The sequence below is a fragment of the Methylorubrum suomiense genome, assembly GCF_022179765.1.
GTDB lineage: Bacteria > Pseudomonadota > Alphaproteobacteria > Rhizobiales > Beijerinckiaceae > Methylobacterium > Methylobacterium suomiense.
The window spans coordinates 1-109,349 of the sequence record NZ_BPRE01000017.1 but is presented as its reverse complement, the minus strand read 5'-3'; the positions used below and the strand labels follow the sequence as shown (position 1 = coordinate 109,349).

The 109,349-nt window shown below is 69.2% G+C and carries 117 protein-coding genes, 1 tRNA gene and 2 pseudogenes; 47 read left to right on the top strand and 73 right to left on the bottom strand.

The window, feature by feature from the left end; translation table 11 throughout:
- Positions 1-62 precede the first annotated feature (62 nt).
- Both MFF26_RS22240 and MFF26_RS22235 read right to left on the bottom strand, forming a co-directional pair.
- A complete protein-coding gene (locus tag MFF26_RS22240) occupies positions 63-1,694 on the bottom strand; it encodes an ABC1 kinase family protein (RefSeq protein ID WP_137827972.1) in 1,632 nt (543 codons plus the stop codon).
- Positions 1,695-1,843: 149 nt separating this feature from the next.
- Entirely contained in the window at positions 1,844-3,157 is a 1,314-nt protein-coding gene (locus MFF26_RS22235) for a replication-associated recombination protein A (protein ID WP_137827973.1), read from the bottom strand.
- Between the two features lie 143 nt (positions 3,158-3,300).
- On the opposite strand from MFF26_RS22235, the gene MFF26_RS22230 reads away from it, so the two are divergent.
- Positions 3,301-3,390 (top strand) — tRNA-Ser (locus tag MFF26_RS22230).
- Between the two features lie 233 nt (positions 3,391-3,623).
- On the opposite strand, the gene pucL is transcribed toward MFF26_RS22230, so the two are convergent.
- A complete protein-coding gene (gene pucL / locus MFF26_RS22225; protein ID WP_137828011.1) occupies positions 3,624-4,463 on the bottom strand; it encodes a factor-independent urate hydroxylase in 840 nt (279 codons plus the stop codon).
- Between the two features lie 49 nt (positions 4,464-4,512).
- Positions 4,513-5,919 carry a nucleobase:cation symporter-2 family protein gene (locus MFF26_RS22220; RefSeq protein WP_137828012.1) on the bottom strand — a complete coding sequence of 469 codons (1,407 nt, stop codon included), beginning with the start codon at positions 5,917-5,919 and terminating at the stop codon, positions 4,513-4,515.
- Between the two features lie 278 nt (positions 5,920-6,197).
- Here MFF26_RS22220 and uraD point away from each other — a divergent pair, with 278 nt between their 5' ends.
- Positions 6,198-7,082, top strand: coding sequence for a 2-oxo-4-hydroxy-4-carboxy-5-ureidoimidazoline decarboxylase (gene uraD / locus MFF26_RS22215; RefSeq protein ID WP_137828013.1), 885 nt, complete (start codon positions 6,198-6,200; stop codon positions 7,080-7,082).
- 93 nt (positions 7,083-7,175) lie between these two features.
- Here uraD and hpxZ read toward each other — a convergent pair whose 3' ends face one another.
- From hpxZ to MFF26_RS22195, 4 genes are all read right to left on the bottom strand, one after another.
- Positions 7,176-7,586: an oxalurate catabolism protein HpxZ gene (gene hpxZ / locus MFF26_RS22210; protein WP_137828014.1), complete on the bottom strand. Its 411-nt coding sequence runs from the start codon at positions 7,584-7,586 to the stop codon at positions 7,176-7,178.
- Positions 7,583-8,998, bottom strand: coding sequence for an AtzE family amidohydrolase (locus tag MFF26_RS22205; protein ID WP_137828015.1), 1,416 nt, complete (start codon positions 8,996-8,998; stop codon positions 7,583-7,585). The genes hpxZ and MFF26_RS22205 overlap by 4 nt, the downstream gene beginning before the upstream one ends.
- Positions 8,995-9,198 carry a DUF4089 domain-containing protein gene (locus MFF26_RS22200; protein ID WP_137828016.1) on the bottom strand — a complete coding sequence of 68 codons (204 nt, stop codon included), beginning with the start codon at positions 9,196-9,198 and terminating at the stop codon, positions 8,995-8,997. The genes MFF26_RS22205 and MFF26_RS22200 overlap by 4 nt, the downstream gene beginning before the upstream one ends.
- Positions 9,199-9,363: 165 nt before the next feature.
- Entirely contained in the window at positions 9,364-10,047 is a 684-nt protein-coding gene (locus MFF26_RS22195) for a cysteine hydrolase family protein (protein ID WP_137828017.1), read from the bottom strand.
- 737 nt (positions 10,048-10,784) lie between these two features.
- On the opposite strand from MFF26_RS22195, the gene MFF26_RS22190 reads away from it, so the two are divergent.
- The 8 genes from MFF26_RS22190 to MFF26_RS22155 all read left to right on the top strand — a co-directional run bounded on the left by MFF26_RS22190 (position 10,785) and on the right by MFF26_RS22155 (position 20,100).
- Positions 10,785-11,807: a hypothetical protein gene (locus MFF26_RS22190; RefSeq protein WP_137828018.1), complete on the top strand. Its 1,023-nt coding sequence runs from the start codon at positions 10,785-10,787 to the stop codon at positions 11,805-11,807.
- A gap of 56 nt (positions 11,808-11,863) precedes the next feature.
- Positions 11,864-13,228 (top strand): 8-oxoguanine deaminase, encoded by a 1,365-nt coding sequence (locus MFF26_RS22185; protein WP_137828019.1) that lies wholly within the window; start codon positions 11,864-11,866, stop codon positions 13,226-13,228.
- A gap of 233 nt (positions 13,229-13,461) precedes the next feature.
- Positions 13,462-14,568 (top strand): BMP family ABC transporter substrate-binding protein, encoded by a 1,107-nt coding sequence (locus MFF26_RS22180; RefSeq protein ID WP_137828020.1) that lies wholly within the window; start codon positions 13,462-13,464, stop codon positions 14,566-14,568.
- A gap of 49 nt (positions 14,569-14,617) precedes the next feature.
- Positions 14,618-15,793, top strand: coding sequence for an ABC transporter permease (locus tag MFF26_RS22175; RefSeq protein WP_137828021.1), 1,176 nt, complete (start codon positions 14,618-14,620; stop codon positions 15,791-15,793).
- A 37-nt stretch (positions 15,794-15,830) separates the two neighbouring features.
- The gene (locus tag MFF26_RS22170) at positions 15,831-16,751 is read left to right on the top strand and encodes an ABC transporter permease (RefSeq protein WP_137828022.1); all 921 of its coding nucleotides are present in this window, start codon (positions 15,831-15,833) and stop codon (positions 16,749-16,751) included.
- A 13-nt stretch (positions 16,752-16,764) separates the two neighbouring features.
- Positions 16,765-17,793, top strand: coding sequence for a formamidase (locus MFF26_RS22165; protein ID WP_137828023.1), 1,029 nt, complete (start codon positions 16,765-16,767; stop codon positions 17,791-17,793).
- On the top strand, positions 17,790-18,533 hold the full coding sequence (biuH, locus tag MFF26_RS22160; protein WP_373324518.1) for a biuret amidohydrolase: 744 nt from the start codon (positions 17,790-17,792) through the stop codon (positions 18,531-18,533). Before MFF26_RS22165 ends, biuH begins: the two co-directional genes overlap by 4 nt.
- Before the next feature lies 1 nt (position 18,534).
- On the top strand, positions 18,535-20,100 hold the full coding sequence (locus tag MFF26_RS22155; RefSeq protein ID WP_137828024.1) for an ABC transporter ATP-binding protein: 1,566 nt from the start codon (positions 18,535-18,537) through the stop codon (positions 20,098-20,100).
- A 77-nt stretch (positions 20,101-20,177) separates the two neighbouring features.
- Here MFF26_RS22155 and MFF26_RS22150 read toward each other — a convergent pair whose 3' ends face one another.
- Together MFF26_RS22150 and MFF26_RS22145 are read right to left on the bottom strand one after the other, a co-directional pair.
- Positions 20,178-20,450: a hypothetical protein gene (locus MFF26_RS22150; RefSeq protein ID WP_137828025.1), complete on the bottom strand. Its 273-nt coding sequence runs from the start codon at positions 20,448-20,450 to the stop codon at positions 20,178-20,180.
- A 142-nt stretch (positions 20,451-20,592) separates the two neighbouring features.
- Positions 20,593-20,796 carry a hypothetical protein gene (locus MFF26_RS22145; RefSeq protein WP_137828026.1) on the bottom strand — a complete coding sequence of 68 codons (204 nt, stop codon included), beginning with the start codon at positions 20,794-20,796 and terminating at the stop codon, positions 20,593-20,595.
- A 304-nt stretch (positions 20,797-21,100) separates the two neighbouring features.
- On the opposite strand from MFF26_RS22145, the gene MFF26_RS22140 reads away from it, so the two are divergent.
- The 5 genes from MFF26_RS22140 (at position 21,101) to MFF26_RS22120 (ending at position 25,548) form a co-directional block, all read left to right on the top strand.
- Entirely contained in the window at positions 21,101-22,018 is a 918-nt protein-coding gene (locus MFF26_RS22140) for a LysR family transcriptional regulator (protein WP_137828027.1), read from the top strand.
- Positions 22,019-22,040: 22 nt separating this feature from the next.
- The gene (locus tag MFF26_RS22135) at positions 22,041-23,444 is read left to right on the top strand and encodes a cytosine deaminase (protein ID WP_238308569.1); all 1,404 of its coding nucleotides are present in this window, start codon (positions 22,041-22,043) and stop codon (positions 23,442-23,444) included.
- Between the two features lie 300 nt (positions 23,445-23,744).
- Positions 23,745-23,993 carry a hypothetical protein gene (locus MFF26_RS22130; RefSeq protein ID WP_137828028.1) on the top strand — a complete coding sequence of 83 codons (249 nt, stop codon included), beginning with the start codon at positions 23,745-23,747 and terminating at the stop codon, positions 23,991-23,993.
- Between the two features lie 262 nt (positions 23,994-24,255).
- Positions 24,256-24,483: a hypothetical protein gene (locus tag MFF26_RS22125; RefSeq protein ID WP_137828029.1), complete on the top strand. Its 228-nt coding sequence runs from the start codon at positions 24,256-24,258 to the stop codon at positions 24,481-24,483.
- Between the two features lie 126 nt (positions 24,484-24,609).
- Positions 24,610-25,548: a LysR family transcriptional regulator gene (locus MFF26_RS22120; RefSeq protein ID WP_137828030.1), complete on the top strand. Its 939-nt coding sequence runs from the start codon at positions 24,610-24,612 to the stop codon at positions 25,546-25,548.
- A gap of 70 nt (positions 25,549-25,618) precedes the next feature.
- Here the strand turns inward: MFF26_RS22120 and MFF26_RS22115 are convergent, their stop codons facing one another.
- Entirely contained in the window at positions 25,619-27,427 is a 1,809-nt protein-coding gene (locus tag MFF26_RS22115; protein ID WP_238308568.1) for an adenine deaminase C-terminal domain-containing protein, read from the bottom strand.
- Positions 27,428-27,606: 179 nt separating this feature from the next.
- Between MFF26_RS22115 and MFF26_RS22110 the strand changes: the two genes are divergently transcribed.
- On the top strand, positions 27,607-29,049 hold the full coding sequence (locus MFF26_RS22110; RefSeq protein ID WP_137828032.1) for an acetamidase/formamidase family protein: 1,443 nt from the start codon (positions 27,607-27,609) through the stop codon (positions 29,047-29,049).
- Positions 29,050-29,068: 19 nt separating this feature from the next.
- Here the strand turns inward: MFF26_RS22110 and MFF26_RS22105 are convergent, their stop codons facing one another.
- From MFF26_RS22105 to MFF26_RS22085, 5 genes and pseudogenes are all read right to left on the bottom strand, one after another.
- On the bottom strand, positions 29,069-31,849 hold the full coding sequence (locus tag MFF26_RS22105; RefSeq protein WP_137828033.1) for a molybdopterin-dependent oxidoreductase: 2,781 nt from the start codon (positions 31,847-31,849) through the stop codon (positions 29,069-29,071).
- A complete protein-coding gene (locus MFF26_RS22100) occupies positions 31,846-32,661 on the bottom strand; it encodes an FAD binding domain-containing protein (protein ID WP_137828034.1) in 816 nt (271 codons plus the stop codon). Before MFF26_RS22100 ends, MFF26_RS22105 begins: the two co-directional genes overlap by 4 nt.
- Before the next feature lie 168 nt (positions 32,662-32,829).
- Positions 32,830-33,819: an ABC transporter substrate-binding protein gene (locus MFF26_RS22095; protein WP_137828104.1), complete on the bottom strand. Its 990-nt coding sequence runs from the start codon at positions 33,817-33,819 to the stop codon at positions 32,830-32,832.
- A 77-nt stretch (positions 33,820-33,896) separates the two neighbouring features.
- Positions 33,897-34,862, bottom strand: coding sequence for an ABC transporter permease (locus MFF26_RS22090; protein ID WP_137828035.1), 966 nt, complete (start codon positions 34,860-34,862; stop codon positions 33,897-33,899).
- Between the two features lie 133 nt (positions 34,863-34,995).
- Positions 34,996-35,595, bottom strand: a pseudogene (locus MFF26_RS22085) (ABC transporter permease); the annotation flags it as partial.
- Here MFF26_RS22085 and MFF26_RS22080 point away from each other — a divergent pair.
- Positions 35,519-35,788: a hypothetical protein gene (locus tag MFF26_RS22080; RefSeq protein ID WP_238308567.1), complete on the top strand. Its 270-nt coding sequence runs from the start codon at positions 35,519-35,521 to the stop codon at positions 35,786-35,788. The pseudogene MFF26_RS22085 and the gene MFF26_RS22080 sit on opposite strands and share 77 nt — an antisense overlap.
- Positions 35,789-35,797: 9 nt before the next feature.
- Here the strand turns inward: MFF26_RS22080 and MFF26_RS22075 are convergent, their stop codons facing one another.
- The 7 genes from MFF26_RS22075 to rutR all read right to left on the bottom strand — a co-directional run bounded on the left by MFF26_RS22075 (position 35,798) and on the right by rutR (position 41,394).
- The gene (locus tag MFF26_RS22075) at positions 35,798-36,652 is read right to left on the bottom strand and encodes an ABC transporter ATP-binding protein (protein ID WP_137828036.1); all 855 of its coding nucleotides are present in this window, start codon (positions 36,650-36,652) and stop codon (positions 35,798-35,800) included.
- A 124-nt stretch (positions 36,653-36,776) separates the two neighbouring features.
- Positions 36,777-37,265: a flavin reductase family protein gene (locus MFF26_RS22070; RefSeq protein ID WP_238308573.1), complete on the bottom strand. Its 489-nt coding sequence runs from the start codon at positions 37,263-37,265 to the stop codon at positions 36,777-36,779.
- Between the two features lie 151 nt (positions 37,266-37,416).
- Positions 37,417-38,199: a pyrimidine utilization protein D gene (gene rutD, locus MFF26_RS22065; protein WP_137828038.1), complete on the bottom strand. Its 783-nt coding sequence runs from the start codon at positions 38,197-38,199 to the stop codon at positions 37,417-37,419.
- Positions 38,200-38,202: 3 nt separating this feature from the next.
- A complete protein-coding gene (rutC, locus tag MFF26_RS22060; RefSeq protein ID WP_137828039.1) occupies positions 38,203-38,595 on the bottom strand; it encodes a pyrimidine utilization protein C in 393 nt (130 codons plus the stop codon).
- A 55-nt stretch (positions 38,596-38,650) separates the two neighbouring features.
- On the bottom strand, positions 38,651-39,397 hold the full coding sequence (gene rutB, locus MFF26_RS22055) for a pyrimidine utilization protein B (protein ID WP_137828040.1): 747 nt from the start codon (positions 39,395-39,397) through the stop codon (positions 38,651-38,653).
- Positions 39,397-40,497, bottom strand: coding sequence for a pyrimidine utilization protein A (rutA, locus tag MFF26_RS22050; protein ID WP_137828105.1), 1,101 nt, complete (start codon positions 40,495-40,497; stop codon positions 39,397-39,399). Before rutA ends, rutB begins: the two co-directional genes overlap by 1 nt.
- Before the next feature lie 225 nt (positions 40,498-40,722).
- Positions 40,723-41,394 (bottom strand): HTH-type transcriptional regulator RutR, encoded by a 672-nt coding sequence (rutR, locus tag MFF26_RS22045; protein ID WP_137828041.1) that lies wholly within the window; start codon positions 41,392-41,394, stop codon positions 40,723-40,725.
- A 130-nt stretch (positions 41,395-41,524) separates the two neighbouring features.
- Between rutR and MFF26_RS22040 the strand changes: the two genes are divergently transcribed.
- Both MFF26_RS22040 and MFF26_RS22035 read left to right on the top strand, forming a co-directional pair.
- On the top strand, positions 41,525-42,490 hold the full coding sequence (locus MFF26_RS22040; protein ID WP_137828042.1) for an acetamidase/formamidase family protein: 966 nt from the start codon (positions 41,525-41,527) through the stop codon (positions 42,488-42,490).
- Complete coding sequence (locus tag MFF26_RS22035; protein ID WP_137828043.1) at positions 42,487-43,143, top strand: phosphoribosyltransferase family protein; 657 nt, start codon at positions 42,487-42,489, stop codon at positions 43,141-43,143. The genes MFF26_RS22040 and MFF26_RS22035 overlap by 4 nt, the downstream gene beginning before the upstream one ends.
- 9 nt (positions 43,144-43,152) lie before the next feature.
- Here the strand turns inward: MFF26_RS22035 and MFF26_RS22030 are convergent, their stop codons facing one another.
- From MFF26_RS22030 to MFF26_RS21995, 8 genes are read right to left on the bottom strand one after another with little or no spacing between them, the layout of a single operon-like run.
- Positions 43,153-44,067: an aromatic ring-hydroxylating oxygenase subunit alpha gene (locus tag MFF26_RS22030; protein ID WP_238308566.1), complete on the bottom strand. Its 915-nt coding sequence runs from the start codon at positions 44,065-44,067 to the stop codon at positions 43,153-43,155.
- A gap of 2 nt (positions 44,068-44,069) precedes the next feature.
- Complete coding sequence (locus MFF26_RS22025) at positions 44,070-45,452, bottom strand: amidohydrolase family protein (protein WP_137828045.1); 1,383 nt, start codon at positions 45,450-45,452, stop codon at positions 44,070-44,072.
- Positions 45,449-47,035, bottom strand: coding sequence for a GMC family oxidoreductase (locus MFF26_RS22020; protein WP_137828046.1), 1,587 nt, complete (start codon positions 47,033-47,035; stop codon positions 45,449-45,451). Before MFF26_RS22020 ends, MFF26_RS22025 begins: the two co-directional genes overlap by 4 nt.
- On the bottom strand, positions 47,035-47,643 hold the full coding sequence (locus MFF26_RS22015) for a thiamine pyrophosphate-dependent enzyme (protein WP_137828047.1): 609 nt from the start codon (positions 47,641-47,643) through the stop codon (positions 47,035-47,037). Before MFF26_RS22015 ends, MFF26_RS22020 begins: the two co-directional genes overlap by 1 nt.
- A complete protein-coding gene (locus MFF26_RS22010; RefSeq protein ID WP_137828048.1) occupies positions 47,643-48,143 on the bottom strand; it encodes a thiamine pyrophosphate-binding protein in 501 nt (166 codons plus the stop codon). The genes MFF26_RS22015 and MFF26_RS22010 overlap by 1 nt, the downstream gene beginning before the upstream one ends.
- Before the next feature lie 43 nt (positions 48,144-48,186).
- Positions 48,187-48,816: a glutathione S-transferase family protein gene (locus tag MFF26_RS22005; RefSeq protein WP_137828049.1), complete on the bottom strand. Its 630-nt coding sequence runs from the start codon at positions 48,814-48,816 to the stop codon at positions 48,187-48,189.
- Positions 48,813-49,493 (bottom strand): Rieske 2Fe-2S domain-containing protein, encoded by a 681-nt coding sequence (locus MFF26_RS22000; protein ID WP_137828050.1) that lies wholly within the window; start codon positions 49,491-49,493, stop codon positions 48,813-48,815. The genes MFF26_RS22005 and MFF26_RS22000 overlap by 4 nt, the downstream gene beginning before the upstream one ends.
- The gene (locus MFF26_RS21995) at positions 49,490-49,705 is read right to left on the bottom strand and encodes a hypothetical protein (RefSeq protein WP_238308565.1); all 216 of its coding nucleotides are present in this window, start codon (positions 49,703-49,705) and stop codon (positions 49,490-49,492) included. Before MFF26_RS21995 ends, MFF26_RS22000 begins: the two co-directional genes overlap by 4 nt.
- 675 nt (positions 49,706-50,380) lie before the next feature.
- On the opposite strand from MFF26_RS21995, the gene MFF26_RS21990 reads away from it, so the two are divergent.
- From MFF26_RS21990 to MFF26_RS21940, 11 genes are all read left to right on the top strand, one after another.
- Positions 50,381-51,496 (top strand): BMP family ABC transporter substrate-binding protein, encoded by a 1,116-nt coding sequence (locus tag MFF26_RS21990; protein WP_238308564.1) that lies wholly within the window; start codon positions 50,381-50,383, stop codon positions 51,494-51,496.
- Between the two features lie 22 nt (positions 51,497-51,518).
- Positions 51,519-53,150, top strand: coding sequence for an ABC transporter ATP-binding protein (locus MFF26_RS21985; protein ID WP_137828053.1), 1,632 nt, complete (start codon positions 51,519-51,521; stop codon positions 53,148-53,150).
- A 15-nt stretch (positions 53,151-53,165) separates the two neighbouring features.
- On the top strand, positions 53,166-54,218 hold the full coding sequence (locus MFF26_RS21980; RefSeq protein WP_137828054.1) for an ABC transporter permease: 1,053 nt from the start codon (positions 53,166-53,168) through the stop codon (positions 54,216-54,218).
- 13 nt (positions 54,219-54,231) lie between these two features.
- The gene (locus MFF26_RS21975; RefSeq protein ID WP_137828055.1) at positions 54,232-55,167 is read left to right on the top strand and encodes an ABC transporter permease; all 936 of its coding nucleotides are present in this window, start codon (positions 54,232-54,234) and stop codon (positions 55,165-55,167) included.
- A 7-nt stretch (positions 55,168-55,174) separates the two neighbouring features.
- Positions 55,175-56,569 (top strand): 8-oxoguanine deaminase, encoded by a 1,395-nt coding sequence (locus MFF26_RS21970; protein WP_137828056.1) that lies wholly within the window; start codon positions 55,175-55,177, stop codon positions 56,567-56,569.
- A 14-nt stretch (positions 56,570-56,583) separates the two neighbouring features.
- Positions 56,584-57,459, top strand: a complete 876-nt coding sequence (locus MFF26_RS21965) for an aromatic ring-hydroxylating oxygenase subunit alpha (RefSeq protein ID WP_137828106.1) — start codon at positions 56,584-56,586, stop codon at positions 57,457-57,459.
- A 423-nt stretch (positions 57,460-57,882) separates the two neighbouring features.
- Positions 57,883-58,008 (top strand): hemin uptake protein HemP, encoded by a 126-nt coding sequence (hemP, locus tag MFF26_RS21960; RefSeq protein WP_137828057.1) that lies wholly within the window; start codon positions 57,883-57,885, stop codon positions 58,006-58,008.
- A gap of 14 nt (positions 58,009-58,022) precedes the next feature.
- Positions 58,023-58,901, top strand: a complete 879-nt coding sequence (locus MFF26_RS21955) for a heme/hemin ABC transporter substrate-binding protein (RefSeq protein ID WP_137828058.1) — start codon at positions 58,023-58,025, stop codon at positions 58,899-58,901.
- The gene (locus MFF26_RS21950) at positions 58,894-59,949 is read left to right on the top strand and encodes a FecCD family ABC transporter permease (protein WP_238308563.1); all 1,056 of its coding nucleotides are present in this window, start codon (positions 58,894-58,896) and stop codon (positions 59,947-59,949) included. The genes MFF26_RS21955 and MFF26_RS21950 overlap by 8 nt, the downstream gene beginning before the upstream one ends.
- Entirely contained in the window at positions 59,942-60,754 is an 813-nt protein-coding gene (locus tag MFF26_RS21945) for a heme ABC transporter ATP-binding protein (protein ID WP_137828060.1), read from the top strand. Before MFF26_RS21950 ends, MFF26_RS21945 begins: the two co-directional genes overlap by 8 nt.
- Before the next feature lie 252 nt (positions 60,755-61,006).
- The gene (locus tag MFF26_RS21940; protein ID WP_137828061.1) at positions 61,007-64,600 is read left to right on the top strand and encodes an AsmA family protein; all 3,594 of its coding nucleotides are present in this window, start codon (positions 61,007-61,009) and stop codon (positions 64,598-64,600) included.
- A gap of 12 nt (positions 64,601-64,612) precedes the next feature.
- Here the strand turns inward: MFF26_RS21940 and MFF26_RS21935 are convergent, their stop codons facing one another.
- A complete protein-coding gene (locus MFF26_RS21935; protein ID WP_137828062.1) occupies positions 64,613-65,506 on the bottom strand; it encodes a 3'-5' exonuclease in 894 nt (297 codons plus the stop codon).
- 155 nt (positions 65,507-65,661) lie between these two features.
- On the opposite strand from MFF26_RS21935, the gene MFF26_RS21930 reads away from it, so the two are divergent.
- Entirely contained in the window at positions 65,662-66,870 is a 1,209-nt protein-coding gene (locus MFF26_RS21930) for an oxalate decarboxylase family bicupin (protein ID WP_137828063.1), read from the top strand.
- 16 nt (positions 66,871-66,886) lie between these two features.
- On the opposite strand, the gene MFF26_RS21925 is transcribed toward MFF26_RS21930, so the two are convergent.
- From MFF26_RS21925 to MFF26_RS21890, 8 genes are all read right to left on the bottom strand, one after another.
- Entirely contained in the window at positions 66,887-69,847 is a 2,961-nt protein-coding gene (locus MFF26_RS21925) for a bifunctional [glutamine synthetase] adenylyltransferase/[glutamine synthetase]-adenylyl-L-tyrosine phosphorylase (protein WP_137828064.1), read from the bottom strand.
- Between the two features lie 70 nt (positions 69,848-69,917).
- Positions 69,918-71,357, bottom strand: a complete 1,440-nt coding sequence (locus MFF26_RS21920; RefSeq protein WP_137828065.1) for a sensor histidine kinase — start codon at positions 71,355-71,357, stop codon at positions 69,918-69,920.
- Positions 71,354-72,052, bottom strand: a complete 699-nt coding sequence (locus MFF26_RS21915) for a winged helix-turn-helix domain-containing protein (RefSeq protein WP_137828066.1) — start codon at positions 72,050-72,052, stop codon at positions 71,354-71,356. The genes MFF26_RS21920 and MFF26_RS21915 overlap by 4 nt, the downstream gene beginning before the upstream one ends.
- 78 nt (positions 72,053-72,130) lie before the next feature.
- Positions 72,131-72,640: an OsmC family protein gene (locus MFF26_RS21910; RefSeq protein WP_137828067.1), complete on the bottom strand. Its 510-nt coding sequence runs from the start codon at positions 72,638-72,640 to the stop codon at positions 72,131-72,133.
- 91 nt (positions 72,641-72,731) lie between these two features.
- A complete protein-coding gene (locus tag MFF26_RS21905; protein ID WP_238308562.1) occupies positions 72,732-73,511 on the bottom strand; it encodes an ABC transporter ATP-binding protein in 780 nt (259 codons plus the stop codon).
- Positions 73,512-73,518: 7 nt separating this feature from the next.
- Positions 73,519-74,358 (bottom strand): ABC transporter permease, encoded by an 840-nt coding sequence (locus tag MFF26_RS21900; RefSeq protein ID WP_137828069.1) that lies wholly within the window; start codon positions 74,356-74,358, stop codon positions 73,519-73,521.
- Between the two features lie 66 nt (positions 74,359-74,424).
- A complete protein-coding gene (locus MFF26_RS21895; RefSeq protein WP_137828070.1) occupies positions 74,425-75,057 on the bottom strand; it encodes a LysE family translocator in 633 nt (210 codons plus the stop codon).
- Positions 75,058-75,061: 4 nt separating this feature from the next.
- Entirely contained in the window at positions 75,062-76,048 is a 987-nt protein-coding gene (locus MFF26_RS21890; protein WP_238308561.1) for an aliphatic sulfonate ABC transporter substrate-binding protein, read from the bottom strand.
- 165 nt (positions 76,049-76,213) lie between these two features.
- On the opposite strand from MFF26_RS21890, the gene MFF26_RS21885 reads away from it, so the two are divergent.
- Together MFF26_RS21885 and grpE are read left to right on the top strand one after the other, a co-directional pair.
- Positions 76,214-79,000 (top strand): [protein-PII] uridylyltransferase, encoded by a 2,787-nt coding sequence (locus tag MFF26_RS21885; RefSeq protein ID WP_137828072.1) that lies wholly within the window; start codon positions 76,214-76,216, stop codon positions 78,998-79,000.
- A gap of 254 nt (positions 79,001-79,254) precedes the next feature.
- Positions 79,255-79,866: a nucleotide exchange factor GrpE gene (grpE, locus tag MFF26_RS21880; RefSeq protein ID WP_238308560.1), complete on the top strand. Its 612-nt coding sequence runs from the start codon at positions 79,255-79,257 to the stop codon at positions 79,864-79,866.
- A 6-nt stretch (positions 79,867-79,872) separates the two neighbouring features.
- Here the strand turns inward: grpE and MFF26_RS21875 are convergent, their stop codons facing one another.
- The 4 genes from MFF26_RS21875 to MFF26_RS21860 form a co-directional block, all read right to left on the bottom strand.
- Complete coding sequence (locus MFF26_RS21875; RefSeq protein ID WP_238308559.1) at positions 79,873-81,474, bottom strand: sensor histidine kinase; 1,602 nt, start codon at positions 81,472-81,474, stop codon at positions 79,873-79,875.
- Positions 81,471-82,169, bottom strand: a complete 699-nt coding sequence (locus MFF26_RS21870; protein WP_137828074.1) for a response regulator transcription factor — start codon at positions 82,167-82,169, stop codon at positions 81,471-81,473. The genes MFF26_RS21875 and MFF26_RS21870 overlap by 4 nt, the downstream gene beginning before the upstream one ends.
- Before the next feature lie 9 nt (positions 82,170-82,178).
- A complete protein-coding gene (locus MFF26_RS21865) occupies positions 82,179-83,681 on the bottom strand; it encodes a DUF4153 domain-containing protein (protein WP_238308558.1) in 1,503 nt (500 codons plus the stop codon).
- Between the two features lie 151 nt (positions 83,682-83,832).
- Positions 83,833-84,504, bottom strand: a complete 672-nt coding sequence (locus tag MFF26_RS21860) for a polyamine aminopropyltransferase (RefSeq protein ID WP_137828076.1) — start codon at positions 84,502-84,504, stop codon at positions 83,833-83,835.
- A gap of 87 nt (positions 84,505-84,591) precedes the next feature.
- On the opposite strand from MFF26_RS21860, the gene MFF26_RS21855 reads away from it, so the two are divergent.
- Entirely contained in the window at positions 84,592-84,849 is a 258-nt protein-coding gene (locus MFF26_RS21855) for a hypothetical protein (RefSeq protein ID WP_137828077.1), read from the top strand.
- Positions 84,850-84,881: 32 nt separating this feature from the next.
- On the opposite strand, the gene MFF26_RS21850 is transcribed toward MFF26_RS21855, so the two are convergent.
- The 27 genes from MFF26_RS21850 to MFF26_RS21725 all read right to left on the bottom strand — a co-directional run bounded on the left by MFF26_RS21850 (position 84,882) and on the right by MFF26_RS21725 (position 102,802).
- Positions 84,882-86,759: an HAD-IIIC family phosphatase gene (locus MFF26_RS21850; protein WP_171015406.1), complete on the bottom strand. Its 1,878-nt coding sequence runs from the start codon at positions 86,757-86,759 to the stop codon at positions 84,882-84,884.
- Positions 86,760-86,763: 4 nt separating this feature from the next.
- The gene (locus MFF26_RS21845) at positions 86,764-87,012 is read right to left on the bottom strand and encodes an acyl carrier protein (protein WP_137828079.1); all 249 of its coding nucleotides are present in this window, start codon (positions 87,010-87,012) and stop codon (positions 86,764-86,766) included.
- Positions 87,013-87,114: 102 nt separating this feature from the next.
- On the bottom strand, positions 87,115-88,200 hold the full coding sequence (locus tag MFF26_RS21840; RefSeq protein WP_137828080.1) for a hypothetical protein: 1,086 nt from the start codon (positions 88,198-88,200) through the stop codon (positions 87,115-87,117).
- Positions 88,201-88,759: 559 nt separating this feature from the next.
- On the bottom strand, positions 88,760-89,695 hold the full coding sequence (locus tag MFF26_RS21835; RefSeq protein ID WP_137828081.1) for a DUF1698 domain-containing protein: 936 nt from the start codon (positions 89,693-89,695) through the stop codon (positions 88,760-88,762).
- Positions 89,696-90,530: 835 nt separating this feature from the next.
- Positions 90,531-91,103, bottom strand: a complete 573-nt coding sequence (locus MFF26_RS26650) for a site-specific integrase (protein ID WP_373324519.1) — start codon at positions 91,101-91,103, stop codon at positions 90,531-90,533.
- Between the two features lie 341 nt (positions 91,104-91,444).
- On the bottom strand, positions 91,445-91,789 hold the full coding sequence (locus tag MFF26_RS26645; protein ID WP_373324517.1) for a helix-turn-helix domain-containing protein: 345 nt from the start codon (positions 91,787-91,789) through the stop codon (positions 91,445-91,447).
- Entirely contained in the window at positions 91,789-92,262 is a 474-nt protein-coding gene (locus MFF26_RS21825) for a phosphatase domain-containing protein (RefSeq protein ID WP_238308556.1), read from the bottom strand. Before MFF26_RS21825 ends, MFF26_RS26645 begins: the two co-directional genes overlap by 1 nt.
- On the bottom strand, positions 92,259-92,909 hold the full coding sequence (locus MFF26_RS21820; RefSeq protein ID WP_238308555.1) for a hypothetical protein: 651 nt from the start codon (positions 92,907-92,909) through the stop codon (positions 92,259-92,261). Before MFF26_RS21820 ends, MFF26_RS21825 begins: the two co-directional genes overlap by 4 nt.
- Positions 92,902-93,402, bottom strand: coding sequence for a hypothetical protein (locus MFF26_RS21815; RefSeq protein ID WP_238308554.1), 501 nt, complete (start codon positions 93,400-93,402; stop codon positions 92,902-92,904). Before MFF26_RS21815 ends, MFF26_RS21820 begins: the two co-directional genes overlap by 8 nt.
- A gap of 2 nt (positions 93,403-93,404) precedes the next feature.
- Positions 93,405-94,109: a DUF551 domain-containing protein gene (locus MFF26_RS21810; protein WP_238308553.1), complete on the bottom strand. Its 705-nt coding sequence runs from the start codon at positions 94,107-94,109 to the stop codon at positions 93,405-93,407.
- A 5-nt stretch (positions 94,110-94,114) separates the two neighbouring features.
- Positions 94,115-94,540, bottom strand: coding sequence for an ASCH domain-containing protein (locus tag MFF26_RS21805; RefSeq protein ID WP_238308552.1), 426 nt, complete (start codon positions 94,538-94,540; stop codon positions 94,115-94,117).
- On the bottom strand, positions 94,540-94,956 hold the full coding sequence (locus MFF26_RS21800) for a hypothetical protein (RefSeq protein ID WP_238308551.1): 417 nt from the start codon (positions 94,954-94,956) through the stop codon (positions 94,540-94,542). Before MFF26_RS21800 ends, MFF26_RS21805 begins: the two co-directional genes overlap by 1 nt.
- Positions 94,950-95,324: a helix-turn-helix domain-containing protein gene (locus MFF26_RS21795; RefSeq protein WP_238308550.1), complete on the bottom strand. Its 375-nt coding sequence runs from the start codon at positions 95,322-95,324 to the stop codon at positions 94,950-94,952. Before MFF26_RS21795 ends, MFF26_RS21800 begins: the two co-directional genes overlap by 7 nt.
- A 1-nt stretch (position 95,325) precedes the next feature.
- Positions 95,326-95,778: a hypothetical protein gene (locus MFF26_RS21790; protein ID WP_238308549.1), complete on the bottom strand. Its 453-nt coding sequence runs from the start codon at positions 95,776-95,778 to the stop codon at positions 95,326-95,328.
- Position 95,779: 1 nt separating this feature from the next.
- Entirely contained in the window at positions 95,780-96,385 is a 606-nt protein-coding gene (locus MFF26_RS21785; RefSeq protein ID WP_238308548.1) for a hypothetical protein, read from the bottom strand.
- Positions 96,382-97,101 (bottom strand): YqaJ viral recombinase family protein, encoded by a 720-nt coding sequence (locus tag MFF26_RS21780; protein WP_238308547.1) that lies wholly within the window; start codon positions 97,099-97,101, stop codon positions 96,382-96,384. The genes MFF26_RS21785 and MFF26_RS21780 overlap by 4 nt, the downstream gene beginning before the upstream one ends.
- 5 nt (positions 97,102-97,106) lie before the next feature.
- On the bottom strand, positions 97,107-98,420 hold the full coding sequence (locus MFF26_RS21775; RefSeq protein ID WP_238308546.1) for an AAA family ATPase: 1,314 nt from the start codon (positions 98,418-98,420) through the stop codon (positions 97,107-97,109).
- Between the two features lie 5 nt (positions 98,421-98,425).
- The gene (locus MFF26_RS21770) at positions 98,426-98,764 is read right to left on the bottom strand and encodes a hypothetical protein (RefSeq protein ID WP_238308545.1); all 339 of its coding nucleotides are present in this window, start codon (positions 98,762-98,764) and stop codon (positions 98,426-98,428) included.
- Entirely contained in the window at positions 98,754-99,176 is a 423-nt protein-coding gene (locus MFF26_RS21765) for an HNH endonuclease (protein ID WP_238308544.1), read from the bottom strand. The genes MFF26_RS21770 and MFF26_RS21765 overlap by 11 nt, the downstream gene beginning before the upstream one ends.
- On the bottom strand, positions 99,173-99,424 hold the full coding sequence (locus MFF26_RS21760; RefSeq protein WP_238308543.1) for a hypothetical protein: 252 nt from the start codon (positions 99,422-99,424) through the stop codon (positions 99,173-99,175). The genes MFF26_RS21765 and MFF26_RS21760 overlap by 4 nt, the downstream gene beginning before the upstream one ends.
- Positions 99,417-99,560 carry a hypothetical protein gene (locus tag MFF26_RS21755; RefSeq protein WP_238308542.1) on the bottom strand — a complete coding sequence of 48 codons (144 nt, stop codon included), beginning with the start codon at positions 99,558-99,560 and terminating at the stop codon, positions 99,417-99,419. The genes MFF26_RS21760 and MFF26_RS21755 overlap by 8 nt, the downstream gene beginning before the upstream one ends.
- Positions 99,557-99,934 carry a hypothetical protein gene (locus tag MFF26_RS21750; RefSeq protein WP_238308541.1) on the bottom strand — a complete coding sequence of 126 codons (378 nt, stop codon included), beginning with the start codon at positions 99,932-99,934 and terminating at the stop codon, positions 99,557-99,559. The genes MFF26_RS21755 and MFF26_RS21750 overlap by 4 nt, the downstream gene beginning before the upstream one ends.
- Positions 99,935-99,994: 60 nt before the next feature.
- Positions 99,995-100,438: a tellurite resistance TerB family protein gene (locus tag MFF26_RS21745; protein ID WP_238308540.1), complete on the bottom strand. Its 444-nt coding sequence runs from the start codon at positions 100,436-100,438 to the stop codon at positions 99,995-99,997.
- 171 nt (positions 100,439-100,609) lie between these two features.
- Complete coding sequence (locus MFF26_RS21740) at positions 100,610-100,855, bottom strand: hypothetical protein (RefSeq protein ID WP_238308539.1); 246 nt, start codon at positions 100,853-100,855, stop codon at positions 100,610-100,612.
- Complete coding sequence (locus MFF26_RS21735; RefSeq protein WP_238308538.1) at positions 100,852-101,271, bottom strand: hypothetical protein; 420 nt, start codon at positions 101,269-101,271, stop codon at positions 100,852-100,854. Before MFF26_RS21735 ends, MFF26_RS21740 begins: the two co-directional genes overlap by 4 nt.
- 87 nt (positions 101,272-101,358) lie before the next feature.
- Complete coding sequence (gene acpP, locus MFF26_RS21730; protein ID WP_238308537.1) at positions 101,359-101,652, bottom strand: acyl carrier protein; 294 nt, start codon at positions 101,650-101,652, stop codon at positions 101,359-101,361.
- A gap of 460 nt (positions 101,653-102,112) precedes the next feature.
- Positions 102,113-102,802, bottom strand: a complete 690-nt coding sequence (locus tag MFF26_RS21725; RefSeq protein WP_238308536.1) for a S24 family peptidase — start codon at positions 102,800-102,802, stop codon at positions 102,113-102,115.
- 73 nt (positions 102,803-102,875) lie between these two features.
- Between MFF26_RS21725 and MFF26_RS21720 the strand changes: the two genes are divergently transcribed.
- Complete coding sequence (locus MFF26_RS21720) at positions 102,876-103,130, top strand: hypothetical protein (RefSeq protein WP_238308535.1); 255 nt, start codon at positions 102,876-102,878, stop codon at positions 103,128-103,130.
- A 17-nt stretch (positions 103,131-103,147) separates the two neighbouring features.
- On the opposite strand, the gene MFF26_RS21715 is transcribed toward MFF26_RS21720, so the two are convergent.
- Positions 103,148-103,429 (bottom strand): hypothetical protein, encoded by a 282-nt coding sequence (locus MFF26_RS21715; protein ID WP_238308534.1) that lies wholly within the window; start codon positions 103,427-103,429, stop codon positions 103,148-103,150.
- Positions 103,430-103,542: 113 nt separating this feature from the next.
- On the opposite strand from MFF26_RS21715, the gene MFF26_RS21710 reads away from it, so the two are divergent.
- Entirely contained in the window at positions 103,543-103,785 is a 243-nt protein-coding gene (locus MFF26_RS21710) for a hypothetical protein (RefSeq protein WP_238308533.1), read from the top strand.
- On the opposite strand, the gene MFF26_RS21705 is transcribed toward MFF26_RS21710, so the two are convergent.
- The gene (locus MFF26_RS21705) at positions 103,782-104,069 is read right to left on the bottom strand and encodes a hypothetical protein (RefSeq protein ID WP_238308532.1); all 288 of its coding nucleotides are present in this window, start codon (positions 104,067-104,069) and stop codon (positions 103,782-103,784) included. The two genes, MFF26_RS21710 and MFF26_RS21705, sit on opposite strands and share 4 nt — an antisense overlap.
- On the opposite strand from MFF26_RS21705, the gene MFF26_RS21700 reads away from it, so the two are divergent.
- The 11 genes and pseudogenes from MFF26_RS21700 to MFF26_RS21650 all read left to right on the top strand — a co-directional run.
- On the top strand, positions 104,056-104,454 hold the full coding sequence (locus tag MFF26_RS21700; protein ID WP_238308531.1) for a hypothetical protein: 399 nt from the start codon (positions 104,056-104,058) through the stop codon (positions 104,452-104,454). The two genes, MFF26_RS21705 and MFF26_RS21700, sit on opposite strands and share 14 nt — an antisense overlap.
- Complete coding sequence (locus tag MFF26_RS21695; RefSeq protein ID WP_238308530.1) at positions 104,451-104,612, top strand: hypothetical protein; 162 nt, start codon at positions 104,451-104,453, stop codon at positions 104,610-104,612. Before MFF26_RS21700 ends, MFF26_RS21695 begins: the two co-directional genes overlap by 4 nt.
- Position 104,613: 1 nt before the next feature.
- Positions 104,614-104,754, top strand: coding sequence for a hypothetical protein (locus MFF26_RS21690; RefSeq protein WP_238308529.1), 141 nt, complete (start codon positions 104,614-104,616; stop codon positions 104,752-104,754).
- Positions 104,751-105,350, top strand: a complete 600-nt coding sequence (locus MFF26_RS21685) for an HNH endonuclease (RefSeq protein ID WP_238308528.1) — start codon at positions 104,751-104,753, stop codon at positions 105,348-105,350. The genes MFF26_RS21690 and MFF26_RS21685 overlap by 4 nt, the downstream gene beginning before the upstream one ends.
- Before the next feature lie 274 nt (positions 105,351-105,624).
- A complete protein-coding gene (locus MFF26_RS21680; RefSeq protein ID WP_238308527.1) occupies positions 105,625-106,119 on the top strand; it encodes a hypothetical protein in 495 nt (164 codons plus the stop codon).
- Between the two features lie 24 nt (positions 106,120-106,143).
- A complete protein-coding gene (locus MFF26_RS21675) occupies positions 106,144-106,542 on the top strand; it encodes a hypothetical protein (RefSeq protein WP_238308526.1) in 399 nt (132 codons plus the stop codon).
- Positions 106,543-106,598: 56 nt separating this feature from the next.
- The gene (locus MFF26_RS21670) at positions 106,599-107,258 is read left to right on the top strand and encodes a Gp49 family protein (protein ID WP_238308525.1); all 660 of its coding nucleotides are present in this window, start codon (positions 106,599-106,601) and stop codon (positions 107,256-107,258) included.
- Between the two features lie 296 nt (positions 107,259-107,554).
- Positions 107,555-107,821, top strand: a pseudogene (locus MFF26_RS21665) (DUF2312 domain-containing protein); the annotation flags it as partial.
- A gap of 243 nt (positions 107,822-108,064) precedes the next feature.
- Entirely contained in the window at positions 108,065-108,577 is a 513-nt protein-coding gene (locus MFF26_RS21660) for a hypothetical protein (RefSeq protein ID WP_238308524.1), read from the top strand.
- Positions 108,578-108,708: 131 nt separating this feature from the next.
- Positions 108,709-109,041, top strand: a complete 333-nt coding sequence (locus MFF26_RS21655) for a RusA family crossover junction endodeoxyribonuclease (protein WP_238308523.1) — start codon at positions 108,709-108,711, stop codon at positions 109,039-109,041.
- Positions 109,038-109,349 (top strand): class I SAM-dependent methyltransferase (locus MFF26_RS21650; protein WP_505744343.1); only part of this gene is annotated, 312 nt, incomplete at its 3' end. The genes MFF26_RS21655 and MFF26_RS21650, both read left to right, overlap by 4 nt.

Below are 109,349 nucleotides of genomic sequence, written 5' to 3'. Positions count from 1 at the left end.
CCAGTCCAGCGTAGTTTTCGCGCCGGGTGGAAACTTGGCGAATCTGTAGGCGGCGGCCGTTCTCAGCGGTCACGGCTCAGGAGGAGAAGCCAACCGACGCCGAGCATCGCGACCGTCAGGCCGATGATGACGAAGACGGGCGTGCCGAGATCGATCAGCCGGGGCGCGAGCTGGGTGGCGAAGGCCGCCACGACGAGGCCGACCGCGACCCGCGCGGCGCCGCGCTCGATGCCGCGCACCAGCTTGTCCATGCCCTTCAGCTCGATCTCGACGGTGACGCGGCCCTGCTTGAGCCGCACCAGCATGAGGTGGATCAGCGTCGGCAGTTCCGAGGCCGCACCGAACAACCCGGTACCGAGGGACTCGGCCTTGCGCATCAGACCGCGCAGATTGAACTGCGAGCGCATGCTCGCCCGCACGGTCGGCCCGGCGGCGGAGAACAGGTCGAAATTCGGGTCGAGCTGGCGCATCACCCCGTCGGCGGTGACGAGGCCCTTGAACAAGATCGCGAGATCCGTCGGCATCGCGAGGTCGTTCTCGCGGGCCATCGTCATGAAGTCGGTCAGCACCAGCCCGAGATTGAGCGGGATCGACGAATGGGTCTGGACGAAGTTCTGGGCGGATTGCTCCAGCTTGGTCAGATCCGGATTCGAGGTGCCGGTCCAGTCGAGAAGCGTGGCCATCAGCCCGTCGACATCCTGCTTGAGCATGGCGCCGATCAGCACGAGGAGCTGCTGACGCCGCTTCTGCGACAGGCGTCCGACGATGCCGAAATCGATGAACCCGATGCGGTTGTCGGGCATCACCAGCAGGTTGCCCGGATGCGGATCGGCGTGGAACACGCCCTCGATCAGGGCCATGCGCAGGAAGGCGTCGCAACCCTTCTGGGCCAGCGCCTTCTTGTCGGCCCCGACCTCGCGGAGTGCCGCCGCGTCGTTGGGCGAGACGCCGTGGATGAACTCCTGCACCAGCACCCGCTCAGAGCACCATTCCCAGTGGATCTTCGGGATGACGATGTCGTCGCGGCCCGCGAAGATCTCGGCGATCATCTCGCAATTGCGGGCCTCGTTGAGCAGGTCGAGCTCGCCGTTGAGGCCGTTGGCGAGGTGGCGCATCTGCTCCTGCGGCTGGTAGCGCGCCATCTCGGGCCATTCCGACTCGACGATGCGCGCACCGTGCGCCATCAGGCGGAGATCCGCCTCGATCACCTTGCGCAGGCCCGGCCGCAGCACCTTGACGACGACTTCTTCGCCCGAATGGAGACGGGCGCGATAAACCTGGGCGATGGAGGCCGAGGCGATCGGCTCGACGTCGAATTCGGCGAAGACCTCCGACGGCGGCGCACCGAGATCGGCCTCGAGCTGCGGCCCGATCTGGGCCCACGGCACGGGCTTCACCTGGCTGTGGAGCTTCTCCAGCTCGTCGGTCCAGATCGGCGACAGCAGATCGGGTCGGCTCGCCAGGATCTGGCCGAACTTGATGAAGGTCGGCCCGAGGGTCTCGATCGCCCGGCGCAGGCGCTCGGGCTGGGACAGGCGGGTCACGTCGACCCGCGGGGTGCGGCGCGGAATCAGCGGGATGTTGTGCAACCCCAGCCGGTCCACGACCTTGGTCAGGCCGAAGCCGATCAGGACCGAGGCGATCTCGGAGAGGCGCTGACGGTCGCGCGCGGCGACGAAGGCGGTCTTGAGCATTCGGTCTCTGAGCGTGTCGCTCGGCGTGTCGCGCGGGATGCGTCGGCCCCGGATCAGGGATCCGGGACAGCCTTCGCCGGTCTGTTTCGCACTGGCCACGCCCATGGGGCTTTTTTGGGATGGCCCGCCGACCGTTGTCCGGCCGGTGTTTACTCCTCGTCGCGCCGCTCCCGGCGAAGCCGCTCCCACCAAGCGAGACGCTCGCCGAAGCGTGTCTCCATGCCGCGGTCGGTCGGCACGTAGAAATGCTGCCGACCCAGCGCCTCGGGCCAGTAATCCTGGCCGGAGAAGGCATCCGGCTCGTCGTGATCGTAACGGTATCCCTCGCCGTACCCGATCTTGCGCATCAAACCGGTCGGCGCGTTGAGAATGGTGCGAGGCGGCGGCAGGGAGCCATTCGCCTTGGCGACCCGCGTAGCGGCCTTGTAGGCGTTGTAGACCGCGTTCGATTTGGGCGCGCAGGCGAGGTAGATCGTGGCCTGTGCCAGCGCCAACTCACCTTCCGGCGTGCCGAGGAAGTCGAAGGCGTCCTTGGCCGCGTTGGCCACCACGAGCGCCTGCGGGTCGGCGAGTCCGATATCCTCCACCGCCATGCGGACAAGGCGGCGGGCGATGAACAGGCGGTCCTCGCCCGCATCCAGCATCCGGCACAGGTAGTACAAAGCGGCATCCGGATCGGAGCCGCGCACGGTCTTATGCAGGGCGGAGATGAGGTTGTAGTGCCCCTCCTGGGCCTTGTCGTAGATCGGTGCCCGGCGCTGCACCAATGTCTGGAGCGTCTCGGCATCGAGGGTTTCCCCGGGGCGCGCCGAGCGCCAGACCTCCTCGGCCAAAGTCAGCGCTGCGCGCCCGTCGCCGTCCGCCATGCGGATCAGCGCCGCCCGAGCTTCCTCGTCGAGCGGAAGGGGCCGATTCTCCATCTGCTCGGCCCGCGCGAGGAGCCGCGCCAGGGCCGCCCCATCGAGAGCCCGGAACAGGAGAACGCGGGCGCGGGAGAGCAACGCCGCGTTCAGCTCGAAGGAGGGATTCTCCGTCGTCGCGCCGACCAGAGTGATGGTGCCATCCTCCATCACTGGCAGGAAGGCGTCGAGCTGGGCCCGGTTGAAGCGGTGGATCTCATCGACGAAGAGAAGGGTGCCCCGGCCCGTCGCCCGCCGCCGCCGCGCCGCCTCGAACACCTTTCGCAAATCCGCGATGCCGGAGAAGATCGCCGAGATCTGCTCGAAATCGAGGTCGGTCTCGTGAGCCAGCAGCCGTGCCACGGTGGTCTTGCCGGTTCCGGGCGGCCCCCAGAACACCAGCGAGCCGAAGGATTTTCCCGCGAGCAACCGGGTCAACGCCCCATCCGGTCCCGTCAGGTGCTCCTGACCGACGACCTCCGCGAGGCGACGGGGGCGCAACCGGTCGGCGAGCGGACGCGGCGCGCCCGCCTCGAGACCGGCGGAGGCGAACAGATCGGACATGGCCTGCATCAACACCGCCGCCCGCCCCCACGGCAAGGCCCCGACCCCGCACTCCGCGCGATTGCTCCACGGCAATCGCGAAGGCGGCTTGTGGCGCGCCGACCTGCATGCTAGGGCCCATTCCGTCGTCGCGACACCTCTGCGGAGAGGTGGCAGAGCGGTTGAATGCACCGCACTCGAAATGCGGCATGCCTGCAAGGGCATCGGGGGTTCGAATCCCCCCCTCTCCGCCAAGTCGTCCCCAATCTCCATTGATGTCGATCAGTGACGGTCCCACGGCGGTTTCGTGTGGCCGGGCCGGTCTCTGAGTCATTGACCATGCCTGCGTCTGACACCGTCATCGATCGCGGCGACGAGACTGGGCCGACCTGGCTGCGCGCCCTTGACCGGGAGCGGCTCGGAACGGCGATCGGTGCATCCACCGATCCACCCGATCATCGTGTGGACGCAACACGTCGCGGTTGGGTCAGCCCCGTCCGATCGTCGCCTCGATCTGTCCGTGCGGCTCGTCGGTCGGCAGGAACACCGTGCCGGGATTGTCCTCGCCGAAGGGAGCGAGGTTGATCGGGATGTAATGCTTGTTGGGCATCGCGAAGCTGATCTCGGCGATCTCCGGGATCTCGGCCAGCGCCGCCTCGCCCATCCGGTACATGCTGTCCTGCACGCCGTGCGAATAGGTCGTGCCGAACACCGCGATCAGGCGGTCGAGCACCCGGGCATTGGCGTCGGTGTAGTCGGCCGGCGCCCGCGACCAGGTCCAGGTCGCGTCCATGGCGGTGGCGGCGATGCGGTCGGTCGTGTCGGGCAGCGTGCGGTACTGATCGTCGACAAAATCGACCCAGCCCGACTGCGTCGTCTTCATGAAGGTGAAGCCGCGCAGGCCCGATTGCAGGGTCGCGCCGTCGCGGTCCGCCACCAGACGGACATAGCCGGTGCCGTTGCCGTCGAGGGTGAAGGTGTGCCCGTGCGGCTCACCCCCGAAGGCGTGACGCAGCCAGCGCGTCTCCCGGCCCTCGATCTCGACCGATGCAATCTGCGGATAGGTGTCGAGGAACGTCGCGGCGATCGCGCGGACGAAGAGTTCCTTGTCGAGCGAAAGGTTGCGAGCCGCCACCACGTTGCAGATGTTCTTGACGCTGTCGGTGGCGACGCAGGCGCGATTGTCGCCCTCGGTCCAGGCCGCATCGAAACCGCCCTTCATCAGGACGGTTAGCGTCAACTCGCGCGGGGTGTGATGGTCGCCGTCGCGGGTGAGACGCATCACCCGCACGCGGCCCTTGCCGTATTTCGAGGCGATCAGCGGCATCGATCTCTCCGAGGGGGTGAGCCGGGTATCGAGGCGCCCGCGCGGCGCATCAATGGGCTTCCGCCGTCTTGGCCTGACGCAGGGCGGCGTCGCGGGCCTCCGCCGCGCTGCCGAGCCCGTTGAAGAACAGGTTGAGCCCGACCGCCGCGATCGCGGCGAGCAGGATGCCGGATTCGAGCAGAGGGTGCAGCGTATGCGGCATCTGCTTGAAGAAGGCCGGCGCGACGAGCGGGATCATGCCGAAGCCGACCGAGACGGCGACGATGAACAGGTTGTAGCGATTGCCCGCGAAATCGACCCCTCCGAGGATGCGCGCGCCGGTGGCCCCGACCATGCCGAACATCACGAGGCCGGCGCCCCCGAGCACGCATTGCGGCACCGCCTCGACGAGCGCGGCGAGCTTCGGGATCAGGCCGAGCACGAGCATGATGGTGCCGCCGACCACGGTGACGAGGCGGGAGCGCACACCGGTGACGCCGACGAGGCCGATATTCTGCGAGAACGACGTATAGGGGAAGGTGTTGAAGATGCCGCCGACGAGCGTGCCGAGGCCGTCGGCGCGCAGGCCCCGCGTCAGCCGCTCCTCGCCGACCGGATCGGCGGTGATCTCCGAGAGCGCCAGGAACATGCCGGTGGATTCGATCATCACCACGATCATGACGATGCACAGCGTGATCGCCGAAACGAGATCGAAGGTCGGCCAGCCGAAGTGAAACGGCCGGACGATGTCGAGCCACGGCGCGGCGGCCACCTTGGACATATCGACGAGCCCGAACATCGCCGCGACGACCATGCCAGCGACGATGCCCACCAGCACCGAGGCCGAGGCCAAAAAGCCGGTGGCGAAGCGGGTGATGGCGAGGATGACGCAGAGCACGAAGGCGCTGATGGCGAGATAGAGCGGGGCGCCGTAATTCGGGTTGCCCAATCCACCCGCCGCCCAATTCACGCCGACCCGCATCAGCGAGATGCCGATGACCAGAATGATCGTGCCGGTCACGACCGGCGGGAATAGCGGCAACAACCGGCCGATCAGCGGCGCGACGGCGAGGCCGAACAGGCCTGCCGCGATGACCGAACCGTAGATGGTCGTCAGACCCAGATCCGGGTTGGTCCCCATCGCAATCATCGGCGTGACCGAGGCGAAAGTGACGCCCATCATCACCGGCATGCGGATCCCGATTCCCGGCAGCCCCCAGCTCTGGATCAGGGTGGCGATGCCGCAGGCGAAGAGGTCGGCGCTGACCAGGATCGCGATGTCCTCGGGCGAGAGCTTGAGCGCGCGCCCGACGATCAGCGGCACCGCGACCGCGCCCGCATACATCACGAGCACATGCTGGAGACCCAGCAAACCCAAAGCCGCCGGGTGAACCGCCGTGACCGGGGCCGTCGGCGGCCCGAGCGGCACCGGTCCGGTCCCCGCGGCCGGCGCCGCGTTCGCTGCACGATCGTCCATCACCCATGCCCCCCGATCGAACCCGGAGCCCGGCGATAGCGGGGCAAAGCGCGTGCCAGCCCCGGCGGTCGGATGCCCATGGGATGGGTGCGGTCCCGACAGGTGCGCGGCTCGATGCTGCTCGAGCCGCACAACGGGCGGGCGACGCATCCCGTCCTCGGCCCGCCTGCGGGTCCCCTCGATTGGCCCATTGCCTGCTATGAGGGCGCGCGACCGGCGCGCCGGCCGGGACACACCGCCGAGCGAGCCTGACCGCCAATTTTCGTCCAGAGAGCGCGATGCCCCTCCCCCTCTCAACACTCAACACGCTGCCGCCGGCGGACTTCGTCGCGGCGCTCGGCGCCGTGTTCGAGCACGCCCCCTGGGTCGCGCAGGGTGTCGCCGAGGGGCGGCCCTATCCGACGGTCGAGGCGCTGTTCTCCGCGATGCGCGCGACGGTCGAGGGCGCGGGCGAGGAGCGGCGGCTCGCCCTGCTCGTCGGGCATCCCGAACTCGCCGGCCGGGCGGCCCGGTCCGGCCGCATCGCCCCGGACTCGATCGCGGAGCAGGCCGCCGCCGGTCTCGACCGGCTGTCCGAGGCGGAATACGCGCAATTCGAGCGCCTCAATACGGATTACCGCGCCCGTTTCGGCATCCCGTTCATCCTCTGCGTGAAGCGGCACGGACGCGCCTCGCTGCTCGCGACCTTCGAGCGGCGGCTCGGATCGACGCGCGAAGCCGAGCGGCGCGTCGCGGAGGCGGAGGTGATGCGCATCGCCGCGATCCGCCTCGATGCCCTCGTGACCGGAGAGGGGCCGCTGCGGACGACGGGCCGGATCTCGACCCATGTGCTCGACACCGTGGCCGGCCGGCCCGCCGCGGGTGTCGCCGTGGAACTGGTCGAGATTGTCTCCGCCACGGAAGCGGTCCCGGTCGCCCGGGCTGTCACGAACGCCGACGGGCGCACCGATGCACCGCTGATCGGGGGGCGACCGGTCCCAATGGCAGCCTACGAGCTGCGATTCGCCCTCGGCGACCATTTCCGCCGTCTCGGGCTCGACCTGCCCGAGCCGCCCTTCCTCGACATCGTCCCGCTGCGCTTCGGCGTCGGCGAACCGGAGGGGCATTACCATGTGCCGCTGGTCGCGACGCCCTGGAGCTATCAGACCTATCGCGGGAGCTGATCGCGGGAGACTGGCGCGCGCTCCCGGGCGGTCTTCGGCGCCGCGGCGCATCCGGCGCGATCCTGTCGGGTTGAAACTTCTCGGACAGGCTCGCTAGGGGTGGGGCGCTCCTGAAGCCCCGTGGTCGTCTTCGATGATGCTCACATGGGCGGCCACGACCTTCCAGCCATCGGGAAAGCGCAGCCATGTCTGGCTCTGACGGCCGATTCGACCGGGGGCGCCCGCCCGCGTGAACAGGGTCATCGCCACCGCGCAATCGCGCCCGTAAGTGGTGATCACGGTGTCCCTCAAGTCGCGCGCGAGCCCCTGCGGCGAGCGGGCCCGACGGAAGGCGCGGATCGCGTCCATGCCGTAGAGGTTCTCACCCGCCCCGTAGCGGATGGTGCGTGGATCGTCGTGGAACAGCCGTTCGAGGGTTTCGACGTCGTTGCCGACCAGGGCCGTCTCGTAGGCTGCGAAGGCGGCCTCGACCTCGGCTCTCACCTCCGGATCGTCGATGATCATGTCTCCGGCTCCAGCGTCGCGACCGGCGCCCGTACTGCGCCCGCGCGCTCCAGTTCATGCGCGACCCGCAGGGCGACCGCCTCGCGCCAGGGCGCGGCGATCACCTGCACGCCGAGCGGCAGACCGCCGTCGAGCCAAACCGGCACCGCCACGACGGGCAACCCGATGAAGGAGATCGGCTGGGTGAACAGGCCGATATTGGCCCGCACCGGCCATTCGACGCCGTCCAACAGGAAGGTCTTCTGCCCCGAGCGCGGCGCCCGGCACGGTGTGGCCGGCGCGAGGATCACGTCGACCTCGCCGAACAGCTCGAGCACGGCGGCGCGGTACCATCGCCGGAACCGCTGCGCCCGCTCGACGAAGGGGGCGGGCAGCATCGCCCCGGCGATGAGTCGGTCGCGGACGGCGGGGTCGAAATCGGACGCCCGCGTGCGCAGCCGGTCGAGATGGAGCGCGGCGCCCTCGGCTGCGGTGATCAGGTAGGCCGACGCGCGGGCACGCGCCGCCTCCGGGATCTCGACGCGGCGGCTGCAGCCGAGTGCCCGAGCGACGTGATCCACGGCGGCGAAGGCTTCCGGGTGCCCTCGGCACGCGAAGTAGCCCCCCGCCACCGCGATGCGCAGATCCCCGATTCCCGCGTCGAGGCCCGCGACCGTCGGCTCGGGTGGGCGGACAACGCAGGCGGGATCCTCCGGGTCGGGCCCTTGCATCGCGTCGTAGGCCAGAGCGAGGTCGAGACTCGAGCGCGCCATCGGCCCGAGATGATCGAGGCTGCCGACGAAGGGGAAGCTGCCGGCCCGGCTCAGCCGTCCGTAGGTGGGCTTGAGCCCGAAGCAGCCGCAAAAGGCGGACGGAACCCGGATCGAGCCGTTGGTGTCGGAGGCGAGCGCGAGCGGCACGAGGCCCGCGGCGACCGCCCCGCCCGATCCGCCCGACGAGCCGCCGGACATGTGCCCGAGATCGTGCGGGTTCTTGGTGTCGCCGTCGTGGACGTTCTCGCCGGTGAAGTCGTAGGCGTATTCGCCCATGTTGAGCGCGCCGACGAGGCAGGCACCCGCCGCCTCCATGCGCCGGATCAGGGCGGCGTCGCGGGCGGCGGGAGGCCGCTCGCGGTTGATCCGCGCGCCCGCCCGGGTCGGTAGACCGGCGACATCGAACAGGTTCTTGACGGCGAAAGGCACACCCGCCAGCGGTCCGAGCGTTTCGCCGCGCCCGCGGGCGGCATCGACCGCCTCGGCCCGCGCCATCGCCCGCTCGGAAAGAATATCGGTAAAGCTGTTCACCTGCGGATCGATGCGCGCGATGCGCGCGAGCGCGGCGGCCGCCACGTCGCTTGCCGCGACGGACCCCTCTGCCACGGACCGGGCGATCGTGGATGCCGGGGCGCGGCTCCAGTCCGGCCGGTCGCTCACGCCGTGAAAACCGGAGCGGCCTCGGCCTCGTCGGGCAGAGGAAAGGCGCCGACCAGATCCGCGGCCTCGCGCAGGACGCGCAGGTTGGCGACGACGGCCGCCGTCCAAGCGGAGTTGAGGGTCAGGCCCAGCATGTCGGCCGCGTGCGCGGCGAAGGCGTCGAGGTCGGGTGTCGGCGGCTCGGTGAGGGGCGCGGGCATCGGTCCTCGCTTCTCCAAAGGCCGAAGTCCGGCCGCCTCCATCCGTGCAACGGCCGCGCCATCGACGATTTCCAACGGCCGCGAGTACGGCCGGTAAGCGATCCGAGGCGGCGCATTGCCGGAGGGCGGCTTCCTTGCGGCGAACGAAGCTTTCGGGAACGCGCCTCAGCTGCGGCCCAGGGCGGCGACGACCGAGGACGAGTCCGACACCCAGCCGAAGATGCCCCCCTGTGCCGTGATCATGGCGAGACCGGCCTCATGGAAGGCCGGGATGTAGGAACCGCAGGCATCTCCGACGACGACGCAGCGGTAGCCGCGGTCATTGGCCTCCCGCACGGTCGTGTGGACGCAGACCTCCGTCGTCACGCCGCAGACGATGAGCGTGTCGATGCCGCGCGCTTCCAGCACGGCGCCGAGTTCGGTGGCGTAGAAGGCGCCCTTGCCCGGCTTGTCGATGACGGGCTCCCCGTCGCGGGGCTGAAGGTCCGGGATGATGTCGTGACCGGGCTCGCCGCGGATCAGGATGCGCCCCATCGGCCCGATGTCGCCGATCCGCGCGTTCGGCGCGCCGCGTGTCAGTTTGGCCGTCGGCGCGTCGGAGAGGTCGGCCCTGTGGCCCTCGCGCGTGTGGATGACGAGCAGGCCGGCCGCCCGTGCGGCGGCGAGAAGGGCGCGGGCGGGCGGCACGGCGGCGGCGAGCAGCGAGACGTCGTTGCCCAGGCTCGCGCCGAACCCGCCGGGCTCGAGGAAGTCGCGCTGCATGTCGATGACGACGAGCGCCAGCGTCGCTGTATCGATCGGCAGGGGCGACGGCTCGGCGTCCAGCATGGTCGTGGGGCGAGCGGGCATGGTGCGGCCTCGCGGATCATGGTCCGGGTCGTACGGATCACCGCGATCATGCATGCAAGTTGACGGAACACCACGCTCAATCATGGGCTCCGTTGCGCGAAGTCTTGTCAAGATGACGCTCGCATGGGCACGCGATCCGATCTGGAGGCGCGTCGGAATCGCCAGTGCGCGTCCGTCGCAGATCGTGCCGATGGCGACGGACATCCCATGCATTGGGCAGCCCGACCTCGATGAGGATGTCGAAAAGGCTCACGGTACAGATCAAGAGCGCGACACTTGATGCTTCACGATGTCGGGAACGGCATCGATCCGGCGCGGAAATCGCACCGCTGTATCGCGGCAAGGCGATCGCGTGCCGGATCGCCGCCGCCGGTCGATCCTCATCCTGCGATCGCCGATCCGCCGGAACGCGTCGCACCCCGGATCTCAGCGGACTGAGCGCAAATCGTCATCGGACCTGGATCGCGCCGGCATCACGGGCAGAGTCTGCGCAAACTTCCAAAGTTTCGGCAAATCAAAGGGAGTCGCAGCGCCCTAACGAAGACCTCCCACTGCCTGCGGCCCCGCGAGCGTCGTTCCTGAAAAGATGACGTGATGTGTTCACCCGGCGTCAATGCCTGTGGCACGGCCATTCTGTTGCGCTTTTGTGACTCGCTTCTTCGACCGGCAGCTCAAGACGCTGCATGGCATATCGGTTGCTGCCCCTGCTCAATGGCATGCGAATGAGGGGAATAACAATGTTCGCAAGGGGGCTCATGGTCGGATTGGCGTTGTCGCTGGCCGCGGTCGGGCAAGGGTCGGCGGCCGATTTGGCGGCGGACGGGTACAAGAGGCCGCTCGCGCCGGTCGAGGCCGCGCCGGCCAAGCCTGTCTCGTTTTTCCTCTTCTCCGACACCCAGGTCAGCTACCGTTATTCGTTTCCGGCCGCAGAGCCGGGCGTACCGAACAACAATACGGCCAATCCGCTCGACGGGCGCGACATTCCCAAGCACATCCTCAACATCTCTCACGCGGATGCCTGGGAGTACGGAACGAACTTCTTCTCGCTCGATATTTTGAAGTCGGGCAGCCAGGACCCGGCCGGCACCGCGAACGGACCGGGCGGCCAAGCCGTCGTCTACGATTTCGGGGCGACCGAGGCTTACGGCCTGTATCGGGGCTCGCTGAGCCTCAACAAACTGATCGGGACGACGTCCTTCACCTATCCCGGCTTCGTGAAGGACGTGTCGCTCTCCTTCGGTTTCGACGCCAACACGAAGAACACGGTCTTCGGTCCGGAGAAGCGTGACGTGGTCGGCGGTCTCGTCTTCTCGGTCGACGTGCCGGTCGGCTTCCTCAACGTCGCCGTGCACGGCTACAAGGAATGGAACCGCAACGGCTTCGCGGTGGGGCCGTTCCGCAGCGTCGAGTTCGACTGGGTGCCCGAATTCGAAATCGTCTACAGCTTCCCGCTCGACGGCCTCTTCGGCGGCTTCCCGCTGAAGCTCGCGGGCTTCAACAACATCGTCCTGCCCAAGGGCAACGGCGGCATCCCGGGCACGGCCCCGACCAACGTCGAATTCCTCTCGCGCACCAACCTCGTGCTGGACGTCGGCAAGCTGGTCTGGGACCAGCCCGGCAGGCTCGATGCGTTCGTGGGCTTCCAGTACTGGCGCAACAAGTTCGGCGTCGACAAGGATATCGGCTTCGCTCAGGGCGGCGCCGGCCCCGGTGCGGAGGAAAAATCGTTCCTCGCGGGCGTCGCCGTCCATATCTTCTGATCATTGACCGGTTCCGGGGAAGGTCCCCGGAACCTGAAGTGGAGAACCGGCCCCGGATGATGGAAGCGAGCGCCACACCCCGCCGCCTGTGGATCCGCGATCCCCTGGCGATCCTGGCCGAGGGAGCGGGCGGCGGAATCGTGGTCGAAGGCACCCGCATCGTCGAGCGTGTCGCGGCGGGCGCCCGGCCCGTCGCACCGGTCGACGAGACCTTCGACGCGGGGCGTCACGTCGTCATCCCGGGCCTCGTCAACACCCACCACCACTTCTTCCAGACGCTGACCCGCGCCCACCCGATCGCGATCAACAAGCCGCTCTTCCCCTGGCTGAAGGCGCTCTCGACGATTTGGCCGCGATTGACCCCGGAGGCCTTCCGGCTCGCCAGCCGGCTCGCCTACACGGAATTGCTGCTCTCCGGCTGCACGACGGCGGGCGATCACCACTATCTGTTCCCGAAGGGCCTCGAAGCCTCCGTCGATATCCAGGTCGAGGAGGCCCGCGCGATCGGCATCCGCGCCTTCGTCACCCGCGGCTCGATGAGCCTGTCGGAGAAGGATGGCGGCCTGCCGCCCGAGACGCTGGTGCAGGACGACGACACGATCCTGGCCGACAGCGAGCGCGTGCTGTCGCTGTTCCACGATCCCAAACCCGGCGCGATGGTGCAGATCGGGCTCGCTCCCTGCTCACCCTTCAACGTCACCAAGCGGCTGATGCACGAGAGCGCGCGGCTCGCCGAACGTCACGATTGCCGGCTGCACACCCATCTCGGCGAGACGCTCGACGAGAACGCCTACTGCCTCGAGATGTACGGGCAGCGCCCGGTCGACTATCTCGAGGAGGTCGGCTGGATGAGCGCGCGGACTTGGCTCGCGCACGGCATCCATTTCAACGACGACGAGGTGCGGCGCCTCGGTGCCGCGGGGGTCGGCGTCTGCCACTGCCCGACCTCGAACATGGTGCTGGCGTCCGGCCGTTGCCGGACCTGCGAGCTGGAGGCGGCGGGCAGCCCCGTGGGTCTCGGCGTCGACGGCTCCGCCTCCAACGACAACTCCAACCTGATCGAGAGCGTGCGCCACGCCCTGATGCTGGCGCGGCTGAGTTACCGTGCGGAAGACGTCAGCCACCTCGACGCGCTGCGCTGGGCCACGGAGGGCTCGGCCCGCTGCCTGGGGCGCAATGACATCGGCCGGATCGAGCCGGGCCGCGAGGCGGATCTCGCTTTGTTCACCCTGGACGAACTGCGCTTCTCGGGTGCGCACGATCCCCTCGCCGCGCTGGTGCTGTGCGGGGCGCATCGGGCCGACCGGGTGATGGTGGCGGGGAGCTGGCGCGTGATCGACGGCGCACCGATCGGTGTCGATACGGGCGATCTGCGCGAGGCGCATACACGGCTGGCCCGGGAGCTGTTCGGGACGCTCTGACGGACTCGTATCGAAAACCATCATCGAGGCGACGGGCGAGAAGATGTTGCCTCGATGAGGACGGCGCGAGGCCGGAACAGGCTGATGCGAGAGCGTGCAGAGATGGATGTCGTTTCAGGCGCCTGAGCGGAACACGCTGCCACAAGGCCGGAACTTTTGTCCCCTGCTTGGCACGGGACAGGTCCACTTCTTGCAAAGTTCCGGTCTCACATCGTCAAGACGGACCGAACCTCGTGGCAGCCCATTCTCTCTCCCGCAGACATCTTCTCGTCGGCACGTCCGCTGTCGCGCTCGGCTCGCTGCCCTTCGCCCGCGCCCGGGCTGCCAGCCCGCTCACGGTCGGGTTCATCTATGTCGGCCCCAAGGACGATTACGGGTACAACCAAGCCCACGCGCAGGGCGCCGCGGCCCTGAAGGCGATCCCCGGCGTTCAGGTCGTCGAGGAGGAGAACGTCCGCGAGACCACCGACGTCCAGAAGACCATGGAGAGCATGATCAACCTGGACGGCGCGAGCCTGATCTTTCCGACCTCCTTCGGCTATTTCGATCCGCACATGCTGATCGAGTGCAAGAAGAACCCCAAGGTGCAGTTCCGTCACTGCGGCGGCCTCTGGACCGAGGCCAACCCGAAGAATGCCGGTTCGTATTTCGGCTACATCGCGCAGGGGCAGTACCTGAACGGCATCGTCGCCGCCCACGCCTCGAAGTCGAAGAAGCTCGGCTTCGTCGCGGCCAAGCCGATCCCGCAGGTGCTCAACAACGTCAACGGTTTCCTGCTCGGCGCCCGCAGCGTCGATCCGTCGATCACCGTGCAGGTCATCTTCACCGGCGAGTGGTCGCTCGCGGTCAAGGAAGCGGAGGCGACGAACGCCCTGATCGACGGCGGGGCCGACGTGATCACCTGCCACGTCGACAGTCCCAAGGTCGTCGTCGAGACCGCCGCGCGCCGCGGCGCCTTCGTCTGCGGCTACCACGCCGACCAGTCGGCGCTCGCCAAGGGCAAGTACCTCACCGGCGCCGAGTGGAACTGGGCCTCGATCTACAAGAATTTCGTCGCCGACATGCAGGCCGGCAAGGCACCGCCGAATTTCGTGCGCGGCGGCTTGCCGGACGGCTTCGTGAAGATGAGCGCCTACGGCCCGGCCGTGTCCGACGCGGCGCGCGCGAATGCCGATGCGGTGAAGGCCGAGATGATGAAGGGGGGCTTCGCCATCATCAAGGGACCGCTGAAGGACAACAAGGGCAACGAGATCGCCGGCTCGGGCAAGGCTTTCGCCGAGAACGCGATCGAACTCGAGAAGACCAACTACCTCGTCGAGGGGGTGAAGGGCTCCGCCTGAATCCGGCTGGCATGCTTCCTGCCGCGCTGCGGACGAGGACGTGACGCATATGGCCGCTGACACCACCGCCCCCGCCCTACCGCTCGCCGAGCCCGTCCCGGGGGCGCCGAACCGCCCGCCCGCGGCGCTTCAGGCGCGGGCATGGCTCGCCCGTCGGGCCGAGGTGGTGGCGATCCCGGTCGGGGCGGTGGTCGCCGGTTTCGGACTGTTCAGTCTCTTCCTGCTCGTTCTGGGCAAGAGCCCGGTCGATTTCGTCAATCTCGTCTGGCGGGGCGGGTTCGGGTCGCCCTTCGCCTTGCAGAACAGCCTGCAGCGCGCGGCACCCCTGCTCTTCGCCGCCCTCTGCGTGGCGCTGCCGGCCCGCCTCGGCCTGGTGGTGATCGGCGGCGAGGGTGCGATCGTTCTGGGCGGCGTCGCCGCCGCCGCTGCCGCGCAGCCGCTCCAGGGATGGCCGGCGACCCTCGCGGTGCCGCTCATGGCGCTGGCGGCGGCTGGTGCCGGGGCGCTCTGGATCGGCGCCGTCGGTGCCCTGCGCGCCTATCGCGGCGTCAACGAGACCATCGCGAGCCTGCTGATGTCCTACATCGCGATCGCTCTCTCGAATCACCTGATCGAGGGGGTGTTGCGCGATCCCGGAAGCCTCAACAAGCCCTCGACCTGGCCGATCGGCGAGGCGTTCGCGGTCGGTCCGCTGCCCGGCCTCGACGTCCATTGGGGGCTCGGCGTCGGCGCCATCGTCTGCCTCGCCGCCTACCTCCTGACGGAGCGCACGACGACGGGCTTCGCCGCGCGCATCGCCGGCGGCAACGTGCGCGCCGCTCAGATCCAGGGATTGCCGGTCGGGCGGCTCGTCGTCGGTTTCACCGCGCTCGGCGGCGCCTGCGCGGCGCTGGCCGGGTTCTTCGAGGTGGCGGCCGTACACGGGAACGCCAACGCCTCGCTGAATGCCGGATTCGGCTATACCGGCATCCTCGTCGCCTTCCTGGCGCGCCACAACCCGCTCGGCATCATGCCCGTCGCCTTCCTGCTCGGCGGCATCGAGGCATCGAGCGGGCTGATTCAGCGGCGGATGCAACTGCCCGACGCCACGGTCCTCGTCCTCGAAGGGCTTCTCTTCCTCGTCGTCCTGCTGAGCGAGACACTCTACGGGCGCTTCAAGATCTTCAGCCCGCATCTCTGGGCCGAGAAGCGCGAAACGTCGAACGGGGCGGCGGCAGCCGCATGAGCGTGTCCCAGGAATCCGAGCGCGTGAGGCGGACACGATGAACGACGATCTCGGCCTCTGGACAGTGCTGCTCGCCGTCATCGGCGGCGCGATCCGCGTCTCCACGCCGTTCCTGTTCGTCAGTTTGGGCGAGACCATCACCGAGCGATCGGGGCGGATCAATCTCGGACTCGAGGGCACGCTCGTCTTCGGCGCGATGTCGGCCTACGCCACGGCCGTGGTCACCGACAGTCCCTGGGCGGGGGTCGCGGTCGCCGGTCTCGCGGGGGGCGGCTTCGGCCTGCTGCACGGATTCATCTGCCGGTTCCCACGGGTCAACGACGTGGCGATCGGCATCGCCCTGATGCTGTTCGGCTCCGGGCTGGCCTTCTTCCTCGGCAAGCCCTTCATCCAGCCTTCCGCCCCGCCGTTGCCCGCGATCCCCCTCGGCTTCTGGTCGGATACGCCCCAGGTTCAGGCGGCCCTTCGCGTCAACGTGCTGTTCCTCGTCGGTGCCGCCCTCGCCGTGTTCCTGTGGTGGGCCTTCCGCAACACCAAGGCTGGGCTGATCGTGCGCGTCGTCGGCGACAGTGCCGATGCGGCCCGTGCCATGGGGTACGACGTCGACCGGGTACGCCTCCTCGCGACCGCCGTCGGCGGCGTCCTGGCCGGGATCGGCGGGGCCTATCTCTCGCTCTACTACCCCGGCTCCTGGAACGAGGGCATCTCGTCCGGGCAGGGCCTGATGGCGGTGGCGCTCGTCATCTTCGCGCGCTGGAATCCCCTCGCCTGCTTCGGCGCGGCCCTGCTGTTCGGCGGCGCGGGGGCGCTCGGGCCGGCATTGCAATCGGTCGGCATCTCCCAGGGCTATTACCTGTTCTACGCCGCCCCCTACGTCCTCACCCTGGCCCTGCTGATCGCCACCTCCTCGCCCGATCGGGCCTTGGCCGGCGCGCCGGGCGAACTGTCTCTCAAATAGTCACGGAGTTCCCATGAACGGTCTCGGCGGACTGAACAAATCCCCGAACGGCATCGTCATCGGCCTCGTCCAGCTCCAGCTGCCGAACGTGGTCACCCCCGGGGATCTGAGGGCGCAGACCGAGCGCATCGTCGCCATGGTCGGGAAGGCGCGGGCCAACATGGCGACTATGGACCTCGTCGTCTTCCCCGAATACGCGCTGCACGGCCTCTCGATGGACACCAACCCGGAGATCATGGTCTCCCTCGACGGTCCCGAAGTCGCCGCCTTCAAGGAGGCCTGCCGCGCGAACCGCATCTGGGGCTGCTTCTCGATCATGGAGGCCAACCCCGGCGGCAACCCCTACAATTCCGGGTTGATCATCGACGATGCGGGCGAGCTGAAGCTCTATTATCGGAAGATGCATCCCTGGGTTCCGGTCGAGCCCTGGGAGCCGGGCGATCTCGGCATCCCCGTGATCGAAGGACCCAAGGGGGCCAAGATCGGCCTCATCATCTGCCACGACGGCATGTTCCCGGAAATGGCGCGGGAATGCGCCTACAAGGGCGCCGAGATCATGATCCGCACGGCCGGCTACACGGCGCCGATCCGCGAATCATGGCGCTTCACCAATCAGTCGAACGCGTTCTGCAACCTGATGGTGACCGCCAATGTCTGCATGTGCGGCTCGGACGGCACCTTCGACTCGATGGGCGAGGGCATGATCGTGAATTTCGACGGCTCGGTCATCGCCCACGCCACGACCGGACGCGTCGACGAGATCGTCACGGCGGAAGTGCGGCCCGACCTCGTGCGCGAGGCGCGCCTGCACTGGGGCGTCGAGAACAACATCTACCAGCTCGGCCACCGCGGCTACACGGCGGTGAAGGGCGGGGCGCAGGACTGCCCCTACACCTACATGCACGACCTCGCCGCAGGCCAATACCGTGTGCCGTGGGAGGACGCGGTCCAAGTCGTCGACGGCACCTCCTGCGGCTTCGCCGCGCCGACGCGTTCCTACGGCGCGGCGCAGACGCCCCCGGCGCGGGAGGCCGCCGAGTGAGCGCGTCACCATCTCCCCTGCCCGGGACGGACGGGCGCCCGAACGGCACCTACGTCGCCGCCGAACCCTATCCCTGGCCCTTCGACGGTGACCTGCGCCCCGCCAACACGGCGCTCGTCATCATCGACATGCAGACCGACTTCTGCGGGACCGGCGGCTACGTCGACGCGATGGGCTACGACCTTGCCCTCACCCGCGCGCCGATCGGTCCGATCGGGCGGCTCCTCGCGGCGGCGCGGAGGAATGGATACCACGTGATCCACACCCGCGAGGGACACCGCCCGGACCTCGCCGACCTGCCCGCCAACAAGCGCTGGCGCTCACGCCGGATCGGTGCGGGGATCGGCGATCCCGGTCCCTGCGGGCGCGTGCTGGTGCGCGGCGAGCCGGGCTGGGAGATCATTCCGGAACTCGCGCCGCTGCCCGACGAACCGGTGATCGACAAGCCCGGCAAGGGCTCGTTCTGCGCAACCGATCTCGAACTCATCCTGACCACGCGCCACATCCGCAACCTGATCCTGACCGGGATCACCACGGATGTCTGCGTCCACACCACCATGCGAGAGGCCAATGATCGCGGCTTCGAATGCGTGATCGTCTCCGACGGGACCGCCGCGACCGATCCGGGCAACCACGCCGCGGCGCTGAAGATGGTGACCATGCAGGGCGGCGTGTTCGGTGCGGTCGCCGCCTCCGACGCGGTTCTCGCGGCGATGGGCGCCGGCCCCCATGGAGGCTAGCATGGACCCCGCTGCGACGGTCGCCCCACCCGTCGCGCCCGGAACCGGCGCCCTCGCCGTCGAGACGATCGGCATGACGAAGCGCTTCGGCGGCTTCACGGCGCTGGACGACGTCTCGATGCGGATCGAGGCGGGCGGCTTCCACGCGCTGCTCGGGGAGAACGGCGCCGGCAAGTCGACCCTCGTCAAATGCGTGATGGGTTTCTACGCGCCGAGCGCCGGATCCGTGCTCGTGGACGGGCGCGAGGCCGAGATCACGGGCCCCAAGGGGGCGCAGGAGCGCGGTCTCGGCATGGTCTACCAGCACTTCACGCTGGTGCCCTCGCTGACCGGCGCCGAAAATCTCGTCATCGCCCGGGCCGACGCGCCCGCCCTGCTCGACTGGCGGACCGAGCGTGCGGCGCTCTCTGACTTCATGGCCCGGATGCCGTTCCGGCTGAACCTCGATCGACCGGTGGCGGAACTGGCCGCGGGCGAGAAGCAGAAGCTCGAGATCGTCAAGCAGCTCTATCTCAAGGCGCGCTTTCTCATCCTCGACGAGCCCACCTCCGTGCTGACGCCAGCGGAAGCCGAGGAGGTGCTGGGCCTGCTGCGCGGCATGACCGACCGCGGCGCGCTCACCGTGCTGATGATCAGCCACAAGTTCCGCGAGGTCGAGGCGTTCGCCCGCTCCTTGAGCGTGCTGCGCCGTGGGCGGCTCGTCGGCGGCGGTGCGGTCGGCGCGCTCTCGCGCGACGACATGGCGGCGATGATGGTGGGCGAACGGACGGTTCGGACCATCGCCGCGCGGATCGGCGAACCCGACGCGGCAAGCACGGTGCTGAACGTCGAGAAGTTGGAGGCGACCGACGCGTCCGGAATGCGCCGCATCGACATCGCCGATCTGCGCGTGCGCGGACGCGAGATCGTCGGCATCGCGGGTGTGTCCGGCAACGGCCAGAAGGAACTCGCCGACGTGCTCGGCGGCCAGATCCGCGCGCTGGGTGGGCGGATCACGGTACAGGGCGAGCCCTATCGCGGCACCCGGGGCGAAAGCCGTCGGCACCGGGTGCGGTTCATCCCGGAAGAGCCGTTGCGCAATGCCTGCGCGCCGCGGATGTCGGTGGCCGAGAATCTCGCCTTCCGCGCCTTCGACCGTCGCGGCGAGGATCCCGCCGGTTCGCCGACCTTCTGGCTCGATCGACGGGCCATGGGGCGGCGGGCGAAAGACCTGATCGCCCGCTTCAAGGTGAAGACCGCCTCCTCCGAGGCGCCGATCGCCACGCTGTCCGGCGGCAACGTGCAGCGCGCCGTGCTCGCCCGCGAACTGACCGACCCGGTCGATCTCCTGATCGTGGTCAATCCCTGCTTCGGACTCGACTTCGCGGCGGTGTCCGAGATCCGCTCGCGCATCGTCGCGGCGCGCAACGCGGGTGCGGCGGTCCTGCTGATCAGCGAGGATCTCGACGAGATCCTCGAATTGGCCGACCGCATCGTCGTGATGTCGGAGGGCAAGCTCGTCTACGAGACGCCGGCCGCGGCGGCCGAGTCGAGCGTGATCGGCCGGCACATGGCCGGGCATCACTGAGCGCGTCAGACCTCCCACACCGGTCGCTCGAACGGGAGGCCTCGCCGGGGATCAGACGGTGCCGCCCGTCAAACCGATCAGGGGCGTGGCGGCGGCGGAGGCGGCGGCGGCTCCATGCCGGGTCGCGGCGGCGTCTCGACCGGCACCCCGACGCCGGGCGGAGCCGGGATCGCGTCACCGGAGCGGATCGCTTCCCGCTCGTTCGGGATCGCGGCCGCGCCCTCGGTGCCGCCGGGTGCCGTCGCCGCCGGCGTACCGGCCGGGGCGCCGGTCGAGCCCTGAGCGAGCGCGGTGCCGACGACACTGACGAGACCGAGCAGCGCGAGCGCGGCTGTCATCGTAGAACGCATGATCGCTGACTTTCCTGCATCGAGATCGTTGTCGGGACGGGGTGGAGAACCAGGCGGGATCGAGGTGTCGCTCGCGCCGGGAGGTGCCGGACCACGAATGAGGCACGATGCGGCACGGCGGATGCCCGCCGCATTCAGTCCCTCAGCGCCGCTTCCTGGCGGCGCGGGCCGCCTTGCCGCGACGCCCGCCTGGCGCCGTCACCCGTGGCTGGCCCGCCGGAGGCGTGAGCGTCCCCTGCGCGCGCGCGCCGGGCGCGGTCGCGAGGCTGCCCCCGAACAGGCAAGCCGCGACGATCCAGGCGAGTAGGGGTAGACCGAGGCCAAGTCCGGCCCGTGACACGCGCATCGTGAAGGCTCCCGTGGCGCCGCAGCGGCCGCATTTCTGCGAGCAAGGACTGTGCCGCCGATGCCGGCCGATGGGGGCTTCGGGCGACGCCGGGTCCGCTCGATCGAGGGTGGGCAGCACCAGCCCGTCCGGGCGGTCGGTCTCCGACTTAGGAGATCAGGGCGCGCGGCGCGGATGCTTCGAACGGGCTGAGGCGGGGACGGCAGCGGGCTGGGCCCGGAACCGATTGGCAAGCTCCCTGCAAACGGTTCGGCCGATCCGCGCCGGGGCGCGCGCAGGATGCGGGACGGAGGGAGTTCAGCCCATGCTGCATCATCGCCTGCTCGCCTACCTCGACGAGGTGGCTCGCAGCGGCTCGATCCGCCGGGCGGCCACCCGCCTCAACGTCGCGTCGAGCGCCGTCAACCGCCAGATTCTCTCCTTGGAGGAAGAGATGGGCATGCCGCTGTTCGAGCGGTTGCCGCGCGGCCTGCGCCTCACGGCGGCGGGTGAGGTGCTGGTGCGACATGTGCGCGACACCCTGAACGATCACCAGCGCATGTTGGCTCAAGTGGCGTCCCTCAAGGGGTTGACCCGCGGTGAGGTGACGATCGCGACGATGGCGAGCATCGCGGGCAGCGTGCTGCCCGGCGTGATCGGCGCGTTCCGCGAGTCCAATCCACGCATCGTCGTTAAGGTCTCCATCCTGTCGATCGACCGGATCGTCGCGGCGCTGCTCTCGGGCGAGGCCGATCTCGCATTGGCCTATAAACTGCCGGCGGATCCGCGCCTGCGCTGCATCGCCGAGTTCGAGCACCGGCTCGGCGCGGTGATGGCGCCAGACCACCCGCTCAGCGGACGCTATCAGGTGCGGATGGCCGATTGCCTCGAATATCCCCTCGTCGTCGCCGACCACTCGATGACCCTGCGCGGCGTGCTCGAAGTCCTCGTCCCGGAAGGCGCGAGCTTCACGCCCGCCGTCGAGACGAACTCCATCGAGCTGATGAAGCGCCTCGCCCAGACCCCGCCGCACGTCACCTTCGTGAATCTCTTGGATGTCGGCGACGAGATACGCCGCGGTGTCCTGGCCTTCACGCCGCTTTCCGACGATCGCGCCATCACGCAGCGCGCCTCGTTGGTCCAGCGTGCCCGTGCCCCGCTCGACGGCCCCGCCCACCTGCTCGCGACCCGGATCGAGGCCGAGTTCGAGCGCCAGAGCACCGTCGATTGCGTGTTCGAGTGATCGTCCCCCGCAGGAGCGCGACATGTTCGGATGTAACGAGCGCGAGCACGACAGGCCGGAGGGTTCGTTCCTGCCGTCGGCGCCGGCTTTCCGCCTGCTCAACGCGCGCGTGCCCGCCGCCTTCCTGACGGACGGTGTGCCGGCCGGTGCCCCCCTCGACACCGACGACTGCGCGATCGTCGACATCCTGATCGCGCATGGACGCTTCGGCCCGATCCGGCCCGCGGGACAGTCAACGGACGCCGCTCCGGCCACGCTGCCCGCCGCCGACCTCGCTGGCCGGCAGGCCTGGCCGCGCCTCGTCGACATGCATACGCATCTCGACAAGGGACACACGGTCGCCCGAACGCCCAACCCGACCGGCGACTTCCCCGGGGCCCGCGACGCGACGAGCGCGGATCGCACGGCGCACTGGGACGCGGCGGATCTGCGCCGCCGCATGGAATTCGGGCTCGCCTGCGCCTTCGCCCATGGGACAGGGGCGATCCGCACGCATCTCGACAGCCAGGATGGCGGCCGCTTCCGCGATCAGGCGGCCATCACCTGGGGCGTGTTCCGGGAGGTCCGGGACGCCTGGGCCGGACGGGTGGCGCTCCAGGGCGTCGGTCTGACCCCAATCGACGCCTACGCCACCGATCACGGGCGCCGGCTCGCCGACCTGATCGCGACTTCGGGCGGGTTGATCGGCGGTGTCACCCGGCCGACCGGTGGCCTGCACGGGGCCGCCCTCGCCGAGATCGACAGCCTGCTCGACCGGCTGTTCGACCTCGCCCGCGAGCGGGATCTCGATATCGATCTGCACGTGGACGAGACCGGCGATCCCGCCGCGACCTCGCTCGACGCCGTGGCGCGAGCCACCCTCCGCCACCGCTACGAGGGGCGGGTCACCTGCGGCCATTGCTGCAGCCTCGCGCTCCAGCCGGCGGAGCAGGCTGCGGCCACGATCGCGCGGGTCGCGCAGGCGGGAATCTGGGTCGTGACCCTTCCGACCGTCAACATGTATCTCCAGGATCGCGCCCATGGCCGAACCCCGCGCTGGCGCGGCGTGGCGCCGGTTCAGGAACTCATGGCGGCGGGCGTGCGCGTCGCGGTTGCCGGCGACAATTGCCGGGACGCCTTCTACGCCTACGGCGACCACGACATGCTCGACACGATCCGGGCGGCGGTCCGCATCCTTCATCTCGATCATCCGCTCGCTGGGGCGCCCGCCCTCGCCGGTCCCGTGCCCGGCGCGACCATGGGTCTTGCCCATGCCGGCACGATCCGTGAGGGCGGTCCTGCCGACCTGATCCTGCTCCCCGCGCGCAGCCTCAACGAGGTCGTCTCGCGGCCGAACGCGGATCGACTCGTGATGGTCGAAGGCCGCCCCCTCGCGGCGCGGATCCCCTCTTACGAGGCTCTGACCGGCGGGTCGGCGCCCTGGTAGCTCACGGAACCGCCCGTCTGACCGTTTTGCGTGTGTGAAAAAGCACGTTTTGCGAAAGAAACATGCTAGCTCCGGCGTGAAGCCGAAAAAACACGCAAAGTTTGCCCAAACAATTGATCATAAAAGGAAACCTGATCGATGGCCTGGGCCTGATCCGTCGCGCTCCGGCGCGTGTGCTGTGTCTATGTGCACACCACCAAGGCAGAAGATGTTGTTTTCCGCAGCACCGTTGCTCAATTTCCGACTAATCGGCAGCCGCAGATGCGCGCGGCTTCGAACTCAATTTTCGGAGATTGTGCCATGAGCCTCAAGATTGTTGCGGGCGCCGCTCTCGGCCTCGTTCTGTCCACCACCGCCTTCGCGCAGAGCTACAACGCTCCGAGCGGCATCCCTGCCGCCACCGCCCCGGGCGGCCTCGAAGGGATTGCCGGTCCCGGCAACGTGCAGCGCTACGTCGATCGCTACGGTCGACCCGGCCCGGCCTCGGTCGATGGCGTCTACGCGACCGGTTCGATCGTCCACGCGCCGCGCGCCGATCGTTCGCGCTGAACTCTGCCGAACGTGACGCCTGTCGACGGTTGAGAGGGCCTGCCGCTCCCGGAGCGGTGGGCCCTTTCTCGTTGCGCCAGCGCTGCGGAACGGGTCGCCGGCATCATCGCATGCGGCATTGCCCCTGCGCTCGACTGTTCAATTTCATCGAACGTTTCGTTCGATCTTATTCCAGTTTTCAGAAAGATGATCCGGGACCATCTTCACTCCATCAGCTGACGGCCGAAGCGACCGTCTCCGCACCGGACCGATGGAGTTCACCATGTCCCGTCTTCTCACCGCCGCCGCCCTCGCCCTCTCACTGACCGCCGGCCTGACCGGTGCCGCTTCCGCGCAGAGCTACAACGCCCCCGCCGGCATCCCCACCGCGACCGCCCCCGGCGGCCTCGACGGAACCCATCACGGGCAGCGTCTCCAGCAGTCCGGCGCCGCGGCGACCGACACCGTCTTCACGACCGGCTCCATCCGGCGCGCGCGCTCCACTCGCTGAGCCGGCCCCCGGCGCAATCGATCCGACCGAATACCGGGAAGCCGGCTCCGCCCCACGGAGCCGGCTTCCCGCTTGCTTGCTCGGGGAGAGGCGGCCCGGAGGGACGCCTCGCTCTGGGAGGGCGGCATGCAGGGACCGGGAACACCGACGCTCGACCAGTTGCGGGTCTTTCTCACGGTGGTCGAGAGCGGCAGCTTCGCGGCGGCCGGGCGACGGCTGAACCGCGCCACCTCGGTGGTGAGCTACACGGTCGCCAACCTGGAACTCCAACTCGGCGTGTCCCTGTTCGACCGCGAATCCACGCGCAGGCCGCAACTGACGGAGGCCGGGCGTGCCGTGCTCGCCGAGGCACGCACGATCGCCCACGGCATCGACGGATTGCGCGCCAGGGTGAGCGGTCTGCTCGGGGGATTGGAGGCGGAGGTCGCCTTCGTATCGAGCGTCCTGTTGCCGGGCGCCCGGCTCGTCGATGCCCTCACCGCCTTCCAGGTCCGCTTCCCGACCGTGGCCCTGCGTCTGAATGTCGAGGCGCTCGGCACCGCGCAGGATTTCGTGGCGAGCGGCAAGGCCCAGATCGGCATCAGCGTCGAGTTCTGGAACCGCGAGACGGATCCGCTCGAGCGGATCGCCGTGGGTGAGGTCGAGATGCTGACCGTCGCTGCGCCCGGCCACCCGCTCGCGCGGGGGGAGCAGCCTCCCGGCGCCGCCCGGGAGCAGATCCAGCTCGTCATCACCGACCGTTCGCCGCTCTCGCACGGCCAGGAATTCGGCGTCGTCGCCAGCCGGACGTGGAGGCTCTCCGACCTCAGCACCAAGCACACGCTCCTGCTGGCCGGGATCGGTTGGGGCAGCATGCCCGCCCATATGGTCGAAGCGGATATCGCGGCCGGTCGCCTCGTCGAACTGCGCCTGCCCGAGGCCACGCGCCGCCGCCTGCCGCTCACCGCGATCTACCGCACCGATCATCCTCCCGGCCCGGCCGGGCGCTGGCTGATCCGACGCTTCGTCGAGCAAGCCGAGGCTCAGTCTCTGTTTTCCGAAACGCCGACCGCCGCGACGGCGTGAACCACCGCGTCACGGGCAGGGCAGTCCCTTGTGCTCGGGTCGGTCCGAGGCTCGTGCCAATCAGGCTATGCTACGCCGCCTCGAACAACGGCACCGGGCACATCTCCGGCACCAGCACGAGACCCTTATCGGTGATGCGGATCTGCGGGATCACCGAGAGTGGGATCAGGTTGAAGCCCATATACGGGATGGCGCAGCCCGCCTCCGCCCAAGCCGCCTTGAGCCCCCGCATCGCCTCGGCGACGACGCCCACGCGCTGGTCCGAGAGGAGCCCGGCGATGGGAAGCGGCACCATCGCGACGACCTGACCCGCCTCGACGACGCAGACCCCGCCCTGCGCCGCAGCGATCGCGTCGAGCGCCACGCGCATATCGGCCTCGGTGAGGCCCGCGACGATCACGTTGTGCGAATCGTGCCCGACACTGCTCGCCACCGCTCCACGCTTCAAGCCGAAGGCGGAGAGCAGCCCATGCGCGACCCCGCCGCCGAGACCGTGTCGCTCGACCACGGCGACGTGGCAGAGATCGTGCGCCGCCAGCGTCTCGGGCCAGTCGGTCGCGGGTGTCAGCGCGACGCGCTCGTGGATCAGTTCGATGCCGGGCAGGGTCGTCCGGATCGCGTTGACGGTGCAGGGGCCGGGCGGCAGCGGCGGCACCAGGGCGGGCAGTGGGTCGGGCAGGCGCACCGTGGCATAGGCGGCCGCCGGATAGCGGTAGGGCGTGGCGAGCGCCGCCTCCAGCCGCGGCGTGGCCTTGCGGCCCTCCACCACCAGTTCGCCGCCGTACCACGTCGCTTGAGGCACGAGATCGTCGTCGAGCAGCACGAGGTCGGCGCGCCGCCCGCCGCCCAAGCCGCCGATCTCGCCGTCGAGCCCGTATCGGGTCGCCGGGTGCAGCGAGCCCATCGCCCATGCTGCGGCTTGCGGGATGCCCCGTGCCGCCGCCTCCCGCACCACCCAATCCAAGCCGTAGGCGAGGAGATCGTCGGCGTCGCGGTCATCGGTGCAGGCGCAGATCCGCTTCCAGGCCGCGCCGTACTCGGTGATCGTGCCGATGGCCGCCGGCAGGGAGTGCCAGGGCGTCGTCGGCGGTCCGCCGCGCAGGAAGATCCAGAGGCCCGCCTCCAGGAGATCGTCGGCGATGTCGCGGTCGATCGCCTCGTGCGTGTCGGTGACGCCGCTCGCCGCGTAAGCCGCTACGAAATCGCGGCCATAGATGTGCCCGGAGACGGGCCGGCCCCGCTCCAGGGCGACGGCGATGATCGCGTGCGCCCGCTCCTCCCCCGCCGCCACCGCGACGAAGTCCATCTTCTCGCCGAGCGCGATCGCCTCCGGCCACGCGTCGAACAGGGCGGCGATCTTGTCCGGCGTCAGGTCGCCCCCCGCGGTCTCGATCGCTGGCGTCGTCGCGGGCACCGTGCTCGGGACGGTGAGGTAGATGTTGAGCGGGGCTGCGCGGGCATCCTCCAGCATCCATTCCACGCCCTTCGCGTCCAGCACGTTCCCGATCTCGTGGCTGTCGCAGACGATCGTGGTGGTGCCGTTGATGAGCGCGGCCTCCGCGTAGGCGCAGGCCGTCACCATGCTGCTCTCGATATGCAGGTGCGGATCGACGAGACCCGGCGCGATCAGGCCGCCGCCGGCGTCGTAAACCGGCGCGGAGCCCCGGTAGCACCCGGCCGGGAGCACCGCGGCGATGCGTCCGCCCGCGATCCGGATCTCGCGGTTTTCGAGAATGCGCTCGGAATAGGTCGAGAGCAGCCGCGCGCCGGTGACGACGAGGTCGGGCTCGGCCCGGCCGGCGGCGACGTCGGCGAGCCGGCGGGTCATCCGGGCGAGCGGTTCGACGGTGAAGCGGTTGAGCGGCGCTGGTTCGGTCATCGAGGCCTATCCGTGGGGACGGGAACGCGCGGGCACGCATCGTGCCACGCCTGCTCGCCACGAGAGAAGACCGCGCTGCAGGACCGGTCGTCCGGACGGGCCGGTCACGGCTGCGTGAAAGCTTGGCCGTTGCCTTGCATAGGGCCCTGCCGGCTCTTTCTGGTCGAGGAAACGCGAATATGTGCCTGGGCGACGATCCCACCTGCGCGGCTTTCGCCGAACACCGTCTGCGCTATCGGCGCGACATGGAGCCGGAGCGGCGCGCCTTCCTGAAGAGCGGCTTCGTCGCCACGGGCGGCGCGGCGGCCTGGGCGGCGGGCGGCCTGTCGCTCGTGAGCCCGGCGCTCGCCGAGGCCAGCGCCCAGACGGCCGTCGGGAAGGCCGCGCATTACCACCTGCCGGCCTCGGCCGAGACCGTGCATTGGGGGTATTTCAGCAAATTGCTGAAACCTCAGATCGAGATCGCGTCGGGCGATTTCGTGACCATCGAGACGCTGACGCACCACGCCAACGACGATGCCGAACGGATGGTCGCGGGCGACCCCGGCGCCGAGAGCGTCTTCCTCTGGACGAAGGACCGGAAGGCGGTCTCCCGCCGCGGCGCGGGGCCGGACGACGCGAAACTCGGCCCGGGCGGCGGTCTCGGCGTCCATATCTGCACGGGGCCGGTGGCGGTGCGCGGGGCCGAGCCCGGCGACGTGCTGGAGGTGCGCATCCTCGACGTCGCCCCGCGTCCCGCCGCCGACCCGAAGTTCAAGGGCCTGACCTTCGGCAGCAACGCGGCGGCGTGGTGGGGCTACCACTACAACGACATGCTGGAGGGGCAGAAGCGCGAGGTGATCACGATCTACGAAGTCGACGCCACGGGGGGGCGCGACTGGGCCAAGGCGGTCTACAGCTTCCGCTGGCCGGGCGTGACCGACCCGAACGGGGTCGCGCACCCGACGATCGACTATCCCGGCCTGCCGGTGGATCACACCAAGACCGAGCGCCGCTTCGACGTGCTGAAGGGCATTCGGGTGCCGATCCGCCCGCATTTCGGCACGATGGGTCTGGCGCCGTCCGAGGCCGACCGGGTGAACTCGATCCCGCCGAGCTATACCGGCGGCAACATCGACAACTGGCGCATCGGCAAGGGGGCGACCCTGTACTATCCGGTCGCGGTGCCGGGCGCGCTGTTCTCGGTCGGCGATCCGCATGCGAGCCAGGGCGATTCGGAACTCTGCGGCACGGCGATCGAGTGCTCGCTCACGGGCACCTTCCAGTTCATCCTACACAAGAAGGCGGACTTGGCCGGCACCTCGCTGGAGGCGCTGGACTTCCCGATGATCGAGACCAAGGACGAGTGGGTGCTCTCGGGCTTCAGCTACCCGAACTACCTGCGCGACCTCGGCGCGGACGCGCAGGACGCGATCTTCTCCAAATCGTCGATCGACCTCGCGATGCGCGACGCCTTCCGCAAGATGCGCCAGTTCCTCATGCACGCGAAGGGGCTGACCGAGGACGAGGCGATCTCGCTGATGTCGATCGCGGTCGATTTCGGGATCACCCAGGTCGTCGACGGCAATTGGGGCGTCCACGCCATCGTCAAGAAGTCGATCTTCTCCGAGCGGACGGTGTGAGACAGGAGGCGGGCGCCGATCAGGCGCCCGCCGTCTCCCGCACGGCCATGACGCTGCGATAGATCCGGTCGGGCGCGAACGGGGTCGCAGTGAGGCGCGCGCCGGTGGCATCGCGGATCGCGTTGCCGAGCGCCGCGGCGACGGGATTGTAGGGCGCCTCGCTCATCGACTTGGCGCCGAGCGGGCCGACGGTGTCGTGCGTGTCGGCGAACAGCACCTGCGTGGCCGGAACGTCGGCCAGGGCGGGGATGTGGTAGTTGCGCAGCGTGCGCGTGAGGACGCCGCCCTCCGCATCGAACCGGTAATCCTCGTAGAGGGCGGCACCGAGCGCCTGCGCCACGCCGCCCTCGACCTGCCCGCGGCACTGCATCGGGTTGATCACGACCCCGGCATCGGCGGCCTGGATACTGCGAAGGATGCGGGTCTCGCCGGTTCGCGGATGCACGGCCACACGGAATGCCTGGACGTTGAAGGACACCGAGCGCGGCGTGCCGTCGGCGTCGCCCGTTGCCTCGAACCCGTCGCCCCGCGCGAGCTCGGTCAGGGGAATGACGCCGGACGGCGTCTCGACGCCGTCCCGGGTGAGGCGGCAGGCTTCGGGTTCCGTGCCGGCCTGAGCGGCTGCCGCGGCGAGGATCCTGCCGGCCAAAGCCGAGGCCGCCCGGTGATTGGCCTGGCCGGCGACCACGGTTCCGGTGCTGCCATAGGCGCCGGTATCGTGGGTCACCGCATCGGTGTCGGCCTGGATCAGGCGGATGCGGTCCGGCGTCGTGCCGAGCGCCTGCGCCGCGATCTGTCCGTGCACCGTGCTGGTGCCGTTGCCGAACTCGGCGGTGCCGATCGCCAGCGCATAGCCCCCGTCCGGTTCGAGGCGGATGCGGGCATGGGCGAAGTGGCCGCGCGGCGGGATCGTGTCGATCATGCCCATGGCCATCCCCTGCCCGACCAGCCATTCGGGACCGGGCGGCGGCTCACCGGGATCGTCGGCCAGGGCGCGCTCGGCGAGGTCGAGGCACTGATCGAGCCCGTAGGAGCCGTAGACGACGTCGTGCGGTTCGAGGCTCGTCGCGACCATCGGGTCGCCCGGCCGCACGGCATTGAGGCGTCGCATGGCGAACGGGTCGATGCCGAGGCCGCGAGCCAGCTCGTCGATCGCCGACTCGACGGCGAAGATCGTCTGGCTCAGCCCGTAGCCGCGGAACGCCCCGGCCGGCAGGGTGTGCGTGTAGACCGCGTAGCCCTCGACCCGCTTGTTCGGGCAATTGTACGCGGCCAAGCTCTCGTTGCAGCCATGGTGCAGCACGCCGCCGGCATGATTGCCGTAGGCGCCGGTATTCGAGAGCACGCTGAGCGCAATCGCGGTGAGGCGGCCGTCGGCCCTCGCCCCGACCTTCACCCGCACGCGCATCGGATGCCGCGTGGTCGCCGAACAGAAGTTCTCCTCGCGGGTCATCTCGTACTTCACCGGCCGACCGGTCGCCAGCACGGCCAAGGCGACGAGATCCTCGGTCAGCATTTCCTGCTTGCCGCCGAAGCCGCCGCCGACCCGGCCGCAGAGCACCCGCACCCGGTCCCGGTCGAGATCGAACAGCGCGCAGAGCGCGTCGCGGGTGAGGAAGGGCACCTGTGTCGAGGAGCGCAGGGTCAGCCGACCGTCGGCATCGAGCCAGCCCAAGGCGCCGTGGGTCTCGAGATGCACGTGCTGCACGCGCTGGGACACGTACTCGGCCTCGTGGACGCGGTGGGCCTGCGCGAAGCCCGCCTCGACATCGCCGATGGCGCCGTGTGCCTCGGCCGCGAGGTTCGGATGGGCCAGGAGCGGCGGCGCGTCCTCGCCGGCCCTGTCTCCATCCCGGCCGGTCGGGTCGCGGTCGGCGGGATCGTGAACCAGCGGCGCGTCGGGTTTCAGCGCCATCCTCGGGTCGAACAGCGCCGGACGCACCGCGTAGGTGACCCGCAGCGCCCGCACGCCCGCCATCGCTGCGGCCTCGGTCTCGGCCACGACCGCCGCGACGCGCTGGCCCTGGAAGCGGATCACCGGATCGAGCAGCGCCGTGTCCGCCGCGTCGTCCAGGGGGTTCTCGTGACGGCCCGTCGAGAAGCGGCGCCGCGGCGCGTCCTCGTGGGTGAGCACCGCGACGACGCCGGGCACGGCCAGGGCCGCCGCGCGGTCGATGTGCAGGATACGGGCATGGGCGTGGGGCGCGCGCAGCACCTTCAGGTGCAGCAGGCCTGGGATCGTGCAATCGAAGGTGTAGGCCGCCCGGCCCGAAACGACGGCGAGGCTCGCGGGAGCCGGGAGGCTGCGCCCGACCGGGCCATCATGCCCGGCATCGGACGCCTCCGCGTGCGCGAGCCCGGCCACCGCATCGCGGATCGCCCGGTAGCCGGTGCAGCGGCAGAGATTGCCCTTGAGCGCCGTCGGCAGATCCTGCCGCTGCGCCTGATTCAGCGCGGCGGCGGTCATGATCATGCCCGGCGTGCAGAAACCGCACTGGAAACCCTGCGCGTCGCGGAACGCCGCCTGCATCGGATGGAGGGGTGTGGATGCGGCCCCGTCGAGGGTGCAGGATCCGGCCAGCCCCTCGATCGTCGTGACGGCCCGCCCCTCGGCCTGGAATGCCGGGAGCAGGCAGGAATGGATCGGCTCGCCGTCGAGATGAACCGTGCAGGCCCCGCAATCGCCCGCGTCGCAACCCTTCTTCACCCCGAACCAGCCGAGGTCGCGCAGCATCGTGCGCAGACACTGGCCGGGCTGCGGCGCGGCCTCTTGGACCTGACCGTTGACGGTGATTCTCATCGGGCGAGCTCCTCCCGGATCTCCTCGGCGAGCAGCCCCGTGACGTGGCGCCGCCAATCCGGCGCACCGTGCACGTCGTCGTACCAGCCGCCTTCGGGGATCGCCGCCTCGATCGCAGCCCGCAGCGCGGCCGCATCTGGGAGATCGGCGAACGAACACTGGACGGGACGCGGCGTCGCGGCGGTCACCGTGAGCGCGAAGCCTCCCGCCCGCCCGCGCGTGCCGATGAGCAGCGCCCCGGAGCGTCCACCGGGGGAGAGCGAGATGCGGCGGAACGCCGTGCGCCGTTGCAGCGCCGCGGCCGGCATGTCGATGCGGCGCAGGATCTCGCCGGGGATGAGCGCCGTGCGCTGCGGACCGAGGACGAAGTCGAGCACGGGGACGTGCCGCTCGCCCCCGCCCGGCCGCAGGATCACGCAGGTGCCGTCGAGGGCGACGGCGAGCGCGATCATCGGCCCGGCGGGCAGAGCCGTGCAGAGATTGCCCCCGACCGTCGCGCGGTTCCAGATCTTGAACGAGCCAAGCAGCGCCCGGCAGCACTGACCGACGAGCGGCGCGGCAACCCAGTCCCGCGGCAGGGCAAGCCGGTCGAGGGCGGCGATGGTGCCCGTCGCCGAGAGGCTCAACCCCGTGTCGGAGATCTCGGCGGCCGGCCAGTCGAGGCCCGACAGATCGATCAGCCGGGCAAGCGCCGGTTGTGGCTCGGAGAACAGCCACGTTCCCCCCGCGAGCCAGGCATCGCCTTCCCGCCACGCCGGCAGGTCGTTCGTTCGGCGCGGTTGCAGGACGCTGGTGATGGTGTCGAGGTCCATAGCGGGGATCGGCTCGCAAGACTCCGTCCAAACCGTGGACGAACTATTCGGACATCGTATCGAGTTCGATCGTCTCGGGCCCTGCGCCGCATCGGCCCGCGTCCGACGACCTCCGCCACCGCTCGGGCTCGTGCGATCGAGATCCGCCAGGTCCCATCGCCGCCCGGGCTATGGGCTCCCGGCCGCCGTCACCGCGTGCGTCCAGGCGCCCTCGGGCTTCCGGGTGATGACGGGCTGATCGGTTCCCCCAGAGAGCAGGATGGCGACCGTGCGGTCGTAATCGGCCTGCGCGAGCTTGCCCCCCGACCGGTCGAGCAGCTTGGCGATCTCGATCATCATGCGCTTCTGGTGCTTCTCGGTCTGTGCGCCGCTGGCATCGTTCTCCAACACGATCCCGGCCGCCTCGTCCGGGTGCTCGGCCGCATAGGCCCAACCCTTCTCAGAGGCGGCCACGAACTTGGCGAGCCGGGCCACGAACGCCTTGTCCTTGAGCTTCGATTCCAGCGCGTAGAGGCCGTCCTCCAGAGTGGCGACGCCCTGATCCTCGTAGCGGAAGACAACGAGCTGATCCGGCTTGAAACCGGCGTCGATCACCTGCCAGTACTCGTTGTAGCTCATCGTCGAGACGCAGTCGGCCTGGCGCTGGATCAGCGGGTCGACGTTGAAGCCCTGCTTCAGCACCGTCACGCCGCCGGGCGAGCCGTTGGTCTTGAGCCCGAGCTTGGCCATCCAGGCCAGGAACGGATACTCGTTGCCCGAGTACCAGACGCCGAGGGTCCGGCCCTTCAGGTCGGCCGGGACCTTGATGCCGGTCTCGGCCCGGCAGGTCAGCATCAGGCCGGATTTCTTGAACGGCTGCGCGATGTTGACGAGTGGCACGCCCTTCTCGCGCGAGGCGAGTGCCGAGGGCATCCAGTCGACGACGACGTCGGCGCCACCGCCCGCGATGACCTGCGGCGGGGCGACGTCCGGCCCGCCCGGCTTGATCGTCACGTCGAGTCCAGCCTGCTTGTAGAAGCCCTTGGCCTGCGCGACGTAGTAGCCCGCGAACTGCGCCTGCGGGACCCATTTGAGCTGGAGCGTCACCCTCTCGGCCGCCTCCGCCCCGCCCAAAGCGAGTCCGAGCAGCGTCGCGCCCGCGCAGACCAGCGCGCGCATGTGCCCCTCGATTCCTGCCATCCCCGTCTCCTCTCGTGTCAGTCCCAGGCGGCCTTCGGCGGCGCCGCGATACCCCGTCAGCGACCCCGCATCGCCGGATGCCAGCCGGTCGTGGCGCGCTCGATCAGAGCGACGAGACCGTAGAAGGCGGAGCCCGCCAGCGCGGCGAGCGCGATCTCGGCCCAGACCATGTCGAGGGAGAGCCGCGCCGCCTCGATCGAGATGCGGAAGCCCATGCCGACGATCGGCGTGCCGAAGAACTCGGCCACGATCGCCCCGATCAGCGCCAGCGTCGCGTTGACCTTGAGGGCGGTGAAGATGAAGGGCAGCGCCGTGGGCAGGCGGAGCGCGAGCAGCGTGCGTCCGTAGCCCGCCGCGTAGGTGCGCATCAGGTCCCGCTCGATACGGCCCGTCGCGGCCAGACCCGCGCCCGCCTGCACGAGCATCGGGAAGAAGGTCATCACGGCGACGACGGCGGCCTTCGACGGCCAGTCGAAGCCGAACCACATCACCATGATCGGCGCGATGCCGACGATGGGCAGGGCCGAGGCGACATCGGCCACCGGCAGGAGGCCGCGCCCGAGGCCCGGCACGCGGTCCGCCAGGATCGCCACGGCGAGGCCCGACAGGCAGCCGATCGCGTAGCCCGGCAGGGCCGCTTTCAGGCAGGTCTGGACGAAATCCGACGCGAGCACGGGCCCGGCGGCGGCGAAGCGCGCCGCGACGGCGGAGGGCGGCGGCATCAGCACGGCCGGAACGCCGGCTCCGACGACGACCGTCTCCCACAACACCAGGACGAGGAAACCGAAGTGCAGCGGCACGGCGAGACCGACGGCACGTCGACCCGTAGGGCTGCGCGGCGTCAGCGCGGCGAGGTCGCGCGCGGCGAGCGTGGCGGCGAGCCAGACGAGGGCTGCGGCGAACCAGATGCCGGCCCCCGCCTGCCCGGCGAGGCCCGGACGATGGACGCTCAGCGCGAGAGCGAGTCCGCCGGCCAGCGCCGCGGGGCCGAGCAGGGCGATGCGGGCGGCACGGTGCGTCATCGGCCGCTTCCTGCCGCCGGCCGCCCCCGGGGGGGCTCCCGGTCGCCCGCAGGGTCGCCGCCTCGGCGAGGCCGACCACCCGAACCAGCAGCGCCGAGAGCACGGCCGCCGCGATCAGCGCCGCCCAGATCTGGATCGTCTGCCCGTAATAGGAGCCGGCCAGCAGCCGCGCTCCGAGACCCGCCTGCGCGCCCGTGGGCAGTTCGGCCACGATGGTGCCGACGAGGCTCGCCGCCACGGCGATCTTCAAACTCGCGAACAGGTAGGGCAAAGCCGCAGGCCAGCGCAGGCTGCTCAGGATCTGGGCCTTCGAGGCCGAGTAGGTCCGCATCAGGTCGCGATGGATGGCGTCGGGCGCGTTCAGGCCCTTCACCATGCCCACCGTGACCGGGAAGAAGCAGAGATAGGCGGCGATCACCGCCTTGGGCAGCAGCCCGGTCAAGCCGGCCGCCCCCAACGCCACGATGACGATCGGCGCCACCGCCAGGATCGGAACGGTCTGCGAGGCGACGATCCAGGGCATCAGGCTCGCCTCGACGCTGCGCAGATGGACGATCGCGACCGCCAGCGCGATGCCGAGGGCGGTGCCGATGGCGAAGCCCAGCAGCGTCGCCGAAAGCGTGACCCAGGCGTGGTAGACGAGGCTGCGCTTCGAGGTGACGGGGAAGCCGAACACGCCGCGCCACAGTTCGGCGACCACTTGGTGGGGGGCCGGAACGACGGGCCGCTCCATCGCCATCGTCGTCGCGGCGATCCGGCCGCTCTCCGGTGCCTCACCCGCCCGGATCAGCGCGTCGGAGGCGCCGGACCAGTTCGCGACGAGCGCGACGAGGGTCCAGGCCGCCAAGATCGCGAGCACGACGCTCGCCACCGGCCCGGCCCGGCCCGGTTCGGCCGCGCGCCGGCTCCGCGTCGCCGACGGATAGGGCGCCGCCTTACGCGTCATAGGCGTGACCGGCGCGCAGGCCCTCGCGCACCCGCTGGCCGAGGCGCAGGAACTCGGGCGACTCGCGGATCTCCAGCGGCCGCTCCGGCCCGAGCCCGGCGCAATCGACGATGTCCACGATCCGGCCGGGCCGCGGCGACATCACGACGACGCGCGTCGACAGGTAGACGGCTTCGGGGATCGAGTGGGTGACGAACAGGACTGTCTTCGCGGTCGCCCGCCACAGGGCGAGCAATTGCGCGTTGAGATGGTCGCGCACAATCTCGTCCAGCGCCCCGAAGGGTTCGTCCATGAGGAGAAGCTTCGGGTCGAAGCACAGCGCGCGGGCGATCGAGGCGCGGCTCTGCATGCCCCCGGAGAGCTGCCAGGGAAACTTCTTCGCGAACCCGGAGAGCTGGACCAAATCGAGGTAGCGGGCGACCCGCTCGCGGCGCTCGGCCCGCGGGACGCCGAAGAGTTCCAGCGGCAGTGCCACGTTGCGCTCGATCGTCCGCCAGGGATAGAGGGCGGGCGCCTGGAACACGAAGCCGTAATCGCGCCGCAGCCGCGCCGCCTCGGCACTGACCCCGTTGACGGTCAGTTCCCCGCCGGTCGGCTGCTCGAGATCGGCCACACAGCGCAGCAGCGTCGTCTTTCCGCAGCCGGACGGCCCGATGAAGGAGACGAACTCCCCCGGCGCGACGTCGAGATCGACGTCGGCAAGCGCCCGAACCGGCGCGTCGGCGGCCTCGTAGGTGAGGCACAGGCCGCGCGCGGAGACGACCGGCCGGGGCGCCGCCGCGCGCAGGGCCGGCCGATCCGGCTCGGGAGGCTGTTTCAGGGCGAGGGCGCCGGCGCGCGACATGGCAGATGTTCGTTCCGAGGATGCCGGCGCCGCGGAGCCGGAGGATGCGGGCGAGGCCGCGTGGCGTGCCGATGACGGTTCATGCCATCGGCGTTCGAGCATTTTCCGTGCCGCCCGCCGCGGCTCAGGCGCTGCCGACGGCGGGTGTTTCGGCGGGGCGCGGGACGCGGGGCAGCCTGCGATAGCGCCGCTCGCCGTAGAGAAGGGCGTCGGCCTCCCCGACCGACGCGACCGCCTCGACCGCGCAGTACAGCACGTCGTGCGTGCCGACCGCGTGGCGCGCGACGATGCGGCCGTCGAAGGCGGCGAGCGCGTCGGCGAGTGCGGGCGCGCCGGTGCGCAGGGTCCGCCACGTGCCGGTAGCGAACCGCCGCTCCATATCCGTTCGCCCGCCGAACAGCGCCGCCAGCCCCTCGTGATCCGCGCCGAGCGTGCTGACGCAGAGGCTTTCGTTGCGGCTGAAGGCTCCGTGCGCGGACGATCCGCGATTGATGCAGACGAGCAGCATCGGCGGCGCGTCGCTGACGCTGCACACCGCCGAGGCGGTGAAGCCGGCCCGACCGCCGGGCCCGTCGGTGGTGACCAGGTGGACCGCGCCCGCGAGACGGGACATCGCCTCGCGATACTCTTGGCCGGACAGCGCATCGGAGCAGCGGCTTGGGAGAGTGGCCCGGCCCGGGATGGGCGGGTACGCCTCCCGGTCTCGCACGGTGGTGCTCTCGGTGACGGTCATGACGGCGACCTTTCGCGAGGGGGAGGCATCCTCAGGGTTGCCCGAGGAAGTCGAGGAGCGTGGCGTTGAACGCCGCGGCGCGGGTGACGCTGTGGGCGTGGCCGCCATCCTCCGCGAGGACGAGCCGGGCGTTCGGCAGCCCGGCCGCCAGCGCCTGCGAGGCGGTGAAGGGCACGAGCACGTCGTCGCGCGCGGCCATCAGCAGGGTCTCGTGCGGGATGTGCACGAGCGCGCCGGTGGCGTCGAACGCTTCCAAGGCGGCGATGCGCGTCAACACCGTCGCCGGGTCGGGACAATGCGCCAGCGCCCGCGCCTCGTCGGCCGCGACGCGCTCCGCGTGCTGGGAAAGCCAAGGGGCCGGGTAGAGGAAGATGGCCTGCGCCTTCACGTAGGCTTCGGGGCCCACCCGCGTCAGCAGCGCCTTGCGCGCGGCGAAGCAGCGGCGCGTCGCTGGGTCCATGGCGGCCCAGCCGTTGACGATGACGAGGCGCCCCACCCGCTCCGGATGCGTCAGCGCGAGTTGCAGGGCGATCAGCCCGCCGAGGGCGTGTCCGACGATGTCGGCGCGCGGGATGTCGAGGTGGTCGAGCAGGTCGAGCGCGTCGCGGGCCATCGCCGGGACGTCATGGTCCGGCGCCACGGGGCCGGCCGAGCGCCCGGTGCCGCGATGATCGTAGGTGACGACGCGCAGGTGTTCGGAGAGGACCGGCATTTGCGGAGCGAAATACTCGGCCGAGCCGCCGAGCCCGGGCGAGAGCAGCACGGTGCGCCCGTCGGCCCGGCCGTGCACCGCGTGGTGGACCGGAGCGCCCATGATTCAGGCGGGCCTGCCGAGATGGGCGATCGAGGCGATTTCGACGAGCGCGTCGGGTTTCACCAGCCCGCATTGAATGCAGTAGCGCGCCGGTTTCTCCCCGGGGAAGTATTCGGCGTAGATGCCGTTGATCGCGCCGTAATCGGCCCAGTCCTTCAGAAAGATGTGGTTGAAGACGACATCCTCCATGGTGCCGCCGGCGGTCTCGACCACGCCCTTGATCGTCTCCAGCACGTGGCGGGTCTGCGCGGCGGCATCGCCGACGTGGACGACATTGTTGTCCCGGTCGAATGCGAGGGTACCCGAGACGTAGAGCACCCCGTCGGCGAGCGTGCCGGGCACGTAGGGGGCGAGCGGCTTGCCCGTGCCGGGCGGGATCACGACGGATTTGGGCATGCTTCGAGACTCCGGCGTTGCGGTTCGGCCTGCGGTTCGGGCGGGGGAAAGTCGCTTATTCGGCGGCGGTCGCGCGCGGTTCGGCATGGGCGAGCGCCGCCTCGAAACTCGCCACGTCCGAGACCCAGCCGAAGAAGGTCTCGATGTTCAGGAGTGCGCCCGCCTGCAGGCTCGGCGGGCCGGCCTGATGGGTCGCGTCGGCGAGCACGATCCCAAAATATTCGAGGAAGAAGCCGTCGCGCAGGGTCGATTCCACGCAGACATTCGTGGCGATGCCGGTGAAGACCAGCGTTCGGATGCCGCGCGCCCGCAGCATGCTGTCGAGCGGCGTGTTGAAGAAGCCGCTGTAGCGCGTCTTGCCCAGCACGATCTCGCCGGGCTCAGGCGTCAGCGCGTCGACGAGCGCGTAGTCCCAGGTGCCCTTCGCCAGGAGCTGCTGATTCATCTCCGGCCGGCGGCGCATCGTCTTGAGCGCGTTCGACTTGTGCCAGTTCGGCGAGCCGGGGCCTCCGGCCTCGACGTAATCCGGGTCCCATCCATTCTGGAACCAGACCACGCGGATGCCCGCCGCACGGGCCGCGGCGACGGCCCGCGCGATCTGCGCGATGACCGGCCCCGTCTCCGAGACGTCGAATCCGGCAAGATCCAGGTAGCCGCCCTTCGTCGCGTAGGCGTTCTGCATGTCGACGACGATGAGCGCGGTGGCAGCCGCATCGAACGCGATCGGTTCCGGCCGGGCCGGCAGCATCAGTCCGCCGTGGCGGCCGGACGGGTCGCGGTAGCCCGCAGGCGCCTCCTCCATCACGCCACCTCCGCGAGCGACGCCGCGCTTCCGGTGATGTGCCGGCGCGTGCGCATCAGCGGTTGGATGCGAGTGCCGAAATCGTCCATCCCCTTCAGGAAATCGTCGAAGGTCAGCAGCACGCCGCCGGTGCCCGGCACCGTCACGACTTCGTCGAGCAGGCTCGCGACCGTGGCGTAGGAGCCGACCAGCGTGCCCATATTGATGTTCACCGCCGAGGTCGGATCGGCCATCTGCCGAATGTTGGTGTCGGCGCCGGACTTGGTGTCGGCGGCGCCCTGCAGGCCGAGCCAGGCGATCGCCGCCTCGTCGGCCCCGGCCTTGTAGTGCTCCCACTTGGCGCGGGCCGCCTCGTCGGTCTCGTCGGCGATCACCATGAAGAGGACGTAGGAGGATACGTCCCGGCCGGTCTTCGCCCGCGCCTCCTCCAGCCGCGCCACCGTCGGCGCGAAGGCGGTCGGCGTGTTGACCCCCTTGCCGAAGCAGAAATTGTAGTCGGCATAGGTCGCGGTGAAGGCCATGCCGGCCGCGCTCTGGCCGGCGCAGATGATCTTCATATCGGCCTGCGGGCGCGGGCTGAGACGGCAATCGTCCATCTGAAAGAATTCGCCCTTGAGGTCGCTGCGACCCGTTCCCCACAGGTCGCGCAGGACCTGGGCATATTCGGAGAGGTATTCGTAGCGCCGCGCGAAGTAGTCATCGCCGGGCCACAGGCCCATCTGCGAGTATTCCGGCCGTTGCCAGCCCGTCACGAGGTTGATGCCGAAGCGCCCGTTCGAGATCGAGTCGATGGTCGAGGCCATCCGTGCGACGATCGCGGGCGGCAGGCACAGGGTCGGTGCCGTGGCGTAGAGCTTGATCCGGCTCGTGACGGCGGCGAGACCCGCCATCAGGGTGAAGGATTCGAGGTTGTGGTCCCAGAACTCCGTCTTGCCGCCGAAGCCGCGCAGCTTGATCATCGAGAGGGCGAAATCGAGCCCGTAATGTTCCGCCTTGAGCGTGACCTCTCGATTGAGTTCGAAACTCGGTTTGTACTGCGGTGCGTTCTCCGACAGGAGCCAACCGTTGTTGCCGATCGGAATGAAGACGCCGATATTCATGCGCTCGGTCATGCAAACCTCGCCCGCTGCGTCCGATCGCCGATGACGAAACCTTGCGATCGACGATGACGGTACTTGATCGGACCGTTTGGTCAAACTTCGAGACGCGAAATTTGACCGTTTGCACAAACTCTCCGCGCCTTGCCTGCGGCTTACACCTCTCATGCTCAAGGGTCGCGCGTTTTGACGCTCACCGAGCGCGGTTCGGGGGCGGATGACGGCGAATCACGACAGCCCGAGACTGCCCAGGATCAGTTTCTGGGTGCTCGCCACCGTTTCCTCGAAGAACGCCTCGTCGGTCAGGTCGCGACCGGTGACGGCCGATACCTGCACGGCGAAGTCGGCGTAGTGCTGGGTGATCGCCCAGATCGCGAAGACGAGATGGTGGGGGTCGTGTGACCCGATCCGGCCCTCGGCGATCCAGCCGCGCAGCACGGCGGCCTTGGCCTCGACCAGAGCCCGCAACGGGCCTTCGAGTTCGGGGCGCAGAAGGTGGGCGCCCTGGACGATCTCCAGGCAGAACAGCCGCGACGCCTGCGGTGCGTCGCGCGACAGGGTCACCTTGGTCCGGATGTAGCGTTTCAGCGCCTCGGCCGGCTCGCTCCCCGCGTCGAGCGCCTGAAGCGGATCGAGCCAGACGTCGAGCACGCGCCGGAGCACCGCAACGTAGAGATCCTCCTTCGACGGGAAGTAATAGAGCAGATTGGTCTTCGAGAGTCCGGCGCGCTCGGCGATCTGATCGAGGCTCGCGCCGTGCAGACCGACCGTCGAGAACACCGCCAAGCCGGCATCGAGCACCGCCGCGCGCCGCAACGCGCCGTCCCGCCGCTGCCGCCGCGCCGGTGCCGTACTCCCGCTCTCGGTCACGCCGTCCCCTCTCTTCGCGTCGTCATCCATGGATCTGCCACGGCTCCGCCATCCTCCGCGGCATGGGCGGCCGATCTGGTGCGATTATAGCAAAGGAGCGGGTTCGTATGCCGCCAAGCGCCCCGTCGGCACGCCATCCGGGGCCGCTGAGGAGAGAGCCGTGTCCCGTCATCACGAGATTCCCGCCGTGCCCGAGACGATGGTGCTCGGCTACTTCGACGCCGCCCTCCCCCCGGTGCTTACGGTGGAGTCCGGCGATACCGTGACCCTGCACTCGCACCCGGCGGGCGGGCGTGAGGCGCTGCATCCCGATCCCGCCCGCATTCCCGCCGATCTCACCGCCGCCCTCGACGCGCTGCCGCCCGGCCCCGGCCCGCATTTCGTGACCGGGCCGGTCCATGTGCGCGGCGCGGAGCCCGGCGACATGCTGCAGGTCGACATCCTCGACCTGAAGTTCCGTCTCGACTGGGGCTTCGTCGCGATCCTGCCGCTGCTCGGCACCCTGCCGGACGAATTTACCGACTACGAGACGATCCATGCCGATATCGACGCGGCGCGCGGCATCTGCCGGCTGCCCTGGGGGCTGGAACTGCCGCTCGCCCCCTTCTTCGGCATCCTCGGAACCGCCCCGCCCGCCGCCTGGGGCCGCGTCGGCACGCCCGTGCCTCGCGCCTTCGGCGGCAATATGGACAACAAGGAGATGCGGGTCGGTACCACGCTGTATCTGCCGGTCTTCAATGCGGGCGCCGGTTTCTATGCCGGCGATGGCCACGGCCTGCAGGGCGACGGCGAGGTCTGCATCACCGCCCTGGAGACGGGGCTGACCGGCACATTCCGGCTGACTTTGCGCAAGGATCTCGGCGGCCGGTGGCCGTTCGCGGAGACGCCGACCGATCTGATGTCGATCGGCCTGCATGAGAGCCTGGACGAAGCGATGCGTCAGGCGGTGCGCGAGATGGTGCGCCTCGTCTGTGCCCGCACGCGCCTCACCCGCAACCAAGCCTACATGCTCTGCTCCCTCGCGGGGAACCTGCGCATCACGCAGACGGTCGACGGCAACAAGGGGGTGCATATGCTCATGCCCAAAACCGCGCTCGTCTCCGAAGCCCCGGCGCAGGCCCGATGAGCGCGACGTCTCACTCCGGTCCGCCCCCGGCCGAACCGCCCTTCACCGGACATTCCTGGCCCGTCGACGTCGCGGGGCTGACCGTCGATCTGCCGATCGTGGCGATCAAACCCGATTTCGCGATCTCGCTGATGATGGTGATCGATCTCGGCGTGCGCTTCGGGACGCATATCGGGCAAAAGCTCGCGGAACGGCTCGCGCCGCTCGAACCGGAGGTCGTCGTCGGGGCGGCGACGCTCGGTATCCCGGTGGCCATCGAGACCAGCCGGGCGCTCGGCCTCGACGACTACGTCATCCTGCAGAAATCGCCCAAACTCCACCTCGCGAACGCCCTGACCCGTCCGATCCGCTCGATCACCTCTCAGGGCGAACAGCGTCTCCTGCTGGACCGCCGCGCCTTGCCTCTGCTGAAGGGCCGGCGCACGGTTCTGGTCGACGACGTCGTGGCGAGCGGGGGCTCGCTGGTCGGCGCGCTGGCACTGGCACGGGCGGCCGGCGCCGACGTCGTCGGCATCGGGATGATCCTCACCGAGGCGCATGACTGGCGGGCCGCGCTCGGAGCCGATGCCGGGCTCGTGCACGGCCTCGCGCATATCCCGCAATTCGAGCCGGACGGCGCGGGCTGGCGGCCGATCCCGGCGAGCTTGGGGTGAAACCGCGCGTCAGGACAATCCCAGCGTTCCGAAGCGCAGTCCCTTCTCCTTGAGCCACCGCCGGTAGACCACCGACGATTTGTCGGCCCGTGTCGGGATCTCGCCGCGCGGTTCCAGCGGCAGGCGCAAGGGCCGCTGATTCTCAACGATGATGCGGTCCTGCAGGAAGATCGTCTGCTCGAAGGCGAGCAGAGCGGTATGGGTCGAGACAGTGTCGACGAGGTACATCACGGCCTGCGCCCGGCAGAGTTCCTCCTCCATCGGTTGAATGAACAGCGCGATGGCATCGAGCCGGGACGGCGCGCTCGGGCAGACGCGGTACAGCATCACCGTGAAGGGCGAGGGCACGCGGTAGGTCAGCCGCACGAAATCCCCCGCGCTCTCGGTCGCGGCGATGCGCGGCTGGAAGAAGGTGCAGTTCGTCGCCCAGACCTCGTCGACGTCGCGCCGGATCTCGGAGGCGTAGGCCGGCACTTCGGTATGCGGCTCGGCGCCGAGGATGTCCGTATGGACGAAGGGGAAATGGGCCATGTCGAGGAAGTTCTCGACGACGCGGGGCCCGGAGGTGCGCAGCGTGACCCAGCCGCAGGGCACGAAGCGGCGATCGGTTTCCTCCGCCTCCTCGATCGTCGGAACGTCTCGATTCGGGTGCCCGAGGGTGGTCCACAGGCAGCCGTAGCGCTCGCGCACCGGCAGCGGCGGGCCGAGTTCGCCGTCGCGGGACCGCTCCCGTGCGAGCGGCGTGCCGTCGCCCGAGCGCGTCACCTCGATCTCCTGCCCGAGCAGGCGCGTGGTGCGGGCCTGCCGCGTCACCTCGGAGGCGGTCGCGACCGCGTACCAATCGTCGAGCGCGACCCGATCGTCGGTTTTGCCGGTCCCGTTTCCCGTCCCGTTTCCCGTCCCGTTTCCCGTCCCCTGGCCCATCCTCAGGCGCCCGGTCCGGTCCACTGCACGCTGCCGGTCTCGTGCTCGGCGAGCCACGCGGCGCGACGCGCGAACAGGCCGGGCGCGAGCCCGCGCACGTGGTCGATCAGCGCGCGCAGATCCGCGGAGAGCAGGCGGCCCTCCTCCACGACCACGCGGCCGGCGACCATGGTGAGGTCGACATCCGAGCCGCGCACGGCGTGGACGAGGTTGTGCTGGAGATTGAAATAGGGGCCATCGCCGAACAAAGGTGTCATCCGTGGCGTGTCGGTGCGGACCGCGATGAGATCGGCCTGCTTGCCGGGCTCGAGCGAGCCGGTCTCGGCCTCAAGCCCGAGCGCCCGGGCGCCGAGGATCGTCCCCATGCGAAGCGCCTCCCAGGAATCGAGCGCCGCCGCGTCGAGGCCTTTCAGCTTGCCGAGCAGCGAGGCCGTCTTCATCTCCTCGAAGACGTCCAGATTGTTGTTCTCCTTCTCGCCGTCGGTGCCGAGCCCCACGGCGACGCCCGCCCGCAGCATCGCTTCCACGGGGGCGATGCCGCTGGCGAGCTTCATGTTGCTGACGGGATTGTGGGCGACCGCCACACCCCTGCGCGCCAAGAGCGCGATCTCCTCCCCGTCGAGCCAGACCGCGTGGGCGATGAGGGCGTGCGGCGCCTCGAAGAAGCCGAGCCGATCCAGCGCCAGCATCGCGCGGCAGCCGTAGCGGCGCTCGAACTCGGCGACCTCGACCTCGGCCTCGCTGCAATGGGTATGGAAGCCGGTGCGGTGCCGCTTGGCCATTTCGATCGCACGCTGCTGGCCGGCCTCGTCGGCGTAGAACAGGTGCTCCAGTCCCACCCAGACCGAGATGCGCCCATCCGCGCTGCCGTGGCGGGCCTCGATCAGCCGCTCGTTGTCGTCGAGACGGTCGAAATAATCGTAATCGGGATGCTCGCCGACATAGGGCACGCAGATGAGGCGGTTGCCGAGCGTCTCGGCCGCCCGCGCGCTGCCCTCCATGAAGCGCCACATGTCGAGCATCGTCGTCGTGCCCGACAGGAGCCCTTCGGCGTAGCAGAGCCAGGAGGCGGCCTCGGCCTCCTGCGCGTTCAGCATCCGGTGCATCGGATTGATGTGGAGCCGCAACCAGTCCCAGACCGGCAGATGCTCGGCGGTGCCGCGCAGGAAGCCCGAATGCATATGCGCGTTGACGAGGCCCGGCATCAGGAGCCGGTCGGGCAAGTGCACCAGCGTCGCGTGCGGGTGCGCGGCGGCGAGCGCCTCGCGCCGACCCACGGCGCCGATGCGGCTCCCTTGGACCAAGACCGCCCCGTCGGTGACGACGCGGTTCTCCGGGTCCATCGTGACCACGAGGTCGGCGGCGAGGATGCGGTCGGTGCTCATGCGCGTTCCATCCTCGTGTCACGCGGCTTGCCCGGTCCGCCCTGTGCGATCCACTCGGCGGCCCGCTCGGCGATCATCACGACGGGGGCCTGCGTGTTGCCCGTCGGAATGATGGGCATCACCGAGGCGTCGGCGATGCGAAGGCCCGGGACGCCATGCAGGTTCAGGGCCGGATCGACCACCGCCTCCGAACCGACGCCCATCGCGCAGGTGCCGCTCGTGTGGAAGAAGGTCGAGCAAGCCGCCCGGACGAAGCGCTCGCTCTCCGCCTGCCCGAGGCGGCCGTGCGGGATCAGCGGTGCGGCGCCGAGGGCCCGGAAGGCGGCGGTCTCGGCCAGATCGAGGATGGTGTCGACCGAGCTGGACAGAGCGGCGCGGTCGGAGGCTTCCGCGAGGTAATGGGGCTGGAGCGTCACCGGATCTCCGGGCTCGGGGCCCTCCATCCGAAGGTATCCGACGCTCTTCGAGCCCATCAGACCCGGCGAGACGGCGAAGACCGGCCCCGTGAGATCGGCCGTCGCCGCGAGGTCCGGCCCGGCATGGGGGCCCTGCACCACGAAGGCGTGGAGGTCCGGCGCGGCAAGGCCGTCGCGGCTGCGCCAGTTCAGGAGCGCGCCGCCACCGTTGTCGCGAACGGGCCCGAGCGGCGCGCGCGCGGAAAAGTTGATGCCCATCAGGAGCGGATGGTCCTGGAGGTTGCGCCCGACGCCCGGCAGGCCGAGACGCGTCGGAATCCCGAGCCGTGCAAGTTCGGCCGGATCGCCGATGCCCGAACGCATCAGCAGGCACGGCGTCTCGACCGCGCCCAACGCCAGTACGGTCTCGTGCCCGGCCCGTGTCTCGACGACGCGCCCGTCGAGCGCGTGGCGCAGCCCGACGCAGCGCCCCGCCTCGAACAGCAGGGACAAGACGGTCGAGCCGGTCAGCACGGTCAGGCGCGGGTTCCCGGCATGGGGCCGGATATAGCCATCGACCACGCTCCAGCGCCGCCCGTCCCGCATGTTGAGATTGGCGAGCGCCGCGCCCTCGTTGTCCGGCCCGTTGGCGTCCGCCAGCACCGGCCACCCCTTCTCGGCGGCGGCGGCGATCAGGGCGCGGGCGACCGGGTGCGGATCGGGCGGGGTCTCGATCCGCAGCGGCCCGCCCGCGCCGCGAAGCGGGGTCTCGCCGCCCTCCCAATCCTCGGCGCGCCGGAAATAGGGAAGGACCGAGGCGAAGTCCCAACCCACCGCGCCGCTCTCGGCCCAGCCGTCGTAGTCGGACGGGTGGCCGCGGTTCCACAGCATCGCGTTGATGCTGCTCGAGCCGCCGAGCACCTTGCCCCGCGGGATGGCGATGATCCGGCCATCCACGTATGGGCCCGGCGCGTAGGAGAGACCCCAATCGCAGGGCCCGCCGAGCAGGCTCGCCCAGGCGCCCGCATCGGCGATCGCAGGATGCCCGTCGCTCGGCGGGCCGGCTTCGATGAGCAGCACCGATAGTCCGGCTTCGGTAAGGCGCCCGGCCACGACGCAGCCCCCGGTGCCGGCGCCGGCGACGAGCACGTCGTAGGCGGGTTTTAGGGCATCGGCGTCGGCCAGCATCAATTGTGCTCGCTCGGGCCCATGATGGTGATGCCTTCGGTGGCCTCGACATGGCGCACGAAGATGTACTTGTCCTCGCGCCCGTCGCTGTGCTTGCGCCGGATGCCGGCCCGCACGCTCCCGTCGACCTTGGCGACGACGAGGTAGGGTTCCTGCGCCGCGAGCCCCTCGACACAGTGCCGGTCGAATGCGTCGAGATCGCGCGCCGTATGAGCCTGCTCGATCCCCGCGCCGCGGGCCATCGCCGCGAGGTCGACGAGGCCTTTCGCGGTGTGTGTCGGCGGACCGCCGATCGACTGGTAGCGCTCGTTGTCCCAGACGACGACGAACAGGTTCCTAGGCCGCTCGTTGGCGAGCGTGGCCAGAATGCCGAGGTTGAACAGCAGCCCGCCATCGGTGTCGAGCGAGACGATCCGTCGGTGCGGCAACCCGGCCGCAAGCCCGAAGGCCTGCGGCGTCACGCAGCCCAGCTGTTGCTGAAACAGGCTCGCCGCTCGCATGTGCGGGGCCGCGTCGTACCACTCGTCGACGCTGCCCCCGAGGGAGAGGATGATGAGTTCGTCGCTGAGCCGCGCGGCCAACGCCCGCATGCAGTCGTAGCGCGTCATCATCGCACGAGCCTCCCGCCGAGGACGATGGCCGTGTGGTAGTAGGAGGCGTAGGCGGAGGCGTAGGCCGCCTCGATCGTCCGCTCGATCTCCTCCTCCTCGCGCACGACCGCGTAGGGCACGCGCAGCGCCTGGAGCACCGGCTCCATGGTGATGCCGTGCGGGATCGCCCACCAATTGTTCTCGCCGAGCTCGCCCCGGTAGCTCATCAGCATGACGACGGGGATGCCGGCGCCGAGCCCCATCCGCGCCAGCGGCTCGACGGAGGCGCGGAGCCCCGAATTCTCCATGACGAGCACCGCGCGCTTGCCCGAGAGGAACACGCCGCCGCAGATCGCGGCGCCCTCCCCCTCGTTCGTCACCGGGATGGTGCGGATATCGGGATCGGCGTCGAGCGCCGGGTAGAGCGGGCGGAACAACGAGTCCGGAAGGTAGCAGGCGATCGACACGCCCGCCTTCTTCAGACCTCGGATCACCGCGTCGACGGTCGCAGGCGTCATGCGAAAGAGCCCTTCTTCACGGCAAACCCTCGATACGGTCCGATCAGTGGTAGTCCGGAATGCCGGGCATCGTCCGAAAGCCCGGGAGGGCCCGCACCCGGCGCGCCCAGCGGCGCAGGGCCGGGTAGGCCTCGTGGTCGATGCCGTGGTCGCGCGAGAGGGCGAAGGCGGGAAACAAGGCCAGATCGGCCAGCGTCGCGGTCGCACCCACGAAGAAGCCCGCATCCGCGATGGCCTGGAGCACCATGTGATCCTCCATGGCGCGGAAGGCGTCGCGCGATGCGCGCTCAAGGGCGATGGCATCGCCCGGGACGTCGAACATCGCCGTGCGTCGCGCGAGCGTCGCGGCATGGAGATCGCGCGCGGCGAAGACGAGCCATGCCATCGTCCGCCCGAACGCGTCCGGCTCCCGCGGCAGCCATGGTCCGCCCGGGTCGAACCTCTGTGCGAGGTAGAGGAGGATCGCTTCCGCCTCGCGCAGGACCGTCTCCCCGTCGACGAGAATGGGCAGCGTGCCGAGGGGATTGAGGTCGATCAGCGGCGCCCGCGTCTGCTCGGCCCCGGGGATCATGTCGACGGCGACCGTCGCGTGCGGCAACCCGAGGGCGCCGAGCAGCAGCCGGACCTTGTATCCGTTCTCGTCGAGTTCGTAGTCGTAGAGGGTCAGGCTCACGAGGCGGCCCTCTCCCCGCTTCGTGCCTCGACCGACCGGCGCCAAGCCATGCAAGCGCTCGCGACACGCGCTCGGTCCGAGCGCGTCAGGGCATCGCTTGGCCGATCGATGAGAAAGTGGGCGGCGCAGCGATCATCGGCGAGCGGCTGGACGGCCACCAAGACCGGTATCTCGGCGAGCGTGGTGCGCAGGAGGCCGGAAGCGAGACCGCCTTTAGATGCGTCCGCGAATGCCGTCCGGACCCTGGCGGCGGGCCGATCGAGATAGAGACTGCGCAGCGGCGTCAGGCTGTCCGCACCGGCATCCGGCGGTGGTCCCGGCTCCTCGCCCCAGGCGGCCCAGACGAGACCCAGGCGCTCCAGAGACGCGTAGGTCCGAGCCCGGATCATCGGGCTGACCGCGAGGTCGGGATGGGCCGGAATGTAGCGGCATTGCCCGGCCGCGTCGTACTGCCAGCCGTGATAGAGGCAGGCGATGTGATCGCCGCGCACGAAGCCGAAGCTGAGGCGCATGCCGCGATGGGGGCAGCGGTCCTCCCACACATGGGCGGACCCGGCCGCGTCGCGCCAGACGACGAGTTCGGCACCGAACAGGCGCGTGCCCGCGGAGGTGCCGGGATCGAGGTCGGCAGCGAGCGCCACCGCGTACCATCCCTGCGGCTGGCCCGGATCGCTCATGCGCCCTCCTCTTCCCGTGTCGCGGGCGGTGGAACGCTCGCCTCGGCGAGTTCCGCGACGTCGAGGACGAGGCAGTCGATCGGCCCGAGGCTGCAGGCCATCTCGAACATGCCGATCAGGGCGTCCTCGCCGTCGACGATCACCTCCACGCGGTCCGGGCCGCTCCGGCGCGGGCGCAGCACCAGATCGAGCAGCCGCGCCCGTGCATCCATGAAGGCCAGGAAACTCTCCGGCCGGAATCTGCCGCTGAAGGCGAGCAAAGCCTGCCGCCGCATTAGCACGCCGCTCTGGCGGCGGGCCGACCGGATGCGGACCCGGCCGCGCCCTCGTTCCGGCGGGCGAAATCGGCCCCCTGGACCAGGGCGATCCGGCCCGAAGCCGGTGACGTCTCGCCTGCGGAGAGATCGCGGGCCGGTTCGGGGCCCCGTCCGCGAATCCGGCTCACGAGTGACGTCGCGCGCATATCCAAAACTTGAGCAGACCCCATTCCGTGCAGCCGGTGGAATCCGGCACGCTGCGAACCGCATCGGGACCGATACGCCCCGCGCAGGCTTCGGCTCACGATCGTGGCGGCTTGCATCATTCGCGCCACCCCCGTCGGCTTCCGCGCCGATGGCGTGGCAGCGGGTAAAAGGCGCTGTGGCCGCCGAGGGAGACGCGTGCCTACCAACCTCCTGCTTGCCGCATTCGACGAAGCCCGGGCGCCGGGCCGGGTCTCCAGATGCGCACGCACCGGTCCAGCGAGATCGGCCGAGCCGCCAGGATGGGACGGTTCACGGGCCCCCTGCCGTGCTTGGGCACGGAACTTGCGGAAATTCGCGGGGGCAGAGCCGCATGCCCGGATGCAGAGGGCGCATCGCCGCGTGCGGGACCGAAGGAGAACAGTGGTGAAGAGTGCACTGTCGATCGATCGCCGACGCCTCCTCGGCCTCGGGACCGCCGCTGGTGCGGGGCTCCTCCTCCCGCCAAGTCTCCGTGGGGCGCAGGCCGCCAGCTTTCCGGCCGTCGCCGAGAAGGATGCGGTCATCGCCTTCGGCCATGTCGGACCGGTGAATGACGAGGGTTGGACCTGGAGCCACGACCAGGGAATGAAGGCCGTCCAGGCCGCGTTTCCGAAGGCCAAGACGCTGTTCGTCGAGTCGATCCCCTACTCGGCGGATGCCACCCGCACCTTCCGCCAATTCGCGACGCAGAAGGCGAACCTGATCTTCGCCACGTCGCAATACGGCGACTTCTACAAGGACGTGACCAAGCGCAACCGCGGCATCGCCTTCATGGAATGCAACGGCAGTAGCCTAGAGGAAAACCTCGGCTGGTATTACTTCGCCCACTGGTACCCGACCTACGTGATCGGCGTCGCGGCGGGCCTGATGAGCAAGACCGGAAAGCTCGGTTACGTCGCGTCCTTCCCGGTGACCTCGTGCTACGCTTCGACCAACGCGTTTCTCATGGGCGCGCGCTCGGTGAAGCCCGAGGCGACGCTTCAGGTCGTGACGATCAATTCGTGGTTCGATCCGCAGGCGGCCACCCAGGCGGGCGTGGCGCTCGCCAATAACGGCTGCGACTTCCTGTTCGGGATCATGGACGAAGCCGGCTACCTCCAGATCGCCGAGCAGCGCGGCATCAAGGCGGCGATGTGGAACACCGACATGCGCCGGTTCGGCCCGAAGGCCTATGTCTCTTCGGTCGTCATCGATCTGAAGGCGTACTACGTCGATCAGGTGGCCAAGCGGCTCGCCGGGACCTGGGAGCCCAAGGCCACCATCCTGCCGCTCGGCAAGGGCGTCGATCGCGACGTCTGGGGCGAGACCGTGCCGGAGGCGGTGGCCAAGCAAGCCGATGCCGTGCGCGAGAAGATGTTGAGCGGCGGCTTCAATCCCTTCGCCGGTGAGATTCGCGACAACAAGGGCAAGGTGCGCGTCCCGGCGGGCCAGACGATGAGCGAGATGGACCTCTACAAATGGGATTGGTCGATCGAGGGCGTGGCCGGGCTCGGCGCGTGACCGGATCGCCGGGTTCAAGCCCGTGAGCGCGCCCGCTCTCGCCCGCACCGAACGCGTCGAGACGGGCGCGGAGGTCGTTCCCGAGACCGGCGGTCGGTCGGACCTCCCGCCCGGCACGCCGCCGCTCGTCGCGCTTCAGGGCATCACCAAGACGTTTCCCGGGATCGTCGCCAATGACGGCGTCGATCTCGATGTGATGCCCGGCGAGATCCACGCCCTGCTCGGCGAGAACGGCGCGGGCAAATCGACCCTGATGAACGTGCTCACGGGCATCTACCGGCAGGATGCGGGCCGTATCATCCTCGACGGTTACGCGCGCGATCTCTCGAGCCCGCAGGCGGCGATCGCCGCCGGGATCGGCATGGTCCACCAGCATTTCAAGCTGGTCCCGGCCTTCACCGTCGCCGAGAACGTCCATCTCGGCTGGGAGGAGACGCCGTGGCGCGCCTCCGCCTCCGTCCTCGAAGCGCGCACCCGCGCGCTCGCCGAGCGCTTCAGCCTCAAGGTGCGCCCGGACGCCCGCGTCGGCGATCTCTCGGCGGGCGAGCAGCAACGCGTCGAGATCCTGCGCGTACTCGCCCGCGCCGCGCGCATCCTGATCCTCGACGAGCCGACCGCGGTTCTGACGCCGCAGGAAGCGCAGGATCTGTTCCGCGCGCTCCGGGCCTTCCGCGCCAACGGCAATGCCGTGATCTTCATCAGCCACAAGCTCGACGAGGTCATCGCCATCGCCGACCGGATCAGCGTCCTGCGCGGCGGCCGCAAGATCGCGACCCGCGAGGCGGCGGGCGCGACCGAGCGGGGCCTCGCCGCCCTGATGGTCGGTCACGAGATCACCCTGCGGAAGGTGCGCCCGCGGCGACCGGGCCTGCCCGTCTCGCCCGAGCCCGTCGTCGCGATGGAGGGCATCTCGGCGCTCGATGATCGCGGTCTGCCTGCGCTCCACGACATCTCGCTGCGGCTGCACGGCGGCGAGATCCTCGGCATCGCGGGCGTCGCCGGCAACGGTCAGCGCGAGCTGAGCCAGGTCGTCACCGGCATGCGCCCGATCACGGCCGGCGTGATCCGCATCGATGGAAGGCTGGCGAAGCCCGGCGACGCGGCGGGCTTCGCCGGACGCGGCATCGGCCATATCCCCGAGGACCGGCTGCGGGCGGGCCTCGCGCCGTCCCTGAGCATCACCGACAACGCGGTTCTGCGCGAGTATGGCGGTCCGCCGGTCGGCGGCTTCGGACTGTTCCGGCCCTGGGCCGCGGGCCGGCTCGCCCGCGCGATCGCGGCGGCGGCGGAGGTCGCGGTCCCGAGCTTCGAGATGCCCGCCCGCAACCTCTCGGGCGGCAATCAGCAGCGGCTCGTGGCGCGGCGCGAGACGCGCATCGCCGAGCGGGTGCTCGTCGCCGCCTATCCGAGCCGTGGCCTCGACGTCGGCGCGATCGAGACGCTTCTCGCGCTGATCGCGCGGCTCCGCGACGAGGGCAAGGCGGTGCTGCTGTTCTCGGAGGAGCTGTCGGAGCTCATCGAACTCTCCGATCGGATCGCCGTGCTCTTCAACGGGCGGATCATGGGAACGCTGCCGACGGCGGAGGCCGACGTCGAGACGCTCGGCTTGATGATGGGCGGTCAGCGGCAGGACCGGTCGGGACGGGCGCCATGACGGGAGGGATTTAGGATGGGTTGGCGCCTGCAGCGGACGCCCTCCGCGCACAGAGCGGCGGCCTTGACCGGCCGGATCCTCGCCATCCTCGCCGCGCTCGCCTGCGCCGGCATCGTCCTGGCGATGACGGGCCGCGCGCCGATCGCGATGGGCGCCGACTTCTGGGACACGGCGACCGGCTCGACCGCCGGACTCGAGGATGTCGGATTGCTCGTCACGCCGCTGATCCTGACGGGGATCGCCGTGGCGCTGACGACGCGGATCGGTCTCTGGAACATCGGCGGCGAGGGGCAATTCGGCATCGGCGCCCTCGCCGCGGCCGCCGTCGGTCTTCATCTCGACGGACCCGAGCCGGTGATGCTGCTCGCCATGGCCGCCGCCGCCGCCGTCGCGGGGGCGCTCTGGATCCTCGTGCCGACGATCGCCCGCGCCTATGCCGGCGTGAACGAACTCATCACCACGTTGCTCCTCAATTTCGTCGCGGCGCTGCTGATCGCCTGGGTCGCCACCGGTCCTTGGCGCGACCGCACCGGCGGCGCCCTCGCGGCCACCCTGCGGGTGCCCTACGAGATGCCGCCTCTCGGCGAGGCGGGGCATTGGGGATTGCCGATCGCGGTCGCGGTTGCGGTCGTGGCGGCGGCGGCCCTGACCTTCACCCGGTTCGGCTACGAGACCCGCGTGGCCGGCGCGAATCCCGGAGCGGCGGTCTATGCGGGCATTCCCGTGCGGGCCCGCATCGTCGCGGTGATGCTGCTGTCGGGCGCGGTGGCGGGAATGGCCGGAATGATCGAACTGGCCGGGACCGCCCATCGGCTTCAGGGCGGCATTTCCAACAATTACGGGTATCTCGGCATCATGGTCGCGGTCCTCGCCCGCGGGTCATGCCTCGCCGTGCTCGCGACCGCCGCGCTGATGGCGACCCTGCTCAATGCCGGCATCATCCTCTCGGCACAGGGGCTCAACACCAGCGCCGTGCTCGCGGTCACCGGGCTGATCCTGTTCTTCACGGCGATCGGCGACGAACTGGCCCACTACAAGCTCGTGCGTCGACCGGCGCCGACCGGCTGAGGGAGCGCGCGCCATGGAGATCGTCACCGGCATCCTGGCCACCGCAGTGCTCGCGGGCGGCGTGCTGGCGCTCGCCGCCCTCGGGGAGGTGCTGGCCGAGCGGGTCGGCGTCGTCAATCTCGGCGTCGAGGGGCTGATGGCCTTGGGCGCCTTGACCGGCATCGCCACCGTCTCGGCGACCGCGAGTCCGACGCTCGGCTTCGTCGCGGCGCTCGGCGTCGGCTTCCTGTTCGGCTGCCTGTTCGCGCTCGCGACCGTGCTTCTGCGCGCCGACCAGGTCCTGTGCGGCCTGGCGCTCACGCTGCTCGGCACGGGCCTCGCCGCGACGGCCGGGCGCCCCTATGCCGGCTCGCCCGCGAAGGCCACGTTCGAGCCGGTGCCAATTCCTTACCTGAGCGAGCTGCCGGTCGTGGGGTCGGCGCTGTTCTCCCAGAATTGGCTCGTCTACCTGATCTATTTCATCCTCCCGATCGCCATCCATTGGCTGATGTTCAAGACGCGCCACGGCCTAAATATGCGGGCGGTCGGCGAGAACCCTGCGGCTGCGGATGCCTCCGGTATTCCGGTCACGGCCATCCGCTTCTGGTACGTGGCGTTGGGGGCGAGCCTCGCCGGGGGCGCGGGCGCCTACCTGACGCTCGCCTTCGTTCCGTCCTGGTCGGAGGGCGTGGTCGCGGGCCGCGGCTGGATCGCGGTGGCGCTCGTGATCTTCGCGGGTTACCGCCCGCTCACGGCGGTGGCCGCCGCACTGGTCTTCGGCGTCATCACGGCTTTGGGCTTCGTCGGCCAAGCCCGCGGCTGGCCGGTGGCGCCCGCGATCCTGTCGATGCTGCCCTATCTCGGCACCATCGCCTTCATCATCCTGCCCGTGGTCGCGTGGCGGCGGCTCAAGCCGTTCTTCGCCGAGCCTGCGGCGCTCGCGCGGCCCTATCACCGCGACGTGCGCTGAGATTTCGATGCCGACGCTGCTCGTCCGAAACATCGCCCTTCTCGCGACCTTCGACGATGGCGGTCGCGAGATCGCCGACGGGGCGATCCTCGTGCGTGACAACGTGATCGAGGCGGTCGGCACGACGGCGGAACTGGCCGGACGACAGGCGGACCGGATCATCGATCTGTTTGGTCACCTCGTCATGCCGGGCATGATCAACACCCACCATCACATGTACCAGAACCTCACCCGGGTCATGGTACAGGACGACACGCTGTTCACCTGGCTCACCACGCTCTACCCCATCTGGGCGCGCCTCGACGACGCCGCGATCGCGGTCTCGGCCAAGGTGGCGATGGCCGAATTGATCGCCTCGGGCTGCACCACGAGTTCGGACCACCTCTACATCGCCCCCAACGACGTCACGCTCGATTCCACGATCCGCGCCGCGGGGGAGATCGGCCTGCGCTTCCATGCGGCGCGGGGCGCGATGTCCCGCGGTCAGAGCCAGGGCGGTTTGCCGCCCGATTCCTGCGTCGAGCGCGAGGAGGCGATCCTCAAGGACGCCGAGCGGCTGATCCACACGCATCACGATACGCGCCGCCACGCGATGACGCGGATCGTGATCGCGCCCTGCTCGCCCTTCTCGGTGACGCCGGGGCTGATGCGGGAAGCCGCGCAGCTGGCCCGCGCCCACGATGTCCATCTCCACGCCCATCTGGCCGAGGATCTCGACGAGGAGGCGTGGTGCGAGGCCGCTTTCGGCATGCGGCCCGTGGCGTTCGCGGAATCGGTCGGCTGGCTCGGCCCCGACGTCTGGTTTGCCCACGCCATCTTCCTCGACGCCGCCGAGATCGCGCAGTTCGCCCGGACCGGCACGGGCATGACGCATTGCCCCTCCGCCAATATGCGCTGCGGCCAGGGCATCGCCCGGATTCGCGAAATGCTTGATGCGGGCGTGACATGCGGGCTCGGCGTCGACGGCTCGGCCTCGAACGACACCTCGAACCTGTTCCTCGAAGCGCGCCTCGCCCAACTCCTCCAGCGCGTAGCGCCGACGCGCTACGGCTCGGAGAAACCCGGTGGGCGCGGCGGCTTCGGCGGCTCGCCGGGCGCGCTCTCGGCCCGCGAAGCGCTGACGATGGCGACCCGCGGCGGCGCGCGCCTGCTCGGGCGCGACGATGTCGGCCACCTCGGACCGGGCATGAGCGCCGATTTCATCACGGTCAAGCTCGACCAGCTCGGGCTGTCCGGCACCCAGCGCGACCCCCTCGCCGCGATGGTGATGTGCGGCCCGTTCCGGGTCTCCCACTCGTTCATCGACGGTCGTCAGATCATCGCGGACGGGGCCTTCTGCAGCCTCGACGTCGAGGCGTTGCTGGCCGAGCACGCCGCCACGATGCGGCGAATCTGGCAATGACGGAGGAGATCGCCATGGCGACCGGCTCGGATCTCGAACCCGCGGTGCGGGACGATTGGTACGTCGTCGGCGCCCTGACCGAGCTCGACCGGGGCTGTTGGACCACGCGGCTCCTCGGACAGAACGTCGTCGTGGAAGCGGGCGCGGAGGGCGCGCCGCCGAATGTGCGCGATGCAAGCGGGCGGGGCCTGCCCGTGCGTGAACTCTATGGTTGCGTCTGGACGAGCCTCGGAGCGCCGCGGGGCGAGCCGCCTCCGATCCCGGAGGCCGACGAGCCGGACCGGCGACACGTTGTCTGCGGCGCCGTCTCGGTGCGCGCCTCCGGCCTGCGCCTGGTCGAGAATTTCCTCGACATGGCGCATTTCCCCTTCGTCCATACCGACATCCTCGGCGCCGAGCCGCACACCGAGGTTGCGCAGTACACGAGCGAGATTCGGCGCGACGTCGACGAGGTCTGGGCGACGAATTGCACGTTCTTCCAGCCGCAGGCGGCAGTCTCGGCGACCGGGGGCCTGCTGACCCGCTACGAGTACCGCGTCGCCGCGCCCTACGTCACGATGCTCTACAAGACTTGCCCCAATGCGGCGAACCGCTGGGACGTGATCTGCCTGTTCGTCCAGCCGCTCGATCCGGGCCGCTCGCGGGCCCATCCCGTGATGTTCCTCATCGATGAAGCCTCGCGCGACGCCGACCTCCTGGCCTTCCAGCAGATGATCTTCCTGCAGGATCGCATCATCCTCGAGAATCAGCGGCCCGTCCTCCTGCCGTTGGAGCCGCGGGCCGAAATCCCGACGCGGGCCGATTCGTCGTCGGTCGCCTACCGGCGCTGGTTGAAGGAGAAGGGCGTTCGCTACGGCACGACGGCGCGCATCGCGACGTCGGCGGCGTAACGGCCACCGCACACTCCTTCCAGCGAAAGCGATAGCGGGCCGGCGTACACGGCGACGGGCTCAATCGAGAGGGGGCGGATCCGCCGGGGTGCATTCTACGTCTCACCGACGGCTGCAAGTGGTGAGGCTGGACCGACTCGAAGCGTCGCCCGCTGAAGCTGCCGGTGACCCTCGTCGGACTAGGCTGTGCGGCGGCCATGACCGATGGGGTTCCCTCGTGCAGCGGAGCGCCGTCAAGCTTGTCCCCGGCCACAATTGCGCCTACGCCTGATCAGCCCATGATCACAACAGATTTGATTTTTGGAATGATAATAAATCCGAAAATAGCTGCGTTCGCCAATGCCTGAAATATCGGGGAATGATCCTGTCTCGATCATCGATCTCCGTCTCACTGCGGCAGGATCGAGCCGAGAAACCGAACCGATGATCGAACCCAGAATCGCGTCGGATGCGCTCATGCAGGGGCGGCGCGAGATCGTGATCGTCCATGACGGGTCGAGCTACCGCCTCCGCATCACGAGCAACAACAAGCTGATCCTCACCAAATGACTGCTGATCCCTCCATGCCCGCCGTTTCGCGTCGTTCGATCCTTGGCGCCCTCGCCGGCTTCGGCCTCGGCGCGGCGATCCGACCGACCCGTGCCGCGGCCTCGGCCACGCGCATCGCCTCCCTCGGCGGAGCCGTCACCGAAATCCTCTGGCGCCTCGGTGCGGGCCCGCGGATCGCGATCGTCGACACGACCAGCGTCTATCCGGCCGAAGCTTTGCGCGAGAAGCCGAATGCCGGCTATCTCCGCGCATTGTCGGCGGAGGGCCTCCTCTCGGTCGGTCCGGACCTCGTGCTCGCGGCCGAGGGCGCGGGGCCGCCCGCGGTCCTCGATCAGATCCGAGAAGCCGGCATTCCGGTCGCGATCATCACCGATCCGCCGACGGCGGAAGGGGTGCTGCACAAAATCCGGACGATCGGCCAGCAGGTCGGACTCGAGGCGGCAGCCGAATCCTTGTGCCGAACGGTCGAGGCCGAATTCGCCGCCCTATCCCAACGGCGCGCCCGGATCGCACGGCCGGCACGCGCCCTCGTCGTGCTCTCCCTCGCCAACGGGCGCGTCATGGCCGGCGGTCGCGACAGTACGGCGGACGGCATCCTCGCCCTGGCCGGTCTTCACAACGCCGCCGAGGGCCTCAGCGGCTTCAAGCCGATCACCGACGAGGCCATCATCGCCGCGGCGCCCGACGCGGTGATCGTGATGGCGAATGGGGGGCACGCCCTCGCCGCGGACACGGTGTTCGCCGCCGGCACGGCGCTCGCGCAGACGCCCGCTGCCGCCAGAAGCTGCCTCGTCGCCATGGATGGCCTCGCCCTCCTCGGCTTCGGCCCACGCACGCCGGAGACGGCGACCGCTCTGATGCGGGCGGTCTATCCGGACCTGCCCCGTGACTGAGGATCGCGGGAGGGCGGTCTCGGTCTTCGCCGGGCTCGGCCTGCTCGTCTCGGCAATCCTTCTGCTTTCCCTCGGCCTCGGCGCGATCTCCATCCCGCCGATGCGCATCCTCGACATCCTGGGGGGCGGATCGGGGTCGTCCGATCCGACCTGGGCCCGGGACGCCCTCGTCGTCCTCAACCTGCGCTTGCCGCGGACCCTGCTCGGCCTGATGGTCGGTGCTGGGCTCGCCGTCTCCGGTGCCCTCATGCAGGGGCTGTTCCGCAATCCCCTCGCGGATCCGGCCTTGGTCGGCGTCTCGGCCGGAGCGGGTCTTGCCGCGGCGGCGGTGATTGTCCTCGGCGACCGCGTCCTGGCCGCCCTGAGCATCCCCGGATCGATGCCCTATCTCGCGCTGCCGGCGGCGGCCTTCCTCGGCGGCCTCGCCACGACCTACGGCCTCTACCGTGTCGCCACCCGGTCCGGGCGTATCTCCGTGGCGACGATGCTGCTCGCCGGCATCGCCCTCGCGGCTTTGACCGGGGCCCTAACCGGGCTTCTCGTCTTCGCCAGCAATGATCGGCAATTGCGCGATCTGACCTTCTGGTCGCTCGGCAGCCTGTCCGGCGCCACTTGGACCAAGGTGGCGACCAGCGCCCCGGCGATCCTGCCGATTCTCTTGACGGTTCCGTTCCTCGGCCGCGGTCTCAACGCCCTGGTTCTCGGCGAGGCGGAGGCGTTCCACCTCGGGATCGCCGTGGAGCGGCTGAAGCGGATCGTAATCGTGCTGGTCGCCCTCGCGGTCGGGGCGGGAGTTGCGGCGGCGGGGGTGATCGGCTTCGTCGGTCTCGTCGTCCCGCACGTGCTGCGCCTGCTGATCGGTCCGGAGCATCGGCGCCTGCTGCCGGCCTGCGCCCTCCTCGGCGGTGCGCTGCTGGTTCTGGCGGACATCATCGCCCGCCTCGTGGTCGCGCCGGCCGAATTGCCGATCGGCATCGTCACCGCGATCGTCGGAGCGCCCGTCTTCCTGTGGCTGCTGCTGGGCCGGGGCGCGCTGGCCGATGCCTGAATGCCTTCGCGCCGACGGTCTCGCCTACGCGGTGGCGGGGCGCCACCTTGTGGAAGACATTGATCTGACGATCGAGCCGGGCCGGATCCACGCCATCGTCGGGCCCAACGGCGCCGGGAAATCCACCCTGCTGCGGCTGCTGAGCGGCGAGCTGACGCCGAGCCGCGGCGGCGTCCGCTACGGAGGCGAGCCGATCGGCGCGATCCCGCCCTGGCGGCTCGCGGTGATGCGGGCGGTGATGCCGCAGGCCCAGAGGCTCGCCTTTCCCTTCTCCGCCGCCCAGCTCGCACGGATCGGCCTCGACGGCATCGGCCGCGGCCTCAGCCGGCGCGCGCGGGACGCTATCGTCGATGACAGTCTCCGCCGGGCCGATGCGGATCATCTCGCGCATCAGGCCTATCCGACGCTCTCGGGCGGCGAGCAGGCGCGGGTCCAGTTCGCCCGGGCGCTGTGCCAGCTTGCCGCTGGCCGGACGCTGGCCATGCAGCAGGTGCTGTTCCTCGACGAGCCGACCGCGAGCCTCGATCTGCGTCACCAGACGGCACTTCTCGATGTCGCCGCCGAACTGGCCGCGACCGGTACGGCGATCGTCGCGATCCTGCACGATCTCAACCTCGCCGCGGCCTATGCCGATACCCTGGTGGTGATGCAGGCGGGCCGGATCGTCGCGCGGGGCACGCCCGCCACGGTGATGCGCGACGAACTCGTCGCCGCGGTGTTCGGCGTTCCCTGGCGCGTCGGACAGGTGCAAGAGGGCGGGCGTCCGTTCATCCTGCCGCGGAAAACAGCATCCGCCCGATCATGAGATAGGGCATCTCGGATCGAAGCTGCGCCTGCATCCATCGTCCGATAGAAGCGCCGTCGAGGCGAGAGCAGGCAGAACCCAAAGAGCGACCGGGCCGAGAGACAACTGTTGCCTAACATCGCCATCGCCGAGCTTGAGATGCGAGCCTCGCACCGCCTGTGCTATGGCCGCCCGTGAGGTTGTGCCGTCGCTCCGGCGGTGCGCCTCGATCGGATGCGCCTGGGCTGTGCAGGCGAGGCGAAAGCGAAATCGGTGCGTGACCTCCTGACCGCGCTCGCGGGCGCCGTCGTGCTGATCCTCGTGGCGGCGCTCGCCGTGCCGCCCTTCATCGACTGGTCGGGCCAGCGCGCGCTGATCGACCGGGCGATCGCGCAATCCCTCGGCACACCGGCTTCCAGCGCAGGCGCGATCGATCTGCGGCTCCTGCCCTCCCCGCATCTCCGCCTCGACCAATTGCGCCTCGGTGCCGAGGACGGACCATCCCTCGAAGCCCGGCAGGTCGATGCGGAAATCGCCCTCTCGCCCCTGCTCAAGAGCGAGGTGCGCTTCACGCGCACGTCCATCGAACGGGCCCGCGTCACCCTGCCGGTGGCCGACGACGCCCTGCTTCTGCCGCGCGGCGGCGAGACGCCGCGCCGGGACGTGGTCATCGAGGCGCTCACCGTCCGTCACCTCTCCGTCGCGACGTGGCGCGACGGCGCGGAGCCGAGCGAGATCTGGGCCGCCGATGACGTGCGGCTGCGCGCCCCCAACTTGGCCGGGCCGTGGCTCGCCGAGGGGATGGTGGCGGGAAGCCCATTTCACCTCGCCACCGGCGTCGTGACGTCGGATGGCACGCTCAATCTGAAGTTCACCGGCGGCGGCGACACGCTGCCGCGACTCGAGGCCGATGCCCGCCTCACCTTCAAGCCGGAGGCCGTCGAGGGGGGGGCGCAGGCCCGCCGCGGCCTCGTGCCCGAAGCCGAGGGCTCGGCGAAGCTCACCGTCGGTCCTCCGGTCCAGGCGGCGGGCGATTACCTCCCGTTGACGCTTGCCGGAAAGTTCGAGGCGCGCGGCACGGTCGTGAACGCCAAGAGCGTGGAACTCGAACTCGATCCGGGCGGCAAGGCGGCGCGCCTGTCGGGCACCGGTCGGATCGATTGGCGGGCGGCCCGCGCCGGGCTGGACCTGCGCACCCGCCGTCTCGACCTCGACGGGCTGCTGCTGACGCCGGGCGGCCGGGCGCTGCTGTCGCGAGGCGCGGGCGGCCTCGCCCCTTCGCTGCCGATGATGCTCGACCTCGATCTCAAGGCCGAGAGCGTGGCGCTCGGTCTCGAAATTTGGTCCGACGTGGCGTTCCGCGGCACGTTCGATCGATCCGGCGGATTGGTGCTGCGCCGCTTCTCGGGGCTGGCTCCGGGCGCCGCCACCGTCTCGGCGACCGGAGAGATCGATCTCTCCGCCTCGGCCCGCTTCACCGGCCATCTCGACATCGCCGCGCGCAACTCCGAGGGTCTCGGGCGCTATCTCGGGCGGCTCGGCGCGGAGGATGCCGTCGCCTCGCTGCTCGACGGGCGGGCGCTCGACCTCGGGGCCGACCTGTCCTCCACCGCTACCGACCTGTCCCTGCGCAATCTGCGCTTGGCGCTGGGCCCGGTGCGGGTCACGGGCAACGCCGCCTACACCCGCCCGCAGGCCGGACGGCGCGGTCGGCTGGAGGCGCAGATCGCGGCCAACGGCATCGATATCGCCGAACTGCCCCCGGCCAGCCGTCTGATGGAAAGCCTCGACCGGCACGACCTCGGCCTGACGCTCAGCGCCCGCGACGTCCGCTACGGCGCCTCGGGTGGGGCGGGCGGCACCATCATGGTGCGGCTGCAATCCGATGGGGCGAGCCTCGTCGTCGACAGCCTGGAGATTGCCGATCTCGCCGGGGCCAGCGCCAAGCTCGCCGGCCGCATCGCCCCGGACGGTTCGGGCAAGATCGAGGGCCGGGTCTCCGCACCCAAGGCTGCCCCCCTCCTGGCGCTGCTGGAACGCGGCTTCCTGGCGGAGGCGCGGCTGGTGCCCCGCGCCTTCCGCGAGGCCGGGCTCGATCTCGATCTGACGCTCGAGCGGGAATCCGGCGAGGCCGATGCCTTGCGCGCCCAGGCCCGCGGCAAAGCCGGCGGCGGCGAGATCGAGGCTTCGGCTCTGATCCGGGCCGGACGGATCGACAATCTCGCCGCCCGGCTCGACGTGGCCCGGGCCGGCCTCTGGTTCGGTCGCGACGACCTCGCCGCGTTGCGCCAACCCGCCCGCCTGCGCTTGTCCGGCACGCGGTCGCCCGGGGCGGAGACGACTCGGCCGAACGAGGAGCGCCTCGCGCTGGAGGTGGCGCCGGTCATGGCGCCGGTCGTGGCACCCCTGGCCCTCACGATCGAGGGAGCGTTTCCGGGCCTGAGCCTCGCCTCGCAAAAGCCGATTCTGCTCGATGTGTCCGGTCGCCCCCCGCTCTCGGGGGAGGTCCGAATCGAAGGCACCGACCTCACGCCCTATCTAGCCCTGACCGGTGCAGCGGTGTCCGGCGCCGGACCCTTACCCGCTTCGGGCACCCTTGCCCTGTCGCGTCGGGGCGAGGCGCTGCATCTCGATCTGACGGGTCAGGCCGCCGGATCCGACATCACCGCTGCCCTCGACCGCCATCAGGATGGGGCGGTGACGGGCGCGGTGTCCCTCGGACGGCTTTCCCTGCCGGCCCTGACCACCGCCCTGATCCTGCCCACGGACCCCCGGGGCACCCGGTTCGCCCCGGCGCCGGATCTGCCGCGGGCCAATCTCGATCTCAAGATCGGCCGACTGGATCTTGGCCGCGGATATGTCGCCGAGGCGGCGGCCTTCCGGTTGCTCCGCGAGGGCGATGCCCTTCGCATCGGCGACCTCACCGCCGGCCTCGGCGGCGGGCGGATCGGCGCGAGCGTGACGGTGACGCGGCCGGCCGGTGCCGCCTCGGTCTCGGGGGAAGCCACGCTGTCGGACGTGAACCTCGCCCAGATCGTCGAGGGCGGACGCCTCGCCGCGACATTGTCCGGGGGATTGCGCTTCAGCGCCTCCGGCCCGAACCCCGCTGCGCTCACCGACGATCTCTCCGGCAATGGCGACATCCGGCTTTCACAGATCCGCCTGCCCGAGGCCGATCCTGCCGCCCTCGACCGGGCGCTCGTCCGGGCACTGGCCGAGGACGATCCCCTGCGCGACGGCCGCCCCCAGGCGCTCGTCTCGGAAGAGTTCTCCGCCGCACCGCTCGTCGCCAAGGGACCGGCGACCGCCGCCGTCACTCTGGTCGGCGGCATGCTGCGTTCCGCCCCGTTCGGGCTCGATCTCGGACCCGCCCGCTGGAACGGCACCTTCGGGGTCGATCTGCGCAGCGGAAGCCTCGACGCCAAGGGAATTCTCACCAGCCTGTCGGCGCCGAAGGGCTGGTCCGGTGCGCCGCCTGCCGTCCAGCTCGGCTTTTCCGGTCCGCTCGGCGCTCCCGAGCGCCGCGTCGATGCCGCCCCGTTGACGACGGGCCTCGCCGCCCTGGTGCTCCAGCGCGAGCTCGAGAAGATCGAGCTGTTCGATGCCGACCAGGCCGAGCGCCAACGCCGCCGCGCCCGCATCGAGATGGACCGCGCGCGGGCCGCGGCCGAGGAGGCGGCGCGTCTGGCGCGTATCAAGGCGCAGCAGGCCGCCGAGGAGGCCGCCCGGCGTCAGCGCGAGGCCGAGGATACGGCGCGCCGCCAGCGCGAGGTGGAGGATTTGGCCCGTCGCGCCCGACAGGACGCGGAGCCGTCACCGGAGACTCCCGCGCCCCTCGACATCACGCCGCCGGGCGTGCGGCCGTAGGCGTCGGCGGCCTCACGCCGCCGCCGCGCCCTTGATCCGCACCGGGCCGACCGTCGCATCCCCGATGCGCAGGCGCAGGCGCTCCACGTCCTCGGGATTGTTTGAGATCAGGTCGGTGATGTCCCCGTCGACCAGCGCGTCGACGTGGCGGCAGCGGCGACGATGGGTGCCCGCCGGGCAGGAGCAGCGCAGATAGGGTCCGCCCGCGCTCTCCTCGAACACCACCACGTAGCGGTTGCCGGTGCTGCCGCGCAGGGAGAAGCGTAGATCCGCCGCCGCGACCGGGGGCGTGACGCCCGCCACCCGCAGCGCCCGGGCCGAGGTCGAGCGGACGAGGTCGCGGCGGGGCGCGTTGATGGCGCGGATCGGGGTGAGGCCGAGACCGCGGACGAGGTCGGGCACATCGCGGGCGCCGGTCTCGCGCACGGCGGCGAGGGCGATCTCGGCGCAGGCAAAGGCGTCCTCGCCCGCATCATGGTGCTCGAAACGGATGCCGAGGCGGCCCGCGACCTTCGACAGCCCACAGCCGGCCGGATCCGGAAAGATGCGCCGGGCGATCTGCAGCGTGCAATGGCCGGTCAGGGTCGGCACCGGCTCGCCGTAGGCGCCGAGCGAGGCAGCCAGCACGCCCATGTCGAAGCCGGCATTGTGGGCGAGCACGAGGCCGCCCGCGAGATCGGGCAGGAACGGCGCCATCGCCTCCGGGAAGGTCGGCGCGTCGCGGACGTCGGCGGGCAGGATCCCGTGGATGCGGATGTTGCCCGGGGAGAACCGCATCTGCGGCGGCCGGATCAGCCGCGATTCCCGCCGCACGACGCGACCGCCCTCGATCCAGGCGAGCCCGACCGCACAGGCGCTGTCGCGCCGCTCGTTGGCGGTCTCGAAGTCGATCGCGACGACGTTCATCGCGGGAGATTAGGGGCCGAGGCGGGGCGCCCGCAAGATATGGGCGTGCAACCATCGTCGTGGGCAGCCTGCGCCGGATGTCGTGATCGGCCCCCGTCGATCCGGCGGCGGTCCGCGCCGTTACCCCGGACCACAGGGTTCATCCGGGGACCGCCATGACCGATGTTTCACGCCGCAGCCTCATCGCCGCCGCCGGTGGGGTCGCCAGCGGAATCGCGTGGAAAGCCGGCGGCGCACGGGCCGCCGAGAGCTCGAAAGGTGCCGACATCCTCGGCCCGCGCAACCCGTCCCGCGAGGCGCAGGAGCCGTTCACCCTCCACCCGCCGCAGACCGATCACGGCACCATGCCGAACCTGAAATGGTCGTTCGCCGACAGTCATATGCGGCTGGAGGATGGCGGTTGGGCCCGGCAGACCACCATCCGCGAACTCCCGATCTCCAAGGCCATGGCCGGCGTGAACATGCGGCTCAAGGCCAATGCGGTGCGCGAGATGCACTGGCACAAGGAGGCGGAGTGGGCCTACATGATCAAGGGTCGGGCCCGCATCACCGCCATCGACCCGGCGGGACGGACCTTCGCCGACGATGTCGGCGAGGGCGACCTCTGGTACTTCCCCAGCGGTATCCCGCATTCGATCCAGGGTCTGGAGAGCGAGATCGACGGCTGCGAGTTCCTGCTCGTGTTCGATGACGGCGGCTTCTCCGAGGATTCGACCTTTCTCATCAGCGACTGGCTGGCGCATACGCCCCGCGACGTCATCGCCAAGAATCTCGGGTTGCCGGAGAGCGCCCTCGCCGGCCTGCCGGAGAAGGAACTCTACATCTTCCCCGGGCCGAAGCCGGGACCGCTGGCGGAGGACCGGATGGGTGGGGCCGGCCCGGTGCCGCAAAAGTTCAGCCATCGCATGCTGGCGCAGGAGCCGATCCGCAGCCGCGGTGGAACGGTACGGATCACCGATTCTTCGGTCTTTCCGGCCTCCGCGACCATTGCGGCGGCCTTGGTGGAACTGGAACCGGGGGGCCTGCGCGAGCTGCACTGGCACCCCAACGGCGACGAGTGGCAATACTACCTCTCGGGCCAGGGGCGGATGACCGTGTTCGGCTCCGAAGCGAAGGCCCGAACCTTCGACTATCGCGGCGGCGACGTCGGCTACGTGCCCTTCGCCATGGGCCACTACATCGAGAACACCGGCACCGAACCGCTGGTCTTCCTCGAGATGTTCAAGAGTCCGCGCTACGCCGATCTCTCCCTGCGGCAATGGATGGCGCTGACGCCGCACGCCTTGGTGCAGGCCCATACCCGGATCGACCGCGCCTCGATCGACGGCCTGCCCACGGACAAGTCACCGGTCCTGCCAGGCTGACACTCCCGCCTTCGTCTCACCCCGGCCTGCCGAGGCGACGGTCGAAGATGGCGCGGACCTCGAGCCGCTCGGCCTCCAGCTGAGCCGCGAGGGCCTTCGCGTCGGGAAGGTTGGCCGCGCGGGCGAGGCGCGCCATCGCCACGGGGGAGGCTTGGGTCGGATCGCCCTCGACCATCAGGCGCTGCCAGTGATGCACGTCGTCGAGAAGGCGGTAGGCGCGGCCCAACGCCTCCGCCTCGCCGCCCTCGAGCAGGCCGGCTTGCGCCGCCCGCTTGAACAGGGCGGGGGCGTCGAGGCCGATCAGATCGGGATGGTCGTGGGCATGGGCGAGCACCAGGGCTTGGCCCAGGAAATCGAGATCGAGCAGGCCGCCGGGAGTGAGCTTCAGATCGAGGGGGCCGTGATCGCCCTTCTCGCGCTCCACGGTGGCGCGCATGTCGCGCACGGCACGATAGACGCTCTGCGCGTCGCGGGGGCGGCGCAGGGCTTCGTCGATCACCGCCGCGGCATCCGCGGCAAGCGTGGCGTCGCCCGCGATCACCCGGGCACGGGTGAGCGCCATGTGCTCCCACAGCTCCGCCTCCTCGCTCTGATAGGCTTTGAAGCTGCGGAATTGCGTCGCCGTCGCGCCCTGGCCGCCGCCGGGCCGCAGGCGGAGATCGACCTCGTAGAGCAGGCCGCGCCGGGTCGGGGCCGTCAAGGCGGCGACCAGGCGCTGCGTCAGCCGATTATAGGCCACCGCCGCGTCCAGGGGCTTGGGGCCGGCGCTGGTGCGGTCGTCCGGGTCGAAATCGTAGAGCACGACGAGATCGAGATCGGACTCCGCCGTCAGCTGTCGGCTGCCGAGGCGGCCATAGCCGATGACGACGATCCGCCCCCCCGGCACCGCGCCGTGCTCCGCGAGGAACTTCGCCGCGACCGTTTCCAAAGCCGTGGCGATCGCCGCGTCGGCAATGGCCGAGAAGGCCTCGCCCGCGCCCTGGGGTGTCAGGATGCCGGAGAGAAGCCGGGCACCGGCCACGAAGCGAAGCTGACGCGCCGCATCGCGGCTGCGGTCGAGAAAGATCTCGTGGTCGTCCGGGCGGCCGAGCAACGCCCGGTAATGGGCGGCGATGCCGGCGGGATCGATGACGGGATCGCCGAAATCCGGGTCGATCACCGCGTCGAGCACGTGTGGGCTGAAGGCGACGGTGCCGGCGAGCCGCGGCGCGCTGCCCAGGAGGTCGGCGAAGAGCAGCCGCAGCCGCTCATGCTCGCGCAGGATGGTGAGGAGTTCGACGGCCGCCGGCATGCGGCCGAAGGCCCGGTCGAGATTGGCCAGAGCCGCATCCGGATCCGGCGTGCCGGACAAGGCCTTCAGAAGCGCGGGCACGAGTTCCGTGAGCACCTCGCGGGCGCGGGGGCTGCGCACCGCGGCGCGGCGGCCGAAATGCCAGCCGCGCACGGTCTCGGCCACCGTCTCCGGTTCGCGGAAGCCGAGGCTGCGCAAGGTCGCCAGGGTTGCCGGATCGTCGGCCGCGCCGCTGAAGACAAGGTCGCCCACCTCCGACGACAGGTCGGGGGCCGCCTCGAACAGCAGGGCGTAATGGGCCTGGACCCGCCGCGCATGACCGAGCAGGGCGGCCTCGAAGGCGGGCCGGTCGGGAAATCCGGCGAAGCGGGCAAAGGCGTCGAGCTCGGCCGGATCGGTCGGCAGGCGCTGGGTCTGCTCGTCGCGCACCATCTGGAGCCGGTGTTCGATGGTCCGCAGGAAGGTGTAGGCCGCTCCGAGTTCGTCGCGCGCCTCCTGCGAGATCCAGCCATCGTCGTGGAGGCGCGCCAGCATCGGGACGGTGGAGCACCCGCGCAGGATCGGGCGCCGTCCGCCGAAGACGAGCTGCTGGGTCTGCACGAAGAACTCGATCTCGCGGATGCCGCCGCGCCCGAGCTTGATGTCGTGACCGGCGACGGCGAGCGCCTCGTGGCCGCGCACGGCGTGGATCTGGCGCTTCATCGCGTGCACGTCGGCGATCGCCGCGAAGTCGAAATACTTGCGCCAGATGAAGGGCGTCAGTTCGGCCAGGAACTGTTCGCCCGCCGGGATGTCGCCGGCGATCGGCCGGGCCTTGATGAAGGCCGCCCGCTCCCAGTTCTGCCCGGTCGTCTCGTAATAGACATAGGCCGAGGCGAGGCTGAGCGCCGTCGGCGTCGAGCCGGGATCGGGGCGGAGCCGGTAATCGACCCGGTGGACATAGCCGTCGCGGGTCCGCTCCTGCAGGAGCTTGGCCGCGCCCTGCGCGAGGCGGGTGAAGAACGGCGTCGGCTCCAGACCCTCCTTGAGCGGCGCGATCTCGGGATCGAAGAAGACGATCAGGTCGATATCGCTGGAGTAATTGAGCTCCCGCCCGCCGAGCTTGCCGAGGCCGAGCACCACGAGACCGGAGCCGGCCTGCGGGTTCTCACGGTCGGCCGGGTGGAACCGTCCGGAGGCGGCGGCCTGGAACAGGAGCGCGTCGAAGGCCGCCGTGACTGAGGCATCGGCGAAGTCCGAGAGCGCCGCGGTGATCCGTTCCAGCGGCCACGCCCCGCCGATATCCGCGAGCGCCACCAGAAGCGCGTGCTCGGCCCGGTTCCGGCGCAGGATCTCGCTGACCGCTTCGAGATCGGGCGCTGCGCCGTCCTGTCCGCGTCCTGCAATCCGCTGCTCCCGGAGGATGCGTGCATCGGATTCCTCGGGCGGCGTCCGAAGCAGTCGGGCGAGGCGGTCGGGGTCGCGGGCGGCGAGCGACCACAGGAACGGCGAGTGCTCGGCCAGGGCCAGCATGAGACCGCGCGCCGGCCCGTCGCGGAGTTCGGCCGGCAGGGCCTCGGCCACCTCAGCGAGGCGCGCCTCGGCCGCCACCGGATCGGAGAGCGGCGGCATCGGCCCGAGGCACTGGATCCACGGAGCGCGGCTGCCATCGCGCTGGGCAATCTGCCCGTTTTCTGGCCTGCTCATATCGGTCCGCCGCGCCCGTGCCCGCCGCCGCCTCGCGGCCCTGCCCATCAAGCGCGCAATGCGAGTGCCTTCAAGGGGCAGAGGCGTCGGCACCCGGCAGCATCAGGGTGACGGCGAGGCCGGGGGCGTTGTCGCTCAGCGTCAGGCTGCCGCCGTGGAGACGCGCCACCGCGTTGACGAGGCTGAGCCCCAGGCCGAAGCCGGGACGGGAGCGGGCCGCGTCGAGGCGAACGAAGCGGTCGAGGACGCGGGCGCGTTCGGCCTCGGGTACGCCCGGTCCCTGATCGGCGACGCGCAGAGCCACCGCCTCGCCCGCTCGGCGCGCCGAGACGGTGATCTCCGGTCCGCCGGACACGCCGTACTTGATCGCGTTGTCGATGAGGTTGGCCAGGGCCTGCCCGACCAGCTCGCGATTGCCCCTCAGCGGCAGGTTCGGCGCGACGTCGAGGGCGATGTGCAGGCCCCGCTCCTCGGCCAGGGGCTCGTAGAGTTCGGCCATCTCCCGCGCCACCTCGCCGGCGTCGAAGGATGTGCCGGCCGCGTCCGGGGTGTTGCCGGCCTCCAGGCGGGCGATGGTGAGGAGCGCGTTGAAGACGCGGATCAGCCCATCGCCGTCCTCCACGATCCCCTCGATCGCGGCCCTGAGCGCCTCCGGGGTCTCGGCCGTGCGCAGGGCTTCGTCGGCCCGATTGCGCAGGCGGGTGAGCGGGGTCTTCAGATCGTGGGCGATGTTGTCGGAGACCTCGCGCATGCCCCGCATCAATTCGCCGATGCGTTCCAGCATGAGGTTGAGGTTCTGGGCGAGGCGGTCGAGTTCGTCGCCGCTGCCCGAGACGCGGAGGCGGCCGTCGAGGTCTCCGGCCATGATGGTGCGGGTCGTCTCGGTCATGTCGTCGACGCGCTTGAGCACCCGGCTCGCCACGAACCAGCCGCCGACGACCCCGAGCACCAGAACCAGGGCGAGCGACGAGCCGAAGGTGTTGCCGATGGCGTCGCGGAGGCGGTCGCGCTCCTCGGTGTCGCGGCCGACCAGCAGGCGGAAGCCGCCGGCCAGGGTGTAGACCCGCATGATCGCCCGGTGCTCCGCATGGGCGGATTCCGAGCCGCGACCGTAGGGGCCGTCATACTGGCCGGGTGTCGACAGGATGCCGCTCGGCACCCGATTGACGTTCCCGACGATCTGCTCGCCGGCAGGCGTGGTGACGAGGTAGAGCGAGGCGCCGGGCTCCTTGGCCCGGCGCTCCACCACGGCGATGAGGCGGCGCAGGCCCCCGGCCGTGTACTGCTCCGACAGACCGTTGATCTCGGCCTCGATGGTCGAAACGATCTGATCGTCGAGGACGCGGCGGGCGTTCCAGGCGACGTAGCCCAGCCCGATGCTCGCCAGCAGCGCGAACAGGACGAGATAGGCGAGCGACAGCTTGAAGGCCGTCGTGCGCAGCACCTTCTGCAACCGGGCGCGCAGGCCCTCGCTGGGTCGGGCGTTGGGCCGATCGACGGGCCCGGTCACGACCCGCCGGGCTCCTCCGTCCGCACGACGTAGCCGGCACCGCGCACGGTGTGGATCATCGGCCGGTCGAAGCCGCGGTCGATCTTTCCCCGCAGGCGCGAGACGTGGACGTCGATGACGTTGGTCTGCGGGTCGAAATGGTAGTCCCAGACATTCTCCAGCAGCATCGTGCGGGTCACGACCTGGCCGGCATAACGCATCAGGTATTCGAGCAGGCGGAACTCGCGGGGCTGAAGCAGGATCTCGCGCCCGCCCCGGCTGACCCGGTGGGAGAGCCGATCCAGTTCGAGATCGCCGACCCGGTAGGCGGTGGGCTCGGCCGCACCCGCGGGACCGGCCTGGCGGCGGGCCAGCACTTCGGTGCGGGCGAGCAGCTCCGAGAAGGCATAGGGCTTCGGGAGATAATCGTCGCCGCCCGCGCGCAGCCCCTTCACCCGGTCGTCGACCTGGCCGAGAGCGGAGAGGATCAGCACCGGCGTCGCGATGCCCTGCTCGCGCAGCGACCGCACGAGGGACAGCCCGTCGAGCTTCGGCAGCATCCGATCGACGATCAGCACGTCGTAGGCGCCCTCGCGGGCGAGCGCGTAGCCGTCGAGGCCGTCAGCGGCCTGATCGACCGTGTGCCCGGCCTCGCGAAAGGCCTTGGCGAGATAGGCGGCGGCCTCGCGGTCGTCCTCGATGATGAGCAGGCGCATCGGGCTTCGGTCGATCAAGCTGGGGTGCCGGGGCCGAACGAGGCCCGACCCGGCACCCTTCGATGTAAGGCGGCCGCCTCAGGAGCGGGAGGCGCCGACGGTCAGTTCCGGCTTGTGGTTGAGCGTCTGGAACACGACGCAGTAGCGCTCGGTGAGCTTGAGCAGCTGGTCGAGCTTCTCCTGCGGGGCGTCGGTGTCGAGGTCGAACCGGAGGCGGATCGCCCGGAAGCCGACCGGGGCCTCCTTATCGACGCCGAGCGTACCGCGGAAATCGAGGTCGCCCTCGGCGCTGACGGTGCCGGCCCGCAGCGGGATCTCGAGGGCGGTGGCGACCGCCTTCACGGTCACGCCCGCACAGGCCACGAGGGCCTCGAGCAGCATGTCGCCCGAGCACAGTTCGGCGCCCGAGCCGCCGGTCGCCGGATGCAGGCCCGCCACGGCCAGCGCCCGACCGGTCTCCACCTTGCAGGCGATGCTGGTGTCGTCGAGGGCGCCGCGCGCCTTGAGGGTGATGACCGCGGAATCCGGGTTCTCGCGGTACTGGCCCTTCAGCGGGGCCTGGAGAGCGCGCAGGGCGTTGGCGTCCATGGGGTTCCTCCGATCGTTCTTGGCGTTCTGATCGCGGCGATGACGCTGCCGCTTAACGGGTTTTGCGCCCGTGCGACAGTCGCGCGACGGCTCAGAACGAGCTGCCGCCGGCCAGTTCCGGCGCGCGCGAGGCTTCGCGCGGGCGCAGCGACCGGTCGAGCGCACCGAGGATCTTCCGGGTGGCGGCCTCGCTCGTCGGGGCGGCCGGGTCGCGCGGGCGGCGCAGGTCGAGGGCGATGCTCTCGTCGAGCCGGCCCGGTTTCGGTCGCATCACGATGGCCCGGTCGGCCAACGCCACCGCCTCCGCCACGTCGTGGGTGACGATCAGGACCGTCGGCCGCACCTCCTCCCACAGGGCGAGGAGGTGACGGTGCAGATCCTTACGAGTGAAGGCGTCGAGGGCCGAGAACGGCTCGTCGAGGAGCAGCACCCGGGGATTGGCCACGAAGGCGCGGGCGATGGAGACCCGCTGCTGCTGACCGCCGGACAATTCCCGCGGCCAGCGCCCGGCATGCTCGGCAAGGCCGACCCGTTCGAGGGCGTGGGCGACCCGCTCCGCCCGCTCGCGGCGGGGCAGGTCGCCGATGCCGAAACCGACATTGCCGGCCACGTCGAGCCAGGGCAGCAGGCGCGACTCCTGGAAGACGAGGCCGACGCCGGGATGGGGGCCGGTGATCGGCTCGCCGTCGAGCGCGATCGATCCGGCGCTCGGGCGGTCGAGGCCGGCGATGAGGCGCAGCAACGTCGTCTTGCCGCAGCCGGAGCCGCCGATGAGGGCGACGATCTCGGCATTGGGCACGGCGAGATCGATCCCGGCGAGGGCGCGGGTGCCGTCGGCATAGGTCTTGGAGAGGCTTTGGAGGTTCAGCATCGGGTCCTCACAGCGTCTCCCGCGCGGTGTCCTGCCAGCGCACCAGCGGGGTGGTGAGCGCCACGAGGGCCGTGTCGGCGAGCTTGCCGACGATGGCGAAGCAGATGATCGCCGCCAGGATCTGGTCGGGCTTGCTGAATTGCTGGCCGTCGACCAGCAGGTAGCCGAGTCCCTCCGAGGCGCCCATCAGCTCGGCGGCGACCACGAACAGGAAGCCGAGGCCGAGCCCGGTGCGCAGCGCCGTGAGCGTGGCGGGCAGGACGGCGGGCAGGAGAATGCGCCGGGCGAGGGCGAGCTTCGACAGGCGGAAGATGCGCCCGACCTCGATCAGCTTGCGATCGACCGAGGCGATGGCGCCGGCGACGCCGACATAGACGGGAAAGAAGACCCCGACGGCGATCAGCGCCACCTTCGGCGTCTCCAGGATGCCGAACCAGAGGATGAACAGCGGCACCCAGGCGAGCGAGGGCACGGCGCGCAGGGCCTGGAGGCTGGGATCGACCAGCCACCGCAGGGCCGGCAGGGTCGCGGTCAGCGTACCGATCAGGATGCCGGCACCGGCGCCGAACGCGAAGCCGAGCCCGACGCGGATCAGCGTCGCCTCGACATGCATCCAGAGTTCGCCGGAGGCCGCGAGCGACCAGAGAGCGGCGCCGATCCGGCTCGGCGGCGGCAGCAGGCGCCCGGTCGCGAGGCCGCTCGCCACGGCAATCTCCCAAGCACCGGCCAGGATCACGGGCAGCAGCAAGCCGAGCGCGGCGCGCCCTCCCCCGCCCAAGAGGGCGGCGCGACGGGGCGATGCCGTATCGGCCGGGGCGGTGTCGGGCAGGACGGTGGAACCGCTCATGGGAGTCTGTCGGGGCGGACGAACATCGGGGCGGCCTATAGCATCGACAGCGCGCCGCGAAACGACTCAGCGCCGCGCGTCGGTTGCCATGCGCAGGGCGAGGCCCGCCAGCACGGTTCCGAGAAGCCAGCGCTGCGCCAGGAGCCAGAGCGGGCGTCCGGCAAGGAAGGCGGCGACGCTGCCGGCGGCCAGCACGATCCCGGCATTGACCGCGAGGCTCACCGCGATCTGTGCCGCCCCGAGCGCCAGGGACTGGACCAGCACCCCTCCCCGCTCCGGGTCGAGGAATTGCGGCAGCAGCGAGAGATACATTACCGCGATCTTCGGGTTCAGCAGATTGGTCAGGAACCCCATCGCGAACAGCCGGCCCGGCCCGTCGGGACTCAGCCGGCGCGGCGCGAAGGGGGAGGTTCCGCCCGGCCGTACCGCCTGCCACGCGAGGAACAGCAGGTAGGCGGCGCCGGCGAAGCGCAGCGCGTCGTAGGCCACGGGCACCGCGACGAGGAGCGCGGTGATGCCGAGGGCGGCGCAGAGGAGGTAGACGAGGAAACCCGCCAGCACGCCGAGCAGGGAGACGAGCCCGGCCGCACGCCCCTGAACGAGCGTGCGCGAGACGAGATAGACCATGTTCGGGCCCGGCGTCAGCACCATCCCGAGCGCGATCAGGGCGAAGGCGGTCAGGTGGGTGAGGTCGGGCATCGCTTCAGCGCCCCGGGGCGGGATTGAACTGCGGGTCGATCAGCGCATCGACCGCCGCCGTCACATCGGTGCCGGCCGGGACGACGCCGGCCTGTTGCAGGGCGAGGCCCGCCGCCTTGATGCTCTCCGCCTGGGCCGGACCGACCGCGGGCTGGCTCAGGTCGGTGCGCTCGATCTGCTTGGCGATGACGGCATCGGGAAGCTTCGTGGCGTTGACGAGCGCGCTCTTGAGGGCGTCGGGATTGGCCAGGGCGAAGGTGCGGGCCTGCTCGTAGGCGGCGATCACCGTCTTCACCAGATCGGGATGCTCCTTGAGGAAGTCCTCGCGCACGTCGAGCACGCCCCAGGTGTTGGCGGCGGCATCGCGATGGAACAGCACGGCGCCGCCCTCGATCTCGGAGGCCGCCATCATCGGGTCGAGGCCCGCCCAGGCATCGACATCGCCGCGCTCCAGCGCCGTACGTCCGTCGGCGTGCTGGAGCAGGACGAGCTTGGCGTCCTTCTCGGTGAGGCCGGCGCTCTGAAGCGCACGGATCAGGAAGATGTGCGGGTCGGTTCCGCGGGTGACGGCGACGCGCTTGCCCTTGAGGTCGGCGGGCTTGGCGATGCCCGTGTCCTTGCGGGTCACGAGGGCGGTCCATTCCGGCCGGGAGAAGGCGTAGACCACCTTGATCGGATTGCCGTTGATGCGCGCCAGCAGGGCCGCCGCTCCCGCCGAGGAGCCGATATCGATGGCCCCTCCGTTGAGGAATTCGAGCGCCTTGTTGGAGCCGAGCGACTGGGTCCAGCGCACCTTGATGCCACGGGGCTTCAGGGCCTCCTCGAGGAAGCCCTTCTCCTTCAGGACGAGGCTGACCGGGTTGTAGGTCGCCCAATCGAGGCGGATCTCGGCCGGATCCGCCGCTTGCGCCGCCGGAACCGCCAGCGTCCCTGCGAGCGCGCCGGAGAGGACGGACAGAAGCGCGGTCAGAAGGGTGCGGCGGTGCATCATGCGGCTCTCTCCATGCGAGGGCGGGCGCGGTGTCGCGAGCGCCTTGTGCTGCATGGCTAGAACACGACCGTTCGTTTCGTCAAACAAAAATCCGCGAAACAGAACGGTTGAGTTGCGCATAACCCAGCGCTGCCCAAGCCGACGTAACATGCTAACGGATCGGCCATGTTCGATCCTGTGATTGTTCTGGAAAAGGTCGTCGACGGCCTCGATCGCGACGCGCGCGAGCCGACCAAGCTGCGCAGTCTTCTCGTGCCCGAGTTGAAGAAGGTGCTGGAGGCGGGCCACAAGGACGCCGAACGCCTTCTCCTGAAGGAGCGCGACGGCCTTGCCTGCGCCAAACGCATCAGCCGGCTCACCGATGCCGTCGTGCGGGCGATCTACGACGCGGTGGTCTGGCGGCTCTACCCGAACGACAACCCCTCCACCGGGGAGCAGCTCGCGGTGGTGGCGACCGGCGGCTACGGCCGGGGCACGATGGCGCCGGGCTCGGACATCGATCTCCTGTTCCTGCTGCCCTACAAGCAGACGGCCTGGTCGGAGAGCGTCGTCGAGGCGATGCTCTACGTCCTCTGGGACCTCAAGCTCAAGGTCGGCCACGCCACCCGCTCGGTGGAGGAATGCCTGCGCGAAGGCCGCGCCGACATGACGATTCGCACCGCGCTCCTCGAATCGCGTTTCCTGTTCGGTTCGCGCGCCCTGTTCGAGGAGCTCGTGACGCGATTCGATTCCGAGCTGGTAATCGGCACGGCCCCCGAATTCGTCGATGCCAAGCTGCGCGAGCGCGACGGGCGGGTCAGCAAGGCGGGCGCCTCGCGCTACCTCGTCGAGCCCAACGTCAAGGACGGCAAGGGGGGCTTGCGCGACCTCAACACGCTGTTCTGGATCGCGAAATACACCTACCGGGTCCGCGACCCGATGGAACTCGTCCATGCCCGCTTGTTCACGCCGGACGAGTACCGCCTGTTCGAGCGCTGCGAGGAGTTCCTGTGGCGGGTGCGCTGCCACATGCACTTCGTGACCGGGCGCCCCGAAGAGCGTCTCTCCTTCGGGCTCCAGCCGAAGATCGCCGAGCGCTTCGGCTACGGCGCCCGCGGCGGCCTGTCGGGCGTCGAGCGCTTCATGAAGGCCTATTTCCTGATCGCGAAGGATGTCGGTGACCTGACCGCCATCGTCTGCGCCGAACTGGAGGCGCGCCACGCCAAGCGCACGCCGGTCCTCGACCGCTGGATCGGCCGCTTCCGCGACCGCTTCCGCGCGACCGCGATGGAGGCGGAGGATTTCTGGATCGATAACGGGCGGGTCAATCTGCGCGGCGAGGACGCGTTCGAGCGCGATCCGGTCAACCTGATCCGGTTGTTCTGGCTGGCTGACCGGCACAACCTGCCGATCCACCCCGACGCGACCCGCCTTGCCAGCCGCTCGCTGCGGCTGCTCACCCACGCGGTGCGGACCGATGCGGAAGCGAACCGCCTGTTCCTCGACATCCTCACCTCGAAGAACGCCCCCGAGACGATCCTGCGCCTGATGAACGAGGCCGGCGTGCTCGGCCGGTTCATCCCGGATTTCGGGCGCATCGTGGCGATGATGCAATTCAACATGTACCACCACTACACGGTGGACGAGCATCTGCTGCGCTCCCTCGGCGTACTGGCGGCGATCGATTCCGGCCGGGTGCGGGAGGAACATCCGCTCGCCACGCGCCTGATCGACACGATCCACAACCGGCGCGCCCTGTACGTGGCGATCCTGCTGCACGACATCGCCAAGGGCCGTCCGGAGGATCACTCGATCGCGGGGGCGGCCATCGCCCGCAAGCTCGGGCCGCGCTTCGGCCTCTCCCAGGCGGAGACCGAGACGGTGGCGTGGCTCGTCGAGCACCACCTGCTCATGTCGATGACGGCGCAGAGTCGCGACCTGTCGGATCACAAGACCATCGAGAAATTCGCGAGCGTCGTGCAGAGCCTGGAGCGGCTGAAGCTGCTGGCGATCCTGACGGTCGCCGACATCAAGGCGGTCGGCCCCGGCGTCTGGACCGCGTGGAAGGGGACGCTGCTACGCACCCTCTACGACGAGACCGAGGTCGTGCTCTCCGGCGGCCATTCCGAGATCGCCCGCACCGACCGGGTGCGGCTGATCCAGATGGGCCTGCGCGAGCAGCTCGCCGATTGGAGCGCGGAGACCTTCGACGCCTACGCCGCCCGCCACGGCCAGGCCTACTGGCTCAAGGTCGACGGGACGCGCCAGTACAAGAACGCCCGCTTCCTGCGCACCATCGTCGAGGAGGGCCGCACCAGCGCCACCACCTACGAGACCGACCCGGTGCGCGGCGTGACCGAGTTGACGGTCTACTCGCCCGACCATCCGCGTCTGCTCGCCATCATCACCGGGGCCTGCGCCACGAGCGGCGGCAACATCGTCGACGCGCAGATCTTCACCACGTCCGACGGCTTCGCCCTCGATTCGATCTTCATCTCGCGTGCCTTCGAACGCGACGAGGACGAACTGCGTCGCGCCAAGCGCATCGCCACGGCGATCGAGCGGGCGCTCAAGGGCGAGATCAAGATCGCCGAACTGGTGGCCGACAAGCATCCGAAGGAGCCGCCCAAGACCTTCCTCGTGCCCCCCGACGTGTCGATCGACAACGCCCTATCGAGCCGCGAGACCGTGGTCGAGATCACCGGCCTCGACCGGCCAGGCCTGCTCTACGAGCTGACGACGGCGCTGAACCGCCTGAGCCTGAACATCACCTCGGCCCATGTCGCCACCTTCGGCGAGCGCGCGGTCGACGTGTTCTACGTGACCGACCTCACGGGCACGCGCGTCATGCAGCCGGATCGCCTGGCGACGATCCGCGCGGCGGTGATGGAGGTGTTCGCCAGCGACGTCGCGGCGCTCCGCGCGGAGGGGCTCGACGCGCTCGTCGATTCACCGCCGCCCAGGGAGCAATAGGCCCTATCGCCTGAGCTTCACGGGTGATGCGCCGTATGGCCGGGCACGGAAGGCGCTTCGCGCAGCGGCTCAGCCGAGGCGTCTGGCGGAGTCAAAGCGTGAGCTGGCGGAGGGGGGCGCCGGCGACTGGACCGACAAAATTGCGGCGGTAGCGCCACGCTTGTCCGGGCTCGGTGCTGCTCCAAACTTGATTTCGGCATTTCGCCGAATGATATCAGCGCTCACCCCGACACGAGAGCGCAACCGATCGCACGATGATGGCTGACGACACGGAACATCAGAACCGGACGAACGGCGCCGAGGCGAGCCCGGAGACCGCGCAGGCCTCCGTCCAGACCGCGGGTGCCGACGCCGAGGCGCTGGCGGCGGCGATCGCCGAGCGCGACGAGTTCAAGGACCGGCTGCTGCGCACGCTGGCCGAAATGGAGAATCTGCGCCGCCGTACCGAGCGCGAGGTGACGGACGCCCGCACCTACGCGGTGACGAATTTCGCCCGCGACATGCTCAACGCCGCCGACAACATCCGCCGCGCACTGGAGAGCGTGCCGGCCGAGGCCCGCGCCAGCGCCGACGGCGCGTTCAAGGGCTTGATCGAGGGCATCGAGCTGACCGAGCGCGATCTCGCCAAGACCCTGGAACGCCACGGCGTGAAGGTGGTCGAGCCCCAAGGCCAGCGCTTCGACCCGAACCGCCACCAGGCGATGTTCGAGGTGCCGAACGCCGAGGTCCCGAACGGCACCGTCGTTCAGGTCGTGCAGACCGGATACGTCATCGGCGACCGGACGTTGCGCCCGGCCCTTGTCGGTGTCTCGAAGGGCGGCCCCAAGCCCGAAGCCGGCAAGGACAAGCCCGCCGACGCGGCTTGAGGACAATCACATCGGGCGCGTCGTCGGGAGCGTGATCTCGAACGCCGCGCCCTCTCCACCGGCAGGGAGCAGCGCGATGGTGCCGCCATGGGCGCGCAGCATCGCGCGGACGATGCCGAGCCCCATGCCGGTGCCTCCGCTCTCCCGACGCGTGGTGAAGAACGCATCGAACACGCGGGCGCGGTTGTCCTCTGGAATGCCGTTGCCGTCATCCGACAGTCGGATCGACACGGCGCCCTCACCCGTCTGCACAGCGATAAGGAGCTTCCGTGCTCCGTGCCGAACGGCGTTGTCGGCGAGGTGGGTAAACACAATCTCGGCATTTTCGGCCGAGATCGCGAGAGTGTGGTCCAATGCGGCGTCCACCTCCACGACGAGCCTAGGAAAGGCTTGTTGCAAGGCCGCGAGCACGGTTTCGAGAGGGGCCGAGCCGCGGATGTCCGGATTGTCGGCCCGAGCCAGTTCGCGCAGGCGCACGAGCAAAGCCGTCAGGCGGCCCGTATCCGACAGGATATTGTCGAGGAACCGGATCTGCTGAGACGCAGTCATGGCGTCTGCGGGGTTCCTCTGCGCGTCGCGCAACAGCTCGGCCGCGCCTTGAATTGCGGTTAGCGGTGTTTTCAGCTCGTGCGAAACATGCGCCGCGAAGGTGGCAATGTAGTCGGACCGTTCGTGCAACTGATGCGCCATCCGGTCCACGCCGAATGACAGCAGCGCGATCTCGCGTGTCCCGAAGGGACCGGGTTTCGCCAGGACGGCACGGTTGCCGCGGGCGATATCTTGGCTGCGCGCGACGAGAGCAAGTATCGGCCGGGTGATCGCCCGCGAGAATATGGCCGCAATGGCGATCACGGCAGCAAGGACCGCTGCGGCGGCGAGGGCCAGTTTGACGCGCTCGCCGTAGAGATGGCGTACCACGTTGCTGGGGGTGCGCGAGGCGTAGACCACGCCCGCCACCCGCTCACCGACGAGGATCGGCATGGCGGCGAACAGGCGTACGCGAGTGCCGCGACTGATCGATGTGAGCGCGGGCGGCGGCTCGTCGGAGACGCGCCGCCGGAGGACTGAAGTGAACCTGCCCTCGAGCGCCGCGGCAACCTCCGGCAAGCCGGCCAGCGAGCGCCCGATCTCGTTGCGCCCAGCAATCACGGTGCCGTCCCGGTCGGTGATCCGGAAACCCGCCAGCGTCACCGCCTGGGTCCGCTCCAGCACCGGCAGCAGCCCCGCGCCGACCGCCAGGAGGGCGGGATCAGGCGGGGTGGCCGGTTCGGTCGCGTCCGGGCGGCGATCGAGGATGTCGGCCACCGCGAGGTCGAGGCTCGGCTGGATCGGCCGGTACCGGTTGTCCAGCGCTTCTGCCGGGGGCGGCGCGACGGTGCCGAGCAGCCCCTCGTGGTCCGGTAGCGCCTCGATCGTGCGGGCCATCACCGCTGCGAGCGCGGCGCTCTGTGCGATCAGTTCGGCCTCGGCCTCGCGGATCGGCCCGTTCTCGTAGACCCGGATCAGGAAGAGGCCGAACAGCGGCAGAGCCGCGACGATACCCAGCACGCCGAGTACCACGAGGCCGAGGCTGGGGCGCCACTTGCCGCGCGGCATTCCCTGGCTCACGCGAGCGGCTCACAGGCGCTGAGCCGGAAGCCGATGCCGTGGACCGTCGCGATACCCTCGCCGCATCCGGCTGCGGCGAGCTTCGCCCGGATGTTGCGCACGTGGCTGTCGATGGTCCGATCCGAGACGTGGACACGGCCGGAATAGGCCGCATCCATCAGCTGGTCGCGGCTCAGCACGAGGCCCGGTCGTGCGGCGAGCGCCGCCAACATCGCAAATTCGGTCGCCGTGAGCGCCAGCTCCTCCGCGCCGAAATGCGCCTCGTACCGCTTCAGGTCGAGGGTGAGGCCGCCATGAACCAGCACCGGATCGGGCGTGACCGGGAAACGCGGGGTACCCCGGCGCAGGATGATGCCGACCCGAGCCACCAGTTCGCGTGGGCTGAATGGTTTGGTGACGTAATCGTCCCCGCCGATCTCCAGCCCGAGCACCCGGTCGATCTCCTCGTCGCGCGCGGAGAGGAACAGGATCGGTACCTCCGACGTCCGGCGGACTTGCCGGCACAGCTCCAGCCCGTCCATGCCCGGCATCCCGACATCGAGGACAATCAGGCGCGGCGGCTGCGCCGCGATCCGGGCGAGCGCCTCGTGTCCGTCACGGGCGATGGCCGTGGCGTAACCGGCCTTGGTGAGCGCGAAGCAGATCACGTCACGGATATGCGGGTCGTCATCGACGACGAGGATCGGGCCGGCCATGGTTCGGCCCTACCGGATGTCAGGCGCGTTGAACATCGGGCTCACGTCGACGGGCGCGAAGGGCTGGCGCTCCAGATAATGCCGCAACCTTTGCGCGCGAAAGCTCCATCCGCGCCAATTGCCGCCCCGACGAGCATGCTCGACCTGAGCGGCACGCCACTGCGCGGCGATCGTCAGATCCTGGCCGAAGGCGTGAGGCAGGTAACGGTCGACCGCTCGGACTGCATTCGGCCCGAGGCTCATGGCGTACGGGAGATCGAAGGCTTCGCCCGTGCCGCCGAGTTCGCGGCTCTGCGCGATGTTGAAATTACTCACCAGCGCGGAGAAATTGGCGAAGGCGCAGCCATAGAGGACGACGAGGAGTACGAGGCCGTTCGCGGCCACGAGCCAGCGATTCGAGCGCCGTAGCGCAATGCGGGCCACGATGAGCAGCAGGCCTACTGCCACGAGGCCCATCCAGACGAAGGCTGCGGCGCGCACCAGCGTCATCGAATAGACCGCGACGTAGAGGTCGAGCCGCAAGGCCGCCGAGACCACGAGCAGGACGTTCTGGGCGATCCAGAGATAGACGAGCCGGCGGATCTTCGGAGAATGCTCCCCGGCCCCGCCGGGGCTCATCGCGATCAGGACGAAGGCGGCGGCGAGGAGGGCGGTAGCGACCAGCGGATAGGCGCCGCGATGGGCATAAGCCGCGTAGGTAAGTCCCTCGGGAAGACTGAGGCCGCCCCAGAGATAGAGGATGTCGAGTCCGCTCTGTACGGCGAAGAGCAGATTGAACAGCACGAGGCAGCGCCGGACGATGGTCGGGTCGCGGGCAACCTGTGGCGCCGTTTGGAGCACGGCCGGAGCTTTGCGGGCGCGGTGGCGCAGGCGTAATGCCACGAAGGGCCATGCCAGCGCCGCGAGGAGAGTCCAGGCGAAGACCCGTCCGAGGGCGACGTTCGGATAGAGCGACAAGCTCGGGATGCGTTTGAGCCACGCATCGATCAGCGGGTTGGCCGAGACGAACAAGGCGGCGAAGAGACCGGTGAGGACGACCGGCAGGATCCAGCCCACGACCGCCCCGACGCGCCAGCGCCGAACCGCGCCGACGGAATTGGTCAAGCCGACGGCGGCATCGAAGACGATCTGGAATGGGCCGGCGATCAGCATGCATCGCATGGCGTTCAGCGTTGCGCCCCAGCCCGGCGCCAACCCGCCGGTGACGATGACGGCGAAGGCCAGCAGGCCGCCGATTCCGAACAGGATGGCGAGCCAACCGGTATCCTCGACAAGCGGCAGCAGGCCGAGCACGAGCAGCGCGAGGGCCATGCCGAGACTGCGAGCGTCCCGCTGCACCTGATTTGCCAGCGGCACGGTGGCGGCCAGCGCAGCCAGGAACACCGCGACTGAAATCCCTAGCGAATATCCGTAGAAGAGCTGATCGCCGAGGGCCACCAGGGCGGGCAGAAACAGCCATCGTGGTGGCCGATGGGTCAGTCGCGACGGAGAGACGGTGCGTAGAGCGAGCATCGGCGGGCAACCTCAAGGGCGGAGCCGTGCGCGTTCCCCTTGAGCGGTGCGCGGCTTCCGTCTGCTGAGATTGACCCGGCACACGGCAGTAGCTTTGGAGCTCGTGCGCAGAGGTTCAGGCATTTCGTGCAGAATTCGTGCAGGCGGGGCTTCAGACCCGCGTCGCGATCCATACCACGTGGCGCGGGCCGCTCGTGCCGTTGGCGGGCATGCGCGTCTCCTCGACGGCGAACCCCATCCGCTGCAGCCGGGCCTTGAACTTCCGGTCGGGTGTCCCGGACCAGACGCCGAGGATCCCGCCCTGTGTCAGGGCCCATTGCGCCCGCTTGAGGCCCCAGGCGTCGTAGAGGCGGTCGTTCGCCCGCCGCATCAGGCCCTCGGGGCCGTTATCGACGTCGAGCAGGATCGCGTCCCAGGCCTCCGCGCCCGATTGCACGAGACGGTTCACGTCGACCTCGCACAAAGTGACCCGCGGGTCGTCCAGGCAACCGCGGAAGATGTCGGCGAGGGGACCCCGGGCCCAGGCCGTCACCGCCGGCACGAGTTCGGCCACGACGATCCGGGCATCCGCCGGGAGCGTCCGCAGCGCCGCCCGCAACGTGAAGCCCATCCCCAGGCCGCCGATGAGCACCCGCGCGCCGGAGCGTCCCGTCAGGCGCGCGCAGGTCAGAGAGGCCAGAGCCTCTTCCGAATGGCCCCGGGTGCTGTTCATCAATTCCTTGCACTCGACGACGATCGAGAACTCGGCGCCGCGCTGCATCAGGTCGAGGCTTTTGCCGCCGCCGGGCACGTGCCCGGTGTCGAGATGGACCCAGGCGTTCATCGCTGCCCTTCGAACCTTGCGCTGGACGCAACCCCGACCGCGGCGGCCGCCGTTGCCCTGCACATCGAGCCGCGTCTATCAGCGCCGATGGCCAAGCGCATCAAGTCTCTGCCGCAGCAACGCGGCTTCGTGAGTTTCGACGTCGTCTTCGCTGACGGCTCGCGTGCCTCGAACCGGCGCGTCCCGATGGAAATCCTGGGCGGCCTCGACGGCGATCTGCCCGCCCGCGAGCTTATTGCCGAGCAGGAGGCGGAGATCGCCCAGAAGGCCGGACGCCCGCCGCGGGAAATCGAGAGCCTCACCCGCTCGCCGCCGCCGAGCCAGAAGCCCGCTGCCCTGGGCTAAGGCGGGCGCATGACGGGGCGCGGCGAAACGCGTCACCCCTCCGCCGCGATGCGGATCGCAATGGCCTGAGGTGCCGCCCGCTCCAACGGGAGGGCGAAGCGCCGTTCGGCCGCTTCCTCGCGGCCGAAATCGTGATCCACGAAGCCGAGCCGCGGATACAGATCGCGGACCATGCCGTTCTTCAGACTCGGCCGGTAGAGGCCGATGAGGCGGTCGACGCCCCGGTCGCGCGCCGCCGCGACCAGCACATCGCACATCGCCGCCTCGACGCCCCGGCCGATCACCCGGCAACTCATCAGCCAAGTCTCGACGATCAGATCCGTCCCGCTCCGCCGCCCGATGATCGCGCCGATGATGCCGTTATCGGCGAGCCGGTCGATCAGCCGGAAGGACAAGGCGAGCGTATCGGGATCGGTCAGCAAGGCGGCTGCCTCGCCTTCATCGATGCGCCGGGTCGTCAAGTTGAACTGATTGGTTTTGTTGATGAGCTGGACGATGCGGGGAAGATCCGCGGGCGTGAAGGGCCGCCACAGCAGGCGCATCTCGAGACCGGCGAGATAGGCCGGCAGATCGCTCCCCTGCGCCTCGACCTCTCGGCGCGCCGCGTAATGGCCGCTGCGCGCACGATCTTCCGATGTCACGCCGAGCGCCTCGAAATAGCCGGCCTGGGCGATGCGGTCGGCGTAGCCGCTCACGTCCGGCGGCAATTCGGGAACGGCGACCTCGGGAAGGGCCGTGCGCACCCGGTCGCGCTCGTACGGGTTGTCGTCGACGAAGACGAGGGCGTCGAGGCCCAAGCCCAGCCGCTCGGCGACCCGGCGCAGATTGGCCGCCTTGTCGTCCCAGTTGGCCACGAAGGCGGCGATCTCGCCCGGCCGCAAGACCATCTCGGGATGGTGTTCGAATGCCTCCAGGGCGTTGGCCGCATCGTTCTTGGAGACGACCGCCAGCACGATGCCCCGCCGCGACAGATCGCGGGCATAGGTCTGGAATGCGGCGAAGGCTTCGCCCTCGGCGCTGCCCGGCCCGAGCACCAGATTCGCCGGACCATCGTCGCCGACGACGCCGCCCCAGACGGTGTTGTCGAGATCGAGCACGAGGGCCTTGCGTGAGAGGCCGCGCCGGGCCGCCAGCATCCGCGCGACGAGATCCCCGTAGAAGGGCGCCGCCGCCGGGGCGATCTCCTGCTTGGCGCGCAGCCACCAAACGGTCTCGTGCCACGCGGTCAGACCATGCCGCAGGATCGCGTTCTCCATGGCGAGCACGTCGACCCCCTCCTCCGCGGCCATGCCGTGGAGGGCGGCGTTCAGGCGGGCGACGCAGGCCGCACGGGAGCCCGGCAATCTCGCCTCGCCCGATCCGAGCAGGGGCACCGGCGTCGGCAGGAGTGTCTGCTGGATCAGCCCGCAGCCGAATCGCGCCCGCGCGGCGCGCCAGAGATGACGCCAATCCGCGAGCACCGCCTCGTCCGTCCGGCGGACATCGTCTGCCTCCTGCCCGATCGTGAACCCGGCGGTCGCGTGCGGCGTATCGAGAGCGAGCAGGATCTCGTCCGGGCGGAAGGCGTGAAGACCTGAGGACGGATCGAGGATCTCCTGGCGATAGGCCCCGAAGGCCCCTTCGTATATCTCGATCCAGAGCCCGCGCCGAAGCCCGGCAACGCGGATCCCGGCCACGAGATGCGACACGGTGGCCGAGCCGAGGACCGCGAGCCGCAGCGGGGGACGGGCCAAGCCCGGCGGCGCTTCGGCAAAGACCGCGTCCAGGGCTCGGGCGAGAGCATTCGTGCGCACGGCGTTGAGGCGCGTGTTCGCGAGCGCGACGAAGCCGTCCCACGAGGGTATCTGGCGCAGGGCCGCCACGCGTTCCGCCCACGGGCCGGGATCGGGCAGCCAGTCGAGATCCGGCACGCCGTCAGGCTCCGGCCCGCTTGCGGGCGATCGTGTCCGCAAGATCGCCGACGCTGGCGAGGGCATCGACCTCCCGCGTGGTGAAGGTGATTCCGAACGCCTCTTCGGTGGCCATCAGGATTTCCACCATCCGACCCGAATCCCATCCGGCGACGTCGCGGGCGGTCATATCCGGCCCCAGGGTCATGGCCGGATCGTCGAAGACCTCACGAAAAATGTCGGTCAGGCGGGTATCGATTTCGTCCGAGGTCATGGTCGTTCCGGGTCCGCTCTCGGCGATCGCCGCCGACGATGATGGTAAACGGTCTCGCCGGTCCTTATCAGGCTGCCGGGAGCCGCGGCACCTCATGTCGCTCTAACCGCGGATCATCAGCCGAGCTGCCAGCGGTGCGCGTGGGGCAGCATCGGGTTCGGGGTTTTCCTCGAAACGCCAGCCGGCGGACCAGAACGCTCCGGCGCCGGGACCGCGGGCGACGAGGCCGACCCGCAGCCGGCGATGGTCATCCGGCAAGGTCGCGGTGACGTGGAGCTTCTGCCATTGGTCCCGAAGGCCGAGATCGGCCTCGCGCGAGCGAAGACGCCGGTCGCCGATCGCGGCAGAGATGCCCTCCCCGCGATAGGCGCGCGGAACCCAGACCCAGCAGGTCAGGGCGTGGACCGCCTTACGGTCGAGCGGCTGCAGATCGACCAGGGGCCCGAACACGGTCTGCTCCGCGTCCGGATCCGGCCGGTGCCGTCTTGGGCGGCCGCTGAAGGCGGACAGCAGATTGACGGGCGGCCGGTGGCTCGCAGGCCGGTCAGCCATCGGAAAGCCGTCGACGAGGGCGGCGGTTCGGCGGCACAGGTCGAGCCAGGGCGGGAGATCGACCGAGGCGACCTGATCGTAGGGCGCGAACCGTTCGACCCGCCCCTCGAGCCAGCCGCCCTCGTGACGGCGCAGGCGCGGTCCGCCCTCCCCCGCCCTCACCGACAGCAGCTCGCAGGACCCATGGCGGCGCACCGCCCGCAGCAAGGCGGCAACCGCGTCGGAGCCCTCGTCCGCCCCGGCTTTGCGCAGGAGGATCTTCTCGCCAAGCCGGAGGTCTTCCAGGAAGCGCCGCTTCAGATAGGCGACCTTGCGGCTTTCCCGCTTCAGCACGGCGGCGGGATCGTCCGACCCGGCCAGATGACCGGTATTGTACTCGAACACGTACCGATGGCTGCGACAGAACAAGTAATTCGAGGCGTGCGGATAGACGAACAGATCGTTGCCCTGGCCGTAAAGTTCGAAATCCGAGTCGAGCGCGTGGATCAGATCGTCGATCCTGGAGGCGGAGAATCGGAGCAGGCCGAGATTCTCGACGCCGCAATACCGTTGGACGAGGCCGAATTCGCAATTGTCGCCGATGCTCTCGAACCGGCCGAGCAGCGCGTGGAGGGGGGGATGCAGTCCGGTTCGCATGTTGGTCCGGGCTTCGTCGTCCGCCCCTTAGGCGTATGCACCTTCGGCCATTCCGTCCGGGCTTGAGGTACTGGATAGGTGGAAGTGGGTGGGATAGTGCCGCTAGAGCGTATCGAGCGCTCGACCTCATCACCGAAACGGTTTCTGGCCGATCCTCTAGGGTCGTTTGCACGCCACGCGCAACCCGTTCCGCGCCGAAAGCGCTCACGCGACTGGAGCCGTGCGCCACTCGTACAGCCAGGGGAGGATATTCGGCACCGAATTTTGGCTGACGATATGATCGCTCGTGCCGGAAGCGCCTCTGAAACTGCGCGCGGCCGGCGACCGCCCAACCATATCCTATCCCGTCCTTGTCGATGGAGGCTGCACCGGGCGCATCGACTCCCACCCGTCGCCTCCTGTCGCGCTTCACGTTCGCCTTCCCATGGGGGGCGGTCGACCTGAAGCTCTGTACCAACCCCGCCAGGCTCGGCCGAGGCGGGGTTTCTCGATCAGCTCGTAAGTGCCGGCTTGAACGTTCGACTGCGCGCTCGAACCTAATTCCGTTGTCAATTCTGTATCAGCGGAAGGCGTGTATCAGCACGCGACGACCGTTTCGTTCAGCGCGATCCGCGATCAAATTCACTGTCTTGAACCCATGCCTCTGACAGATTGCAATGAGATCTTCAGTTCGCAGCCATTTGGCGTGATCGCTCAAGCCTGCGAACGGATTGATCTCGATGCCGGCCTCGATGTGTTTTTGATAAGCGTAAGTTTGGTTGCCGACAGTATAAGTGAACTTTGCTTTTGCGTCGTCCAGCGCCACGTGGGTATCGAGCATCAGCGCTCCTCTTGTCCTCGGAAGAACCACGTCCAGATGCTCGACCGGATTGGTCAGATGATAGAGGACCCCGATGTGGTGAAGCATATCCCAGTGTTCCGGGATCGTGTTTGGCACTTCTTTCTCCAGGTCCCAAAGAAGCAACTCTGTGGTCTGGTCGTAGGCCCATAGTCGAGCCATGGTTTTGAGAATATTTTCAATTCTGCCGTCTACACCAGTGACCCGAGCGGCCCCTAAGAGCAGCGCTGCGAGAGTATGAATGCCTTCAAAGCAGCCAACTTCTAGGACGTGCTTGCCTTCCAGAGGCCAAATTCTGTCGAAGTCGCGCAAGCGCGGATCAATCAGCGCGTTGTAATATGTACGTTTGGTGGAGCTCCAAGCATTGCCGACTGAACGACCTTTGTTGTCGACCGTCATAGCTGCCCAAGGCAGCAAGCGGTTGAACGAGGCCAGCAACTCGTCGCTCAATAATCCGATATTCCTCCCGCTTCTGCTCAGGGCGATGTGATCCCGTTCGAGCGCCTTGCCCGCATCCGGCTGATCGGCATCCTCAAACGTTGCGGCGAAATTTAAAGCAATCGTATTGAGTTCATTGGCTGCTTGAGCTCTTGCCTGACGATCCGGTGCCTGCATCAGATTAATATAGGCTTTGTGCAGTTCGGCTTTTGGTTCCATTGGTGGTCTCTATGCTCCGATTCACGGCTTCATCGACGAGTCGAATTCCTATCAATCAATCATCCCGCAGTACTTATTCTACAAAAGCATATTACAAGTATTATGATGACAAATTAGGTTTTAGATAGTACATTATTTGCGGTGGCTGAATTAGCATTGTATGGAAGATGAAGCAACGCGTTGCGTAGGGTCGAGGTCTAATACCTGCCGAGCCTACCCGAAGGTTTTCATGGACGCATCAGAAATTGCTCGACTTGTTGGTTCCTCCATCGCCATCGGTGAATTCGATTGGCTGTGCGACGGCGCTGGCTGCTTCAGCCGGTCTCGCGCTCGGCGACAGAGGCGTCCTGCGCGCAGCGCCTAGGGGCCCGTGTTCCGCCCTCGCTGTCCGGCTCGACATCGATTTGGCCAGCCGACCTCTCCTCGTCGCCTGGCTCGAGGGCGATTGTGTCGTCGTCAGGCCGGGAGGGGCGATCCGCTTCTCAGTGAAAAGCCGACGGCAAAGGGCGATTCCGCTCCTCGTCGGCCATGATGGACACGGCTACTGAGTTGATGAGAAAAATCTGAAATGGAACGAGCTGATCGATGAGCTCATGTCGAGCTGCGGGGAAGACGCACGCTCATGATATTCTTCGGGGCGACGGGAAGGTCGTTGGGATAAATGGTGCTGCGAGAGAGGATTGAACTCTCGACCTCCTCATTACCAAAAAGGCGCTTCGCCCGGTCTTCATCGTTTGTTTCCGCGCTGTGCGCAACCTGTTCCGCGCTTGAAGCGCTCTCCGACCCCTGAAACCCTGCGCAGGGGTTCACCGGAACCTGAGAGCACATCATAACCTCACCGGGCCCGCCGCGGGCCGCCGACCTCGAGGGCGCTTGCGGCGTTCCGGAGGTGGCTGGGCGAGAACCGAGCGTAGACCCGCTGGGTGATCTGGTCGTCGGAATGCCCGAGGAAGGCGGCGATCTCGCCCATGCGGTGCCCGGCCTCGGCCATCCAAACAGCGGCACTGTGCCGGAAAACGTGCGGCGTTACGCCACTGAGCGCCGCTCGCTTTGTCGCCTTCGTGAGTGCGGTGCGGACGCTCGCCACGGGCTCGCCAGCCCATTCGATGACGCGATCAGTCCTGCGGTGCGCATGGGCGTTGGCCAGGGCCGCGCGCAGTCCGTTGGTCATGGGGACGGTCGCCCTGCCCTTCTGGGGCCGGAGCATGTTGCGCTCGCCCAAGAAGACGAGTCCGCGCTCGAAATCGATCCGGTCCCAGGTCAGTTCGAGCAGCGCCGCGTTCCGTCCGGCCGTCGAGATGGCGAGGAGCAGGTAGAGCCGCAGGTGCGGGGTCTCGGCAGCGTCGAGCAAGCGCTCGAACTCGTCGCGGGTCAGATGGCGCTCGCGCGGTGCCGGCGCGCTCGGCATCTCGATCGCCGGAGCTTTGACGATGATCTTCGCCTTCTCCGCCCATAGCAGCGCGGCGCGGAGCTGGTTCAACTCCGTGCGGATCGTACCGTCCTGCACGCCGGTCCACTGCGCGGACGGTCGCCCTGCGGCGCGCCATCGGGCCTGCTGCGCGGCGGAGCCCCTGGGCGCCGCCCGGCGCTGAGCGGCATAGGCGCGACAGAGCTTCGTCGTGATCTCCTCTGGCTTGTGATCGCCGAAGAAGCCAAGGACGGCCTTGGCCGACCAGCCCATGTTCCGCACAATTCGCCGCCCTTCCCGATCAGCGCAGTAGGCGTCCCAGATCGTGCGGATGTCGGGGTCTATCGGCCGGGATGCGTCCGCAACGATTCGGCTGAACTCCGCCGCCGCTCCCGCTGCGTCGCTGCTTTCAAGGCCTCGGCGGCTGACGCGCTTGCCCCCTTCGTAGAGGCAGATGGCGTACCCGCCGCGGAATTTTTGGAGCTTGTATTCCGGCATGCCTCGTACTCCCGGACGGCGCGTGCCGTGATCCGTAGCAACTTGCCGCCGACCCGGAACGCCGGCAACTCGCCATTGTCGATCAAGCGGCGCACGAACGACGCGGAGCACTTCCACCGGGTCGCTACCTCGGCGGCGGTGAAGACTTCGTCCTCTCCATCGGCGGCAGACAGGCTTAGGGCGCTCATCAAAAGTCCCCCGGTGCGACCTGGCAGCAGACGATGCCGCGCGACCGCCACATCGCCACCATGGAAGCGCGATCCTCGAACACGAGGGCGGGCTTGCGCCCCTCGTCCATCCACTCGGCCTTGAGCACCGTGTCCGGGCGGTGGTCGCCAGTGCGGCGGGTCCGGATCGGAATGTGCCCCAGCCCGTGCTCCGCGAGCCACGCCGTGGTTTTGTCCTTCACCTCATCGGACCGGCCGGACCAGATCTCGACTTCGGCGCCCGTATGGTGGAGCGCCAGCAGGGTCCGGATGATGGGGTGGCAGGGCTCGTCCTTGTCGCAGGCCGCATAGAACCCGCGCCAGTCCTTGTCCTTGCCGGGTCGCTTCAGGAAGTGCGCCCGGTGCTCGGTCAGGGCGAGCGTGCCGTCCAGGTCGAACACGACGAACATGGTCTTCCTCATCTGCGCTGTGAGTTGATCGGTGAAAGCTGTCATCGGCTGACTGCTCCCTGGTTCGTTGCTTCGGTCGGCCGCACTCCGCGCTCGGCCAGCGCTTCAAGGTCCGGGATCATCTCGGCCAGGATCTCGGCCCGCCTGTAGGTCCACCCCGGCAGGCAGGCGTGCGAGTAGTGCCCGCCGTATCCGTTCACACGCACGAAGCCGGGGAGGTTGGCCCACATCGTCAACCACTCGCCGCGCCGTGGGCGGGCAAGGTCGATGTGCGCTGTCGACTCGGCGCCCCTGGTGTTGGGGTCGGCGATCGCCGCGCGGAGGGCGCGGGCCGCCTCTCCGGCGATGCGGCGCTCCTCGTCGGTCGGCGGTGGGAGAGGCTTCGGAGCGCGGGTGGCCCTCTTCGGGGCTGGCTTCGCCGGCTGCCCCTCGACCGCTTTCCAGTTCCGGCAGGCGGGCGCAGTCGTCAGCACGTCGGTGCCCTTCCCGCCGGTCCAATGACGCTCCATGAGACCGCACTTGCGGTACACCTTGGCGAGTCGCTTCCGGACGAGATGCTCGCACGAGCCGCAGGTTTCGCCCTTTGGGCCGGTGCCGGGCATCGCGGCATAACCCTTCGCCTGCGTGCCGCCTCGCAACCGTCGGCGCTCGCTCGGCGTGAGTGCGTGATCGACGCTGAACAGGTCACCCACGGGCGGCCTCCGCCTGCGTGAAGGCGGCATCGGGCGCGCGGCGAATCCAGGGTTGCCGGCGGTCTGGGCCTGGGCGCATCTCGTTCTCGACGGCGCCCTTCTGGCGAAGGGTCATGATGGTGAGCCCGATCTGCCGCCCGAGTTCGGCGCCAACGCGCGTCCGGAAGTCGTGAAGCTCGATCCACTCGGCCGGGATGCGCTCCAGGATCTCCGCCTCTTCCCCGGTGAGCACTGGCGGCACGTTTAGAGCCACGATCGCCTCATCGAGGCTGCCGGCCTTCCCGCCGTCGACACTCCATTCCCGGAGCCGCGAGACGCCAAGGCGCTTCGTCTCCTCGTCGCTGAGCGTCGGGCGATCGATCGCGGACAAGCGCGGGATCGTGGTGTGCTGCCAGATCGTACCGCCGCCGCGCTTGCCGTAGTTCAGATGCCCGGCGTCGCGCAGGCCGCCGGCCATGACGGTATCGCGCGTGATGGTGCTGTGTTCGGCCATCGTCACCGGCTCCCCTCGGGTTCGGCGCGCGTGTACGGAGCCTCCGGAAGGGGCCGCCAGTGAGTTGGGATGCTGCCGAGGCCACGAGCCGTGGCCGAGTTCCACCAGTCCCCATCAGCCTGCGTGACATCAGGCCTGTCGAAGCGCCCGCCGAACACGATGATGGGGGTCCCATCCTTCGGCGCCGTGCTGATCGGCTGCCAGCCATCCCCGCCCGCTACGGGCTCGGGTGCGGTGGGTGCGGGCTTCGCGAGCGGCAGGCGGATCGCGTCGGCGATCTGGTCCAACGGGACCGGGGTCACCATCACCCGGCGCTGTTCGTCAATGGTGTGAGCACCGCCCCAAAAAAACTCGCCGCTCTCCACGATGTAGGCGTCAACGCGCCCTTCGTTGTCGGCGTATTCCGTCTTGAGGCACAGCGCACCGCCCACCGCCAGGAACAAGCCGATCGGGCAATCCGCGAGCGATACGCGCCTTTCCTCGGCCGCCCGCTCGGACGGCGGGTCGTCGGCGAGGAGGGCCAGGGCCCATGCGATGCCCGCCTTCCATCCCTGCCGCGCAGCGTTCGTCTTGGCGTCAGGAAACAGGTAGTGAAGCGGGTGCTCGTGCATATCGAGGCCCGCGCGCTGCCCGTAGGCTTCCCACGCCGCGATCTCTTCCTTTGAGCAAGGCGACAGCTTCTCAAGTACGCTCGATTTCTCGGCCATGGCGGTCACTCGGCTGCGATGGGGAGGGCGGGGGCAGCTACAAGCGGCTGCCAGCGGATCAGCACGCCCTTGAAGGCGATGCGGTCGCCCTCCTCCGGCGGGTGCTCGGCCCACCAAAACCGGGCCATGTCCTCGACGTCGGCGAAGCCGTCGGCGCGGGCGAACGCATCCATCGCCGTCGGGCCCAGATGCTCGCCGCCCACCTCGAACAGTTCGGTCGCGCTGCGCTCCGAGAAGCACAGGCGCACGGGCATCACGGAAAGGCAGGTCGGGCGGCCGAGCAGCGTGCAATGGCGCGTCCGCATCCCGGTGTAGAGCTGCAACTCCTCACCTTGCCGCGCGTGGCGCTTCCGGTCGGTGCGGATCGTCTGCGCCTTGGTGCCGGCGAGGATGGGCGGGCCGAACCGCTTCTTGAAGGAATAGGCGACCATCACGCCACCTCTGCCGTCGGCGTGCCGGCGAGGCGCGCCCAGCACCGGGCCATGATGCCGGCCCGCGATGGCTCCGGCCGGGGCGAGGCGGCCGGCGGCTCGGAGCGGGGGACCAGGCGCAGGACCGGCGCGGGCCGGCGCTCGTTCTGGTCGGCGAGGAAGGCGAGGATGGCCTCGAACACCTCCGCGTTGGCCGAGAGCATCGCGGACGCCTCGTCCATGGTCGCGACCGAACGCTCGATCGCGGGGAAGTCGCCGGGCTTGATGACGTGCTCGCCGCCCGCAGGCGTCACGTATTTCTGTCGGAGGATTCGGCGGCTCTTCCGGTGGCTCAATCCGAGGCAGGCAGCCATCTCGACGTTGCGCCGGATGAGGTCCGGGGTGACGAGCCCGGCGATGTCAGCGAGGTTCAGCATCGAACGGGCTCCTGGGCGGGGGCGGCGGGCTGGGACGCGGGATGCCGGCGCCGGAAGAGCGCGCGGAACCACGTCGGCAGGCGGTGGTAGAGGGCGAGCCAAGCGGCCTCGTCGGGCGCGAGGGGCTCGGACGGGAGAGCCGGCGTCTCCGGCGCACTCAGGAGGGCCGGATCGAGACCCAGCGCCTCGGCGAGAACCTTGTGGCGCGAGACCGGCACGCTGCTGCGGCCGCACTCGTAATCCTGGAGCGTGCGGACCGAGATGCCGACCGCGACAGCAACCTCGCTCTGGCGGAGGCCGCGACGGCGGCGCGCTTGGTGGAGCGCGCGGCCGACGAGAAGATCATCGACGAGGGTGGGGCGGGCCATGTCAGGCAGCCTTCCTGGGGCGATAGGTCTGGGCGTGCCGCACGACGTCGGCGTAGGCGGCGCCCTTGAGGGCGAGCCACGCGCGGCGGCACCATTCGATGTCGAGGCGATCGACCGCGGCCTCGGCGATCGGCAGGCGCAGCTCGTGCGCGAGGAAGGACGCGACGCGCTCCTCGGCGATGGCGCGACCGTTGGGGGTCTGGCGCAGGGCCTCCCCGATCAGCCGCTCGACCTGCCGCTCGCGCAGGACGGCGCGGGCGTTGCGGGTGTCGGGGCCAGCCGGGAGGCCGATAGCGGCGCCGTCGGCTGCGCACGGGGCCCACGCCTCCGGGCAGAGGGAGCAGGCCCAGACCTGGGCGTCGATCAGGTCGGGGTCGCGGGCGCCGGCCTCGCGACCGGTGACCTGCTCGCATTCGGTGCCGCAATCGGCGCAGTAGATGGCGGGGTTGGCCATGTCAGGCGGCCTCCCCGTCGAGATCCGCCGGACGGTCGTCCGCATCGGTGGCGATGTCGCGAAGCTCGGTCTCGATTTCGCGGACGGCCTCGCGCTGCGCGGTGTTCAGGCGTGCGAGCCAGCCATCGAGTTCTGCGGTGCCGAGCACAGCCTTGCCGCGGGCGGCGCTCATGAGCGCGGCCTTGCGATCCACGGGCGGCGACGGGGAGCGTTCGGCGGCCAGCGGCTTGACCGTGAATGGCTTGCGGCTCGCCCGGGTCACCGTGAGCGGGAGCGTCACGTTCTCGTCGATGTTCGACATATGGCTGATGCGGATGCCGCCGACCGCCACGCCGCCGAACTGTACGGAATCGTCGCGATAGAGCGTCATGCGGCGGCCGGCGTAGGCGGTGCCGTCGTTGCCCCAGACGCGCACGAGCACGCGCCGCATCGACTTGCCGGGCTTGTAGGGTTTCCCACCGTCGCCCTCGAAGTAGATGGCGATGGGCTGGTCGGGCTCCCGCATCGACGAGACGCGGGTGACCTTGATGGTGCGGGGGCCGCCGATCAGGTCGTCGGCGTTGAGCTGGTCGCTCTTGGGAGCGATGGTCTGCGAGAGGTCGGTCACGCGAGGATCTCCCCCTCGGCGCGACGCTGGGTCGGGATGTTACCGGCCTTCTCGACGGCTTCGAGGTATCGCCCGTGCGCCTCGGCCAGCCGCTCCTCGAAGCCCTCGGCGGCCTCGACGATCGCGGCCTGAACCTTCGGGTCGGGATAGGCGCGGATGCAGGCCAGCGGCAGGCCGCCGGAATACGAAATCAGGTCGCACCACGACCGTTCGCTCACGAGGAGCCCGGTCTGGATCTGGATCACGTAATCGGCGGGGATCGTCTCCGCGAGCACGTGAACCACGAAGGTCTCGATCTGGTACTTCTGCCGGCGGGACTTGGTCTCGACCAAGCCGTCGGGGCCGACCAGGGCGTCGGGCGAGTAGCCGAGCGTGAAGCCCCATTTGTCGTTCGTGATGAAGCCGACGGCTTCGGTCGGTGCGAAGTGCTTCGCGTAGAGGGCGAGCGCCTCGATCTCGTCCTCGTGCCCGCGCAGCATGTCGTTGCTGACGTAATGGGGCTCGACGTAGCCGCCGATGCGCTGGGCGAGCAGCTCGTAGAGGTGAGCCTTCTCCTTCTCGTTCTTGGCGACCTTGAGCGTCGGGGTGACGATCAGGCTCATTTCGCTCGCGGTGAGCATGCCGCACCGGGCGGCCAGCCACTGCTCCGAGCCCTGGTGCAGATTGTGATGGATGCGCACGGTCGGCCGCATCCCGGCCTTGTCGATCATCTCCATGGGGATCACTCCGCAGCTTCGGAGGCGACGGCCATCGAGCCGCGCACCTGCCCGTCCTCGATGACGACAGCGGTGGAGCGCCCGGACTGCACCACCTCGATCCAGACCTGGCAGTCGGCGGCGTCCGCCATCTCCGCCAGGATCGCCATGGCCTCCTCGTCGAGGAGCGAGCCGTCCTGCACGCGGATCACCCGCAGCTTCGGGTTGGCCGCGATCGCGATGGCGACGGACGTGCGGAGTTGCTCGGCTGAGGAAGCCTGCTCGAACGGCACGCCGTTCAGCAGGATCTCGTCTTCACCGAAGGCGATACCAGCGACCGGAAGCTCCGCCTTCGCGATGGCTTCGCGCTTGGCCGTGTTGCGCCCCTCGATCGCCTGGGTGAGCGCGGATGATGCCTCTTCGGCCTCGCGCACCTTGGCCTCGATGGCGGTGCGCTGCTCACGCAATGCGACGGCGTGGTTCAGGCTACGAGCCTCGTCGATCCGGACCCGTAAGGCCGCGGTATCGACCGTCTCCGGCAGCTTCTCGGCGCCGTCTAGCCTCCTTTTCAGGTCGTCGGCGACGCCGTCCTCGACCCGTGCGCGGGCTTCGGCAGCTTCGGCCTGCGCGCGCAGATCGGCTGCGATCGATCGCTCCCGCTCCGCATCCCGGCGCTTCGTGGCGATGTCCTGTGCTGCCTGCTCGCGACGCATCTTGCGCCGCTCCAGGTCGGCGTTGTGCTCGCCGGCCCGCTCCATCTCCTCGACCAGCGCGGACTCGTCGATCCGTTCCGCAGGCGCGTCGGCCGGCACAACGATGACGCCGGCTTGAGCCCGGAGCGTCTTCGCCTGCCGGTTTACGTCGGTGCGCCGGTCGAAATCGGCCTTGTTCGCCTTCTCGATGCCGGCGAAATCGACGTCGGGCACGAAGCGCTTCAGGGCTTCGAGCTGCTGGCGCCCCTCCATGCGGCTGAAGGCCAGCGGGTCGAACGACAGTTCGCCGAGCAGGCTGTCGAGCATCCGCTGGGGCGAGGGGAATCGGGCCCCTTCCTGGCTCTCCACCACAATCGACGTGGTGAAGGTCTCATCCTCGCGCTTCTTGAAGGTGCGGATCACCTTCAACTCGCCAAGGTCCAGGCGAATGCGGGCCTCGGTCGCGCCCTTCCGGATCGGGACGGATTGGATGTGCGACGTGCCCGACAGGGCCCACCAGATCGCGTCGAGGACGGAACTTTTGCCCTGCCCGTTCCGGCCGCTGATCTCGACCAGGTTGCCATCCGGCCGGATCGCGACCGCCTTCAGCCGCTTCACGTTCTCGGCGGTCAACTCGATGATCTTCATGTCGGTCACTCCGCAGCAGAGCGGCGCCGGGCCAGCCGCTCGCCAAGGGCGCGGCTTTGCTCGGACACGGCTTCAAGGTGGTCGGGATCGAAGCCGTTCGTGACGCGGCGCGCCTCGGCTTCGAGCTGGGTGAGGCTCGCGGCGAGCAGTTCCGCCAGCTTGCGGCGGATGACGGGGCCAGCCTCGGCAGCGGCGATGACGACGACGCCGTGGCCCTCGCGGTCCAGCACGCAGGCGGTCCGGTGCGGGTCGACGTGGAATGGCCCGTAGGCGCCGACGTCGTGCAGGTCGGCCAAGAGGCCGGCGGGCGCGAGCCCGGTGAGGGTGACGCGCTCAACCGACATGAGATGACTCCGCGATTTCGGGGCAGAGGCCGACCGCGCGCCGGGCACGCCGCAGCGCCCCCTTCGTCAGGTCGATCTTTGGCGTGTGGTTGGGATGGATGCCCGCGGCGACGGCGCGGGCGATGGCGGCGCGGTGCTGGTCGGGCGAGGCCGCTCCGCGGGTGATGTTGCAGAGGTGGCAGGCGATAGTGAGGTTGCGACGGTTGTCGCCTCCACCGTCCGCCTTCCGCACGATGTGCTCGCGCGTGGCCGTTCGGCGGCGCAGGGCCTTCTTCACGCCGGGCTGCCCGAGGGCGAGGCCGAAGCGGGCGGCAACGACCGCGCGGGGCTCGCTGCGCGGCAGATAGGTCTGGCAACCGCAGTAGCAGCAGGTGCCGCCGGTGAGGTCGAAGAGCTTCTCCAGCGAGATCATGACAACGCCTCGGCGTTGCTGATCGCCAGATCCGGGGCCAGCCACGCCGCAGCCTCGGCGCAGTACGAGCCGAAATCGACGGCGGAGGTGTCGAGGCGGATGCGGTTTTCCGGTCGCTCAAGCTGGCCAAGCGACAGGACGCCGGTGCGGCTGACACCGGTGATCCGCCAGTTCATTCCGTAAGCCGTGATCAGGCAGTGGTCGTCGTGGTCGGCGCTGTGCCGCCGCATACGGAGATGCTCAGCCACGGTCGCGGCCCTCCCCGTCGTCGGTTGCCTGCTGGCGGAGACTGTCGCGACGGGCGGTCGCGGAGGCGCACAGCGAGGCGATGAGAAGAATGAAGACGATGCCGGCGAGGCCGGCGGGGATCTGGTCGGCGCTCATGGCCGACCTGCCGCGACCTGGATGCGGTGGGCCGCGAACAGCACGACGTTCGCGGGCGGGTCGCTCAGGTCCGGGTGGGCGATCGCCTCCATGAGGAAGCTGGCGCCACGGCGCGCGGCGCTGGCGGCAAGCTCGATCGCCTCCTCGAGGCTCGCCTCGGTGTTGCGGTGGATGCCTTGCGCCACTGCCTCGTGATCGAAGGTGAGGGCGTAGACCTGCCCGTACCGGAGCGCGGCCAGTCGCTCGAGGTACTCGATGCGGGCGACGAGGTCGGAGTAGGAGGCCCAGCGGATTTGGGCGAGCGCGCGGTCGCAGAGGTCGACGATCCGCGCCGATTGGGCGGTAGACACGGGTTGGGCTTCGGGCGCGCTCATGGGGCGCTCTTTCATGACGGAGGAGGAGGTGCCGGGCCGGCGGGCGACCCGGCGGGCGGGTCAGAACTCGAATTTCGAGAGATCCACGCCGAGGCGGGTCGCCAGCTTCTTGAGGACGACCTCTTCCTCCGGCTCTAGGGTGCCGTCGGCCATCGCGACGTCGAGCGCGACGAGGTAGACGTCCTCAGCCATCGAGCCTTCGCGGCCCTTGATGTCGTCGAGTTCGCGGGCGAGCAGCTGACGGCCGGACGCGTCCTTTGCCCGCTTGAACATCGCATCGACCGTGCTCTCGATGACGTCAGCGCGGTACATCTCACCGAGCTTCGGGTGCTGGGTGATCGTGCGAATGGCCTTGGAGCGCTCCGAGTCCTCAAGCTCGCCGTCGGCGTAGGCGACGAGGGCGGAGGCTGCGCAGACAGCTTCGAGATAGTCCTTGTTCTGCGAATAGTCGGCCTTGATTTCCTTGGCCCCGGCGCCGAATGCTTTTTTCAGTGCTCCAAACATCGAATGCTTTCCTGTGATGTGAGACGAGGCTATTCCCGGCCCGTCATCGGGATCAGCGACCGCGCGAACGGCGGTTGATGAAGGTGGTGAAGCGCACGACCGCCCAGATGCAGGTGCCGAAGCCGATGACGGCCAGCAGGTCGGGCAGGCGGGTGATGAGAGCCCAAATCATCAGGCGGCTCGCTGGCTGGGGGTGGCGGAGGCGTTCGCGATGGCGCCGACCATGGCCGCGAGGCCGAGCAGCTCGGCGTGCAGGTTGGCGGTGCGGGCGAGGTGGTCGGGGCCGCCGAGTCCGGACGCGATCCCCTCGAGGATGGCCTCGGCGTCGTAGGCGGCTTCGGTGATCCGGGTCTCGATGCGCCGGAGCGCGTCGCTGATCTCGCCAGCGGAGGCGCAGGGGATGATGGCGGCGCTCACGGCAGGCTCCGGAGGAAAGCGAGATGCCGCTCGGCCTGCTCGACCCGCGCGGGATCGTCGGGGCTGACGAGTTCGGGGCGGCGACGGATGGTGGTGGCCGCGACGAAGCGGCCGAAGGCGGAGCCGGGCGCGGCGGAGCGCGGGACGGTCCCCGGCGCGATCCGAACCGACGCGATGCGGCCCGGATGCTCGGCCCGGAAGGCGTCGGCCAGACCCTCGGCCGCAGCGTTGGCGGCATCCGCTCCGTAGAGGCCGGAGGCCACGACGATCGCGAGCTCGCCAGTCTCAACGACGTGCGGGCCGGTCATTTCCAGCACCACGTCGAAGGTGAGTGGGGTGCGCTGGCGGACCCGAAAGACGGTGGTCGCCGGCTGAAGCGCGATCGCGACCGCGTCGGAGCGGAGGGGCGCGTTCATCACGCCCGCCCGAACAGGTGGTGAGCGACGCCCCACAACACGGGGACGAGGCTCAGGGCGATAAGGGTGGTCTGGAAGGCGGCCATCTTAGGCGGCCTTCGTGGGTGCGGCGTCGACCAGCGAACGCACCAGCTTCACGATATCGCCCACGGTGCGGGCGCTCTCGACTTGATCGTCGGGCACCTCAATCGAGAACTGCTCTTCGACGGTGATGGCGATCTCGACAAAGTCGAGGCTATCGGCGCCGAGGTCCTGGACGAGCCGGGCATCGTCGATGACGCGCGCTGCGTCGTGCCCAAGGTGATCAGCGAGCAACGCGCGAACGCGGTCCTCTACGGGTGCGTCGGCCGGCAGGCGTTCCGTGACAGTGTCGTGGGGCAAGGGTGGCTCCATCGCTGGGGAGGCGATGGAGAAACGCTACGTGACGTAGCGATTTCAGTCAACACATGGTGTAGCGATTTCTCGAAACGCTGCGTCTGATGCACGGACAGCGCTATCCACACTCATCCACAGCCTCGAATTTTGTTCTTGTAATGTTCTGAACCGGCCACTCATCCTTACGTTGTCGAATCACGGAGGGCCGAATGGCATCGACGTCGCGTTACGCAGTTCAGACGTTCGTCCGAGACCGGCGAGGAAGTATATCAGCGGGCCGCGCTATCGCATGCAAAAACGCAGATGAGGCCCGAGCACGAGCGCAGAGACATTGCGAAGGTAAAAGCGGGGTTGGAGCGGCAGCTTTTCTTCTGCGTGGCGATGAGGATATCGGCGATACGGAGGCGCCAATTGCAATTGCTGTGTTTGGCCATGTACCGCCTGATATAAATGACGATATACCGTTCTAATCCGATTTCAGTTCGGTGAGTTGGCGCCAGTGACGCGCATGAACGGTTGTGATGATACCAGAGGCCCAGCGTAGCCGAGCATCCATGATGAGGGGAGCGTTGAAGCTTTCGAGGTGATATGCCCCCTTCTTCGACCCCTGGAGAATCCGTTTCAGGTATCGGTCACCCGTCTTAGTTATGACCGCTGCATATGCGCCCACTAAGCGTTCTGGGTTTTCACCGTGCTTTGAGCAGAGCACGACGTCGTCCTCATCGTATTTCGGATAGCCCGAATTGCCGCTGACCCGGAAGCCGATCACACCTTCCTCTACCGGGAACGGCACCGCGATCTCGTAAAGGCTGTCCCCCTCGGCGATCTGCTCTGATGCCGTCTCGATGACACCCCCGGCCGCAATCAGCCCCTTAACGCCAACCGTGCCAGCGCCTGAAATCACCTGCTCAGAGGCATCGGCGTCGCCGAACAGGATGCCGCGAGCCGTGACTTCCACACCATCGAAGCGAAAACGGGCTGCGTAGCGCTCTGCATCGTCCTGACCGATCGTCCGGGTGCCCCCCTCGTGTGCTCGGAAAGTGCTTTCCGGCCATTCGTTTTGCAAAGCGGCCTCACGCGCAGAACGGTAGCCGGCCGCCTTTCGGGCGGCCTTAAGCCGTTGGCCCTGCGCCTTCCTGATCTTCTCGTCCGTCATGCTACGCAGCGTAGCGAGTGAAGCGCTACGTGCTGTATTGACCGTAATCGCTACCTGATGTAGCGATTGCTCCATGAACTCATTCGCCGAAGTCATCGACCGGCTCGGTATTGGGCCGACTGCCGCCGCCCTTGGGCTGAAGGACAGCCATGTCCGAACCTTGAAGGCGCGCGATAGCATTCCGCCCACCTACTTCGGCGCGCTGGTGGAGTCCGAGGACGGAAAGAAGCACGGCCTCACCTACGAGTTGCTGCATCGCCTTCACCAAGAAGCCGTCGCTCGGCGCGCTCGCCCCACGGACGCTTCCGAAGCTCGGAGCGTCGCGTGATGTCGCCATCGCATCCCCTAAGGCACGATTTTCCCGTGCTTGGCCTCGAATGCCTCCACTTCGGCCACCCCCCGCAAATGCTCTTTCATACGCGGCGAATTGTCGAATTGGTGGAACAGAGAGTAGATAAATACTGCCTCCATTCTGTTTTGGCTTTGGTCCGACAGGCTTTGACGCATTTCGGCAAGCCTTGTGTCGTTGATCAGCCCATAAAAGTAAAAGTGCGAGGCAAGCTCTACCCAAGCGCGCTCCATAACATTCAGGCGCGCGCGAAATTCTTGCGTATCGTCGGTGCTCATGGGTTCTTGACCTGTCCACGTGGGCGTCGGCGCGGAGGGCTGGGTGCCAGCCCGGCCCTCCACCTTCACGTTTTCGGCGCATCAGCGGACTCTCGCAATCCCGCGGAGGCCGCATGAGCGCGCCCCGCTTCACGATCCGGCATGACGATCGCCCGGCGGTCGAGCTGCAGAACACTTCGGCCGGCATCCTCGTCACGACGTTCGGCTGGCCCCGGACGCTGAGCGGCGACGAGGCCGAGCGCCTTCATGCCGCCCTCGGTGGAATGATTGCGGCGCGAGCTAACAAGCCAAGTCCGAACGCGAACGGGGAGGCCTCCGAGGCTTGCTCGCGCGGCGGCAACTGGATGGGGGCTTAGCCGATGCGGCCCGCGCTCTTCACCGTTTCGATTAATTCGCGGAAGCGCTTCTCGACTTCGTCCGCCACCAGACGTCGCTCTGCATCCGTCAGCGTTTCCGTTCCTTCTCCGGCGCTCGAGTATATTCGAGCCAGCAACTCGCGCTGTTCCTCGATGAAGGTGAGGGTCTGTTCGGGTCGCATCATGGCCGCGATTTCTGCGCCCAGCCAAGCAACACGTTCCGTTACCGCAATGCGGGCTCGCAGGGTCAGTAATTCGACCCGTTCGGGCGTGATCTCTGTCATTCCAAGCTCCATCGGTCTTCGCACTTCCGATGGTAGCGGCCCGGGCGGGACTGTCGAGCGCGCGTCTCGACGTCCCGTCCGTGCTTGCCTCGCCCTCCTCCCGCTCCTGGCGCTCGGCGCCTGCGCGATCGAGCCCCAGGCCGCTCGCGAGGCCCTGCGTGACGAGGGCTTCGAGCACGTCGAGACTTCCGCCGAACCCGTGTTCGGTCGCCCCTGCGACTGGTCGCAGCCCTTTGCCAGGCACTTCGTCGCCACGCGCGACGGGCGGCGCATCTCCGGCGTGCTGTGCGCAGTGTCCGAGGGCGCTCACGACGCGCAGGTCCGCGGCGGCCGGATCGTCGCCAGCCGGGCCCCGACCTGGCACGCGTTCGGGGCCGGGCGATGAGCAGCGCGGCCGCCCTCTACTTCGCCGCCCTCGCCGCAGGCATTGCCCAGCGGGAGCATGCGACCCGCTTCGGCGGCGCGGATGGTCGTCCGCCCGCTGCGGCCTGCGCTTGCTTCCTCGCGGCGGGCTTCGCCTGCCTGATGTTGCGGGGCGCTTGAGATGGCCCCGCTCGCCCTCGCCGCTTCCGCTGTCGTCTGCATCGCCCTCGCGGTGAAGCATGGCGCTGCGCTGCCGCTCGTGCTGGGCGGCGTCGAGATCCTGGCGGCGGGCGCGCTCTGGTTCGTCGAGCGACTGCCATGAGCGTCGCCCTCCCCTTTTCCCCATCGGGCGGCTTCGGCCTCCCGTGCGCGGCGGGTGCGCTTAAGCCCCCAAGCGTCCGCCGCGCTCCCCTTTCGAACCGAAGCGATAGCGTTCGCCTGCCGATTAAAGGTGGCATCGAGATAATCCTCGACGCTGATCTGCCGGCCGCTTTTTACGTCGCCCCATGGTATCCCTGGCTCAGCGGCACGGGCATTTACTACATCGGCGCTAAGTTTGGTTCTGGCAAATACCGGATCAGTGTATTGCTGCACCGCTCGGTAATTGGCGCGCCGATTGGTTTCGAGGTTGATCATATCAATCGCGACACGCTGGATAATCGTCGAGCAAATCTGCGGATCGCGACTGCATCCCAAAATGCGGCCAATCGGGGCGTATCTTCCCTCAATCGATCTGGCTATCGCGGTGTCCATCTCAAGAATGGCAAGTACTGGATAGCTCAAATCGGCGCAGGTCGGGTGAAGCGGTATCTTGGATGCTTCCCTTCGGCCGAAGATGCTGCTCGCGCATATGATCGCGCTAGCCTGGATCTTCATGGTGAATTCGGTGTGCTGAACTTTCCGGAGGCGCATCAATGATGGCCTCCGGTTTCTCTCATTCGCATCGTCCCCACGATGCGTCCGTGGCCCGCGAGGGCGCATCCACATTGGATGGAATCCTCCGCGACTGCCGGAGCCTTCGGGCTCCGGCCCCTTCTCGTCTCCACGACTGCCCGCGCCGGCAAGCTTACGGCGGTCGTGATCGTGTACCTGCGTTCCCCCTCCACCTCCTGCATCTGTCTTGTGCCTCCGTGACACCGATTGTGTCGCACGGGGGACTGACCGAATGCGGTCAAAATTCGGGGCCCGACCGATGATGGTCACGGCCGACCAAGCGCTGGAAAGTATCCGGCCCGATCTCGCCAGCGTGATCGCCGCTCAGGAGCGCAACCTCGGATCGAGGATGCTCGCCTACGAGTCGCTGGGCTCCAAGATCGGCCGCTCGCCGACCTGGATCAGGAAGGTTCTCGGCCGCGCCGAGGACGTGACGGTCGGACTGCACGACGCCTTCAACATTCGCACCGCCTACGAGCGCCTCTGCGCACGGGTGGAGCATGCCGCCGACGCCCTCGAGGCCGGCAACGAAGAACTCCGGAGGGAACTCGATGCGGCTCTTGGCGGCGATCGGTCGGGTGCTGCGCGCCCTGGGAGCCAGGATCGGTCTCAAGGGGCAGCTGCGCTCCGTCCGCGAGCGGCGTCCCTTCCGGCATCTGTCCCGACGCCTGCTGCACCGGTTCGCCTCGGTGCGAAGCCCGCGCGTGATCTGACCGATCTGCCGCTGTTCCGGGCGGCCGACACGCGGCCGTGAGCCGCCGAACCTGAGGAGAGAACCGTGTACGCAGCTACAAGCGCAGCAGGCCAAAGCCTTACGTCGAAGATGGGAGAGGCGAACGCCGTTTCTGTCGCCCGCATTGGCGAGGCGGCTCGCCCTACTCTTCAGCGTGCAATCGAGAACGCACACCGCGTCGGCGGTCGTCTGGACGAGACCGGCGCACGCCTCGCCGCTATGGCGGAAGTCGCCGAGCAAATGGCGACGCGCCTCTGTGGTTCTTACCCGACCGAGGGGCCGAACAAGGTCGCCTCGAACGGACCAAGCGAGCGCGGCCCGCTGTCTACTGTGGAGGCGATCGACGCGGCTATCGACGGCCTGCATCCGCGGATCACCGGCTTCGAAAGCCCTCTGAACCGTATCGCTCGCGCCTTCGAGATGATCGAAGCGGCCAACGGCTGATCCCGCCCCTTCCGGGCGGCGGTCAGCGCCGTCCGGCTTCCTGAGAGGAGCCGACCATGGGCCAATTCACGAAAAAGCCGGTGACGATTGAAGCTGTGCGCGTCACTGCGGCCGACTGGAACGGCGATAGCTTCGACGGCTCGCCATTCTCTGAGGCTCCCGAGTGGGTACGGGTCGCCATGGCACAGGATGTCCTCGTGCCGGTGACCCAGGACACCGATTATGCGGTGTGGGACGTCCGTACGAACCACGGTGTGACGCGCGCTGAGCCCGGCGATTGGATCATCCGGCAAGTCGACGGTGAGCTCTATCCCTGCAAGCCGGACGTCTTCGCCGCGACTTATGCCCCAGCCTCGCGCGAGCCCGACAGCAGGGGCGAGCCGGCGCTAAGCCTCGCTGAAACGCAGGCGGTGGTGGAGACGAAGACAGCCCCGCGCGTCACCGAGGCGTCGATCAAGGCCAAGATCGCGGACGTCGAGTATTTCCGCGTTCGGCACCTGACCATCTGCCTCATCACCCTGCACACCGGGTTCTTCGTCACCGGGGAAAGCGCACCGGCTGCACCGGAGAACTACGACCAGCAGGTCGGCGAGCGGTACGCCTACGAGAACGCGTTCCGGAAGCTCTGGCCGCTCGAGGGTTACCTTCTGCGGGAGCTGCTGGCGCAGCGCGAAGCTGAGGCCCGCGGCCAAGACACCGCCGTTCAGGCCGCCTGACCATGTCCGGCGCCTCGCCCTTCGCCGCCATCGCGGAAAAGGTCTCTGGCCTCCGGGACGAGGTCCTGTGCCGCTGCGGTGAGCTGCACGGGTGCGAGGCGCCGGCAGCCCGGAGCGAACGGGCGAACCTCCAGGAAGCCCTCCGTCTGCTCTCCGCGGCCGAAGATCGAATCCGGATGTGCGGCACCGGGACCACGATCCCCGCTGCGGCTGCCGCCACCCCCTGAAACGCGAACCGCCCGGCCTGCTGGGGAGCGGGTGCCGGGCGGTCGAATACCGAAGTCATGGTGAGCCAAATGAATGCCAAATCTACGGCCCTGCCGCAAGTCGATCCGTCATCCGTTGCGGCCGATCAACTGAAAACCATCATCGAGCGCATTGAACGGCTCGAAGAGGAAAAGGCCGGCATCGCGGGCGACATCAAGGATGTCTATGCGGAGGCCAAGGCCAATGGGTTCGATACAAAGATCATCCGCAAAATCATCGGCCTCCGTAAGCGCGACTATGACGAGCGTATGGAGGAGGAGGCAATCCTCGAACTCTACATGCAGGCCCTCGGCATGCTGGCGGACACGCCGCTGGGCAAGGCCGCAATCGACCGGGAAACCTCTCGTGCGCGGGCCAGCGAGCGCGGCCTTCGCCAGCAGATCGGACAAAAGCTGTCCGACGCTTTCGCCGGCATGGAGGGTGTGACCGTCACCATCGGCCGCGATGCTGGGCCGGTCATGCGGGAGGCAGCGAGGAAGATGCGCGCGGCTGGCGCGCAGGTCGACCTCGAAGACGCGATCGCGGCGCGGGGCTGAGCCATGAGCTACGCGCGCCACGATCACGCGGGCTGGGTAGAGCGCCAGATCCCGCACGCCCGACCGGCCCGCAAGCCTCGCCGCGACAACACTCGCGGGTGGGCGGCCGCACCCCTGAAGCTGACGGGGTTTCAGGCGAAGGTGTTCGACATCCTCGGCATGTCGCTCGGCGGCATCCACAACGCGCCGATTTGCTGGGACGCGGTTCAGTGGCGCGGCGACGGTCACGGGATCGCTGTGCCCGTGAAGGGCTGGGCGATCTTCTCGACCTTCGACAGCCCCGGCCTGACCTGCCTTGTGTTCCTCTGCCATGAGGCGCGAATCCGCCTCGACATTCGCCCGAACGGGCCGCGTGGAATGCTGCTGCGCTTCCATCAGCGGGGCGTGTGGGACGGCGGCTTCAACGGTCATCCAAACCTCGACGAGGCTGTCGCGAAGTTCCGCGCCTACCTGCCGGCTGGGCACCGCATCCTGTTCGACAGGGACCCAGTTGCGCCGGACGAGGTGGCGGCATGAACCGGCGCCGTCCTCCAACGCACGGACCGCTATTCGCCCCCGCGCCCCGCCGCGTAGTCGACGAGCTTACCGTCCTGCTCCCGGTCCCGCCGTCGACCAACGCCCTGCACGGTCATGGTGCTGGTCGGCCGGTGCGGTCGAACGCCTACAAGGCATGGATTGTCGCCGCGGGATGGCGGCTCCAGGCGCAGCGCCCCGGTCGCGTGCCGGGCGCCTACATCCTGCTGCTTGCCGTTCCAGAGGCCGAAACGAAGGCCGATCTCGATAACCTGTCGAAGGCCACGAGCGACCTTCTCCAGAAGCACGGCGTCATCGACAACGACCGGAAGGCGCGGCGCGTAGTGCTCGACTGGCACCGCGAGCACGCCGAGCTGGCGGCGACTGTTCGTGTTGTACCGCCAGGCGTCATCCTCGAATCCGTCTCCCCGATCTGGCCGCGCACGGGCGCGCTGGAGGCGGCATGAGCTACCGCGAGAACAAGGCTCATCCGCACGCTGAGCGCGGAAACGACCTGTACGAGACCCCGGCCGTCGCGGTCCGGGCACTGCTCGCAACCGAGTGGCTGCCGCAGCGGATCTGGGAGCCAGCCTGCGGGCCCGGCGCCATCGTCCGCGAGCTGGTCCAGGCTGGCCACGAAGTGGTGCCGACCGATCTCGTATCATACGGCTGCCCTGGTCAGGTCGCCGAAATGGACTTCCTGAAGCTGCACGGCGCCCCGTTCGGCGTCGACTGCATCGTCACGAATCCTCCCTACAAGCACGCCCGCGCCTTC

Coding starts and splice junctions, on each gene's coding strand:
- MFF26_RS21660 (WP_238308524.1), top strand. CDS start 108,065: ATGAGCTACGCGCGCCACGATCACGCGGGCTGGGTAGAGCGCCAGATC.
- MFF26_RS21835 (WP_137828081.1), bottom strand. CDS start 89,695: ATGGAACCAAAAGCCGAACTGCACAAAGCCTATATTAATCTGATGCAG.
- MFF26_RS21735 (WP_238308538.1), bottom strand. CDS start 101,271: ATGAACGCGCCCCTCCGCTCCGACGCGGTCGCGATCGCGCTTCAGCCG.
- MFF26_RS21695 (WP_238308530.1), top strand. CDS start 104,451: ATGAGCAGCGCGGCCGCCCTCTACTTCGCCGCCCTCGCCGCAGGCATT.
- MFF26_RS21745 (WP_238308540.1), bottom strand. CDS start 100,438: ATGTTTGGAGCACTGAAAAAAGCATTCGGCGCCGGGGCCAAGGAAATC.
- MFF26_RS21795 (WP_238308550.1), bottom strand. CDS start 95,324: ATGGCCCGCCCCACCCTCGTCGATGATCTTCTCGTCGGCCGCGCGCTC.
- MFF26_RS22015 (WP_137828047.1), bottom strand. CDS start 47,643: ATGACGCGCTACGACTGCATGCGGGCGTTGGCCGCGCGGCTCAGCGAC.
- rutB (WP_137828040.1), bottom strand. CDS start 39,397: ATGGAGGAGGCGCCTGCGGGCTACCGCGACCCGTCCGGCCGCCACGGC.
- MFF26_RS21680 (WP_238308527.1), top strand. CDS start 105,625: ATGATGGTCACGGCCGACCAAGCGCTGGAAAGTATCCGGCCCGATCTC.
- MFF26_RS21805 (WP_238308552.1), bottom strand. CDS start 94,540: ATGGTCGCCTATTCCTTCAAGAAGCGGTTCGGCCCGCCCATCCTCGCC.
- MFF26_RS21970 (WP_137828056.1), top strand. CDS start 55,175: ATGCCGACGCTGCTCGTCCGAAACATCGCCCTTCTCGCGACCTTCGAC.
- MFF26_RS21925 (WP_137828064.1), bottom strand. CDS start 69,847: ATGAGCAGGCCAGAAAACGGGCAGATTGCCCAGCGCGATGGCAGCCGC.
- MFF26_RS22200 (WP_137828016.1), bottom strand. CDS start 9,198: ATGCCCGCGCCCCTCACCGAGCCGCCGACACCCGACCTCGACGCCTTC.
- MFF26_RS22190 (WP_137828018.1), top strand. CDS start 10,785: ATGTTCGCAAGGGGGCTCATGGTCGGATTGGCGTTGTCGCTGGCCGCG.
- MFF26_RS21770 (WP_238308545.1), bottom strand. CDS start 98,764: ATGTCGGTTGAGCGCGTCACCCTCACCGGGCTCGCGCCCGCCGGCCTC.
- MFF26_RS26650 (WP_373324519.1), bottom strand. CDS start 91,103: ATGCCGAGCGCGCCGGCACCGCGCGAGCGCCATCTGACCCGCGACGAG.
- MFF26_RS22075 (WP_137828036.1), bottom strand. CDS start 36,652: ATGTCGCGCGCCGGCGCCCTCGCCCTGAAACAGCCTCCCGAGCCGGAT.
- MFF26_RS22220 (WP_137828012.1), bottom strand. CDS start 5,919: ATGGACGATCGTGCAGCGAACGCGGCGCCGGCCGCGGGGACCGGACCG.
- MFF26_RS21895 (WP_137828070.1), bottom strand. CDS start 75,057: ATGCCCGACCTCACCCACCTGACCGCCTTCGCCCTGATCGCGCTCGGG.
- pucL (WP_137828011.1), bottom strand. CDS start 4,463: ATGCCGCTGATCGCCTCGAAATACGGCAAGGGCCGCGTGCGGGTGATG.
- rutC (WP_137828039.1), bottom strand. CDS start 38,595: ATGCCCAAATCCGTCGTGATCCCGCCCGGCACGGGCAAGCCGCTCGCC.
- MFF26_RS22100 (WP_137828034.1), bottom strand. CDS start 32,661: ATGGACCTCGACACCATCACCAGCGTCCTGCAACCGCGCCGAACGAAC.
- hemP (WP_137828057.1), top strand. CDS start 57,883: ATGATCGAACCCAGAATCGCGTCGGATGCGCTCATGCAGGGGCGGCGC.
- MFF26_RS22070 (WP_238308573.1), bottom strand. CDS start 37,265: ATGTCCCGTCTCGCGGGCGCGGTCCACCTGGTCACCACCGACGGGCCC.
- MFF26_RS21790 (WP_238308549.1), bottom strand. CDS start 95,778: ATGGCCAACCCCGCCATCTACTGCGCCGATTGCGGCACCGAATGCGAG.
- MFF26_RS21685 (WP_238308528.1), top strand. CDS start 104,751: ATGAGCGTCGCCCTCCCCTTTTCCCCATCGGGCGGCTTCGGCCTCCCG.
- MFF26_RS21670 (WP_238308525.1), top strand. CDS start 106,599: ATGGGCCAATTCACGAAAAAGCCGGTGACGATTGAAGCTGTGCGCGTC.
- MFF26_RS22035 (WP_137828043.1), top strand. CDS start 42,487: ATGAGCGCGACGTCTCACTCCGGTCCGCCCCCGGCCGAACCGCCCTTC.
- MFF26_RS22150 (WP_137828025.1), bottom strand. CDS start 20,450: ATGCGTTCTACGATGACAGCCGCGCTCGCGCTGCTCGGTCTCGTCAGT.
- MFF26_RS22195 (WP_137828017.1), bottom strand. CDS start 10,047: ATGCCCGCTCGCCCCACGACCATGCTGGACGCCGAGCCGTCGCCCCTG.
- MFF26_RS22170 (WP_137828022.1), top strand. CDS start 15,831: ATGAACGACGATCTCGGCCTCTGGACAGTGCTGCTCGCCGTCATCGGC.
- MFF26_RS22140 (WP_137828027.1), top strand. CDS start 21,101: ATGCTGCATCATCGCCTGCTCGCCTACCTCGACGAGGTGGCTCGCAGC.
- MFF26_RS21975 (WP_137828055.1), top strand. CDS start 54,232: ATGGAGATCGTCACCGGCATCCTGGCCACCGCAGTGCTCGCGGGCGGC.
- MFF26_RS21890 (WP_238308561.1), bottom strand. CDS start 76,048: ATGATGCACCGCCGCACCCTTCTGACCGCGCTTCTGTCCGTCCTCTCC.
- rutA (WP_137828105.1), bottom strand. CDS start 40,497: ATGAATATCGGCGTCTTCATTCCGATCGGCAACAACGGTTGGCTCCTG.
- MFF26_RS21860 (WP_137828076.1), bottom strand. CDS start 84,504: ATGAACGCCTGGGTCCATCTCGACACCGGGCACGTGCCCGGCGGCGGC.
- MFF26_RS21980 (WP_137828054.1), top strand. CDS start 53,166: ATGGGTTGGCGCCTGCAGCGGACGCCCTCCGCGCACAGAGCGGCGGCC.
- MFF26_RS21705 (WP_238308532.1), bottom strand. CDS start 104,069: ATGACAGAGATCACGCCCGAACGGGTCGAATTACTGACCCTGCGAGCC.
- MFF26_RS21800 (WP_238308551.1), bottom strand. CDS start 94,956: ATGCTGAACCTCGCTGACATCGCCGGGCTCGTCACCCCGGACCTCATC.
- MFF26_RS21725 (WP_238308536.1), bottom strand. CDS start 102,802: ATGACGGACGAGAAGATCAGGAAGGCGCAGGGCCAACGGCTTAAGGCC.
- MFF26_RS21815 (WP_238308554.1), bottom strand. CDS start 93,402: ATGGCCGAACACAGCACCATCACGCGCGATACCGTCATGGCCGGCGGC.
- MFF26_RS21765 (WP_238308544.1), bottom strand. CDS start 99,176: ATGATCTCGCTGGAGAAGCTCTTCGACCTCACCGGCGGCACCTGCTGC.
- MFF26_RS21755 (WP_238308542.1), bottom strand. CDS start 99,560: ATGAGCGCCGACCAGATCCCCGCCGGCCTCGCCGGCATCGTCTTCATT.
- MFF26_RS21750 (WP_238308541.1), bottom strand. CDS start 99,934: ATGAGCGCGCCCGAAGCCCAACCCGTGTCTACCGCCCAATCGGCGCGG.
- MFF26_RS21885 (WP_137828072.1), top strand. CDS start 76,214: ATGTTCGATCCTGTGATTGTTCTGGAAAAGGTCGTCGACGGCCTCGAT.
- MFF26_RS22155 (WP_137828024.1), top strand. CDS start 18,535: ATGGACCCCGCTGCGACGGTCGCCCCACCCGTCGCGCCCGGAACCGGC.
- hpxZ (WP_137828014.1), bottom strand. CDS start 7,586: ATGATCATCGACGATCCGGAGGTGAGAGCCGAGGTCGAGGCCGCCTTC.
- MFF26_RS22165 (WP_137828023.1), top strand. CDS start 16,765: ATGAACGGTCTCGGCGGACTGAACAAATCCCCGAACGGCATCGTCATC.
- MFF26_RS21845 (WP_137828079.1), bottom strand. CDS start 87,012: ATGACCTCGGACGAAATCGATACCCGCCTGACCGACATTTTTCGTGAG.
- MFF26_RS22125 (WP_137828029.1), top strand. CDS start 24,256: ATGTCCCGTCTTCTCACCGCCGCCGCCCTCGCCCTCTCACTGACCGCC.
- MFF26_RS21690 (WP_238308529.1), top strand. CDS start 104,614: ATGGCCCCGCTCGCCCTCGCCGCTTCCGCTGTCGTCTGCATCGCCCTC.
- MFF26_RS22135 (WP_238308569.1), top strand. CDS start 22,041: ATGTTCGGATGTAACGAGCGCGAGCACGACAGGCCGGAGGGTTCGTTC.
- MFF26_RS22090 (WP_137828035.1), bottom strand. CDS start 34,862: ATGACGCACCGTGCCGCCCGCATCGCCCTGCTCGGCCCCGCGGCGCTG.
- MFF26_RS21855 (WP_137828077.1), top strand. CDS start 84,592: ATGGCCAAGCGCATCAAGTCTCTGCCGCAGCAACGCGGCTTCGTGAGT.
- MFF26_RS21870 (WP_137828074.1), bottom strand. CDS start 82,169: ATGGCCGGCCCGATCCTCGTCGTCGATGACGACCCGCATATCCGTGAC.
- rutD (WP_137828038.1), bottom strand. CDS start 38,199: ATGGGCGCTCCGGTCCACCACGCGGTGCACGGCCGGGCCGACGGGCGC.
- MFF26_RS21955 (WP_137828058.1), top strand. CDS start 58,023: ATGCCCGCCGTTTCGCGTCGTTCGATCCTTGGCGCCCTCGCCGGCTTC.
- MFF26_RS22000 (WP_137828050.1), bottom strand. CDS start 49,493: ATGAGCGATCCGGGCCAGCCGCAGGGATGGTACGCGGTGGCGCTCGCT.
- MFF26_RS21995 (WP_238308565.1), bottom strand. CDS start 49,705: ATGGATGCACGGGCGCGGCTGCTCGATCTGGTGCTGCGCCCGCGCCGG.
- MFF26_RS22130 (WP_137828028.1), top strand. CDS start 23,745: ATGAGCCTCAAGATTGTTGCGGGCGCCGCTCTCGGCCTCGTTCTGTCC.
- MFF26_RS21840 (WP_137828080.1), bottom strand. CDS start 88,200: ATGCGAACCGGACTGCATCCCCCCCTCCACGCGCTGCTCGGCCGGTTC.
- MFF26_RS21900 (WP_137828069.1), bottom strand. CDS start 74,358: ATGAGCGGTTCCACCGTCCTGCCCGACACCGCCCCGGCCGATACGGCA.
- MFF26_RS21965 (WP_137828106.1), top strand. CDS start 56,584: ATGGCGACCGGCTCGGATCTCGAACCCGCGGTGCGGGACGATTGGTAC.
- MFF26_RS22025 (WP_137828045.1), bottom strand. CDS start 45,452: ATGAGCACCGACCGCATCCTCGCCGCCGACCTCGTGGTCACGATGGAC.
- MFF26_RS21810 (WP_238308553.1), bottom strand. CDS start 94,109: ATGGCCGAGAAATCGAGCGTACTTGAGAAGCTGTCGCCTTGCTCAAAG.
- MFF26_RS22235 (WP_137827973.1), bottom strand. CDS start 3,157: ATGTCCGATCTGTTCGCCTCCGCCGGTCTCGAGGCGGGCGCGCCGCGT.
- grpE (WP_238308560.1), top strand. CDS start 79,255: ATGATGGCTGACGACACGGAACATCAGAACCGGACGAACGGCGCCGAG.
- MFF26_RS21945 (WP_137828060.1), top strand. CDS start 59,942: ATGCCTGAATGCCTTCGCGCCGACGGTCTCGCCTACGCGGTGGCGGGG.
- MFF26_RS21915 (WP_137828066.1), bottom strand. CDS start 72,052: ATGCGCCTGCTCATCATCGAGGACGACCGCGAGGCCGCCGCCTATCTC.
- MFF26_RS21825 (WP_238308556.1), bottom strand. CDS start 92,262: ATGACAGCTTTCACCGATCAACTCACAGCGCAGATGAGGAAGACCATG.
- MFF26_RS22120 (WP_137828030.1), top strand. CDS start 24,610: ATGCAGGGACCGGGAACACCGACGCTCGACCAGTTGCGGGTCTTTCTC.
- MFF26_RS21930 (WP_137828063.1), top strand. CDS start 65,662: ATGACCGATGTTTCACGCCGCAGCCTCATCGCCGCCGCCGGTGGGGTC.
- MFF26_RS22185 (WP_137828019.1), top strand. CDS start 11,864: ATGATGGAAGCGAGCGCCACACCCCGCCGCCTGTGGATCCGCGATCCC.
- MFF26_RS21720 (WP_238308535.1), top strand. CDS start 102,876: ATGAACTCATTCGCCGAAGTCATCGACCGGCTCGGTATTGGGCCGACT.
- MFF26_RS26645 (WP_373324517.1), bottom strand. CDS start 91,789: ATGAGCGCCCTAAGCCTGTCTGCCGCCGATGGAGAGGACGAAGTCTTC.
- MFF26_RS22010 (WP_137828048.1), bottom strand. CDS start 48,143: ATGACGCCTGCGACCGTCGACGCGGTGATCCGAGGTCTGAAGAAGGCG.
- MFF26_RS21780 (WP_238308547.1), bottom strand. CDS start 97,101: ATGGAGATGATCGACAAGGCCGGGATGCGGCCGACCGTGCGCATCCAT.
- MFF26_RS21775 (WP_238308546.1), bottom strand. CDS start 98,420: ATGAAGATCATCGAGTTGACCGCCGAGAACGTGAAGCGGCTGAAGGCG.
- MFF26_RS22030 (WP_238308566.1), bottom strand. CDS start 44,067: ATGGGCCAGGGGACGGGAAACGGGACGGGAAACGGGACGGGAAACGGG.
- MFF26_RS22145 (WP_137828026.1), bottom strand. CDS start 20,796: ATGCGCGTGTCACGGGCCGGACTTGGCCTCGGTCTACCCCTACTCGCC.
- MFF26_RS22095 (WP_137828104.1), bottom strand. CDS start 33,819: ATGCGCGCGCTGGTCTGCGCGGGCGCGACGCTGCTCGGACTCGCTTTG.
- rutR (WP_137828041.1), bottom strand. CDS start 41,394: ATGGATGACGACGCGAAGAGAGGGGACGGCGTGACCGAGAGCGGGAGT.
- uraD (WP_137828013.1), top strand. CDS start 6,198: ATGCCCCTCCCCCTCTCAACACTCAACACGCTGCCGCCGGCGGACTTC.
- MFF26_RS22105 (WP_137828033.1), bottom strand. CDS start 31,849: ATGAGAATCACCGTCAACGGTCAGGTCCAAGAGGCCGCGCCGCAGCCC.
- MFF26_RS22175 (WP_137828021.1), top strand. CDS start 14,618: ATGGCCGCTGACACCACCGCCCCCGCCCTACCGCTCGCCGAGCCCGTC.
- MFF26_RS22240 (WP_137827972.1), bottom strand. CDS start 1,694: ATGCTCAAGACCGCCTTCGTCGCCGCGCGCGACCGTCAGCGCCTCTCC.
- MFF26_RS22020 (WP_137828046.1), bottom strand. CDS start 47,035: ATGCTGGCCGACGCCGATGCCCTAAAACCCGCCTACGACGTGCTCGTC.
- MFF26_RS21905 (WP_238308562.1), bottom strand. CDS start 73,511: ATGCTGAACCTCCAAAGCCTCTCCAAGACCTATGCCGACGGCACCCGC.
- MFF26_RS22110 (WP_137828032.1), top strand. CDS start 27,607: ATGTGCCTGGGCGACGATCCCACCTGCGCGGCTTTCGCCGAACACCGT.
- MFF26_RS21715 (WP_238308534.1), bottom strand. CDS start 103,429: ATGAGCACCGACGATACGCAAGAATTTCGCGCGCGCCTGAATGTTATG.
- MFF26_RS21710 (WP_238308533.1), top strand. CDS start 103,543: ATGAGCGCGCCCCGCTTCACGATCCGGCATGACGATCGCCCGGCGGTC.
- MFF26_RS21935 (WP_137828062.1), bottom strand. CDS start 65,506: ATGAACGTCGTCGCGATCGACTTCGAGACCGCCAACGAGCGGCGCGAC.
- MFF26_RS21865 (WP_238308558.1), bottom strand. CDS start 83,681: ATGCTCGCTCTACGCACCGTCTCTCCGTCGCGACTGACCCATCGGCCA.
- MFF26_RS21910 (WP_137828067.1), bottom strand. CDS start 72,640: ATGGACGCCAACGCCCTGCGCGCTCTCCAGGCCCCGCTGAAGGGCCAG.
- MFF26_RS22115 (WP_238308568.1), bottom strand. CDS start 27,427: ATGACCGAACCAGCGCCGCTCAACCGCTTCACCGTCGAACCGCTCGCC.